The sequence below is a fragment of the Nafulsella turpanensis ZLM-10 genome (genome assembly GCF_000346615.1).
In the GTDB taxonomy this organism is placed as follows: domain Bacteria; phylum Bacteroidota; class Bacteroidia; order Cytophagales; family Cyclobacteriaceae; genus Nafulsella; species Nafulsella turpanensis.
Window position 1 is genome coordinate 1 of the sequence record NZ_ANNU01000023.1, and the last position, 115,343, is coordinate 115,343.

Annotated in this window: 99 protein-coding genes (1 of these 99 running past the window's edge); 42 read left to right on the forward strand and 57 right to left on the reverse strand. The window is 45.4% G+C overall.

Annotated elements, in window-relative coordinates; genetic code table 11:
- Positions 1-149 precede the first annotated feature (149 nt).
- The 3 genes from F752_RS0110150 to F752_RS0110160 all read right to left on the reverse strand — a co-directional run bounded on the left by F752_RS0110150 (position 150) and on the right by F752_RS0110160 (position 3,570).
- Positions 150-620 carry a nucleoside deaminase gene (locus F752_RS0110150; RefSeq protein WP_017731624.1) on the reverse strand — a complete coding sequence of 157 codons (471 nt, stop codon included), beginning with the start codon at positions 618-620 and terminating at the stop codon, positions 150-152.
- Positions 621-674: 54 nt separating this feature from the next.
- Positions 675-1,652, reverse strand: a complete 978-nt coding sequence (locus tag F752_RS0110155) for a pyruvate dehydrogenase complex E1 component subunit beta (protein WP_017731625.1) — start codon at positions 1,650-1,652, stop codon at positions 675-677.
- A 133-nt stretch (positions 1,653-1,785) separates the two neighbouring features.
- Entirely contained in the window at positions 1,786-3,570 is a 1,785-nt protein-coding gene (locus F752_RS0110160; protein ID WP_017731626.1) for a TPR end-of-group domain-containing protein, read from the reverse strand.
- A gap of 153 nt (positions 3,571-3,723) precedes the next feature.
- Between F752_RS0110160 and F752_RS0110165 the strand changes: the two genes are divergently transcribed.
- Positions 3,724-3,939 carry a PspC domain-containing protein gene (locus F752_RS0110165; RefSeq protein WP_017731627.1) on the forward strand — a complete coding sequence of 72 codons (216 nt, stop codon included), beginning with the start codon at positions 3,724-3,726 and terminating at the stop codon, positions 3,937-3,939.
- Between the two features lie 23 nt (positions 3,940-3,962).
- Here the strand turns inward: F752_RS0110165 and F752_RS0110170 are convergent, their stop codons facing one another.
- From F752_RS0110170 to hisS, 4 genes are all read right to left on the reverse strand, one after another.
- The gene (locus tag F752_RS0110170; protein ID WP_017731628.1) at positions 3,963-5,015 is read right to left on the reverse strand and encodes a glycosyltransferase family 2 protein; all 1,053 of its coding nucleotides are present in this window, start codon (positions 5,013-5,015) and stop codon (positions 3,963-3,965) included.
- Positions 5,015-5,347: a YbaB/EbfC family nucleoid-associated protein gene (locus F752_RS0110175; protein ID WP_017731629.1), complete on the reverse strand. Its 333-nt coding sequence runs from the start codon at positions 5,345-5,347 to the stop codon at positions 5,015-5,017. Before F752_RS0110175 ends, F752_RS0110170 begins: the two co-directional genes overlap by 1 nt.
- An 89-nt stretch (positions 5,348-5,436) precedes the next feature.
- Positions 5,437-7,362: a T9SS type B sorting domain-containing protein gene (locus F752_RS0110180; protein ID WP_017731630.1), complete on the reverse strand. Its 1,926-nt coding sequence runs from the start codon at positions 7,360-7,362 to the stop codon at positions 5,437-5,439.
- 69 nt (positions 7,363-7,431) lie between these two features.
- Positions 7,432-8,796: a histidine--tRNA ligase gene (hisS, locus tag F752_RS0110185; RefSeq protein WP_026135649.1), complete on the reverse strand. Its 1,365-nt coding sequence runs from the start codon at positions 8,794-8,796 to the stop codon at positions 7,432-7,434.
- A 187-nt stretch (positions 8,797-8,983) separates the two neighbouring features.
- On the opposite strand from hisS, the gene F752_RS0110190 reads away from it, so the two are divergent.
- On the forward strand, positions 8,984-9,193 hold the full coding sequence (locus F752_RS0110190) for a hypothetical protein (RefSeq protein ID WP_017731632.1): 210 nt from the start codon (positions 8,984-8,986) through the stop codon (positions 9,191-9,193).
- Positions 9,194-9,252: 59 nt separating this feature from the next.
- Here the strand turns inward: F752_RS0110190 and F752_RS0110195 are convergent, their stop codons facing one another.
- The gene (locus tag F752_RS0110195) at positions 9,253-9,765 is read right to left on the reverse strand and encodes a metallophosphoesterase family protein (protein ID WP_017731633.1); all 513 of its coding nucleotides are present in this window, start codon (positions 9,763-9,765) and stop codon (positions 9,253-9,255) included.
- Between the two features lie 197 nt (positions 9,766-9,962).
- Here F752_RS0110195 and F752_RS0110200 point away from each other — a divergent pair, with 197 nt between their 5' ends.
- Complete coding sequence (locus F752_RS0110200) at positions 9,963-10,742, forward strand: SDR family NAD(P)-dependent oxidoreductase (RefSeq protein WP_017731634.1); 780 nt, start codon at positions 9,963-9,965, stop codon at positions 10,740-10,742.
- A gap of 82 nt (positions 10,743-10,824) precedes the next feature.
- Here F752_RS0110200 and F752_RS0110205 read toward each other — a convergent pair whose 3' ends face one another.
- The gene (locus tag F752_RS0110205) at positions 10,825-11,949 is read right to left on the reverse strand and encodes an App1 family protein (RefSeq protein WP_017731635.1); all 1,125 of its coding nucleotides are present in this window, start codon (positions 11,947-11,949) and stop codon (positions 10,825-10,827) included.
- Here F752_RS0110205 and F752_RS26625 point away from each other — a divergent pair.
- The 3 genes from F752_RS26625 (at position 11,948) to F752_RS0110220 (ending at position 12,686) form a co-directional block, all read left to right on the forward strand.
- Entirely contained in the window at positions 11,948-12,103 is a 156-nt protein-coding gene (locus F752_RS26625) for a hypothetical protein (RefSeq protein WP_017731636.1), read from the forward strand. The two genes, F752_RS0110205 and F752_RS26625, sit on opposite strands and share 2 nt — an antisense overlap.
- On the forward strand, positions 12,103-12,318 hold the full coding sequence (locus F752_RS0110215) for a hypothetical protein (RefSeq protein WP_017731637.1): 216 nt from the start codon (positions 12,103-12,105) through the stop codon (positions 12,316-12,318). Before F752_RS26625 ends, F752_RS0110215 begins: the two co-directional genes overlap by 1 nt.
- 185 nt (positions 12,319-12,503) lie before the next feature.
- A complete protein-coding gene (locus F752_RS0110220) occupies positions 12,504-12,686 on the forward strand; it encodes a dodecin domain-containing protein (protein ID WP_017731638.1) in 183 nt (60 codons plus the stop codon).
- 4 nt (positions 12,687-12,690) lie between these two features.
- Here the strand turns inward: F752_RS0110220 and F752_RS0110225 are convergent, their stop codons facing one another.
- A complete protein-coding gene (locus F752_RS0110225) occupies positions 12,691-13,881 on the reverse strand; it encodes an aspartate aminotransferase family protein (protein WP_040664523.1) in 1,191 nt (396 codons plus the stop codon).
- 193 nt (positions 13,882-14,074) lie between these two features.
- Between F752_RS0110225 and F752_RS25330 the strand changes: the two genes are divergently transcribed.
- Complete coding sequence (locus F752_RS25330) at positions 14,075-15,763, forward strand: OmpA family protein (protein ID WP_017731640.1); 1,689 nt, start codon at positions 14,075-14,077, stop codon at positions 15,761-15,763.
- Positions 15,764-15,808: 45 nt separating this feature from the next.
- Entirely contained in the window at positions 15,809-15,979 is a 171-nt protein-coding gene (locus tag F752_RS26245) for a hypothetical protein (RefSeq protein ID WP_017731641.1), read from the forward strand.
- 66 nt (positions 15,980-16,045) lie between these two features.
- On the opposite strand, the gene F752_RS0110240 is transcribed toward F752_RS26245, so the two are convergent.
- From F752_RS0110240 to F752_RS0110265, 6 genes are read right to left on the reverse strand one after another with little or no spacing between them, the layout of a single operon-like run.
- Entirely contained in the window at positions 16,046-17,002 is a 957-nt protein-coding gene (locus F752_RS0110240; protein WP_017731642.1) for a transketolase family protein, read from the reverse strand.
- Complete coding sequence (locus tag F752_RS0110245; protein WP_017731643.1) at positions 16,999-18,399, reverse strand: vWA domain-containing protein; 1,401 nt, start codon at positions 18,397-18,399, stop codon at positions 16,999-17,001. Before F752_RS0110245 ends, F752_RS0110240 begins: the two co-directional genes overlap by 4 nt.
- A 5-nt stretch (positions 18,400-18,404) precedes the next feature.
- The gene (locus tag F752_RS0110250; protein ID WP_017731644.1) at positions 18,405-19,256 is read right to left on the reverse strand and encodes a transketolase; all 852 of its coding nucleotides are present in this window, start codon (positions 19,254-19,256) and stop codon (positions 18,405-18,407) included.
- Between the two features lie 7 nt (positions 19,257-19,263).
- Positions 19,264-19,713, reverse strand: a complete 450-nt coding sequence (gene bcp, locus F752_RS0110255; protein WP_017731645.1) for a thioredoxin-dependent thiol peroxidase — start codon at positions 19,711-19,713, stop codon at positions 19,264-19,266.
- Positions 19,714-19,718: 5 nt separating this feature from the next.
- Complete coding sequence (locus F752_RS0110260) at positions 19,719-21,569, reverse strand: M23 family metallopeptidase (RefSeq protein ID WP_017731646.1); 1,851 nt, start codon at positions 21,567-21,569, stop codon at positions 19,719-19,721.
- Between the two features lie 40 nt (positions 21,570-21,609).
- Positions 21,610-22,221 carry a fumarylacetoacetate hydrolase family protein gene (locus tag F752_RS0110265; protein WP_017731647.1) on the reverse strand — a complete coding sequence of 204 codons (612 nt, stop codon included), beginning with the start codon at positions 22,219-22,221 and terminating at the stop codon, positions 21,610-21,612.
- A 145-nt stretch (positions 22,222-22,366) separates the two neighbouring features.
- On the opposite strand from F752_RS0110265, the gene F752_RS0110270 reads away from it, so the two are divergent.
- The 3 genes from F752_RS0110270 to F752_RS0110280 all read left to right on the forward strand — a co-directional run bounded on the left by F752_RS0110270 (position 22,367) and on the right by F752_RS0110280 (position 29,869).
- On the forward strand, positions 22,367-23,197 hold the full coding sequence (locus F752_RS0110270; protein ID WP_017731648.1) for a M48 family metallopeptidase: 831 nt from the start codon (positions 22,367-22,369) through the stop codon (positions 23,195-23,197).
- A 681-nt stretch (positions 23,198-23,878) separates the two neighbouring features.
- Positions 23,879-28,387, forward strand: coding sequence for a glutamate synthase large subunit (gltB, locus tag F752_RS0110275; protein WP_017731649.1), 4,509 nt, complete (start codon positions 23,879-23,881; stop codon positions 28,385-28,387).
- Between the two features lie 12 nt (positions 28,388-28,399).
- Positions 28,400-29,869, forward strand: a complete 1,470-nt coding sequence (locus F752_RS0110280) for a glutamate synthase subunit beta (protein ID WP_017731650.1) — start codon at positions 28,400-28,402, stop codon at positions 29,867-29,869.
- Positions 29,870-29,961: 92 nt separating this feature from the next.
- On the opposite strand, the gene F752_RS0110290 is transcribed toward F752_RS0110280, so the two are convergent.
- From F752_RS0110290 to F752_RS0110300, 3 genes are all read right to left on the reverse strand, one after another.
- Positions 29,962-32,172, reverse strand: a complete 2,211-nt coding sequence (locus tag F752_RS0110290) for a bifunctional alpha,alpha-trehalose-phosphate synthase (UDP-forming)/trehalose-phosphatase (RefSeq protein WP_017731652.1) — start codon at positions 32,170-32,172, stop codon at positions 29,962-29,964.
- Between the two features lie 130 nt (positions 32,173-32,302).
- Positions 32,303-33,127, reverse strand: a complete 825-nt coding sequence (locus F752_RS0110295) for an exonuclease domain-containing protein (protein ID WP_017731653.1) — start codon at positions 33,125-33,127, stop codon at positions 32,303-32,305.
- Positions 33,128-33,175: 48 nt separating this feature from the next.
- On the reverse strand, positions 33,176-34,543 hold the full coding sequence (locus tag F752_RS0110300) for a UDP-N-acetylmuramate--L-alanine ligase (RefSeq protein WP_017731654.1): 1,368 nt from the start codon (positions 34,541-34,543) through the stop codon (positions 33,176-33,178).
- A gap of 118 nt (positions 34,544-34,661) precedes the next feature.
- Here F752_RS0110300 and dnaB point away from each other — a divergent pair, with 118 nt between their 5' ends.
- Complete coding sequence (gene dnaB / locus F752_RS23875) at positions 34,662-36,260, forward strand: replicative DNA helicase (RefSeq protein ID WP_017731655.1); 1,599 nt, start codon at positions 34,662-34,664, stop codon at positions 36,258-36,260.
- Between the two features lie 12 nt (positions 36,261-36,272).
- Positions 36,273-36,509, forward strand: a complete 237-nt coding sequence (locus tag F752_RS0110310) for a VF530 family protein (RefSeq protein ID WP_017731656.1) — start codon at positions 36,273-36,275, stop codon at positions 36,507-36,509.
- A 471-nt stretch (positions 36,510-36,980) separates the two neighbouring features.
- Here F752_RS0110310 and F752_RS0110315 read toward each other — a convergent pair whose 3' ends face one another.
- The gene (locus F752_RS0110315) at positions 36,981-37,520 is read right to left on the reverse strand and encodes a DUF6252 family protein (protein ID WP_152425100.1); all 540 of its coding nucleotides are present in this window, start codon (positions 37,518-37,520) and stop codon (positions 36,981-36,983) included.
- 355 nt (positions 37,521-37,875) lie between these two features.
- Between F752_RS0110315 and F752_RS0110320 the strand changes: the two genes are divergently transcribed.
- On the forward strand, positions 37,876-38,871 hold the full coding sequence (locus F752_RS0110320) for a zinc-binding dehydrogenase (RefSeq protein WP_026135653.1): 996 nt from the start codon (positions 37,876-37,878) through the stop codon (positions 38,869-38,871).
- A 45-nt stretch (positions 38,872-38,916) separates the two neighbouring features.
- On the opposite strand, the gene F752_RS0110325 is transcribed toward F752_RS0110320, so the two are convergent.
- Complete coding sequence (locus tag F752_RS0110325) at positions 38,917-39,240, reverse strand: hypothetical protein (protein WP_017731660.1); 324 nt, start codon at positions 39,238-39,240, stop codon at positions 38,917-38,919.
- Between the two features lie 94 nt (positions 39,241-39,334).
- On the opposite strand from F752_RS0110325, the gene F752_RS0110330 reads away from it, so the two are divergent.
- The 4 genes from F752_RS0110330 to F752_RS0110350 all read left to right on the forward strand — a co-directional run bounded on the left by F752_RS0110330 (position 39,335) and on the right by F752_RS0110350 (position 43,290).
- Positions 39,335-40,072, forward strand: coding sequence for an electron transfer flavoprotein subunit beta/FixA family protein (locus F752_RS0110330; RefSeq protein ID WP_017731661.1), 738 nt, complete (start codon positions 39,335-39,337; stop codon positions 40,070-40,072).
- 57 nt (positions 40,073-40,129) lie between these two features.
- Positions 40,130-41,086 carry an electron transfer flavoprotein subunit alpha/FixB family protein gene (locus F752_RS0110335; protein WP_017731662.1) on the forward strand — a complete coding sequence of 319 codons (957 nt, stop codon included), beginning with the start codon at positions 40,130-40,132 and terminating at the stop codon, positions 41,084-41,086.
- Between the two features lie 13 nt (positions 41,087-41,099).
- A complete protein-coding gene (locus F752_RS0110340; protein WP_017731663.1) occupies positions 41,100-41,693 on the forward strand; it encodes a bifunctional nuclease family protein in 594 nt (197 codons plus the stop codon).
- A gap of 307 nt (positions 41,694-42,000) precedes the next feature.
- Entirely contained in the window at positions 42,001-43,290 is a 1,290-nt protein-coding gene (locus tag F752_RS0110350) for a NupC/NupG family nucleoside CNT transporter (protein WP_017731664.1), read from the forward strand.
- Positions 43,291-43,355: 65 nt separating this feature from the next.
- Here the strand turns inward: F752_RS0110350 and F752_RS0110355 are convergent, their stop codons facing one another.
- On the reverse strand, positions 43,356-44,048 hold the full coding sequence (locus F752_RS0110355) for a peptidoglycan DD-metalloendopeptidase family protein (RefSeq protein WP_017731665.1): 693 nt from the start codon (positions 44,046-44,048) through the stop codon (positions 43,356-43,358).
- Between the two features lie 150 nt (positions 44,049-44,198).
- On the opposite strand from F752_RS0110355, the gene F752_RS0110360 reads away from it, so the two are divergent.
- The 5 genes from F752_RS0110360 (at position 44,199) to F752_RS0110380 (ending at position 48,329) form a co-directional block, all read left to right on the forward strand.
- The gene (locus F752_RS0110360; RefSeq protein ID WP_017731666.1) at positions 44,199-44,918 is read left to right on the forward strand and encodes a hypothetical protein; all 720 of its coding nucleotides are present in this window, start codon (positions 44,199-44,201) and stop codon (positions 44,916-44,918) included.
- 8 nt (positions 44,919-44,926) lie between these two features.
- Entirely contained in the window at positions 44,927-45,484 is a 558-nt protein-coding gene (locus F752_RS0110365; protein ID WP_026135654.1) for an RNA polymerase sigma factor, read from the forward strand.
- A complete protein-coding gene (locus tag F752_RS0110370) occupies positions 45,481-46,839 on the forward strand; it encodes a hypothetical protein (protein ID WP_017731668.1) in 1,359 nt (452 codons plus the stop codon). Before F752_RS0110365 ends, F752_RS0110370 begins: the two co-directional genes overlap by 4 nt.
- A gap of 68 nt (positions 46,840-46,907) precedes the next feature.
- Complete coding sequence (locus tag F752_RS0110375; RefSeq protein WP_017731669.1) at positions 46,908-47,801, forward strand: DUF4382 domain-containing protein; 894 nt, start codon at positions 46,908-46,910, stop codon at positions 47,799-47,801.
- Positions 47,802-47,915: 114 nt separating this feature from the next.
- Entirely contained in the window at positions 47,916-48,329 is a 414-nt protein-coding gene (locus tag F752_RS0110380) for a lipocalin-like domain-containing protein (RefSeq protein ID WP_160164104.1), read from the forward strand.
- 123 nt (positions 48,330-48,452) lie between these two features.
- Here F752_RS0110380 and pckA read toward each other — a convergent pair whose 3' ends face one another.
- Positions 48,453-50,069: a phosphoenolpyruvate carboxykinase (ATP) gene (gene pckA / locus F752_RS0110385; RefSeq protein ID WP_017731671.1), complete on the reverse strand. Its 1,617-nt coding sequence runs from the start codon at positions 50,067-50,069 to the stop codon at positions 48,453-48,455.
- A 231-nt stretch (positions 50,070-50,300) separates the two neighbouring features.
- Here pckA and F752_RS0110390 point away from each other — a divergent pair, with 231 nt between their 5' ends.
- Positions 50,301-51,749, forward strand: coding sequence for a peptide MFS transporter (locus tag F752_RS0110390; RefSeq protein WP_017731672.1), 1,449 nt, complete (start codon positions 50,301-50,303; stop codon positions 51,747-51,749).
- 261 nt (positions 51,750-52,010) lie between these two features.
- A complete protein-coding gene (locus F752_RS0110395; protein ID WP_017731673.1) occupies positions 52,011-52,403 on the forward strand; it encodes a DUF1987 domain-containing protein in 393 nt (130 codons plus the stop codon).
- Here F752_RS0110395 and F752_RS23880 read toward each other — a convergent pair.
- The 3 genes from F752_RS23880 to F752_RS0110410 all read right to left on the reverse strand — a co-directional run bounded on the left by F752_RS23880 (position 52,400) and on the right by F752_RS0110410 (position 55,031).
- A complete protein-coding gene (locus F752_RS23880) occupies positions 52,400-52,648 on the reverse strand; it encodes a PLD nuclease N-terminal domain-containing protein (protein WP_017731674.1) in 249 nt (82 codons plus the stop codon). The genes F752_RS0110395 and F752_RS23880 overlap by 4 nt on opposite strands.
- Positions 52,649-53,053: 405 nt before the next feature.
- A complete protein-coding gene (groL, locus tag F752_RS0110405; RefSeq protein WP_017731675.1) occupies positions 53,054-54,697 on the reverse strand; it encodes a chaperonin GroEL in 1,644 nt (547 codons plus the stop codon).
- A gap of 55 nt (positions 54,698-54,752) precedes the next feature.
- Positions 54,753-55,031 (reverse strand): co-chaperone GroES, encoded by a 279-nt coding sequence (locus tag F752_RS0110410; RefSeq protein ID WP_017731676.1) that lies wholly within the window; start codon positions 55,029-55,031, stop codon positions 54,753-54,755.
- Between the two features lie 236 nt (positions 55,032-55,267).
- On the opposite strand from F752_RS0110410, the gene F752_RS0110415 reads away from it, so the two are divergent.
- Positions 55,268-55,987: a hypothetical protein gene (locus F752_RS0110415; protein WP_017731677.1), complete on the forward strand. Its 720-nt coding sequence runs from the start codon at positions 55,268-55,270 to the stop codon at positions 55,985-55,987.
- 108 nt (positions 55,988-56,095) lie between these two features.
- On the opposite strand, the gene secG is transcribed toward F752_RS0110415, so the two are convergent.
- From secG to F752_RS0110470, 11 genes are all read right to left on the reverse strand, one after another.
- Entirely contained in the window at positions 56,096-56,500 is a 405-nt protein-coding gene (gene secG / locus F752_RS0110420) for a preprotein translocase subunit SecG (RefSeq protein ID WP_017731678.1), read from the reverse strand.
- Positions 56,500-57,384, reverse strand: a complete 885-nt coding sequence (locus F752_RS0110425) for a tetratricopeptide repeat protein (protein ID WP_017731679.1) — start codon at positions 57,382-57,384, stop codon at positions 56,500-56,502. Before F752_RS0110425 ends, secG begins: the two co-directional genes overlap by 1 nt.
- Before the next feature lie 41 nt (positions 57,385-57,425).
- Positions 57,426-58,019, reverse strand: a complete 594-nt coding sequence (lptE, locus tag F752_RS0110430; protein WP_017731680.1) for an LPS assembly lipoprotein LptE — start codon at positions 58,017-58,019, stop codon at positions 57,426-57,428.
- Positions 58,003-59,295, reverse strand: a complete 1,293-nt coding sequence (locus F752_RS0110435) for a sigma-54 interaction domain-containing protein (protein ID WP_017731681.1) — start codon at positions 59,293-59,295, stop codon at positions 58,003-58,005. The genes lptE and F752_RS0110435 overlap by 17 nt, the downstream gene beginning before the upstream one ends.
- A 34-nt stretch (positions 59,296-59,329) precedes the next feature.
- Positions 59,330-60,796 carry a tRNA (N6-isopentenyl adenosine(37)-C2)-methylthiotransferase MiaB gene (gene miaB, locus F752_RS0110440; RefSeq protein WP_017731682.1) on the reverse strand — a complete coding sequence of 489 codons (1,467 nt, stop codon included), beginning with the start codon at positions 60,794-60,796 and terminating at the stop codon, positions 59,330-59,332.
- A 206-nt stretch (positions 60,797-61,002) separates the two neighbouring features.
- On the reverse strand, positions 61,003-62,307 hold the full coding sequence (locus F752_RS0110445) for an anthranilate synthase component I family protein (RefSeq protein WP_040664519.1): 1,305 nt from the start codon (positions 62,305-62,307) through the stop codon (positions 61,003-61,005).
- A gap of 97 nt (positions 62,308-62,404) precedes the next feature.
- Positions 62,405-63,127: a YceI family protein gene (locus F752_RS0110450; protein ID WP_160164105.1), complete on the reverse strand. Its 723-nt coding sequence runs from the start codon at positions 63,125-63,127 to the stop codon at positions 62,405-62,407.
- Positions 63,128-63,311: 184 nt separating this feature from the next.
- Entirely contained in the window at positions 63,312-65,144 is a 1,833-nt protein-coding gene (locus tag F752_RS25335; RefSeq protein WP_017731686.1) for an SGNH/GDSL hydrolase family protein, read from the reverse strand.
- A 13-nt stretch (positions 65,145-65,157) separates the two neighbouring features.
- A complete protein-coding gene (locus tag F752_RS0110460; protein WP_017731687.1) occupies positions 65,158-66,402 on the reverse strand; it encodes an OmpP1/FadL family transporter in 1,245 nt (414 codons plus the stop codon).
- 277 nt (positions 66,403-66,679) lie between these two features.
- Entirely contained in the window at positions 66,680-67,663 is a 984-nt protein-coding gene (locus tag F752_RS0110465) for a YpdA family putative bacillithiol disulfide reductase (protein ID WP_017731688.1), read from the reverse strand.
- Between the two features lie 49 nt (positions 67,664-67,712).
- A complete protein-coding gene (locus F752_RS0110470) occupies positions 67,713-68,585 on the reverse strand; it encodes an SDR family oxidoreductase (RefSeq protein WP_017731689.1) in 873 nt (290 codons plus the stop codon).
- 99 nt (positions 68,586-68,684) lie between these two features.
- Between F752_RS0110470 and F752_RS0110475 the strand changes: the two genes are divergently transcribed.
- Both F752_RS0110475 and F752_RS0110480 read left to right on the forward strand, forming a co-directional pair.
- Positions 68,685-69,206, forward strand: coding sequence for an acyl-CoA thioesterase (locus tag F752_RS0110475; RefSeq protein ID WP_017731690.1), 522 nt, complete (start codon positions 68,685-68,687; stop codon positions 69,204-69,206).
- Positions 69,207-69,249: 43 nt separating this feature from the next.
- The gene (locus tag F752_RS0110480) at positions 69,250-69,591 is read left to right on the forward strand and encodes a phage holin family protein (RefSeq protein WP_017731691.1); all 342 of its coding nucleotides are present in this window, start codon (positions 69,250-69,252) and stop codon (positions 69,589-69,591) included.
- Between the two features lie 3 nt (positions 69,592-69,594).
- On the opposite strand, the gene F752_RS0110485 is transcribed toward F752_RS0110480, so the two are convergent.
- On the reverse strand, positions 69,595-70,215 hold the full coding sequence (locus F752_RS0110485; protein WP_017731692.1) for an ATP-binding protein: 621 nt from the start codon (positions 70,213-70,215) through the stop codon (positions 69,595-69,597).
- A 342-nt stretch (positions 70,216-70,557) separates the two neighbouring features.
- On the opposite strand from F752_RS0110485, the gene F752_RS0110490 reads away from it, so the two are divergent.
- The 8 genes from F752_RS0110490 to F752_RS0110525 all read left to right on the forward strand — a co-directional run bounded on the left by F752_RS0110490 (position 70,558) and on the right by F752_RS0110525 (position 76,812).
- Positions 70,558-71,124 carry a hypothetical protein gene (locus F752_RS0110490; RefSeq protein WP_017731693.1) on the forward strand — a complete coding sequence of 189 codons (567 nt, stop codon included), beginning with the start codon at positions 70,558-70,560 and terminating at the stop codon, positions 71,122-71,124.
- A 22-nt stretch (positions 71,125-71,146) separates the two neighbouring features.
- The gene (locus F752_RS0110495) at positions 71,147-72,049 is read left to right on the forward strand and encodes a histone deacetylase family protein (RefSeq protein ID WP_017731694.1); all 903 of its coding nucleotides are present in this window, start codon (positions 71,147-71,149) and stop codon (positions 72,047-72,049) included.
- A gap of 166 nt (positions 72,050-72,215) precedes the next feature.
- Positions 72,216-73,094, forward strand: a complete 879-nt coding sequence (locus F752_RS26630; protein ID WP_017731695.1) for a rhomboid family intramembrane serine protease — start codon at positions 72,216-72,218, stop codon at positions 73,092-73,094.
- A gap of 176 nt (positions 73,095-73,270) precedes the next feature.
- Complete coding sequence (locus F752_RS0110505; protein WP_017731696.1) at positions 73,271-73,945, forward strand: OmpH family outer membrane protein; 675 nt, start codon at positions 73,271-73,273, stop codon at positions 73,943-73,945.
- Between the two features lie 139 nt (positions 73,946-74,084).
- Entirely contained in the window at positions 74,085-75,101 is a 1,017-nt protein-coding gene (locus F752_RS0110510) for an endonuclease/exonuclease/phosphatase family protein (RefSeq protein ID WP_026135659.1), read from the forward strand.
- 2 nt (positions 75,102-75,103) lie between these two features.
- Positions 75,104-75,643 (forward strand): DinB family protein, encoded by a 540-nt coding sequence (locus F752_RS0110515; protein WP_081604548.1) that lies wholly within the window; start codon positions 75,104-75,106, stop codon positions 75,641-75,643.
- Between the two features lie 52 nt (positions 75,644-75,695).
- Positions 75,696-76,193 (forward strand): hypothetical protein, encoded by a 498-nt coding sequence (locus tag F752_RS0110520; RefSeq protein ID WP_017731699.1) that lies wholly within the window; start codon positions 75,696-75,698, stop codon positions 76,191-76,193.
- Positions 76,194-76,230: 37 nt separating this feature from the next.
- Positions 76,231-76,812 carry a rhomboid family intramembrane serine protease gene (locus F752_RS0110525; protein WP_026135660.1) on the forward strand — a complete coding sequence of 194 codons (582 nt, stop codon included), beginning with the start codon at positions 76,231-76,233 and terminating at the stop codon, positions 76,810-76,812.
- A 143-nt stretch (positions 76,813-76,955) separates the two neighbouring features.
- Here F752_RS0110525 and F752_RS0110530 read toward each other — a convergent pair whose 3' ends face one another.
- The 6 genes from F752_RS0110530 to F752_RS0110555 form a co-directional block, all read right to left on the reverse strand.
- Positions 76,956-77,393, reverse strand: coding sequence for a peptidylprolyl isomerase (locus F752_RS0110530; RefSeq protein WP_017731701.1), 438 nt, complete (start codon positions 77,391-77,393; stop codon positions 76,956-76,958).
- A gap of 119 nt (positions 77,394-77,512) precedes the next feature.
- Entirely contained in the window at positions 77,513-77,713 is a 201-nt protein-coding gene (gene xseB / locus F752_RS0110535) for an exodeoxyribonuclease VII small subunit (protein WP_017731702.1), read from the reverse strand.
- A complete protein-coding gene (gene xseA / locus F752_RS0110540) occupies positions 77,710-79,023 on the reverse strand; it encodes an exodeoxyribonuclease VII large subunit (RefSeq protein WP_017731703.1) in 1,314 nt (437 codons plus the stop codon). The genes xseB and xseA overlap by 4 nt, the downstream gene beginning before the upstream one ends.
- 145 nt (positions 79,024-79,168) lie before the next feature.
- On the reverse strand, positions 79,169-80,701 hold the full coding sequence (treF, locus tag F752_RS0110545; RefSeq protein WP_017731704.1) for an alpha,alpha-trehalase TreF: 1,533 nt from the start codon (positions 80,699-80,701) through the stop codon (positions 79,169-79,171).
- A gap of 105 nt (positions 80,702-80,806) precedes the next feature.
- Complete coding sequence (locus F752_RS0110550) at positions 80,807-81,730, reverse strand: universal stress protein (RefSeq protein ID WP_017731705.1); 924 nt, start codon at positions 81,728-81,730, stop codon at positions 80,807-80,809.
- Between the two features lie 91 nt (positions 81,731-81,821).
- Positions 81,822-82,910, reverse strand: coding sequence for an aminotransferase class V-fold PLP-dependent enzyme (locus F752_RS0110555; RefSeq protein ID WP_017731706.1), 1,089 nt, complete (start codon positions 82,908-82,910; stop codon positions 81,822-81,824).
- A 629-nt stretch (positions 82,911-83,539) separates the two neighbouring features.
- Here F752_RS0110555 and F752_RS0110560 point away from each other — a divergent pair.
- Entirely contained in the window at positions 83,540-84,388 is an 849-nt protein-coding gene (locus F752_RS0110560; protein ID WP_152425103.1) for a serine hydrolase domain-containing protein, read from the forward strand.
- A 60-nt stretch (positions 84,389-84,448) separates the two neighbouring features.
- Here F752_RS0110560 and F752_RS0110565 read toward each other — a convergent pair whose 3' ends face one another.
- From F752_RS0110565 to F752_RS0110580, 4 genes are all read right to left on the reverse strand, one after another.
- Positions 84,449-85,867, reverse strand: a complete 1,419-nt coding sequence (locus F752_RS0110565; RefSeq protein ID WP_017731708.1) for a Glu/Leu/Phe/Val family dehydrogenase — start codon at positions 85,865-85,867, stop codon at positions 84,449-84,451.
- Between the two features lie 104 nt (positions 85,868-85,971).
- Positions 85,972-87,864: a phosphoglycerate dehydrogenase gene (gene serA / locus F752_RS0110570; RefSeq protein WP_017731709.1), complete on the reverse strand. Its 1,893-nt coding sequence runs from the start codon at positions 87,862-87,864 to the stop codon at positions 85,972-85,974.
- A 257-nt stretch (positions 87,865-88,121) separates the two neighbouring features.
- Entirely contained in the window at positions 88,122-88,403 is a 282-nt protein-coding gene (locus tag F752_RS0110575; RefSeq protein WP_017731710.1) for a DUF427 domain-containing protein, read from the reverse strand.
- A gap of 58 nt (positions 88,404-88,461) precedes the next feature.
- A complete protein-coding gene (locus tag F752_RS0110580) occupies positions 88,462-90,903 on the reverse strand; it encodes a glycoside hydrolase family 31 protein (protein ID WP_174293627.1) in 2,442 nt (813 codons plus the stop codon).
- Positions 90,904-91,181: 278 nt separating this feature from the next.
- Here F752_RS0110580 and F752_RS0110590 point away from each other — a divergent pair, with 278 nt between their 5' ends.
- From F752_RS0110590 to F752_RS0110610, 5 genes are all read left to right on the forward strand, one after another.
- Positions 91,182-91,478 carry an HNH endonuclease gene (locus F752_RS0110590; protein ID WP_017731713.1) on the forward strand — a complete coding sequence of 99 codons (297 nt, stop codon included), beginning with the start codon at positions 91,182-91,184 and terminating at the stop codon, positions 91,476-91,478.
- An 85-nt stretch (positions 91,479-91,563) separates the two neighbouring features.
- The gene (locus F752_RS23895; protein ID WP_051049889.1) at positions 91,564-93,573 is read left to right on the forward strand and encodes an alpha-1,4-glucan--maltose-1-phosphate maltosyltransferase; all 2,010 of its coding nucleotides are present in this window, start codon (positions 91,564-91,566) and stop codon (positions 93,571-93,573) included.
- 25 nt (positions 93,574-93,598) lie between these two features.
- A complete protein-coding gene (treS, locus tag F752_RS0110600; RefSeq protein ID WP_017731715.1) occupies positions 93,599-96,925 on the forward strand; it encodes a maltose alpha-D-glucosyltransferase in 3,327 nt (1,108 codons plus the stop codon).
- An 11-nt stretch (positions 96,926-96,936) separates the two neighbouring features.
- Positions 96,937-99,021 (forward strand): 1,4-alpha-glucan branching protein GlgB, encoded by a 2,085-nt coding sequence (gene glgB, locus F752_RS0110605; RefSeq protein ID WP_017731716.1) that lies wholly within the window; start codon positions 96,937-96,939, stop codon positions 99,019-99,021.
- Between the two features lie 84 nt (positions 99,022-99,105).
- Positions 99,106-100,068, forward strand: coding sequence for a sterol desaturase family protein (locus F752_RS0110610; RefSeq protein WP_017731717.1), 963 nt, complete (start codon positions 99,106-99,108; stop codon positions 100,066-100,068).
- A 55-nt stretch (positions 100,069-100,123) separates the two neighbouring features.
- Here the strand turns inward: F752_RS0110610 and malQ are convergent, their stop codons facing one another.
- The 9 genes from malQ to F752_RS0110655 form a co-directional block, all read right to left on the reverse strand.
- Positions 100,124-101,650, reverse strand: coding sequence for a 4-alpha-glucanotransferase (malQ, locus tag F752_RS0110615; protein WP_017731718.1), 1,527 nt, complete (start codon positions 101,648-101,650; stop codon positions 100,124-100,126).
- Positions 101,647-104,415 carry a malto-oligosyltrehalose synthase gene (gene treY / locus F752_RS0110620; RefSeq protein WP_152425104.1) on the reverse strand — a complete coding sequence of 923 codons (2,769 nt, stop codon included), beginning with the start codon at positions 104,413-104,415 and terminating at the stop codon, positions 101,647-101,649. The genes malQ and treY overlap by 4 nt, the downstream gene beginning before the upstream one ends.
- A gap of 24 nt (positions 104,416-104,439) precedes the next feature.
- Positions 104,440-106,281, reverse strand: a complete 1,842-nt coding sequence (gene treZ, locus F752_RS0110625) for a malto-oligosyltrehalose trehalohydrolase (RefSeq protein ID WP_017731720.1) — start codon at positions 106,279-106,281, stop codon at positions 104,440-104,442.
- 392 nt (positions 106,282-106,673) lie between these two features.
- On the reverse strand, positions 106,674-107,660 hold the full coding sequence (locus F752_RS0110630; protein ID WP_017731721.1) for a DUF1028 domain-containing protein: 987 nt from the start codon (positions 107,658-107,660) through the stop codon (positions 106,674-106,676).
- Between the two features lie 362 nt (positions 107,661-108,022).
- Entirely contained in the window at positions 108,023-109,624 is a 1,602-nt protein-coding gene (locus F752_RS0110635) for an alpha-amylase family glycosyl hydrolase (protein WP_017731722.1), read from the reverse strand.
- A 34-nt stretch (positions 109,625-109,658) separates the two neighbouring features.
- On the reverse strand, positions 109,659-110,735 hold the full coding sequence (gene fbaA, locus F752_RS0110640; RefSeq protein WP_026135662.1) for a class II fructose-bisphosphate aldolase: 1,077 nt from the start codon (positions 110,733-110,735) through the stop codon (positions 109,659-109,661).
- 55 nt (positions 110,736-110,790) lie between these two features.
- Complete coding sequence (locus F752_RS0110645) at positions 110,791-113,619, reverse strand: alpha-amylase family glycosyl hydrolase (protein WP_017731724.1); 2,829 nt, start codon at positions 113,617-113,619, stop codon at positions 110,791-110,793.
- 59 nt (positions 113,620-113,678) lie between these two features.
- Positions 113,679-114,779: a SusE domain-containing protein gene (locus tag F752_RS0110650; protein ID WP_017731725.1), complete on the reverse strand. Its 1,101-nt coding sequence runs from the start codon at positions 114,777-114,779 to the stop codon at positions 113,679-113,681.
- A 65-nt stretch (positions 114,780-114,844) separates the two neighbouring features.
- Positions 114,845-115,343: the 3' portion of a RagB/SusD family nutrient uptake outer membrane protein gene (locus F752_RS0110655; RefSeq protein WP_026135663.1), read on the reverse strand. The gene runs 1,094 nt beyond the window's last position; only the last 499 of its 1,593 coding nucleotides appear in the window; its start codon lies off the right edge, out of view; it ends in the stop codon at positions 114,845-114,847.

Below are 115,343 nucleotides of genomic sequence, written 5' to 3' on the forward strand. Positions count from 1 at the left end.
CTCTTCAGATTTACATTCTTAAATAAATACAATTTACAGGTAAATGTCACCAACTATTTTTGGCATCATTACCATAAAAAAGGAATGCACACTGAAGCGCATTCCTTTTTTACTTTTAAAGCCTGCTTGTCTTCTTATTAGCTGTAAGTTTAATATAAGGTCTTGTCGTCTTTTGCCTGCCAGCGCCTGAAGGCTTCCAGTGCCTCCTCTGGTAATAACTGCTCCTGTGGTAATTTACGGTTCTTCAGGGGCAATTCAATTTCTTCATAAATAAACTGATCGTCGAATCCTATTTTGGCAGCATCGGCTTTGGTATTACCAAAATATACGCGCTCCGGTCTGGCCCAGTAAATAGCCCCAAGGCACATAGGGCAGGGTTCGCAACTGGTATAAAGCTCACATCCCTCCAGCTGAAAAGAGCCGAGTGCCTGACAGGCATTGCGGATAGCAGTAACCTCTGCATGGGCAGTAGGGTCATTAGCCGAAGTAACCATGTTGGTTCCGGTGGCAATTATCTTTCCGTCTTTTACCACCACTGCGGCAAAAGGGCCGCCCTTGCCCGAAGTTACATTTTCGATGGAAAGCCGAATGGCCTCGCGCATAAAATCTTTCTTTTCCATAGCATAAAAAAAGCCTCTTTAAGAGGCTTTAAATTTAAAGATTAGTATTCCTAATTATTTGTACCTGACGCTGCTAACCGCCTCAAGGGTTCTTTGTACATTCGGTAAGATAGCCTCAATAAGTGTTGGAGCATAGGGGAGCGGAACGTCCCTGCTTACCACTCGCTGAACCGGAGCATCCAGGTAATCGAAGGCATATCTCTGAATGTGGAACGCAATTTCAGCAGAAATACAGGCTAATGGCCAGGCTTCCTCAATACACACAATGCGATTGGTCTTTTTAACAGAGGCAACTACTGTGGCAAAATCTATTGGCCGAACAGAGCGAAGGTCAATTACTTCCGCTTTTACCCCATTTTTGGCTAATTCATCGGCAGCTTCGAGAGCCACTTTCATCATCTTTCCAAAGGAAACAAGAGTTACATCATTTCCTTCTCTTATCACTTTTGCTTTTCCAATTTCTATCAGGTATTCCTCCTCAGGAACTTCTCCTTTATCGCCATACATGAGCTCCGACTCCATAAAGATAACCGGATCATTATCGCGGATAGAGGTCTTCAGGAGCCCTTTGGCATCGTAAGGGTTAGAAGGAACGACCACTTTCAAACCGGGGGTATTGGCATACCAGTTCTCGAAGTTCTGGGAGTGTTGAGAGCTGAGCATCCCGGCATTTCCTGTAGGACCGCGGAATACCATTGGGATATTAAACTGTCCGCCTGACATTGACATCATTTTGGCAGCACTGTTTATTACCTGGTCAATGGCTACGAGGGAAAAGTTAAAGGTCATGAATTCGATAATAGGCCGGAGGCCATTCATGGCCGCTCCTACTCCTAAACCGGCAAAGCCAAGCTCTGCAATAGGGGTATCGATGACACGTTCCGGTCCAAACTCATCCAGCATTCCCTGGCTCACTTTGTAAGCGCCATTATATTCAGCCACCTCTTCTCCCATCAGGAAAATTTTCTCATCGCGGCGCATTTCTTCGCTCATGGCCTCACGTAAGGCTTCTCTAAACTGTATTTCTCTCATCTAATTTGTGCTTCGTTAAACAGTTGCAGTAAAAATAGCTATTCGGTGCCGATTCTGCAATTTTAAAGGCGAAGTAAGTACATAAAAAAAGCCCTTCAAGAAGAAGGGCTTTTAATTTTACAGAGCTTATTGCTTATCTTAATGTATTTCTGAAACGCTCGTTTTCCTGGAAGTCAGAGAACTCAAGATCCTCAAGCGCAGAACGCTTTAATTCGGGATCAACAGTTACTGCCTGCTGCAGCATGTTGTAAGCAGCGTCTTCGTTACCTAAACGTGCATTGGCAATGGCCGCTGCATAGTATGCTTTTGCAAGTTGGTTATCCAGCTCAGTTGCTTCTGTAAAGTTGGTGAGGGCATTGTTATAATCCTCATTCAGCAGGTAAGCAAGGCCCAGGTTGTACAGGTTCTCAGCTGTTTCTTCTGCATTAGAAAGGGTGCTGATAGCTGCCTCATAGTTACCACGTGCGATTTCCAGAGCGCCTTTTACTCCGGCAAGACCGCGTGCAGTTGCTTCCGTAGCCTCAAAGGTTTCGGCCTGGGTAATGGCTTCGTAGGCCTTATCAATGTTGCCTTGCAGGTAGTAAGCTACCGCAAGATTGTTGTAAGACTCTGGATTTTCCTGCTGGCGGTTAGCCAGTTCGAATTGGGTTACAGCATTTTCGATAAACTGGTTACGCTCGGCTTCAGAAGTGGCATTTACTGCTCTTTGCAGATAAACAGCGCCTAAGTTGTTATGCGCAATATAATTATCGTTGATTTTAGTAGCAGCAAGGTAAATCTGCTCTTTCTCATCTAAAGAAGGAGTAAGCGTTGCCGCATATGCTAACTCTTCGGCAGATAAAGTATCAGGAGAAACAGTACCGGCAACAATCTGGCGGGCCAGGGTAGCAATTTCGGCATCTGTTTTCTTTTCTTTTACAGTAAGAATTTCTGCTTTTGCTGTACGAAGGAGTGGATAAACATCCTTAAATACTTCAGCGTATCCTTCGATCAGGTGGAGTTTATCTTCCTTTTCAGTAAAAGTACCCGGGCCATTCACTATGGCAAGCATTTTTTGCTTCTGCTCTTCAGGAATTCCGTCATAAGCTTCAAGCGCTACTACGAACGGTTCCCACTCCAGTACTACAGGCTTCAGGATAAAGTTGATAGAATCAGCAAGTCCTTTATAGTCGTAGCGACGCATGTTGCGGCGGTAGAAGTCTTCAATAACCTTTGCACGATTTTCTGACAGATTTTCGTTTATACGCTCAGGGCCTTCAGGTGAGTGCGTACCAGTAATGGTTACTGTGCGAGTGATGTTCTTTTCGGCAATAAAGCTTTCTAAAGAATCGCCGCGCTGGCTGCGAACCTCGCTTGGGCGAAGGTAAGAACTTCCCTGAGGGAAGAAGAAACCAATAACAGTTGGAATAAGCTCTTCCTGGTTGTTGTAGCCATGGAAAGCATAAGCAGAATAATAATTATCCTGTACCAGTTCTGAAGTGGTGATGATACCTTCCGCAATTTGCATACGGTCAGTTTCTTTAGTTTTGTTGTTTTTAGGATTACGGGCAACTCCCATTACTTCCAGTACACCCTGCTTCATTTCAGGCTCATAAGCAAAAGAAATTTCTTCTGTTATTCGAGGCTGCTCTTCGCCGCTGTTCGGGAAGTCTTCGGCACGGAATACAATATTTTCCAGCTCTACTTCCTGTCCGTTATACACATAAAAAGGCTTGATGATATATTCCTTGCCTTTTTTAAGCATTTTAACTGGCAGGTTGGCCGTAAGGGTAAAGGTAACAGAGTCGCCATGCAGCTCCAGTGGACTTGGCTCCACTACCAGCTCCTGCTCATCCGCCATCTTCACCATCCGGTTAAGCGAACAACCCGAGAGGGCAAAAAATGCAAATAGGGTTACCGCAAAAACAAGTTTTCTCATTCGCGTCATGATTAAAAGTTTTGGTTGGTCTTAAGCAATATTAAAATTTGAATTGTGTTGCAATCTTACAAAAATTATCGATAAATTTATTACTGTTGTTGTAACTAATTAGTTCGCCAAAGAGTTTAAACCTACAATTCTTATAATTATCATATGGATAAGCTAATTAAGTTTTTCGAAGTTCAGGCATTCGGTGTTTGTACCCGTTTGGGCGAATATATGGGCTTGTCTATTAGTAGTATTCGTTTATTCTTCATCTATGCCTCTTTTTTAACTTTTGGCTCACCTGTATTGGTTTACCTTGCTTTAGCTTTTATTATGAATATTCGTAGAAGTATCCGCCGGCACAGGAATACCATCTGGTACTAAAGTGCTTGGGTTTATTTCGAATATTATACTGAAGCGTTTTGTATTTTACCAATGTTCTTCCTTTTCTCTCCTAATTGACGAAACTTTCTAACCCTCCTAATATAGTAGAGCCATAAAATGGACCCCTTAAAGAGTGGTGCTTTTTCCCCTTTTACTTTCTTCTCAGTAATTCTCTTCTGTTTCGGACTGAAAAACAATGAGAAAAGTTGCACATGGGCCTTTAACACTGCAGCACCATCTTTTGTTTGTCCCTTTTGTAAAAAATGAAGAGCGGCGAGCCAATCCAGTATTATCCGTGCAGGTAGTTTCCAGCCAAGGGCACTGTAAGAGCTGTTCTTCATTAGCATCCACAGGCCATTTCTAAAGTTAAGAAATGTTTTGCGGGGGTTGTTCTTTGGCAATGTGCCGCCCCCAACATGGTAAACGCTGCTCTGCCCGCAGGCATATACCTGGTAGCCTGCCGTGTGGAGGCGCCAGCAAAGATCTATTTCTTCCATATGGGCAAAAAAACGTTCGTCGAAGCCTCCCATCTGGTGGAAAATTTCTGCCCGAATCAGAAAGCATGCCCCGCTTGCCCAGAAAACAGGAATATTGCTATTATATTGACCCTCATTCTTTTCAAGCGTATCGAAAATCCTGCCTCGGCAAAACGGGTAGGCAAGGCTGTCTAAAAAGCCTCCTGCTGCTCCGGCATATTCAAAATAAGCTGGTTTGTGGTACGACAGGATTTTAGGCTGGCAGGCGGCAATTTGCGGGTTGGAATCAAGCAACTTTGCCATGGGCTCCAGCCATCCTTCTGTAACTTCGACATCGGAATTCAGGAGTAGGTAATAGTTCGCTTTTATTTGCTGTAACGCCTTATTGTACCCTCCAGCAAACCCAAAGTTCTGCTCCAGAATAAGTAGCTCAACCTCCGGGAATTCCTGTGAGAGCACCTCAATAGAATCGTCTGTGGAGGCATTATCGGCTACAATTATTCGATGACCGGTACTATAGCGAAGGAGGGAGGGCAGGAACTTTCTTAAATAGTCCCTGCCATTGTAGTTCAGGATAACAATTGCAATCTTAGGCTGCATTAAAACATTCCTCCAAGGTCCAGGCCAGGTATATTTGGAACGAGCCCTTCTGTATTTTTTCTGATTTCTTCGCGTGCTAATTCTTCGACCTCCTCGAGTGCTTTATTGGTGGCAGCCACAATAAGGTCCGACATCATATCCAAATCCTCGGGCTTTACCAGATCTTTGTCAATTTCGAGCTTTACCAGCTGACGCTTTCCGTTAGCGGTTGCTTTTACCATTCCTGCACCGGCTTCGGCAGTGGCAGTGATGTGAACAAGATTTTCCTGTGCTTCCTTGATCTTGGCCTGCACCTCCTTCATCTTGCCCATCATTTTCATCATATCAAACATATCAGTATATTTTAATGGTTTGTGTTCTATTTACTTAACTCGGCCCAAAGGCTCTTATCTTTTAAAGCCGAAGTTTTCGTTCTCAATGTTTATTTTCTGATTAAAAAGACAGCTCCCTGTTCGGTGTGACGGGTTCCGTCGATTGTGGTAACAACTGCCTTAAAAATATAGGTACCGGTCGGGAGTTCTTCTCCATTACGGGTCCCGTTCCAACCCAATTCATTATCATTTGTCCGAAAAACCAGCGCTCCCCAGCGATTATAAATTTGCAGGTCCACCTCCTTCACAAACAGCCCTTCTGCTTTAAAAACATCATTTTGCTCATCGCCGTTTGGGGTAAAGGCGTTAGGGAAATATCCCCTCATGGGAATATCGAAAAGATTGGAGCTGCTGGCGGGCAAGCCTGCCTCTAAAGGGGTTGCATAAATCCTGAACTGACTACGGGGCTCGTTTAAAACCAGCTGAGTAATTTCATGCTGGGTAGAAAGGCCTACAGGGGTGGGATTGGGAGTGCCTCCATCTGGCGGATAAACTTCCAGTACGTAATTCTGCACCCCATTGCTGTAGCCGGTATACTCATTCCAACCCAGAAGTAACTCTTCTACAGATACAGAAGTGCTTTGCAGGTAGAGCGCACAAACAGGTTCGCTCAGTGCCGATTCATTTCCACAGGCATCGATGTAGCTAAAGCGGTAACAGGTATTTTCGCCAGCTGCCGGTAGAGAAATAAATGAAGTGTCAGCTTCATTTACCAGGCGCTGGTTAGCATCGGTGGTATAAACCATTAGCCTGATATCCTTCTGTCCTGCTATTTCAGGAAGCGAAAACTGCACAGTGGAAGCACCCAGCCATTGGGAAGCAATGTTTACCGGAGCTGCTAATTGTCGCTGAACTTCATTGGAGACGGGAGTACCTTCCGTTAAACTGCTAATTCCCCCTGTATAATCAAGACGAATGGCGTATTGATAGGGTAAGCCACAATCGATGAGAGAATCAAGAAAGATTCCGCTCGTAACTGGGGCTAAGGTATCAATTGCCATCCCATTTCTTAGTATTATAATTCTTTCAATATTAGCTGTACTGGCCGTGGTAAAGCTCACCTGATTTCCATTGTCGGCAGCCTCTACCTGAAGCCGGGCAGTACAGATTGGTTCGGAGTAAAGCAGGCCTTCGTCTGTGCAGGAACGATCCGTTTTTATCCGGAAGCAATAAAAGTTTTCTGCGGGATTTAAGTCCGTTATTACAGTTTCTGCACCCTCCATTTGAATGGGGTAGGTTTCAAATGGGCCGGTGCCATTTATCTGGTATTCCAGCCTGTACTTTACGTTTCTTTGCAGTGGATAGGTAAGAGTGATACTGCTGTCTTGCGAACTGACTGTAACATCTGAAAATTGGGCAGCTTCTACTTCATCATATACCAGAACCTGCTGTGGGTAGGAGGAGTCGCAATTTTCCATATTGACTCCTTCGCCGGAATAAAAACCTTCAACGATAACAGAGTGGCTGCCGCTTGTGGCATAGGCTAATTCTGCTTCATAGTTATTAGAAGCATTTAAGATAACAGGCTCGCCGCCTTCGTCTGTGGTAAGCTCAAAATAGTCATACCCGTCGGAATTGGGGATTACCTCCACTTTTACCTTATTATTTCCACAGCTGTAGGCTTCAAAATATGGACTAACAGGGGCTTTTACTTCAACTTCTAATGAATCGTAAGTAGGATTCCCAAATTCATCACTTGCCAGCATTTTTACGGTAAAGGTTCCGGTTTCATAATAAGTGTGGCTCAAGGTGGTGGTTATTGGTGAGTACCCTGAAGAATCACCAAATTTTACCTGCTTTACATAATCTTCTGGGTGTCTTCCAGTATTATAGGTAACTCTCACTTCCAGAGGGATGCATCCTTTGATGTAGTCAATTGTGAAAAATCCATTGTCACTACTTACGCCCTGCCCATAGCTCCAACTAGTGGAGCAAAGGAGAATAAGAAAAATGATATAGGTAAAGATACTTTTCAAAAAATAAGAGTTTACCTCTGAAAATACGATTTAATCTTTCACATAGCAAGGAAACAGAAGCTTCTAATTTTAAGAAAGTATCTGCTGAATAGCCGCGGGGATATTAACATTTTCCTGCTGCCCGCTCATCATGTTTTTAAGAGTGATTTCTCCCTTCGCTATTTCTTCCTCGCCCTGCAAAATAACGTAAGGGATGTTCTTTTTATTGGCATATGCCAGCTGCTTCTTCATCTTGGCCTCTTCAGGGTAAATCTCAGCCCTGATGCCGGCGGCTCTTAATTTACCCAATAACTGCAGTCCCTCAGAAAGAGTTTTTTCGCCAAAGTTGACCAGCATGGCCTGGGTGGAAACGGTACTCTCTTCCGGAAACAAATTGAGTTCTTCGAGTACATCATACACACGGTCCACCCCAAAGGAAAATCCTACCCCTGACATGCCAGGTAAACCGAAAACGCCGGTCAGGTCGTCGTAACGCCCGCCGCCGGAGATGCTTCCCATTTGTACCGAAGTGGGTTTTACCTCAAAAATGGCCCCTGTATAGTAGGAGAGGCCACGGGCAAGCGTCAGGTCTAGTTCCAGCTTTGGCTGTGCGCCAAAAGCTTTCAGCAGTTCAAAGACTGCCTGTAATTCCTTTACACCTTTTAAGCCCGTTGTAGAGCTTTCAAGCAGTTGCTGAAGGGCATCCAGTGAACTGTCTCCTGCTTCCTGCAGCGCCAGGAGGGGTTGTAGTTTTTCGATGGCTTCGCCAGAAAATCCTTTTTCGCCCAGCTCCTTAAAGACTCCTTCGTGGCCAATTTTATCGAGCTTATCAATGGCGACACAAAAATCTGCTTCCCTGCCTGCAGCCCCTATTACTTCTGTAATGCCAGTGAGCACTTTGCGGTTATTAATTTTAATGATATAATCTTTAAGGTTAAGCTTTTCAAAGACTTCGGTAATCATTAGTACTATTTCTGCTTCGCATATAAGGGAGTCTGTTCCGATAACATCTGCATCGCACTGGTAAAATTCGCGATAGCGGCCTCTCTGTGGACGATCGGCCCGCCACACCGGCTGGATTTGGTAGCGCTTGAAGGGAAAGGTGATGTCATTCTGGTTCATAACCACATAACGGGCAAAGGGAACAGTGAGGTCATACCGCAGCCCTTTTTCGGCAATCAGTGGGAGTAGTTGTTTGCTTCCTTCCCGATAGTCTGCTTCGCTGGTCTTTTTCAGGAAATCACCTGAATTGAGTATTTTAAAGAGCAGCTGGTCTCCTTCATCTCCGTACTTGCCGGTAAGGACGGAAAGGTTTTCCATGCTGGGGGTTTCCAGTGGCATATAGCCGAACTTTTCAAAAGTATGGCGGATAGTATTAAAAATATAGTTCCTGCGGGCCATCTGGAGTGGGCCAAAATCGCGGGTTCCTTTAGGAATAGATGGTTTTTGTGCCATTGCAATTATGCTGCTAAAGTTTGGGATGGCAAAAATAATGGAAATTCTCCAGCCCGAAAGAAGCAAGGAGTATTAATTGCCTTTAAAAATGGGTTTGCCTCCTTACATACCCAACTATAATGAAAATTGTTTTTGATATAATTCCCTGATGTACTATATTTGCACCTCAATTAAAACTTTTGATCTAATGGCAGTTACCAGACTTAAAAGAAAAGGACGTAGAAATAAAACGAATTCCCTAAAAAGAACCACCGCTATAAAAAGGTTAACCGCTACTCCTGTAATTAAAAATGTGGATGTAGAGAGCCTTAAAGAAGGGTTTGCAGGTGGTGATAAAAAAGCTTCTGCAAAAAAGCAGGAAGAGCCTAAGAAAGAAGCTGCCGCAGATAAAGAATAGTCAAAAGCTTTTTAAAAAGTACTTTGAAGGCTGTCCTCCCCGGGCGGCCTTTTTTTTGCCTAATTTGCTTTCACAGCTCCTCGTTTTCCTAATTCAATTACCTGCATCTGGCTTACCTGTTTTTCATTTATCTCAAAACGGAGGAGGGTACGCATTTGGTGGAAGCCCTGCTGACCGGCCGCACCGGGATTCAGGTAAAGGAGCCGATTCAGTTCTTCGTCTGTAGCCACCCGTAAAATGTGAGAATGGCCGCAAATGAAAATATCCGGCTGCCACTCTTTTAATTTCGGGCGAATACCCTTTGCATAACGGGGAGGCTTTCCTCCAATGTGGGTCATCCATACCTGCATACCTTCACATTCGAAACGTTGATGTTCCGGACATCGAGCCTGTAATTCTTTCCCGTCGATGTTCCCCCAAACCGCTCTGGTAGGTTTAAAAGCCTCCAGTTTATTGAGTACCTCCAGGTTGCCAATATCTCCTGCATGCCAGATTTCGTCGCACTTATCGAAATAACGAAATACCTGCTCATCGAGGTAAGAATGGGTGTCGGACAGGAGACCTATCTTCATAATTCTAGGGGTAAACCTTCTTTATTTTATTTTCTCAATCCTTCTACTAAAGCTTTATGCTTTGTGTTTATATTCCTGAATTACAGTTTACTATAGGAGCTACGAAAAGTAAAGCTTCAAGTTAAAACATCTGTAAACAATTTCAACACCAGCCGGTATTTAAGACAACTAATGTAGTACCGCCAAAGTAAAGGTTTATGCAGAATTTTAAAAATAAAACGGCCATCGTAACTGGTGGCGGACAGGGCATAGGGAAGGCTATTGTTCAGGCTTTTTCGCACCATGAAGCCAATGTGGTAATTGCAGAAAAGGATGAAGAAGCAGGCCCGGAAGTGGTGGAATGGTTATCTGCCAAAGGGGGTGATAAAGAAAAGCTCCACTTTGTTCCCTGCGATGTTTCGAATGAAGAAGAGGTGAAGAACCTTATAGTGCAAGCGGTGCAAAAATATGGCCGAATTGATTACCTGGTGAATAATGCCGGACTTTCCCGGTTTAAGCCTTTTCTGGAATTAAGTGTAGCGGAGTGGGACGAAGTGCTGAATACTAACCTTAGAGGAGCTTTCCTTTGTGCAAAATACGCAGCTCCCTACCTGAAGAAAACACAGAAGGGCTCCATTATTAATATTGCTTCTACGCGTGCGCTGATGTCCGAACCCGATTCAGAAGCATATGCGGCATCTAAAGGTGGTTTGGTGTCCTTAACTCACGCGCTTGCACTAAGTCTCGGACCCGAGGTTCGGGTAAATGCCATCAGCCCTGGCTGGATAGAGGTACGGGACTGGAAGAAGAAGAGTCAGCGGGAAGAGGTGCGCCATAGCAGGGAAGAGGATAGCCAGCATCCGGCAGGAAGAGTAGGAGAGCCTGAAGATATTGGCCGTGCCGTGGTTTTTCTTTGTTCAGGTGAAGCCGGTTTTATTACAGGGCAGAATATTGTGATTGATGGCGGAATGACCAAAAAAATGATTTACGAAGCGTAGCAGTTCTGGAGGGGCGGGTTGAGAAAAGGTGAGATTTTATCCCTGCCCTTTTCCTTCCTATATTCTGTCTTTGCTGTCTGCTCTATGCCTGTTCGTCTTTTTGCTTTTCCTTTTTCACCTCCGGCAATTCAGATGCCTGAATATATCCCTGACCGATGGCATGGCGGGCAGCTGCCTCTGTATCTTTCACCAGCAGCATTTGAGCACCCAGGCTCTCTGCCTCATCAATAATTTTAATTACTTCTTTATCTCTTCCCGCTTCTGAAACATCGCGTATGTACGCCGCCAGCACTCTTTTTGGATAATGCTTTATTACCTCCAGGTAAATTTCAGGGTCTTTCTGCCCACTATCCCCAATGAGAATAAAGCGAAGATCGCCGGTACAGGAAAAAATCTTCTCAATTTCCTTCAGCTTATGCTCTTTATGGCTGGACTGGAATAATGTTTCTGCCTTCAATCCTAGGTCGCGAAGCATAAGGGGCCCGGCAGGAATTTGCTGAATCTCCAGGAAATCTTCAAGCATATCGTAAAGATTCCAGGGACTGCTGGAAACGTAATAAAGCGGGTTTTTAATCTTGTCTATCTCCGCTCCTTCATGCAGAGCCCTGTAAAAGGCGGCCACCCCTTTAAAGGGTAAGCGGGTTTTTGCATTATATAAAAACGTCTTTTGCATCATCCTAACAAAGCTGGTAGCAGAGGTTTGAAGGACTGTGTCATCGATATCGGAAATGACTCCGAAATCGGCCTTTTGTTGAGGAATATGGATAAAAGAAGAAGCCTGAACAGGGCCTTTGTTATTGCCGATTTTATCCAGCAGGCGAAACTGAACAGGATGTTCAGTCTGCTCAGTATCTATATCTGTTGGCACAGGTAGTTGAAAGTGAAAATATCCTTCCGCATCTGTCGTGGATTCCAGGTGTTGCCCGTAAAATTCTGCCTGAATGCGGGCACCAGGTATCTCATTACTTTCAAACCGCTTATACATGGCCCGGAGATTATGCCATTTATTATCCTGCTCACGGGCAGGACGAATGTTTCGGTCTTCTATTAACCTCCCGCTGACATAGGCTTCTTTCCTGTCGCCAAAACCGCGATATCCCATCAGGAGCAAGGGGCCGATACGGTTATATTTTCGCAAATAAGACCAGCGAACTTTATCGAATCCGTGTTCTACATAATAAGCAGCTTTGAGAAGAGGTGTAAGCATGAAAAATGTTTACTTTTATATGATGATAAAAATCAGAAATATGTTTATCAGGACGAAACTGGTACACTGGCTTACCTTTAATTTTGCAGCAGCCATTACCCTTTATCCATTTGTGCTCGTGGCGCCTCGGTACCCGCTTAAAAAAGCCTGGTAGTGCATGAACGGATTCATTTGCTGCAGCAGGCCGAGTTACTTATCCTTCCTTTTTACTGCCTGTACCTTGCAGAGTACCTAATAGGTTTGGCAAGAGGAAATTCTCATTACCAGGCTTACCGGGCTGTTAGCTTCGAAAGGGAAGCTTTCCATAACGAGCATAACTCCCATTACCTGAAGGGGCGGAAAAGCTGGGCATGGCTCCATTACTTGTAAATCCTTATACATCCATACTGCTTAAAGAATAATAGCCACTACCGCTTTTTTGTTTGATTTAATGGTTTTGTCTGGCATGATTTTGGGATGTAGTTCAGTGAGTAGTAAAAAATTCTGAAACCTATTGTATATCCCGAACGTTATAAAGATATCTTCTTTATTTTATTTCATCAACCTTTGTAAATATGCGACAGACCAAATTAGTTGCCAGCAGCGAAAAAAGTATTTCTGATGCTGTGCAAAAGATAATCAGTAAAGCAGTTTCCTTTTCCGAAAACATTAAAAGCCTGCATATAATTGAAGATAGCCAAATTCCTGCCACTGAAGGAAAATTTCATCTGCGCGGCCACGTTCGCAAAAGAATCTGACCGTTTAGTCTGTAAAAGTTTCATTGATAGCCTCCAGAATAATCTGGCAGGCTTTTTTTATCTCCTCATCCTGGATGGTCAATGGAGGAGCAATGCGCATGCTGTTATTGCAATAAAGAAACCAGTCGGAGATTAAACCTTTCAGCATTGCTTTGTCAATGACTGCTTTCAGCACTTCGAAAGATTCAAATTCCACTGCCATTAAAAGGCCCTTTTGCCTGATGGCTTTAATGGCAGGGTGGACTAGTAATTCAGTAAAAAGTTTTCCTTTTTCGACAGCTCCTTCGTACATCCGCTCATCCTGGATGAGCCGAAGAGTAGCAAGGGCGGCAGCAGCGCTAACCGGATGTCCTCCAAAGGTAGTGATGTGTCCCAGAATCGGATTGTTCCGTAACACTCCCATAATTTCCTGCGAAGAAATAAAGGCGCCAATAGGCATGCCTCCGCCCATACCTTTGGCGCATAATAGAATGTCGGGCACTATATCATAATCTTCAAATGCCCAGAAGTGGCCCGTCCTGCCAAAGCCCACCTGCACCTCATCCAGAATCAGCAATGCTCCCACTTCTGTACAGCGGTGGCGTAAGGCCTGCAGGTATTGGGGATCTGCAAAGCGCACTCCTGCCTCTCCCTGAATGGTTTCGATAATTACTGCGGCGGTATTGTTATTGATATGCCTTAACTCATCGACCAGATTATATTCTATGTGCCGCACGCCCGGTATGAGTGGGCGAAAGGCTCTTTTAAAATCTTCCTCTCCACAAACAGAAAGGGAACCCTGCGAAGACCCATGGTAGGCCTTGCGGCAGCTGATAACTTCCGGCCGGCCGGTAAAACGCTTTGCCAGTTTAAGGGCTCCTTCTACTGCTTCGCTGCCTGAATTTACAAGGTAGCAGCTATCGAGGGGAGCTGGAAGGCTATTTGCCAGCGCCTGGGCAAGCTCCACCTGTGGGGCCTGTACAAACTCTCCGTAAACCATTACATGCAGGTACTTATCGAGCTGTTCTTTAATGGCCGCAATTACTTTTGGGTGTCGGTGCCCTACATTGCTTACCCCAATGCCCGAAATCAGGTCGATATAGGCTTTCCCTTTTGTGTCATATACGTATACACCTTCTGCTTTTTCCACTTCCAGTAATAGTGGAAAGTCCGAAGTTTGGGCCAGGTGGTTTAGAAATAGCTGTCTCTGAGAAATCATAAGGCAAAGGTACGCATTCATGAACAATCCTGCCGCACAGGCCTCGGATTTATAGTTGTTTGCAGGAGCGATTGGGAAGGTAATAGTTAAAAAAGTTTGATTTTATAAGGGATATTACCTCCTGTTGTATTTTTCTCTAATTATAGATTATTTCGATAGAAGAAATGAACATCTGAATAGGATATTAGGGATGAATAAGATAAGTAGGGTTTTTGTATTCGTTTGGCTTGTATTTATCCTGCAGGCAAAGGGCCAGGATAGCCCAACGCAGGCAACAGAACGTGAAGGTTTTCCAAAGAAAGAGCTCACTGCCATCAATTCTGCTTATGCAGAGGCACGCCCGCTTATTTCTGATAATGGCAATACACTGTATTTTAGCCGTCGCCACCATGAGGGGAACAAGCGGGGAAAAAAAGACTTTCAGGATGTGTGGGTTTCTTACCGGGATACGCTTACTGATCAATGGTCCGAGCCACAGAATGTTGGCTCCCTGATTAATAACAGAAAAAGTAATGCCATTGCCAGCCTTAGTCCCGACGGAGAGGAGGGGATTTTCTTTAATACCTATCGAAAAACCCGAAGAACCCCCTTAATCCGGAGTCGCTTAAAAGGGTCGGACTGGACCAAGCCGAAAGGATTAGAGATTGAGAATTTCATCAACATCAGCAGCTATGCCGATTACTTTCTGGATTATAAGCAGAACGTTCTCTTTCTGGCTATTGAAGGAGATTCGGTAATAGGAGAACAGGACTTGTATATATCTTTTCCTAATAGTGAAGGCGGGTGGAAAGAGCCCGTAAACCTTGGAGGAGTAATTAATACCTCAAAAGCAGATTTTGCCCCATTTATGGGAGCCGATGGCCGTTCTCTTTTCTTCTGTTCTTATGGGCATAAAGGGGAGGGTGGAAGCGATATTTATATGTCCGTAAGGCTGGACGACAGCTGGCTCAACTGGTCGGAACCGGTCAACCTGGGGCCGGCCATTAATACAGCCCTGGAGGAAACCTATTTCTCCATTACCAGCGATTTTCAATATCTCTATTATACTTCATACCATCCTAAAGAAGAGAACAGGAATATTCTAAGAGTTGAGTTGCCGGAGAATTTTACCGCCATTAACGGACCGGTATTGGTTAAGCTCGATAGTGCAGCCATTTCTAAAATTATGTTGAGCGGTAATTTCAGGATTGATGAACTGGGGCAGCGCACCAACTTTCAGGGTCTAAGCTTTGCAGGTTGGCCTGCTGAAGAAAAGAAGGAAGAAGTAGATGTCGTAAATATAGCAGCAGCTCTCGAAGACTCCATTTATAAAGAAATAACCGCAGGTATTGAAAAAGAAATTACACCAGCAGGTAATCCTGCTTCTTTAGTGGCTGAGGGAGGCCTCGAAAATGTATCAACAGGGTTCGGGAAGGATATTAGCATCGGCTCCGATGGGGAAAGTCTTTCAGTAGCGGCAGCGGAGCTAAAGTCTTACCTGGAAAAGTCCCTCCCTAATCTGGACCTGGTAATGAGGATAGAAGGGAATTTGATTGAATTCAAAATAGCGCAAAACCTAATGTATGAGTTTAATAGCGTGTTTGTTACTACCGATTATGTCCCTCGCCTGGCCCGGATAGCCAGAATAATGCAGGAGAGACCGGAGTTACGCATAAAACTGGTAGGGTATACGGATAATATTGGTTCGGAAGAAGTAAATAAAAGGGTAGCTATGAAAAGGGTTCAAAACCTGATGTACTTCTTTAAAGAGAGAGGCATTGATACGGGTAGAATAGAATTGATAAGTGGCGGGGAAGATAAACCCCTGAAAGAGAATGAAGATGCAGAAGGCAGGGCCTGGAACAGACGGGTAGAAACAACGATTCAATATCAGGAATGATAAAAAAAAAGCCTCACAATTCGTGGGGTTTCTTGTTAAGAAGACATGACAGCAGTTAGATATAGAAAACTTTGGATTAAATTTTTGGTCGTTCTCTTTTTAACTATACTGGGAGGCGCAGTGGTATGGTATGCTTATCAGGCCTATGAGGCAAGGCAACCGGTTCCGGCAGAGGAAGTAGAGGAAAAGGTGGAGCCAATTGAAGAGGAGCTATAAAAAATGCTGCCCCTGAAAGGAGCAGCATTCAAATTTCTGTAACCGTAGGTTTCCTCCGGGGCAGTTTTACTTTCTTTCTACTACTTTGAGTGCGGCATCCACAATGCTTTGGGTATTGAGGCCGTATTTCTCCATTAGTTCCTCTGGCGTACCACTTTCCCCGAAAGAGTCATTTACTCCCACCATTTCAAGGGGCGAAGGAAGCTTCAGGCTAAGAACCTGTGCTATGCTATCGCCCAGTCCGCCATTGAGCTGGTGTTCTTCAGCCGAAACAGCACAGCCGGTTTTCTGAACACTCTTCAGGATAGCCTCCACGTCGAGTGGTTTAATGGTGTGGATGTTAATGACCTCTGCATTAATTCCTTTTTCCTGCAGAATGGCTTCTGCCTCTATGGCATGCCAAACCAGGTGGCCTGTGGCAAAAATGGAAACATCGCTCCCTTCAATAAGGTGTAGCGCTTTGCCTATTTCAAATTTTTGATCGGCAGGAGTAAACACTGGCACCTTCGGACGGCCAAAGCGGAGGTATACCGGGCCTTCGTACTCTGCAATAGCCATGGTGGCGGCTTTCGTCTGGTTATAATCACATGGATTAATGACGGTCATGTGCGGGAGCATTTTCATCATTCCAATATCTTCCAGAATCTGGTGAGTAGCCCCGTCCTCGCCAAGGGTAAGGCCTGCATGGGAAGCACAAATTTTTACGTTCTTGTCGCTGTAGGCAATCGACTGGCGAATCTGGTCATATACCCGGCCGGTGGAAAAGTTAGCAAAGGTTCCGGTAAAAGGGATTTTTCCGCCGATAGTCATGCCGGCGGCGATGCCCATCATATTCGCTTCGGCAATACCCACCTGAAAAAAGCGGTCGGGAAATTCTTTTTTAAAATCACCCATTTTTAAAGAGCCGGTAAGGTCGGCACAAAGACCTACTACCTTATCATTTTTGCGGGCTGCTTCTACTAAACCGGCACCAAAACCGGAACGGGTGTCTTTTTTTTCGCTGTACGTGAATTTTGTACTCATCTGCCAAATAGGTTTATATTGGTTGTTGCTCCTGATTTAATTTCGAAGTCACGGATTTTAGTATACCTGCTTCCCTGTGCCTGGCGGGCCCGAAAAACAAGCCTGTACTGCCCTGGCTGCAAAGCTAAGGAATTTACCGATTTTTTCTCATCTAATTGGTGAATTAGCTTTTGCCCATTTCCCTCTTCCAGGACAAAAAGATCCCCGATCCCGGAAAAATCTGCGCGGATATTGGCTATGCCCGGGGCGGGCAAATCCAGATTTATTTCTTTGCCTGCTCCTAACTCCAGCCCGTAAAAATAGGTGCGGGGAAGGGTAAGGACTTCAACATCGTACTGGCCGGCCAGGTACTTCTGGCTGCTGCCCACAGGCTGGGTGTACAGCGTTTGTGGCTGCTGGTGCCGCCTTACAATGGCCTTTACACCACCCGGATACTCATGGTGATTCTTTTGGGAGAGGGTTAGCTGTCCTCTTGGCACTTCTACCATGAGGGTATTATGCTGGCCTCCTTTTAAGCGAACTGCCTTCTTTTCCATAGGGGGAATTGTATGCAGCACTACATCATATGGAAGTACCGGGTCCACCTCTATGGTGTCAGTAATGCCGCGGCTGTCGCGGTAGTGCACGAAATTCCGAATTGCCTGCTGTGTGTAATGGTGCTGCAGCGTAACGGTTATATCTTTTTCCCTGGGCTGTCCGGCTTCGTTAAGCAATTCTACTGTAAGGGTGGTTTTGCCCAGGCTTTGGGTGAGTGTTTTACGGAGCGCTTCGCGAAATTGGGAAATGCTGGAGGCGTCGTAATAATCGCCCATGCAATCGAACTGCTGTTCAAAGCCTTCTTCTGCTCCCAGGGCAATTACGAAGGGCTGCAAAATAACCTGTTTCTCCTGAAGCTTCCTGGACACTGCGCAGGGATCGCCCCCACAGGATTCCAGTCCGTCAGTAATCATGATAATAATGTTTCGGGCATTAACATCGACAGGGAAATCTTCTGCCGCCTTTTCAAGAGAGTAAGCAATAGGGGTGGTGCCCTGAGGAGTTAGGTGGTGGAGCTTTTGTTTTATTTGCTCGTGGTTTTCTGAACTAAAAGGAACCTCCAGTTTTGAGTCGGAACAATTTTGATAGCGGCTTGGGTACAGGTGGCCATAAGCACGAAGGGCCAGCTCGAGGCGGGGATTTACTTTCAGGGAGTCGATGGTTTCGGAAAGCAGCCTTTTGGCAATATCCATCCTGGTTTGCCGGCCCTCCCATTGAGCCAGCATACTGCCTGAAGCATCCAGGAGAAAAAGGATGCGGGTTTTTCCCGACAAAGCCTCCTGCTCACTTGTTTGAGCGGAAAGAGGCTTTGCCAGTAAAAATATCAGGCCTAACAGTCCTGAGAGAAATAGTTTATTCAAACAGATTAATAGTCGCCAAGCGTTTCTTCAAGTTGTGCAAGGGCTTTTTCCAATTCTTCATCATCCGGAGCTACACCATGCCACTTGTGGGTTCCTTCCATAAAGTCGACGCCGCTCCCCATTTCTGTTTGCATCAGCATCATAACAGGCTTTCCTTTACCTGAAAGAGACTTGGCATATTCCAGCTGGCGGATTACATCTTCCATATTGTTTCCATTACAGGTGATCACACTCCAGCCAAAAGCTTCCCACTTTTTGCCTAAATCTTCCAGTCCCATAATCTGGCTCACGCGGCCGTCAATTTGCTGATCGTTGCAATCGATGGTGGCAATAAGGTTGTCTACCTTGTTATGGGCAGCATACATGGCGGCTTCCCAAATCTGGCCTTCCTGCTGTTCACCATCTCCCATCAAAACAAAAACGCGGTGCTTATCGCCATTTAATTTTTTAGTTTGAGCAGCGCCAATGGCCACCGATAAGCCCTGACCCAGAGAGCCGGAAGCAATCCTTATACCAGGGAGACCTTCCTCTGTAGTAGGGTGCCCCTGCAGGCGGCTGTTAATTTTACGGAAGGTGCCTAATTCTTTTGTATCGAAATAACCTTTGCGGGCAAGAGTGCTGTACCATACCGGCGATATGTGTCCGTTGCTCAGGAAAAAAAGGTCTTCATTCGTTCCATCCATGTCAAACCCTGGCTTCAGGTCCAGTACATGAAAATAAAGGGCTGTAAAATAATCGGTACATCCTAAAGAGCCTCCTGGGTGTCCTGATTGCACGTTATGTACCATCCGAAGAATGTCGCGGCGGATTTGGCTGGCCAGCTTTTGGAGTTCGTCGATGTTTGGTTGATTCTTCATGGGAGCTTTACTTAATAATTTGAGCGGTATGGTCTTTGGTCTTTACTTTTTTGATGATGTCTTCGATGGTTCCTTTTTCATCTATGACAAAGGTAGTGCGTAGCGTGCCCATATACTTACGGCCATACATATTTTTTTCTTTCCAAACTCCATATTTTTCATGAAGACTCTTGTCCTCGTCCGACAGGAGCGGAAAGGGGAGTTCCTGCTTTTCGATGAATTTACGGTGGGAGGCCCCACTATCGGTGCTCACTCCCAGTACTACATATCCCTGTTTTTGCAAAAGTTCATAATTATCCCGAAGGTTACAGGCCTGGGCTGTGCAGCCTGGGGTTTGGTCTTTCGGATAAAAATATAACACAACTTTTTTGCCGCGGAAGTCTGAGAGAGAAACTTCCTTTCCATCCTGATCTTTTGTAGTGAATTCAGGGGCCTTCTGGCCAGTTTCCAGTTCCATAAATATTAAAGTTTGCTTGAGTATACCTGTTTGTTACCGGCCAAATCTGTTACCCGCAGCTCTACAGGGCCTTTAAACGCCTTCTTAGGGTCTAATTTTTCCGACCAGATGACCTGGCGCTTGTGGTCATAGTTCATTAACACCCACTCTCCATCCACAAAAGCCTCAAAGCTACCGATGCCGGAAAGCTCATCCCAAATCTTAAAGGATAAGCTATTGCTATTTACCCGCACCGGGCGAATTTCGGGTGCCACACTATCGGTTAAGAGGGTATATTCTCCAAGGCTTCTGGTACGAAAGCTAAACTGTTCGCCCTCCCAGCTGCCGCCTTCCCAGCCATAGTATCCATTAGCAGAATAGGAATAGGCATGCGTACGGGTTTTATCGGAATACTCCTGTTGTGGCTTCAGTTTTAAATAAATGCTATTTTTCAGAGGTTGCACATCTTCTCCTACTCTAAAAATTTCCCTGCCTGCTTCCTGCCGGTAATTGGCTTCCAAATATAAAGTATCGAAAAGGGAGTTGCCAGGAAAATGAAGATCCATGCCGGAGAGGTACAGGTTATACTCCTGCCCGGCAGGGACTAAAGCTTTAAAGTTAAAGTGTTTACTTTCCTCACAAACATTAACTGAATCGGGCAGTCCGGCACGCAAATCCCAAAGGTATACCGCCTGGTCCGCTTCCTGGTAGGCAGGTGCCAGTTCGTAAGCCATACGGTTGGCATAAAGAGTGGCAATTTTGCTGGTATTTTCCTTTATCGGGGCATAAAATTTTAAGGTGTTGTCAAGTATACTGGCTTCAGCTTCTCCTTTAATTTTATTATGGGTAAGCTCTTCTGCGGGTGCCTTGGCTTTTAATTGTAGTTTCAACTCCCGAATATTACCGTAGGCATCGGATAACTTGATGTTTACATCGTAGAGGGAATCTGCCTCTCTGGCTATGATGGCCCCTCCATTATTGTTAAGCTTATAGAAGGAGAGTTCATTGCCATCTGCCCTGTAAAGGCGGATAAACTTATCGCCCGTTTTTTTGCGGGTGGAATAATCGGTATGTACTTCAATGTGCCTGGTTTCAGCAAAAGCAAATTTATCAAGGTTATGGCTAAAAACCTCTTCTCCGTTTATACTCATTTCTATACACGGGAAGCCATTTGAATTATTGGCGCCGTTTAGTTTATCATATGCTTCAATCTCCAGCCCAATCTTTCCCCAAACCTCAATTGGTTTAGAAATTGCATAGTCATTTCCCTCCAAAACCGGGTCGAATTCGAGACGGTCGAACTGCTGGTTTACCCGGCTTCCGGTAGTAAGCGGTTTAACGGCTACACCATATACCAGCGGAGAAATGTCGTCTTTAATTTCTTCAAAGCCATAGGTAAGAGGGTTCAGAACATCCTGCCGGGCATCTCTTACTTCAAAGTGCAGGTGAGGTCCACCCGATGAGCCACTATTGCCGCTGAGACCGATAACTTCCCCTCTTTTAAAGCTGAACTGGTCTTTTTCCGGGAACAGCTCAATATCAAAAGTTTTCTGCTGATACTGCATCTCGCGTACATAGTCAGCTATTTTATCGTCAAAAGTATCGAGGTGACCGTAAACGGTGGTCGTACCATTTGGGTGGGCCATATATAAGACGTTACCATAACCGCTGGTCGATACTTTAATCCGGCTAATGTAGCCGTCGGCAGAAGCATGGACCGGAGAGCCTATTACACCACCGGTTTTAATATCAATACCCCCATGAAAATGGCCGGGCCGAAGTTCGCCCATGGTGCCAGCCAGGTAATTGACTTCTCCGGGCCTTATAGGGAACAGGTAATAGCCTTTTGGTATAATATCCTGCTGGGCAAAAGCCATGGCTCCAGCACACAAATTGAATAGGATTAAAGTCAGAACCTTATTTAACTTCAAAGTCTAAGAGGGTTTTATTTTCAATACTTGCAGATAAGCGATCGCCTACTTTAACAGGCCCGACCCCTTCGGGAGTTCCGGTGTAAATTAAATCGCCTTTTTTTAACGTAAAAAATTTCGATAAGTATGCGATGATATAATCAAAAGAATAAATCATATGGCTGGTATTACCACTCTGCCGTTTCTCGCCATTCACTTCTAAAGAAAACTGGATATTGTGCAGGTTTTCAAAATCGCTGACTGGCAGCATGTCAGAAATGGGGGCAGAGCCATTGAATCCTTTGGCAATGGTCCACGGCAGCCCTTTCTGTTTTGCTTTTGTCTGCAGGTCACGTGCGGTAAAGTCAATGCCAATACCTAGCTGGTCGTAGTATTTATGCGCGAATTTTTCTTCTATATTTTTTCCTTCCCGGCAAATGCGGATTACAATTTCCACTTCATGGTGCACATCCTGCGAAAAGGAAGGGTAATAGAAGGGGGTACCGTTTCTCAGAAGTGCAGTATCAGGTTTAAGGAAAATAACGGGTTCTTCCGGACGCTCGTTTCCCAGCTCTTTTATATGTTCGGCATAGTTTCTGCCGATCCCAAAAATCTTCATTGGCAAATTTTTTGTAGGTATCTATTCAGCACCATACAAATAACTGAAAAGATAGCTGTATTTCAAACCGCTCACGTACTGGTTTAAAAACAATTTAATTGATGGGCTATTTATTACTCTTAAACTTAAATAAACAAGAACTGTTATGAAACCAACATTTTTAAAGTACAGGAATTATGCCATGAGCATTTTACTCCTGTTGGTACTTCTGGCCGTAGAAAGCTGTTCCACAGTGCCATTAACCGGCCGCCGGCAGTTGTCGCTGGTACCTGCTTCAGAAATTAATGCCATGAGCTTTCAGCAATATGAACAGGTATTAGATACCAGCCGCCTGTCTTCCAACCAGGAATGGGCTAATATGGTACGCTCAGTAGGGAGAGATATTTCACAGGCGGTGGAACAGTACATGCGGGAAATTGGAGAAGCCGACAATGTGGAAGGCTTTGAATGGGAGTTTAACCTGATAGCAGAAGATATTATCAATGCATGGGCCATGCCTGGCGGGAAAGTAGCCTTTTATGAAGGTATCATGCCCATTGCACGTGATAAAACGGGTGTTGCGGTGGTAATGGGGCACGAAATAGCACATGCAATTGCAAAGCACGGGGCAGAGCGGATGTCTTTAGGACTTGCGCAGCAGTTAGGTGGTGCAACCTTGCAGGCAGCGCTATCCCAGCAGCCGCAAATGACCCAGCAGTTAGCCATGACAGCTTTTGGGCTGGGGAGCCAGATTGGGGTACAGTTGCCTTACAGCCGGGAGCATGAGTCCGAAGCCGACCGCCTTGGGTTAATGTTTATGGCGAAGGCTGGTTACGATCCGAGGGAAGCTCCACGCTTCTGGCAAAGAATGCAGGCGAAAGCAGGTGGATCTCGTCCACCGGAGTTTCTCTCCACCCACCCGAACCCCGAAACCCGTATTAATCAGCTAAATAAGTATATGGATGAGGCAGTGGCTGTCTATCAGCAAAACAGGTAAAATATAGCATCTGGACCAGGTAAAGGAGGCAGAGAGCTCTTACTCTTTACTCTATCTGGTTAACAGTTTTCTCATCAAGAGTGGCAGAAAAGCTAAGTCCTTTTCTGCCACTCTTTTTTTTGAAGCGTATCTACTTATGACAGGAAGGGAGCTTCTCAGATTTTCTGCTTTTAATCAGAATTTGAAGGCTCCGTTTCCAATCCCACTGAGGGAGAGAGGTTGATTTTGCTCCTTTTCGGTCAATTTTTAAGAAAAATTAAAAAAAATCAGGAAAAAAAGCCTGAAAAATTCAAACGATTGTAATTAGTCTCTTCGCCTTTTTTTATCCTAACCCAATGAAAAAGAGCCTGTTCATTTAGTAGCAATACCAAGGGGATGATTTTTGTTTATGGAATTTTTGTTATATTTGTACAGAGTTTTGTTGATTAAAATTCTGTCAAAACGATAAAAGTAGATGTTTTATTTGTTTGATGTCCTGACTTTTTAGCCTTAGTAGCTCAGGATTTTCATGACCATTAAATGGTCCCGAACTTAAATAGAAACCCAACTTTTTAACCAGCAGCCAGGCGTTCAGAGATTCTTAGTTCCTGTTTCAGGACTTGCTTTGTGCCTTCATATCTTTTCAGTTTTTCTAACCTGCTTTTGTCCTGAGGCAAGAGTGTAAAACCCGTATGCGTAATGATGAAAGATACCCGCTCTCTATACCTGCCAGAAACTGAACACGATGCCTGTGGTATCGGCTTTATTACAAATCTTCACGCCCTTCAATCGCACAAAACGGTAGCCAATGCCCTTCGAATGCTTGAAAATATGGAGCACCGTGGCGCCTGTGGCTGTGAACCCGAAACAGGCGACGGGGCAGGAATCCTGCTTCAGATACCCCATGCCTTTCTGTCGGAAGAGTCTAAAAAAGAAGGGATTGCCCTTCCACCTTCAGGCGCTTACGGGGTAGGTATGGTGTTTTTCCCGGCCATAGAAAAAGTGCGGGACCGCTGCAGGGAAGTATTAGCGGAAGCCGCTGAAAAGTTAGGGCTGAGGATAATCGGCTACCGGCAGGTGCCGGTAAACCGGAAGGGAATAGGCGAAACAGCCCTTAGTACAGAACCTAAAATTGAGCAGTTGTTTGTCGAATCCATGGATTCGCAACTGCAGGAGGATGCGCTGGAAAGAAAACTCTATGTATTCAGAAATTATACCACTCACACCATCGGCCATACGGTAGAAGGAAATTACGGCGATTTTTACTATGCCAGCTTATCATCCCGAACCATCATTTATAAAGGGCAACTAAGGACCGATCAGGTAAGGAGCTATTATCTTGATTTACAGGATGAGCGGGTGGTATCGGCTCTGGCCCTGGTTCATTCGCGCTTTTCAACCAATACTTTTCCACAATGGAAACTGGCACAGCCCTTCCGCTATATTGCCCATAATGGTGAAATCAATACCATTCGTGGGAATGTAAATAAAATGAAGACCAAGGAAGCGCTCATGAGCTCTCCGCTCTTTAGCAAAGAGGAGCTGGAAATGTTGCTTCCCGTCTGCAATGGCGAGCATTCCGATTCGGCCAATTTCGATAACCTGGTGGAGTTGCTGGTGATGGGGGGACGCTCGCTGCCTCATGCCCTGATGATGCTGGTGCCTGAAGCCTGGGAAGATAACCGCCTGATGTCAGCCAGAAAGAAAGATTTTTATAAATATCATGCTTCTCTAATGGAAGGATGGGATGGTCCTGCCTCCATCTGTTTTACCGATGGAAGAATGGTGGGAGCTATGCTCGATCGAAACGGCCTGCGTCCTTCCCGCTACTGCCTATTGGGCGATGGAACTGTTATTCTGGCTTCCGAAGCTGGTGCTTTACCTGTAGCGCAGAAGGAGGTACTGGAAAAAGGGCGTTTGCAGCCAGGTAAAATGCTGGTTGTGGACCTGGTAAAAGGCCGACTGATCAAAGATGCGGAAATTAAAGAGGAGGTCGCGAACCGTCGTCCCTACCGGGAATGGTTGCGCCACAACAGGATAAAACTCCGTGAATTGTTGCCTCCAAGTATTCCTGCTTTTAAGGTTGAGGAGGAAAACCTGATGCAGCGCCAGCAAGCTTATGGCTATACTTCTGAGGATTTAAAATCTATTTTAGCACCTATGGCCAGCCTTGGAAAAGAGCCTATTGGCTCCATGGGGGCAGATACTCCTCTGGCTGTGCTTTCTAACCAAAGTCAGCACCTGTCCAATTATTTCAAGCAGCTGTTTGCCCAGGTGAGTAATCCGCCAATTGATCCCATCCGGGAGCGAATGGTTATGTCTCTTTTTACCCGCATTGGAGTAGGCCTGAATATTTTGGATGAAACCCCGGAACATTGTAAGCAGGTCCATATTTCTCAGCCGGTACTTACCCACGAAAACATGATGACGATTACCCAGCTGGAGCAGCATGGGTACCGGCATAAGCTTATTTCCGCCCTCTTTATGGCCGATGGTCAGCCTGACCGACTCGAAGGGGCAGTTGACCGCATTTGCAGGGAGGCTGAAGAATCAATTCAGGATGGCTACAACATTCTCATAATTTCGAATAAAGGAGCAGATGCTACTCAGGCTCCTGTACCCTCTTTACTGGCAACAGGGGCTGTGCAGCACCACCTGATTCGAAAGCGCCTGCGAACAAAAGCAGGTTTGGTAATTGAGGCAGGTGATGCCTGGGAAACCCACCATTTTGCCACTCTTATTGGGTATGGAGCCAGCGCAGTTTTTCCTTACCTGGCTTATGAGTCGATTATAACACTCAATAAGCAGCAAAAGCCGTGGGAAGGGCAGGAAGATAAAAAAGCGATTGAGCAATACATCAGGGGAATTAACGGGGGCTTACTGAAGATTCTATCTAAGATGGGCATTTCCACCCTGCAGTCCTACCAGGGCTCCCAGATTTTTGAAGCACTCGGGTTGGGAGAGGAGGTAATCAGGAAATGCTTCGAGGGGACTATTTCGCGCCTTGGAGGAATAGGCTTCGATGGAATTGCCAGAGAGGTGCTGGTACGCCACCAATTTGCTTATCCGGAGCAAAAAATTCATCGCCTGCCAGCCGGAGGCTTTTACCAGTGGAAGCGCGATGGAGAATTTCACCTGATGAATCCTGAAACAATACATCTTCTGCAGCACTCTACGCGCCGGAACGACTTTGAGCTGTATAAAAAATATGCGCAGTACATCAACGACCAGACAGAGAAAGCCTGCACGCTGAGAGGGCTCCTCGATTTTGAGAAGCGTGAACCTGTTCCACTGGAAGAAGTGGAGCCAAAAGAAAATATCCTGAAGCGTTTTGCCACAGGAGCAATGTCTTTCGGCTCCATTTCTCATGAAGCGCATTCTACCCTGGCCATTGCCATGAACCGGATTGGCGCGAAAAGCAATAGTGGCGAAGGTGGGGAAGATGAGGCTCGTTTTGCCCGAAAAGCCAATGGGGACTGGGAGCGTTCTGCCATTAAGCAGGTAGCATCGGGTCGGTTTGGTGTGACCAGTTTTTACCTGAGTAATGCCGAGGAGCTTCAAATAAAAGTAGCGCAGGGTGCAAAGCCTGGTGAAGGCGGACAGTTGCCGGGCCACAAAGTAGATGAATGGATTGCCAAAGTTCGGCACTCTACTCCCGGCGTAGGCTTGATATCCCCACCACCACACCACGACATTTATTCTATTGAAGACCTTGCACAGCTTATTTTCGACCTGAAGAATGCCAACAGGGAAGCCCGTATTAATGTGAAGCTGGTATCTGAGGCAGGAGTAGGTACAGTTGCGGCTGGTGTGGCCAAAGCGAAAGCCGATGTGGTACTGATATCCGGTGCTGATGGAGGAACCGGCGCTTCGCCACTCAGTTCTATTCGCCATGCCGGTATCCCCTGGGAGCTTGGGTTGGCTGAAACGCATCAGACACTGGTGAAGAACAATTTGAGGAGCCGCATTACCGTGCAGGCCGATGGCCAGATGCGTACCGGGCGCGATCTTGCCATTGCAGCCATTCTGGGTGCGGAGGAATGGGGGGTTTCCACAGCTGCCCTCATTGTGGAGGGTTGTATTATGATGCGGAAGTGCCATCTCAATACCTGTCCTGTGGGCATCGCTACCCAGGACCCTGAACTTCGGGCGCTCTTTACAGGTAAACCGGAGCATGTGGTAAATCTTTTCCATTTCCTGGCCGAGGATTTACGCGAAATAATGGCTTTGCTTGGTTTCCGTACGGTCGATGAAATGATTGGTCAGACAGATGTCCTGAAAATCCGCGATAATATTGAGCACTGGAAAATTAAGGAACTGGATCTTCGACCTATTCTTTACCGTGCTCCTGCTGGTCCGGAAGTAGGTTTATTTAAACAAATGGAGCAGGACCACCCAATAAATAATGTGCTGGACTGGCAGTTAGTGGAAGCAGCAGGGAAAGCATTTGAGCAGGCAGAGCCGGTAAGAGCTTCTTTTGAACTTATAAATACCGACAGGGCCATCGGCACTCTTTTGTCGAATGAAATCTCCAAGAAGTTTGGAAAAGAAGGCTTGGTCGAAGGAAGTATTCATTTCCGGTTCAAGGGCTCGGCCGGACAAAGCTTTGGTGCTTTTGCCGCCCCGGGGCTTCGTCTGGAGCTGGAAGGAGAAGCCAACGATTACTTCGGGAAGGGCTTATCCGGTGGCCAGTTAATTGTGTATCCGGATGTCAGCTCCTCCTTTAAGCCGGAAGAAAATATCCTGATTGGGAATGTGGCATTTTACGGAGCTACCTCAGGAGAGGCCTATATTAACGGGCTGGCAGGCGAGCGCTTTTGTGTTCGAAACTCTGGCGCTACGGCAGTGGTGGAAGGTGTGGGCGACCACGCCTGTGAATATATGACGGGCGGAACGGTAGTGATTCTGGGAGAAACCGGGCGGAATTTTGCTGCAGGAATGAGCGGGGGAATGGCCTATGTCTTTGACTCCGAAAAGAGACTATTGCAGCGCTGTAACAAAGAAATGGTGGATTTTGAGCCGATAGAGTTCGATGATGAGAAAATACTTCGCCAGCTGCTGGAAAATCACCAGAAGTTTACCGGAAGTAGCCTGGCCAAAAGCCTTTTATCAAATTGGAAAGAATCGCTCAGCCAATTCACTAAAGTACTGCCGGGAGAGTATAAAGCGGTATTGGAAAGTAGAAAGAACAAGTTAAAGCAGGCTGTTTAAAAAGAAACTACTATGGGAAAGATAACAGGATTTAAAGAATATAAGCGGGAATTACCGCCACAGCGGGACCCGAAGGTGCGGGTAAATGATTTTAATGAGCTTTACGAAAAGGAGAATGAACAGCTAAGAAAAGAGCAGGCTGCCCGTTGTATGGATTGTGGAGTCCCCTTCTGCCATAACGGCTGCCCCCTCGGTAATAATATTCCTGATTTTAACGATGCCGCCTATCGTGGCGATTGGGAAGGAGCGATTGAAGTGCTGAGCCGCACCAACAATTTCCCTGAATTTACCGGCCGCATTTGCCCTGCACCCTGCGAAGCCTCCTGTGTATTGGGTATTAATAAGCCCCCTGTAGCCATTGAGTTTATCGAAAAGTCTATTGCTGAAAAAGCTTTTAAGCTGGGGCTGATAAAGGCGGATCCACCACAAAACCGGACAGGCAAAAGGGTGGCTGTGGTAGGTTCCGGTCCGGCAGGACTTGCCGCAGCTGCACAATTAAATAAAGCGGGGCATGAGGTAACCATTTTTGAGAAGAATAGCCAGCCTGGCGGACTGCTTCGCTATGGGATACCGGATTTTAAAATGGAAAAATGGGTAATTGAGCGTCGGGTACAGGTCATGGAAGCTGAAGGAGTGCAATTCAGAACCAATACCCATGTAGGAAAAGATATATCTGCGGAAGAGCTTAATAATACTTTCGATGCCGTAGTGCTTTGCTGTGGTGCTGAAGTACCGCGTGATCTTCCTTTGAAAGGTCGGGAGCTCCAAGGCGTTCATTTTGCCATGGACTTCCTTACCCAACAAAACCGCAGGCTGAATGGTGAAGCAATAGGCGCAGAAGAGATTTGGGCCGAGGGGAAAAACGTGGTGGTTATTGGTGGTGGCGATACGGGTGCCGACTGTGTGGGGACCTCTAACCGGCAGAAGGCACAATCGGTGAGCCAGATTGAGCTCCTGCAACAACCTCCACTGGAACGGAGTGAGGAAAACCCATGGCCCCAATGGCCGCTGATTCTCCGGACTTCCAGCTCTCACGAAGAAGGGTGTGAGCGTAACTGGGCCATGCAAAGCAAGGAATTTGTAGGGGATGGAGAAGGACGGCTCCGCGCTGTTAAAGTGGTGGATGTGATGTGGAGAAAAGATGAGAGTGGCCGAATGGCTTTTTTTGAAGTGGAAGGGAGTGAAAGAGAAATTCCCTGTGAGCTGGCCCTTATTGCTATTGGCTTTGTGCATACCCAGCCAAAAGGGCTGCTGGAAGAACTGGGCATAGAACTGGATGCACGAGGCAATGTGTATGCCACAAATTATCAGACGAACATTCCAAATATTTTTACAGCAGGCGATGTGCGCAGGGGGCAGTCATTGGTAGTGTGGGCGATATCCGAAGGTAGAGAAGCTGCCCGTGCTGTAGATACTTACCTGATGGGGGAAACCGCCCTGCCCTCTAAAAATAAATCGGCAATAGATTTGATGGTTGGTTAAGGAAGGAGAGAACCTGTTTATTTCAAAAAAAGGCAGCGCCCCATTAAGTAGCGCTGCCTTTTTTGATGTCATTTTTAAGTGGGTATTCCCTGTTATTCCTTATGATGGTTATTAACTAAGCGGTTCGTTTGCGACAGGGTGCGAAGCAGTTTCCGGACCTCTTTGTATGAATGGGTCCGGTACTCTGCAATAGAAGGCGCACTTCCTACTTTTATGGTTAGGGCATGTTCAGGCATTACCCTAAAGGTGTCTTCGTCCGTCCAGTCATCGCCAAAACTCATAATAAAATCGGCATCACCATACTTTTCAAGCCACCTGCCTGCAGCCTTTCCTTTATTTACTTCAAGGCTTTTTACCTCAACAATACACTCACCATCAAGCACCTGCAGGTTCATATTAGGAGCCAGGTACTTCATATGGCTGGTCAGTTCCCTCATTCTGAGTTCTCCAAGGCCTGTTTCTACCCGCCGATAATGCCACACGAGGGAATAGTCCTTTTCTTCGAGGAAGGAACCCGGCGTGCGGCCAACGTAATCTTCCAGGATGGGGCGAATCTCGTATTTCCATCGATTCTCCACTTTGTCAATCAACTGAAAATCCTCGCCTGCCTCTTTTAGCCAAACGCCGTGCTCGGCCACCATATCAATATTGAGGTGTCCCAACCAACACTTGAGGGTATTTCTGTCACGGCTACTAATAATGATGATTTTATTCTTTTCATCCTGCGACAGCGTCTTTAAAACCTGCAGTAACTCTTTATCGGGGCCGGCAGCGGTAGGGTCGTCGGTATAAGGACTTAGAGTGCCATCGTAATCTGCAAAAATAAGTCTGCGTTTTGCCGAAGCATAGCGCTCACTGATTTCTTCCGTAATTTCGGCATCGAGCAGCTGAGTAGAAAGGAGCATCTGTCTTTCCTTAATATAATGGAGGCGATCCATAAATACCTTAACCCAATGGTGGATATTGTATTTCCGCAGACTGCTCTGCATGGTTTCAATCCGGCGTTTTTGCTCTGCCTTGGGCATGGTAAGGGCGGTATTCAGCGCCTCCACCATTTGGTCCACATCGTTTGGATTGATAAGAATGCTATCGAGCAGCTCTTTGGATGCCCCTGCCATCTCACTCAGGACCAGCACGCCGGTTTTATCCAGTTTACTGGCAATATATTCCTTTGCCACCAGATTCATGCCGTCGCGCATAGGGGTTACCAGACCTACATCGGCCATACGATAAAAGGCCGAAAGAGAATTGAGCGGAAAGGAGCGATAGAAGTAATGAACCGGGGTCCAGTTTAAACGACCGAATTGCCCGTTGATACGTCCAACGAGCTCGTCGATTTCTTCCTTAAGCTCTTTGTACCGCTCCACCTTATCGCGCGAAGGAACGAGTACCATCAGGAGAGAAACCTTTCCCTTCCAGTTCGGATATTTTTTGAAGAATTCCTCAAAAGCCAGCAGGCGGTTGGGAATCCCCTTGGAGTAGTCGAGGCGGTCAATGCTTACTATAAGCTTTGTTTCTCCGATGGAAGTGCGATAGCGGACTTCCTTTTTAATAGTTTCGGCCGACCCGGCAGTTTCGTGGTATTTTTCGTAATCGATGCCCATGGGAAAGGCATCTACCAGCACCCGCCTGTTTTCGACCTCAACCTGCCCGTTTGTATGCGAAAGGGAAACAATCCGGTTTACGGAGCTCAGGAAGTGGCGCATATCGTCATAGGTATGGAAGCCAATCAAGTCGGCACCCAAAAGCCCGTTTAGCAACTCTTTACGCCAGGGCAGTAGCCTGAAAACTTCGTAAGAAGGGAAGGGGATGTGCAGAAAGAAACCAATGCTGCTTTCCGGCAATTTATACCGGACAAGTTGTGGAAGAATCAGGAGCTGATAATCATGTATCCAGATGGTATCGCCCGGTTCTGCAATCCGGATTATTTCTTTGCAAAACTTTTGGTTAACCGTTACATAGGCCTCCCAGAGAGACTGTTCATGGATGGCATAATTATTAAAATAATGGAAAGTAGGCCAGAGGGTTTCATTGCTGAAGCCTTCATAATAGTCCCGGATTTCCTCTTCGGTGAGGAAAACAGGTCGCATATTGTTTTTTTTGAGCTCGTCGTTAATCTTTTCTTTTGTAGATTTATTGTCTACATACAAGCCTGGCCAGCCAATCCACACATTATCGCCCTCTTTGTAAATTGAGCCCAATCCTGTCGCCAGACCGCCTTCACTTGGCTGGTAAACCAGCTCATTATTGACCTTCTGTATTTTGACCGGGAGCCTGTTGGAGACAATGATAGTTTTTGCCATTATTTGAAAGAATTAAAAAATCTAAGTTGTGCTTTAAAAAGAAAGCAGTCTCATGTAAAAAATAGTGCTGTCTTTTTCCTTTATAGTTTAGCTATTTTTTTGTTAAAAAAGAACCAGGTTTTTGAAAAATTTAAAAAGCGTTGTTTAAAGATTTGAGCCTCAATTCGGTTAACTTTTTTTTGGTGTCAATCGGAAACTCTCCTCTCATCATCCAGTCGTACAGGCCAGGTTCTTCTTTAAGTACTTCGAGTACCGGGCGAAATTTGTGTTTCCCAAAATTAAATACTTCCACCCCGTCCTGATTATATACGAACCTACCTGCTAAATCGACCATTTGGTGATTAAAAAGTTTGTGTAACTGCTCTACATCGTTTTGTAAAATTCCAATTTTATTACCCTGGCTGTCCTCTACCGTTTGTCCTTCATAGCGCTCGATTTGCGCCAGAATAACGTCTAGTGTCGCTTTGGTATCCGCTTCGGCACTATGTGCATCGGCTAAATCTTTTTCGCAATAAAATTTATAGGCTGCAGAAAGTGTACGTTTTTCCATTAAATGGAATATTTTTTGTGCATCAATCAGCTTCCGGTTTTTAATTTCGAACTCAATGCCGGCCCTTGAAAATTCCTCCATCAGAATGGGGATATCGAACTTCAGGTGGTTAAAGCCTCCCAAATCGCACCCGTTCAGTACTCTGTTCAGTACCGGGGCTATTTCCTCAAAACGGGGCTCGTCCTTTACATCCTTATCATAAATACCGTGTATCATGCTGGCTTCGGCCGGAATGGGGACGGTTGGATTAACCCGGTAAGTATAGGTTTCCTGCTTTCCATCCGGAAGCAGCTTTATGACAGAAATTTCCACAATGCGATCGGTACACACATTGATGCCTGTAGACTCAATATCGAATACAGCCAGAGGGTTTTTTAGTTTTAGGTTCGATGGAAAATTATGCATCATGCTTATTTGTACCTGTTAAAGGGTATTTTATGAAACCAGCTTGTGTTAAATAAGTTTGTCGGCCAGCTTCTGTAAATCAATTCCACCAAACTGCGCGGAGCTCATCATCAGTAGGTTAGTGTTAGCCAGCGGTTGAGTTCTGATAAAATCCTCGAGCTTTCGGACATCTGAAAAAACCTGGAGCTTCTCATGGCCAAACGCTTTTTTAATATCCTCCTCACTAATAGGGGCCATTCTTTTCTGTTCTACTACATGAGGGTTATAATATACCACAGGTGTGTCGGCAGCTGCAAATGAATGGTTATACTGAGGAAGAAAATCTTTATTGAGGCTGCTGAAGGTATGTAATTCAAGGCAGGCCAGCAGATGGCGATTAGGAAATTGCTCTTTTAGCGCTTTTACACTTGCTTCCAGTTTAGAGGGGGCGTGGGCAAAATCGCGGTAAATGGCCGTTTGCTCATTCTTTTTTAGGAGCTGCATTCTTTTAGCTGCGCCTTTAAAGGAGCCAACAGCCTCGTAAAACTGTTTGTCAGTTATGCCTATACGCTTACATACCTGGTAGGCTCCGCTAATATTCTGCATATTATGGCTGCCAAACACCTCTATTGGTAAATCGCCTACAGGGGTTTTCAGGTAAAGCTGCTCGCCTTTTTTTACAGTAGGGTGGATGCCATACATAAGGGTATTTACATCTTCGCGCTGTTTATTGGCTATGATGGTGGCAATATTATCTTCGCTGCAAATTACCAGCGAACCGCCTTTTGGGGTAGCATCGGCAAAAAGTTCGAACTGCTTCACATAAGCTTCTTCGGTAGGGAAAACGTTCATGTGGTCCCAGGCAATGCCGCTGATTAAGCCAATATGGTGATGGTAGTGGAGAAATTTGGGTGTTTTATCGAGAGGAGAAGTAGTATATTCATCGCCTTCAATGATGATTAGGGGGGCATTGGAGAGCTTAACCATCCCATCAAAACCTTCCAGTTCTGCGCCAACCAGGTAATCGAATTCGCGCTTATTGTGGCGCAGCACATGAAGAATAATAGAGGTAATGGTTGTTTTGCCATGACTCCCGGCAATTACTACCCTTTGCTTATCGCGACTGTGCTGGTAGATATACTCAGGGAATGAATAAATTTTCAGCCCTAATTCCTGCGCCTTTTGGAGTTCCGGGTTATCAGCACGGGCATGCATTCCCAGGATAACTGCATCCAGATCGCTATGGATTTTACTGGCATCCCAGCCATCACTGGAAGGGAGTAATCCATGTTTTTCAAGATTAGAGCGGGAAGGGTCGAAGAATGCGTCGTCGGAACCTGTTACCTGATGACCTGCTTTTTTTAAGGCAATAGCCAGGTGGTGCATTACACTTCCTCCAATGGCTATAAAATGAATTTGCTGACTGTTTTTATTCATGAATCGGAAAATATTGAGTATCCAAAGTTAGAATAAAATGGGCTCCGGGCAAACATTAAATATTAGGAATGTTAATAATATGTGGACAAGTTTGTCTCAGAAATGATAATTTTGCTCCATGGATTACGCAAAAGGGACAGCAGGAAAAAAGTCGTCAGGTGGGAAAGAGTTTACCTCCTCAGAGCCAGGCGCATTGATGGGAAAACTTCCTCCACAGGCAACCGACCTGGAGGAAGCGGTATTAGGTGCCCTCATGTTGGAGAAGGAAGCGATTACAGCAGTTATCGATATATTAAAATCCGACAGCTTTTATAAAGACCAGCACAAAGTTATTTATGAAGCCATTGTAGACCTTTTTAATGATTCCGAACCGGTTGATTTACTTACCGTAACGAATCAGCTGCGTAAGCGCGGAAAGCTGGAATTTGTGGGAGGACCGTTTTATATTACAGAGCTAACCACGCGGGTAAACTCGGCGGCTAACATCGAATTCCACGCCCGTATTATTTCCGAGATGGCTATTAAGCGAAAGCTGATTCGTATCGCCGGGGAAATACAGCGCGATGCCTACGAAGATTCGAATGATGTGTTCGAGCTGCTGGACCGTACAGAGTCTGCCCTTTTTGAGGTTTCGGAATCCAATATCCGGAAGAACTATGCCGATATGCGATCCATTATGCGTGATGCTATTCAGGAGCTTGAGGCTAAAAAGGAACATACCGACGGCTTAACCGGAGTGCCAAGCGGCTTCAGTGCGCTTGACCGCGTAACCTCAGGCTGGCAAAAGTCCGACCTTATCATTATCGCTGCCCGTCCTGCCATGGGTAAAACCGCTTTCGTGGTTTCGGCCATGCGAAATGCGGCGGTAGAATTTGGAAAACCCGTGGCCATTTTCTCCCTGGAGATGTCCGCTGTTCAGCTGGTAAACAGGATGATTTCGGCTGAGGCAGAGCTGGAAAGTGAAAAAATTAAAAAAGGAAACCTTGCCGATTACGAGTGGGAGCAGCTGGTGCACAAAACAGCCCGCCTCACAGAATCACCCATATTTATTGACGATACCCCAGCCCTTTCCGTTCTGGAACTACGTGCAAAATGTCGCCGATTAAAAGCCCAACACGACATCCAGATGGTGATTATTGACTACCTTCAGCTGATGTCGGGTGATAGTAGTAAAAGTGGTGGAGGCAAAGGAAACCGCGAACAGGAAATTGCCTCTATTTCGCGGGCCCTCAAGAACCTGGCAAAAGAACTAAGCGTGCCGGTAATTGCCCTCTCCCAGCTTAGCCGTGCCGTTGAAACAAGGGGTGGAGATAAGCGACCGATGCTTTCCGACCTTCGTGAATCGGGTTCCATCGAGCAGGATGCTGATATGGTAATGTTTCTTTACCGCCCGGAATACTATGGCATCATGGAAAGCGAAGAAGGTATGCCGCTGCAGGGAGTGGGTGAGGTAATTATCGCCAAGCACCGTAACGGCTCGCTCGATACTGTACAATTGAAATTTATCGGCAAGTATACCCGCTTTACCGACCTCGACGGACAAGGCCCTATGAGTGTAGGTGGGATGGGTAATTTTACGCCCGTCAGCTCTCTTGCCGGCGGCAGCGGCGGCACCATTACTTTGGGGAGCAAGCTTAACGAAGATGCCAAAGGTAAACCTGGTGGTTCTGGCTTTGGCTATACCAGTTTCCCTGAAGATGATAATGCACCTTTCTAAACTCCGGCTATCATGAAGAAAGAGGAGCAGCCTAATAACCCCCTCCATGGAAAAACGCTGGAAATGATTCTTAATCATCTGGTAGCGCATTTCGGCTGGAAGCAGCTTGGGCTGATTATCAATATCAACAGCTTCAATCATGAACCCAGCATCAAGAGCAGCCTTAAATTCCTGCGCAAAACTCCCTGGGCCCGCAAAAAAGTTGAGGATTTATATCTGGAAGTGGTGAGTCGGGAGCCCGGTGAGTGAAGCCATTTTATTATGTATAGCTAGGGATAAACCACAGGTTATCCCAGGGCGCCCCGAAGGCTCCGCTAAACTGGCGGCAGAGGGGAATAATGAAAGTTTTTCCACTCCTTATCTCCGTAATTAGTAAGGCTGATGGATATTAAGCTTATACTACTGCTGAAAGCCTAGAAGAGTTAAAGGCTAACAATATAATCTGTCAATTTTTATATTGGGCAACCGGCCAAAAAGAAATATCTTGGAGAATTTTCTCTTTAAGGGGTATCTTCCCTCTTTCTTTGATCTTTATTCTGTCATTAATGCAGCAGCCCTATTAAAAAAGGTGAGTATTTATTAAACTTTTTAAGTCAGTGTGTAACTGGCCAAAAGAAATTTTTGAAAAGCAGGGTCAGAAGATTCTGGGAGGTGCCCGTGAGGTAGGAAGAGAACTATCCCAGACCAATATTTAAAGGAAAATGGTGTTTAGCCGAGTTTTTAAAGTTTAAAATCAAATATCCCATTATTAATTCGTATAGTATCACAACCTAATTTGGTCAGCGTAGTATTAAATCTTCCGGAAATTATCCTGTTGATTGTATCAAGTTTAGTAATTTCCAGAGTTCCTTCTCGGTAAGCAGGAACATCATCTGAATATCCCTTCCCATCCCCATAGTAGCAATCCTCATCCTGGAATGTAATCATCCCGGTTTCTGGATCATCTAAACTGTAAACCCCTTCACTATTAACCCCGCTCATAGAGAGAAAAATGCTTTCGTCCTGCGTATCTGTAACTCTATAGGCCTTAATAAACAAAACACCACCACCATATCTTTCATCAATGTTATAACTTACCCTCAGGTTGGTCGAAAACAGGTGGGGTCTACCCTTTGGGAGCCACAGTTCTCCATTAACATAGGCTGCAAAAATATCCTCCCCACTTTCAGAATATTCAGGCATAACTTCCTCTGTTTCGCAGGAGATAAGAAGAAATAGAAGTACCATAAGTGGAAGAAGCTTTAGTTTGGAAAGTAGCATAGCTCATGTGTTTGGTAGTGATATCTTTAGTATACCATTTCTTAAACAAAATCTATAATTTATTATTTAATTTACTGTTTTAATTATTCTTTCCCCTAATTACGCGTGTTTAGCGTAGAAGGAACCAGTTATCGCTCAGTTTAATAAATGACATTCAAGTAGGACCCACTGGCGTGCTTTTACAACGGATGCTAAATAACTGAGAAGGTACACCTTACAAACGCGCACCAGCTCAGCTGTAGGAGTTTCTTCTTCACATTTTGCCCTTCCATCCTTTCTTGCCTAACCCCCAATAATTTGTACCTTTGCGACCAGCTATTGCTATTTTTCATTTTTGCGCTTTAACCTTTTTAATATGAAAGCACTTGTCTTAGCCAGTCCCGGCCAAATTTCCGTTATAGATAAACCGCAGCCTGAACCCAAAAGAGGAGAGGTACTGGTGCACCTAAAATCAGCAGGGCTCAATCATCGCGATCAATGGATACGCGAAGGGAAATATCCTGGCATTCAGGAAGGGGTAACGCTTGGTTCAGATGGAGCTGGTCAGGTCATCAGGGCTGGTAGCCCTGAGGGTGAACCATGGGTAGGACGTGAGGTAATTATTAACCCCAATGTGGGCTGGGGTGGTAATCCTGCGGTACAGTCGGCAGACTATAAAATACTGGGTATGCCGGTCGACGGCACTTTTGCTGAATATATATGCGTTTCAGTGGATCGCCTGGCTGATAAGCCGGCCCACCTGAGCACAGCCCAGGCCGCGGCGCTTCCCCTTGGCGGCTTAACTGCTTTCCGGGCTGTATTCACAAAAGGGGAGCTAAAGGCAGGGGAGAAGGTGCTGATAAGTGGTGTAGGCGGAGGCGTTGCTCAGTTTGCTTTTCAGTTTGCCATGGCTGCTGGTGCAGAAGTATGGGTAACCTCCGGGAGTCAGGAAAAAATTGATTATGCCGTAAAATTGGGTGCTAAAGGAGGTTTTAATTACAAAGAAGAAGGGTGGCATAAAGCAGCTAAAAAGGCGGCTGAGGGGGGCTTTGATCTTATTATCGACAGCGCCGGAGGAAATCCAATGGTTCAGCTGATCGATACTTTGCGACCTGCAGGGCGGCTGGTGTATTATGGAGCTACTTTAGGCGTTCCGGCCAATATTCCTCTGCATAAAATGTTCTGGCAACAGATTCGTTTGCAGGGCTCTACCATGGGAAATGATGAAGAGTTCCAGGAGATGATCCGCTTTGTTGAAAACCATCAACTAGAGCCCATCATGGAGGAGCCGCTGCCGTTTGATAGTATAATGGAGGCTTTCGATGCCATGAAGGAGGGAAGGCAGTTCGGGAAGCTGGTAGTGCTGATTTAGTTGTATCGTTCGGTGGAGGAAAAAGAAAACAAAGCTTACTGCCCATTAATCATTCTCGAACTGCCAGTTGGTGTAGGCGGTTTGCAGCTCCCGTAAGGCATGAGAATCCCCAGCCTGTCGAGCTTTAATAATACCGGTTTTGTAGACTTCCTCCGCCTTATCCTGAAGGTCTAAATCTGTGTAAAGGGCGGCAGCATGGTAATAAGTTGGGACGTAATCCGGATGCTCCAGCAGGAGCTGCTCAAAATAAGTTAAGGCGGTTTGTGGAGCTTCTTTTACATATTCCGTAGCAAGGGCGTACAGGAGAAATGGATCATTCGGATCATCTTCTAAAAATTTCTTCAACTGACTGATTCGTTCTGCATGCATAACATTTTTGTTCTATTTTGATTTTTTCTGTAAATCCGTAACTTCGGGTCAAATTTAAGGTTATATTTTAGCATTCATTAATAATTTTTAGTTTATGAAGATACTTGTTTGTATTACTCACGTACCGGATACTACTTCCAAAATCTCTTTTTCGGATAATAACACCAAACTAAATTCAGCAGGCGTACAGTTTATCATTGGCCCTTATGATGATTATGCCCTCGCCCGTGCCGTTGAGTTGAAAGAAGCCAGCGGAGGCACTGTAACCGTTCTTAATGTTGGTGAAGCTGATACTGAACCTACCATCCGTAAAGCCTTGGCCATTGGTGCCGATGATGCCATCCGCATCAATGCTTTCCCAACCGATTCCTATTTTGTAGCACAGCAAATTGCCGCGGTAGCAAAAGAAGGAAATTACGATCTTATCCTGATGGGGCGCGAATCCATCGACTTTAATGGTGGTATGGTGCACGGAATGGTAGCTGAAATGCTGGGCCTCCCTTCTGTATCGCCGGTTATGAAGCTGGATATTGATGGTGGAAAGGCCACCCTTTCCCGCGAAATTGAAGGTGGTAAAGAAACACTTGAGCTAAACCTGCCATTTGTGGCCGGTTGCCAGGAACCAATTGCCGAATGGAAAATACCGAACATGCGCGGTATTATGTCGGCCCGGACTAAAAAGCTGGAGGTAAGAGAGCCTGCACAGGCCGAAACCAAAACAAAGCTTGACAATTATGAGCTCCCTGCCCCTAAAGGCGAGGTTAAAATGATCGACAAAGATAATGTGGATGAACTGGTTCGCCTGCTTAAAAATGAAGCGAAAGTAATCTAATCTTCTGTCAGACTCTCTTACTTATTATTTTATCGTGTACCTAAGAAATTTTTATATATGTCAGTTTTAGTATTTATAGAAAGTGCCGACGGGGCCATCAAAAAATCATCACTGGAGGCCATAGCTTATGGCGCTGCCATGAATCAGGGCGATGTTACAGCTCTCTTCCTTGGCCAGATTGACCAGGCAGAGCTGGAAAAAGCAGGAAATTTTGGTGCTGCAAAGGTGCTGCATGTAAACGATGAGCGCCTGAACAATGGGATCATACAGGCTTATTCAAGCGTATTGGCACAGGCCATTGAAAAAACAGGCGCCAGGTTTGTTGTGCTGGCAAAATCTGCCTTAGGCGACCCGGTAGCTGCGCGTGTAGCCATTAAAATCAATGGCAGCTTTGTTTCGAATGTAACTGGTTTGCCCGATACCAATGGAGGCTTTAAGGTTACCCGTAGCATCTATACAGGCAAAGCCTTTGCCAATGTAGAGATGACTTCCGATGTAAAAATTATCGGGATCAGGAAAAATGCCGTTGAGCTGAATGAAAGTGGAAGCAGTGCTACCATTGAAACCTTTGATGCCCAGTTGAGCGATGCAGACTTTGGCGTACAAATTAAAAATATTGAAAAGCAGGAAGGTGATGTATTATTGCCGGAAGCCGATATTGTGGTTTCAGGAGGAAGAGGCCTGAAAGGACCGGAAAACTGGGGCATGATTGAAGACCTGGCTAAAACTTTAGGGGCGGCTACAGGCTGCAGCAAGCCGGTTTCAGATATGGGATGGCGCCCCCACCACGAACACGTGGGCCAAACAGGTGTAAAAGTCAGCCCAACACTGTATATTGCAGTCGGAATTTCAGGAGCTATCCAGCACCTTGCCGGGGTCAACTCCAGCAAAGTAATTGTCGTAATTAATAAAGACGAAGATGCTCCGTTCTTCAAAGCAGCCGATTATGGTATTGTTGGCGATGCTTTTGAGGTAGTTCCAAAATTAAATGAGGCCTTAAGAGCCGCCAAATAATAAAAATCGGAAAGTGGAGAAAATAAAACTAGATATTCTGGGTCTATCCTCCAGTCAGTCACAGTCAGGTTCATTTGCACTGGTGTTGGGTGAAAGCAATGGGAAGCGCCGCCTGCCAATAATTATTGGTATGTTTGAGGCACAGGCCATTGCCATTGAAATAGAAAAAATTATCCCAAACCGGCCAATGACCCACGACCTCTTTAAATCCTTTGCCCAAAGCTTCGACTTTGAAGTGGAAGAAATTGTGATATCGGATTTAAAAGAAGGGGTTTTCTTTGCCAAGGTGGTATGCTCAAATGGAGTGAAACAGGTGGAGGTGGATGCCCGTCCTTCCGATGCCATAGCCATTGGCCTGCGCTTTAATGTGCCTATTTTTACCTACGAAACCGTTTTGGCCGAAGCCGGCATTGTTCTCACCGACGAAACGGAGGAAGAGGAAGAAGTAAAACCAAAAAGAGAAGCACAAAAGAAACAAAAGCCCGAGCGGGAACAGCTGAAGGATGTTTCAAACGATAAGCTGAATAAAATGCTGGATGAAGCCCTTGCCAAAGAAGATTATGAAAAGGCTGCCAAAATCCGCGATGAATTAAACCGCAGAAACTAATTTTCTCCCGACTTAAATAAAATGAAAGGAGCCATTGCCAGACAGGTAATGGCTCCTTTTTTCTTCCTGAAAAATAGATGGAAAGCGGCTACTGTTCCATAAAGAATACCCCCTTTCTTAGCATCTGAATGTTTCCTTCCTTTTAACCATCTGTGATGGTAAACCTGGAGGAGGTAAAGGATGGGGCAGGTTAATCCTCTTCCCTAACCCGGCTTCGCCTTTTGCTTTGCTGAAGGCCCGGGCACAATAATAATTTTTTTATTCTCTCAGATAATTCTAATTTTAAGGCCGCAAACTTAAGAACATAGTGGATTATATAAGAGCGTTCATTGGTATTCTTGCCTTTATTGGAGTTGCCTTCCTTTTTTCCCGAAATAAAAAAGCAATTGATTGGCGCCTGGTGGCAATAGGTATTTCCCTCCAGGTAATTTTCGGTCTGTTAATTACCCAGGTCGGTTTCGTTGCCGAAGCCTTTTCTGCAGTTAGCGAAGCTTTTGTAATTTTTCTGAATTTTAGCGAAGAAGGCGCCCGCTTTCTCTTTGGTAGCCTGGTAGACCCTTCCGGAAGCTGGGGTTTTATTTTTGCCTTTAAAGTTTTACCCACTATCATCTTTTTCTCTACTGTAACGGCGGGTCTTTATTACCTGGGTATCTTACAGAAAGTAGTATTTGGTATTGCGTGGATAATGGCGCGAACCATGCGCCTTTCAGGTTCTGAAAGCCTTTCTGCCGCCGGTAATATATTCCTGGGCCAAACGGAAGCACCGCTACTGGTAAGGCCGTTTGTCCCCAACATGACCCGCTCTGAGTTAATGTGTTTGATGACGGGAGGTATGGCTACCATTGCCGGAGGAGTGTTAGCCGGATATGTTGCTTTCCTCGGCGGAGATAGCATTGAACAACAGACCCGTTTTGCTACTTATTTGCTGAGTGCCAGCATTATGAATGCTCCTGCTGCCATCGTAATTTCTAAGATTTTAATACCGGAAACCCAGCCAGAGCAAATTGATACTGAGCTTAAGGTCAATACCGAAACACTGGGAGTTAACCTTATCGATGCCCTTTCGGCTGGAGCGGCCGAAGGCCTTAAACTCGCTCTTAATGTAGGTGGAATGCTGCTGGCTTTTATCGCTGTAATTGCAGCGCTTAATTATCTGTTATTGGAAATCGGCGACCTTCTTAACCTAAATGCACTTATTGCAGGCAGCACTGAGGGAGCTTTTGAAGGACTTTCGCTTGAATACCTATTGGGCCAGATTTTCAGGATATTTGCATTTATAATGGGTGTGGAGTGGGAACAAACCTTGAAAGTGGGAAGTCTCCTGGGACAGAAAACGGTTATTAACGAATTTGTGGCCTACCTGAGCCTGGCAGATATGAAGGCTGCAGAGGTATTGAGTGAGAAGTCCATCATCATTGCTACTTATGCCCTTTGTGGCTTCTCTAATTTCAGCTCTATTGCTATTCAGATTGGCGGCATTGGAGGTATGGCACCTAACCAGCAGGGGGAATTGAGTAAGCTGGGGATGTGGGCCCTTTTGGCTGCTACCATTGCCTGTATGATGACCGCCACCATTGCCGGTGCGATGATGATTTAAAAAAATTGTTAAATGTTCATTGGAATAATGAAGCGAAGCTGGATTAAACCGGCTTCGCTTTTTTATTAATCAGGTAATTTAAGCAGCAATTGAGGGTCCGGGCAGAGCCTTTTATACTTTTCAAGCTCCGAAGGTGCTGCAACACCCGGAAAGTCGCCGGAATTTCCACCCAAATCCAGAATTAGCTGGAAGTGCAGGTGAGATGGCCAGTCACCGTTTTCCGGGAAAGGTCCTAACTCTGTAAACGCACTTCCTTTTTCAACCTTTTGACCAGCAGAAAGACTTTTGATGGAGGCCCGGCTTAGGTGCCCGTATAGGGTGAAAAAGCGCATACCTTCAAGTTCATGAAGTAAAATTATAGTCGGACCGTAATCCCCGAAAGCATCATTATCCTGCAGACTGTGGACCCGGGCTTCCAGAGGGGCATAAACAGTGGAAAAAGCAGGCGCCCATATATCAATGCCGAGGTGAATGCTCCTGTCTTCACTTCCGCCAAAAACATCACTTCTTCGATAAATGGCCCTGTTCTCAAGATAACCGCCTATGCCCATTTTGCCACCCTCCGCTTCAATGCTCCTGTTAATAAAATTTTGAAACGCTTGGGTATCTTTCAAATTAACCTCCTGCAATTCTTGGTTAGAGGAAGAAAGGTCGAGGTGTATTACCTGCTCCCGCTTTTCCGGCCAGTCCAGCACAGCTGAGAATTCTCTTTGATGTTTCCGGAGGAGGGAGGATAAACTAACCGTTTGATTTTTCATGTTTTGTAAAATTCAGTCGGTAAATCTAATAAAAATTGCGAAGCCTTACGTATGCTTGTTTTTCAATTCCAACCATTATAGCTTAGACTTCGTCTTTTCGGCAGAAGTATCCAATATTCAAACATGATGAAGCAGCCTTTATGTTTATTAATGACATTATTACTACTCCTGACTGCCTGTAGTAAAGATGAACTAACTAAACCGGTAGAAGTTAACCTGCAGATGTTAATCGAACAGGAAGAGGTGGTAACTGCCCGTATCAGTGAGAAAAATACGTTAAATGTGGAAGGGGGCCGCTATCTTTTGTCAGGACTGGAGTTTGAAGGATACAGGGAGAGTGGGGAGGATTACTTTTTCAGTAAAGAATTTGAAGATGGACTGGAAGCTGACCTGCAGGCAGGCAGGCCCTCAGCTGTATTTGCTTTTGATATGCCGCAGGGAGTATACCAGCGGATTTCCATGGCACTACATATAAAGAAAGCAGAAGTGGATGATGAAAAGGAAGAGGATGATGATAAACCCTTCAATGAGGATGCTTCTCTTATTTTAAACGGATATTATACTAATTCCCGGGAAGAGCAAATTCCGTTTATTTTTGTTTATAACTTCGATGATACCTTTGAGTATAGTTTACCTGTAACAGGAGCTGAAGAGGTGGTTTCAATCAGTAACGGGAGAAATACCAGTGCAAAAATAAGATTCAATCCCTCTTACTGGCTCCAGCAGGTCAATGGCCGAATGCTACAAAGTGCTAATTTAATTGAAGTGGAAGGTGAACCTACCATCCTTATTTCAGAAAACAGCAACGAGCACATTTTTAGTTTGCTGAGCAGCCGAATCGAAAAGGCCTCAGATTTAACCTTCGAATAAGAAGCTTCATGCCATCACCAAAAGAATTGACAGATGAGGAGCTACTGAAAGGCTGCCTTCGTAAAGAACGGAAGTACCAGGAGCTACTTTACAGGAGGTATGCCAAGAAAATGTATGCTATCTGCCAGGCTTATGCCCGTGATAAAGAAGTGGCGCAGGATATACTGCAGGATGGCTTTGTGAAGGTTTTTACTAAAATTAATACCTTTAATCCCGACAATTCTCTCGAAGGCTGGGTAAGGCGTATCATGACCAATACCGCCATTGATTACTTTCGGCAAAATAAAAAGCTCGACAGGTTTATTGAACTGGAAGAGCAGCACAGTGAGGAAACCTCTGATGATGCTGTCAATAAAAAGATCAATGTCGATGAAATTCTCTACTACCTCGACCGCCTGCCGGATGGTGCCCGCATGATTTTCAACCTTTATGCTATTGAAGGGTATTCTCATAAAGAAATTGCAAAGCAGCTGAATATTAGTGAAGGCACCTCTAAATCGCAGTTCAGCAGGGCCCGCGGTCTTATTAAAACTTATTTAAGTGGTTTACAAGGAGGTGTGGCATGAAAAAGCAAGATCAGTTTATCGATTGGCTGCGCGATAAGGTCCTGAACAACCCGCAGGAGCCTCCAATGGAAGCGTGGCAGCAAATTGCCGAAACCCTCGATGTGGAAGATGCCTGGGAGAATATTGGAGAGGAACTTGATGTGGAAAGTGTATGGGAGAAGGTTGATCAGCGCCTCTACCGTTATGAAAACCTGCAGTTCTTCGAAAGAATAAGTTATGGCCTTTCAGCCCTTGCAGCCATTCCTTTACTTTTATTTTCTTTATGGGCGCAGGAGCCTGAAATTGCTCATCTGCAAAACCAACATTCTTTTTTAGAAGAGAGCCCGGTGGGAAGTGCAGAAGAGGCGGCCGGAGAGCCCATTGTTGATCAGGAACCGAATGTTACAGCCCAGCCAGCAACCCGAAAAACGGCAGAAAAAAGTAATTCTTACCCCATCCAGACGAAAAAGAGAAGTGCAGCTTCAGAAGCTGAGATTTTTGTGAAGGAACCTTCTGCTTCTGGAAAGAAAGCTATCATTGACGGTGGCAAGGTAGCTGAGCCTGAGCAGGAGGCCAGTTCAATTGCTTCAGATAAGGCCAACCTAATGCAGAAGGAGCTTCAGGATGTGAAAATTGCGGCAGAGGTACCAATGGCAGCCAGAAAGGACCAGGATTTAAGTGTACCCGAAAAAGTAACAGCAGCTATAAATTTAGTTGAAGAAGTGGGACAGGAAGTCCCTACGGATAAGGCTGTTCTTCCAAAAATGACAGTCGGAATGGGGGCTGCAGCCAAAATATCCTGGTTCATGAATGACAAAACCCGTGAGGCCCTGGAGCGGGAGTCCCTAACCACGGCAGTACCTGCCGTATACACTGACTTATTCCTTTTGTACGGTTTCCGGATAAATGACCAGATGATGCTACAGGCAGATGTTTACCTTTACGACTGGGGTGGACAGCAGTATAAGGAATACCGGAATGGTACTTACGGCAAGGTAGAAAATAAGCTCCTGTACAGGAGCCTTGGTATAACGGCCCTGCAGCAGGGCCGCAGAGTGGGCTATGGCCGCCATCCACTTTTTGCATACTATCAGGCCGGGATTTACGGCGGGCTGCTACAGGAGGCAAAAGAATATGCTTTTACCGGAACTGTAGACCGGACGGAGGAATTTAGCCGCGTACACTTCGGTGTTCAGTTTGGCTATGGTTATAATTGGTATGTTCTGGAAAATTTGGCCGTTTCATATGGAGTACGTGCTCGTCTGGATGTGCTTAATGCATATTCCGGCACTAGTGCCATTCCGGCAAGTTTCCGTAGAACCAGAAATGCTTCACTGGATTTTAACCTGTCGTTGAAGTATCTCATCGGGAAATAAAATTTTCCTGAACGTTCCAACTATGTGTAGCAGTAATACGTCTTTCCATCAAACCAACTATTAAATTCATGATAAAAGGAAGAATACTTTCAGCATTAACCGCTGCGCTCATCAGCAGTTCCATTCTTTTTTCCTGTTCAGATGATAATGAGTCGCAGGGTACCCTTAGCCTGAGTCTTACCGATGCACCTACCGATGCAGAAGATATTGCAGGGGTATATGTTACCATTACTGGTGTGGAATACAGAGCCGAAGGAGAAAGCTGGCAGCCGCTGGAAAATTTTGGAGAGCCCTACAAAGTAAACCTGCTGGACCTGACAAATGGAGAAACAGCTCTGTTAGGCGACTTTTCTGTTGAAGCAGGGAATTACGATGGACTTCGTTTTATATTAGATGCCGCTGAGAATGGTGGTTCCGTTAACAATCCTGCCACTTATCTGGAATTTACAGATGGGCGTCAGGTGCCGCTCTTTGTACCTAGCGGAACCCAAAGCGGGTATAAAGCCAAAGGCACTTTTAGTGTACCTGTAAACGGAACAGTTTTTATTACGGCAGATTTCGATGTGCGAAAATCTGTTGTAGAGGCAGGCGCAAGCGGTAAATACCTACTGAAGCCAACCATCAGGTTGGTGGTAAATGAGCAGGCAGGCACAATTAGTGGCACTGTAGGTGAACTGGAAGAAGGAAAGAGATATGTTGTGTATGCCTACGAAAAAGATGCTTACACAGAGGCAGAAGCAGCGGAGCCTGCTGAGGGAGAAGCTCGTTTCCCTACTGCAGTGAGCAGTACAGTTATAGCGAGCGATACAAAAAGCTTTGAGCTCCACTTTTTAGCCGCAGGTGAATACCAGCTTGTAATTGCTGCATATGCAAATGACCTCTTTGAAGAGGTGGTATATGTATCGGAGGAGCTATTGCTGGTAGAGAGTGAAAAAGTAGTAACAGTAGATATTACTTTATAATTTTAAATTGTGATGATGATGGAAGGCGTCGGGGAATTTTCTCCGGCGCTTTTTCTTTTTCCAACCATTTGCCACTGGCGTTCGTCTTCCTTACGAAACCATAAAGAAGATGCTATGAAATCATTTAACTTCTTTCATGTGGCGCTGGGAGCTTTCCTTTTTCTGGGGTTTATTTCTGTCCTTGATAATGGAAGGGCAGAGGCAGGATTAGGTATATTCAATTCAATGGAAGAGAAAATCATGCACCATTGGGTTATCGCAGAGGCAATTGATGCGGAAAGTAAAGATGGTTTGGATGGGGTATATAGTGGCTTAAGCTGGCAGTTTCTTAATAAAGGAGGCTTCGTGGTTTTTAAAGACCAGGTGATTGATCAGACAGGGAACTGGCAGATAAAGAATAATACGCTTCAAATAAAATATGATTCGGCTGAGGAAGTGCAGCAATTTACTATTAGCCACCTTGGCCGTAATGAGATGCAGCTAAGTAGCAATAATGTTCAGTTAAAACTCTTAAAGTTAGACGATTAGAGCATGAAAAAAGGCTGGGTTTTGTGCAACTAAAATCCTGATGAAACTTTCTCTCTATCGTTAAAAAAGCCTTCCGGAATTTCCGGAAGGCTTTGATTTTTTATCAGAACTCTGACAGGAGCTTTACACTCCTACACTGGCCGCTTTTGGAGCTCCGGCCATAATTTCCTCATTTGCATAATCGGAGAACTTCTCAAAATTCTTATTAAAGGACTGTGCCAGCTTTGCGGCTTTGGCATCATAGGCTTCTTTGTCTTTCCAGGTATTGCGGGGGTTCAGGATTTCTGAAGGCACACCTGGGCAGGAGGTAGGCATTGCCACTCCAAATACAGGATGTTTTTCAAAATCGGCCCCTTCCAGCTGGCCTTTTAAAGCAGCTGTAATCATGGCGCGGGTAAACTTCAGTTTAATGCGACTGCCATCACCATAGGCGCCACCACTCCAGCCAGTGTTAACCAGCCATACATTTACCTTGTTCTCATCCATTTTCTTACCCAGCATTTCGGCATACTGGGTTGGGTGTAAAGGAAGGAAAGGGGCACCAAAGCAGGCAGAGAAAGCTGTCTGTGGTTCGGTTACCCCTGCTTCTGTTCCGGCTACCTTTGCCGTGTAACCAGAAATAAAGTGGTACATGGCCTGACCTTTACTTAATTTTGAAATAGGAGGTAATACCCCATAAGCATCACAGGTAAGGAAGAAAATATTTTTAGGCACCCCGCCTACAGAAGGTTCTACCGCATTGTCTATATGATAGATAGGGTAAGCTGTACGGGTATTCTGGGTTACGCTGGTATTGGTGTAATCAACCGTACGGGTACCGGGGAAAAAGCGGGTGTTCTCCACAATAGCTCCCCACTTAATGGCATCCCAAATCTGGGGCTCATTTTCACGGGTAATATCGATGGTTTTAGCATAGCATCCGCCTTCGAAATTGAACACTGCCTTGTCCGTCCAGCCATGCTCATCGTCTCCAATCAGTTCACGGTCTGGATCTGCGGAAAGTGTGGTTTTACCAGTACCGGAAAGGCCGAAGAAAACGGCAGTATCGCCCTCAGCTCCAATATTGGCTGAGCAGTGCATGGAGAGAATTCCCTTGTCCTGAGGGAGGAGGTAATTTAATACAGAGAAGATACCTTTCTTCATTTCACCTGCATAGGCAGTACCCCCAATCAGGATGATTTTCTTGCTCAGGTTTAGGATAGCAAAGTTTTCCTGACGAGTCCCATCCACAGCCGGATCGGCTTTGAATTCCGGAGCACAAATGATGGTAAAGGTAGGGTTAAAATTTTCCAGCGCTTCTCTTTCCGGGCGCAGGAACATATTGTGGCAAAACAGATTTTGCCAGGCCTGGGTATTAATTACCCGCAGATCCAGGCGATGTTCGGCAAGGGCACCTGCATAGGCATCGCGAACATACAGTTTTTTATCTGCCAGAAAATCTGTCATCTTTTTATGAAGAAAATCAAAATTCTCTTCAGAGAAGGGGATATTAATATCGCCCCACCAAACCGTATCGGCAGTCTTGCTGTCTTTTACGATGAAGCGGTCTTTTGGTGAACGACCGGTAAACTCACCTGTATCGCACATTAAGGCACCTGTATCCGTCAGTACCCCTTCTTTATTAGAAAGGGCCTCTTCTACAAGTTCGGCTGGAGTTAAATTCCAGTGAACTTCTTTGGCACGGGAAATACCTGCTTTTTCTAAACCGTTCTGATTGGGTTTAAGTCCGAATTCTTGCATATGCTTTTTATGTGAAGTATATATTAAAAAATTAATTTCAAACGTTTGCACAAATATAATAGGAAACTTTTACCTTATATAGTCATTAAATAAAATTTGGGCATAAGTGTTTAGAAAATGCTATATTAGCCTGCCGACATAAAGGCGTAAAATTTGCTAAAACAGAATTACGATTGTAGATTTAACCGTTTTTTAAAATTTTGTTATCAATTTTGATAGAATAACTTATTTATGTCTGATCTAAAAAATAAAATTTCAGGTGGTCATGCGCCAGCTTTTATAGAGCCGCGGGAAACCTTGTTCGGTCACCCTAAAGGTTTGATGGTTCTGTTTTTTACAGAAATGTGGGAGCGCTTTAGCTATTATGGTATGCGCGGCATCCTGGTTTTATTTCTTGTATCTGAAACAAAAGGTGGTTATGGCTGGACTAATGTTGAAGCTTTAAAGCTGTATGGTATATATACGGCTATGGTCTATTTCATGTCCATTCCTGGTGGTATACTGGCCGATAAAGTATTTGGACAGAAGAAGGCGGTAATTATTGGAGGTTTTACCCTTGTGGCAGGTCACCTGCTGATGGCTTACCCGCCAATATGGGCATTTTATACCGCGCTCTGTTTAATTGTAATAGGTACAGGCTTGCTTAAGCCTAATATCTCCACCATGGTGGGCGGTTTATACCGGGAAGGGGACAGTCGCCGCGACTCAGGTTTTACTATTTTTTACATGGGTATTAATGCCGGTGCTTTATTGGCCTCTCTTATAGTAGGTTATGTTGGAGAAGAGTATGGCTGGCACTATGGTTTTAGCCTTGCCGGCTTTGGCATGATACTGGGCCAGATTGTATTTATTTGGGGACAGCGGTATTTGAAAGGAATAGGTGAGCTGGATGACAATAAAATTAAGGAAGAGGATAAAATTTTTACCAAAGAAGAAGCAAAACCAGCGAATGGTTTTATGGGCTTCAGTAAAAATGAGTGGGATCGGATAATTGCCATTATAATTTCCTTCATTATTGTAATTGTCTTCTGGGCAGCTTTCGAGCAGGCTGGTGGTTTAATGAACCTCTATGCGCTGGAGTATACGGACCGCTGGGTAATGGGCTGGGAAGTACCTGCTGCCTGGTTACAGGGCTTAAATGCCTTCTTTATTCTGACCCTTGGTGGGGTGGTAGCTGCCATCTGGCTGGCTTTGGCCAGGAGAGGTAAAAATCCTCCTTCTATTTTTAAAATGGGTTTAGGTACTTCTATTTTAGGAGTTGGTTTTATTTTTATGGTATTTGCCTCTCTGGAAAGAAATGCTTCCCCTGAAAATCTTTCTTCTTTACAATGGCTTGTTTTAGCTTATCTCTTCCATACTATTGGTGAGTTAGCACTATCGCCGGTTTCCCTTTCTTTTATTACCAAGGTAGCACCAAAAAGAATTGTTGCTTCGATGATGGGTTTATATTTTGCTGCCACTGGCATGGGTAACTATGTTGCCGGCTGGATAGGAGTGTGGGCGCAGACGCTCGGAGAACTGGAGGTGTTCTCTTACATCGCTGGTTTTACCATTGTGTTAGGTATTATTTTGATGTTGCTTACGCGGAAAATCAATAAACTTACCCATGGAGCTGAAGATAACCATGAGGAGGAAAAAGGAGCTCAGACAGGCCAGTTACTACAGGCAGAAGCATCTTAAGCTAAGAAAATAAAAATGAAAAATAGCGACTCTCTTAGGGCCGCTATTTTTTTATTCTTTTAGTATATATCCGGTAGGAAAAATAAAAACATTTGGGCAGGAAGGGAGAAGGTAGCTTTAATAATGCTGTTTTAAGTGAAGAATATGTTCTATTGCTTTTATATTTTCAGGAAATATACAATATTTAGTACCCTCATCTTATAGAGTGTAGCATAGGCTATGAGATTCGATGAAATTAGTCAAAAATACAGAACTGCTTAAATGGATCGATTTTTTCTGGAAGGTACCCCTAAAACACCAAAGCTGAGTTTTAACGGAGAAAGCGGCCTGTTTGAAATTTCTGGTCGTTCTATTCCTGAAAACTCAATTGAATTTTACCGGCCGGTGCTGGACTGGCTTGACCAGTACATTACCCATCCGGTGGAGCATATTACCCTCATCGTGAAGCTTGAGTATTTTAACACCAGCTCCTCAAAATGTCTGGTAGATATTTTCCGAAGGCTAGAACGAATGTACCAGCAGGGCACTTATATCCACGTAAAATGGTTCTATGAACCAGAAGATGAAGATATGCAGGATTCCGGCCTCGACTTTAAAGAAATTACCCGCCTGCCCCTGGAAATGATTGTGGTAGACGGAGAAACGGATAATTAATAACGATTATTTCGTGTGGGTGGGGTGTTATTGGTAGCCCTGCCAAAAAACAGGTAAAGGAGTACCCCTAAAAAGGGCAAAAATATCACCAGGGCTATCCAGATTAATTTCATCAAACCATTCATAGGCCTCTTAAGTATATCTATGATGGCCCATATCCAGATAAGCAGGAGAACAATTCCGATAATGATGGCAACAAAGCCCAACTCTAGCAGCCACGAAAAATCATCTTGCAGTAGTATCATAGTTTCATCTGTTTAGATAATCCAACTAGGATAGTCCTAAAATGTTAAAAAAAAGTGTTTGCTCTACAGAAGGAGCTACCTCTCCTCCTCTATAGAGTCTTATCTCTACGAAAAGGTAAGCACAACAATTCTACTCATTCTTCCTTTAAGAAAAGAGCTCACCTGGTGGAATAACTTCAATCCAGTCTTAAGCCTGGCAGGTGGGGGTATTGCTTTAGGTTTTCTTAAGGAAATGACTTGATAAGGATTCTTCCTGAATGAAAAGGTGCCAAAGAAATTAATCTGCTAAAATAAAATCCAACTAACAGGAGTAGAGCTTCTTTATCATCCTTTCGATAAAAAAAAGGAGCCCTCCTGAATCTGAAGAGCTCCTTTAAAGTTAATTATAACAGGGTCTGGATGATACTACATCATGCCGCCCATACCGCCCATACCGCCTGGCATTCCGCCTCCGTGCGCATGGCCTTTGTCTTCTTCAGGTTCGTCAGCCACTACACATTCGGTAGTGAGCAACAGTCCTGCAATAGATGCTGCATTTTCAAGGGCTAAGCGAGTTACCTTTGTTGGGTCAATTACACCGGCAGCAAACATGTTTTCATATTTGTCTTCACGGGCATTGTATCCATAATCTTCTTTTCCTTCGCGTACTTTCTGAATAACGATAGAGCCTTCGCCACCAGCATTCGAAACGATGGTACGAAGCGGAGATTCCAGCGCCAGACGGATAATATTTACACCAGTCAGCTGGTCTTCGTTTTCTGTCTGCACATTTTCAAGAGCGTCGATAGCGCGGATGAGGGCAATACCACCACCAGCTACTACACCTTCCTGTACCGCAGCGCGGGTTGCATGGAGGGCGTCATCAACGCGGTCTTTTTTCTCTTTCATTTCCACTTCAGTGGCAGCACCAATGTAAAGGATAGCCACACCGCCAGAAAGCTTGGCAAGACGCTCCTGCAGCTTTTCTTTGTCGTAATCAGAAGTGGTAGACTCTACCTGGGCTTTAATTTGGTTTACGCGGGCTTTAATATCCTCTTCGCTACCGGCACCGTTTACAATAGTAGTGTTATCCTTATCGATAGTCACTTTTTCGGCAGTACCTAAATAGTCAAGGGTTGCGCTTTCCAGCTTATATCCACGCTCTTCAGAGATTACTGTACCACCTGTAAGGATGGCGATATCTTCGAGCATTGCTTTACGGCGGTCGCCAAAGCCAGGAGCCTTAACGGCAGCAATTTTTAAGGCACCACGAATTTTGTTTACAACAAGGGTAGCAAGTGCTTCGCCGTCTACATCTTCAGAGATAATAACCAGCGGTTTGCCTGTTTGAGCCACCTGCTCCAATACAGGAAGGAGTTCCTTCATGCTGCTGATCTTCTTGTCGTAGATCAGAATATATGGATTGTCCATTTCAGCAATCATTTTCTCCGGGTTGGTTACGAAGTATGGAGAAAGATAACCGCGGTCGAACTGCATACCTTCCACTGTTTTTACTTCAGTTTCGGTACCTTTTGCTTCCTCTACGGTAATTACCCCGTCTTTACCTACTTTGTCCATTGCATCGGCAATCATCTGGCCAATCTCGCGATCGTTATTGGCAGAAATGGTACCTACCTGGGCAATTTCGTTAGAGCTGCTGATGGTTTTGCTCTGTTTTTTCAGGTGCTCAACCACGGCTGTAACCGCTTTATCGATACCGCGCTTCAGGTCCATTGGATTGGCGCCTGCCGCTACGTTTTTGATGCCATGCTGAAAGATGGCCTGGGTAAGAACGGTTGCGGTAGTGGTACCGTCACCTGCATCGTCGGCAGTTTTAGAGGCTACCTCTTTTACCAGCTGGGCACCCATGTTTTCAACGGCGTCGCTCAGCTCAATTTCTTTTGCTACAGATACACCATCTTTGGTTACAGTTGGAGCACCGAATTTCTTGTCGATGATAACATTCCGGCCTTTAGGTCCTAAGGTAACCTTTACTGCATTTGCCAGGGTGTCAACACCTTTTTTAAGTCTGTCTCTGGCTTCCAGATCGAACTTTATTTCTTTTGCCATGGTATTGTAATTTTATTTGTTTCTGAAAAAGATGAATAAAAATAAGAGATGAGTATTAGATGATTGCAAAAATATCTGACTCACGCATGATCAGATAATCCTTACCTTCAACGGAAATTTCTGTTCCGGCATATTTGCCATACAGCACGGTGTCGCCAGCCTTTACGGTTAAAGGCTCGTCTTTTTTACCATTACCTACGGCAACGATGGTTCCGCGCTGTGGTTTTTCTTTTGCCGTATCAGGGATAATGATACCAGAAGCAGTTTTTTCTTCTGCAGCAGCAGGTTCTACCAGCACTCTGTCTGCAAGGGGTTTAATGTTAACGTTTGACATCTCTTTTCTGAGTTTAAATTATTGTAGTTTATAAAAATGTCTAATAAAAATGCTGATAGCTATACAGCATTTCCTGTGCCAAATCCGTATAATCAGTTGAATCGGTCTTTTATCAGTCATTTTTTCTGAAAAAGATCCCTTTTTCCATACATCTATGACAAGGTGGCTGACAATAGGGCAGGATTGCTCTGTCAACTTTATTTCATATATTCTGTAATAGATTTAATTGATTTATTATGAAAGAATTACCGCATGACTGGCTGACACAGGGACATATCGATTTTGAGTACAAAAAATACCTCCTGCTGGCTTATTTACAGGAAGTAAAGAAACAGTTCCATGAACAGCGTTTGTATCCATTTCTGTCAGATGTTGTTTTCCACTATAAAAACATGCTTTCTATCAGGGAGAAGGGTAAATTACTGAAGGGCGCTTTCCCTAAAAAACTCAGCAAGGCAGATATGCAAAAGCTTGAGCTGATTTATGAAAGTTTGGTGGACGATGAGCCACTTATGCAGGAGATTAATGACATACTGTCATTCTCTATTCCGCAGATGAAGGCAGCGCTGGAGGAAGGAAAGGAGGTTTATGAATTTGTGGAATCAAAAGTTTCTCTTACACCTGTAGGGGTTTTTCCATTGTATGCTAAAGAAGGATACCTGCTTATACAGGAAAGGCTGAATGTAGAGACACAGATATTCAGATACGAGCTAACGGTATTTGCAAGTGCAGAAGAAAATTACCGGGCTCTCCACCTGCATTTCCTCGATAGCGTTCGCAGGCGCATTGGTTACACTTTTGAGCATATGAAAATGGAACTCGTTCGCCGCTTTCCTGAACTGCCCAATCCTGCTACCTACCTTTTGGATGCCGACATTCTTTGTCCTTACCAGGAAACTCTTATTCCTATTGCCAAACGAAGATTGGTTCGTCAGCTATCGCAGCATGCTGCATAAGGATGGATAGTGGGAATATGCTGGTAAAGCCCTCTGGGCCTTAACCTGTCATCAAAAAAAAAGCCCTCTGATAACAGAGGGCTCAATATTTCTATAATCTGCTATAGCTTATTCTTCTTCCTCTACAGGCTCATCCAGTTCTACGCCGGTATCAAGTGCACCTTCTTCTTCAACAGGCTCTCCCTCTAAAGCTCCTTCTTCAAGCTCTTGGCCGCCAAGGCCGGGAACTACTGTTTGCTGCTCCTGTGCCCGCTGAATGTTCGGGCTAACAATGCCACCTTCTCTGGTTCCATCGATAAAGAAGCTGGTCGAAAGGGTAAGGGCTAACATGGCAATGGCCAGGCCCCAGGTAATTTTCTCTAACAGGTCTCCGGTGCGCTTAACACCCATTAACTGGCTGGTACCAGAACCTCCAAACTGGGAGGATAACCCGCCGCCTTTTGAGTTTTGGGCAAGAATGACCAGCATCAATAAAAGCGCAATAATTACAATAAGAATAACGATTAAATTCATTATAAGGAGGTTTTTAACTTTTCAATACAAGATGCAAAATAAGCCTTTTTTTGCGGATATTTCAAAATTAATTTCTCATAAATATCAATGGCCTTTTCTGTTTTCCCCTGCCGCACCATTATCTGGGCAAGATTTTCGGTGGCCAGGTCGTGCGGAGTTAAACTATAATGGCTGGTAAGGTCATCTTGCGCCTGCTTTTGGTCATCCATCGACCGGTACTTTCGGGCTATGGCGGAGCTGTTTTGAATAAAGCTGTCAATCAGGTTGATTTGCTCTTTTCGCTTAGGATCATCAATTTCCTGTTCCTCGCGGTTCTCGATGATTTCCTGCAGGCGTTCCGGAAGTGGCTGATGAACTTTTTTCCTGATGTGCGTATCATCGGCAGCGGAGCCTGTTTCCTGTATGCTGGCCTCGCCTGACACCTCGTCCTGGTGTGTAAACTTTTCTCTTTGTTCCCTGAGCTTCCGAAGGTTTTCCTGAAGTTCTTCTAAAACCCCTGCTCTTTCCGGGATTTCAGGAACCACACTGGATTCTGCTACTGGTTTTTCTGCAGTAGATTCTTTAGTAATAATGGCAACAGGTACCTTTACTGGTTTATGCTCACCTTCTTCCGGGTAAGGAGGAGTGGTCAGTGCTGCTTCATTTTTCGGCTGAACAAGAGTGTTTTCCATTACCATTTTCAAAACTGACCGGTCCGGAATATACAATGCGGCAGTTGCAAGGCTAGTCCTGGCTTTGTCGGTTTGCTGAAGGGCTTTGGCCTGCAGGATGTGTACAAGAGAGGAGTAGGGGTAATTCCTTGCTAGTTCAGCCAGTATGTCAGCATCTCGCGCCTTTAGCTTGGCGGGGTTTTCTACAAATTCAATGAAATGGCTCTTGTTCACTGTTCAGAGGTTGAAAGGTGCTCCTTAAATATACAAAATTTTTACCAGTTGGCTACCGTGTTGTTGAATATATCGAAAATAATGGTTTCAGAAATTTCATCAATCAACCTTTGCTCTTCTGCAGCAAAATCTGTTTGTTGGGGGTCATAATCCGCATGGAAAGAGAAGTTTCTTTCGAAGCTTTGCTCTTCCTCCTGGGTATTGATGAAATTAACCGCGACAGTAATGGACAGTCGCTGAAGTCCTGCCCGATCGGGCTGGTTATTCCCCGAGGCGGTAGGTGCCACCGGGTTGAGCTGCCAGCCAACAATACTTCCATCCAGCTGCAGGTCACCGTCGGCTTCAACAAGGGCTAAATCAGTGTTACTCTGGAAATAGTCTCGAAGTCGTTCAGTAAAGTTCTGGCTCAGGTTGGGCGGACCATTTCCGGTATCGTTATAAAACGGCTGTATTGAAATGGTTTTAATAGTAGGTGGTAAGGTTGCCCCTGTAAATGAATAGGCGCCACAGGCTTGCAGGAGAACTGCCAGAAAAAGCATAGCAAGGAGAGGGATGGCTGCCTTCTTTGTTTTCAGGAGGCTCCTCCCGGAATGGGCGGGGCCCAGTAGGCCGGCGCCATTATTCACTGATTTCATACTGTTTGATTTTCCTGTAAAGTGTTCTTTCTGATATCCCGAGGTCCCGGGCGGCATATTTCCGTTTGTTATTATTCTTTTGAAGGGCCCGGATGATCATTTCTTTTTCCTTTTTTTCCAGTGAAAGAGACTCTTCATCTGTTTCTTCCGTTTCATGAGAAATGTCTTCGACTTTCGCCAGTTCATAGCGCTCCCGCTCCCGTTCCTCCCTTTCTCTTTCCTCTCCTGAAGGATGGTCAATCCTGAGGTTTCCCTGGTGGAGGTCATCGTAAGAAGTAGGGACTTTCATATTATGAAACAGCTCCTGGTGGTCTTCTATTATATCGCTGCCGTAGTTTTCATTCTGGAGAACATCATGAACCAGCTTTTTGAGCTCATTAATATCCCGCCGCATATCGAAAAGTACCTTATACAGAATTTCCCTTTCCGAGAGGCCATCATCCTGTTTGTTTCCCTTGGTCTTGTAAAGAGTAGGTGTAAGATTGGTTTCCTGAGGAAGGTAGGATTGGAGGGTTTGGCTATCAATTTCGCGGTCCATTTCAAGAACTGAAATTTGCTCTACAAGATTCTTTAATTGTCGGATATTACCCGGAAATCGATAGCTTAGGAGAAGATCTACAGCAGAATCATCCAGCTTAATGGGTTTTACGCGGTATTTTTCGGCAAAGTCGGAAGCAAACTTCCGAAAGAGCAGCTCAACATCGGCTCCCCGTTCCCGCAGGGGGGGTACATAAATAGGAACAGTGCTAAGGCGGTAATAAAGATCTTCGCGAAACTTTCCTTTTTCCACCGCTTCAAGTAAACGGACATTTGTGGCGGCTACCACCCGGACATCCGTTTTCTGTACCTTTGAAGAACCTACCCTGATAAATTCTCCATTTTCGAGCACCCTTAACAGGCGCGCCTGGGTGCCGAGGGGCATTTCTCCTATTTCATCCAGGAAAATAGTACCTCCATCCGTTACTTCGAAATAACCTTTACGGGCATCGCTTGCGCCGGTAAAAGAGCCCTTCTCATGGCCGAATAGTTCTGAATCTATGGTGCCTTCGGGTATGGCCCCGCAATTAATGGCAATAAACTGTCCGTGCTTTCGGGCACTGAGGTGGTGGATGATCTTGGAGAAAGATTCCTTACCTACACCACTTTCGCCGGAAATCAGCACAGTCATGTCCGTGGCTGCCACCTGTGCAGCCATTTTTATGGCATGATTAAGCAGTGGCGAATTTCCGATAATGCCAAAGCGCTGTTTGATGCTTAATATTTCCTTTTCTTCCACTTAAAAAATGCTTTTACTTTCTGCAACAAAAAAACTATTCCACCACTTCACCGAATAAAGTGGCGGCTGTACAGTCGGTAATTTTTACCTGTACATACTGACCCTTCTGATAATTCTTTTTATCAAAAATCACCACCTTATTGGCACTGTTCCGGCCCTGTAACTGCTGGTCGGATTTTTTAGAGGTTCCTTCAATTAAAACCTGCTGAATTTGCCCAATATCGAGCTTATTGCGCTCCAGCGAATGTTGCTGCTGTTTCTGAATAATTTCCTGCAGGCGTCTTTTCTTCACATCCAGCGGAATATCATCGGCATATTTTCTGGCTGCTAGCGTTCCGGGGCGCTCTGAATAAAAGAACATGTAGGAGAAATCGTACTTCACATAATCCATCAGGCTTAGCGTGTCCTGGTGCTCTTCTTCAGTCTCAGTACAGAAGCCGGCAATCATGTCGGAGCTAATGCCACATTCCTGCCCAATTATCCGGCGGATGGCATCAACTCGATCGATGTACCAGTCCCGGTCGTAGGTTCTGTTCATGAGCTTTAGCACTCTGCTGTTTCCGCTTTGAGCTGGAAGGTGAATGTAGTTGCATACATTTTCGTTTCGGGCAATGGTATGCAGCACCTCATCAGTTATATCTTTTGGATGAGAGGTAGAGAAACGCACCCTGAGTTCCGGGCTTACATCAGCTACCATTTGCAGCAGATGAGCAAAATTTACTACCTCAGAAACCTCTCTTTTTTCCAGCTGGGCTTTGTTGTTTACTTCCGGCGACCATTTGTAAGAGTCGACATTCTGCCCTAACAGGGTAACTTCGCGAAAGCCCTGTTCAAAGAGCGCTTTTGCTTCTGCAACGATAGAGTGTGGATCACGGCTTCTTTCGCGGCCCCGGGTAAAAGGTACTACACAAAAAGAACACATATTGTCGCAGCCTCTCATAATGGAGATAAAGGCTGTTACTCCATTTGAATTCAGCCTTACCGGGCTAATATCAGCATAGGTTTCTTCGCGAGAGAGGAAGGTGTTGACTGCTTTCGTGCCTTCATCTACCTCTCTGATGAGGCCTGGAAGATCGCGATATGCATCAGGTCCTACCACAAGGTCCACCATTTTCTCTTCTTCCAGCAGCTTGTCTTTCAGGCGCTCGGCCATACAACCCAGGATACCAATCATCAGGCCCGGACGGTTTTTCTTGAGCGCATTAAAGTGAACAAGACGATTCCGAACGGTCTGTTCTGCTTTTTCACGAATCGAACAGGTATTTAAAAAGATCACATCTGCCCCGTCCACCTCGGAAGTAGTGTCGAAACCATCTTTTTGCATGATGGAGGTAACAATCTCGCTGTCAGAGAAATTCATCTGGCAGCCATAGCTTTCTATGTAAAGCTTTCGGCTTTTGCCTGTATTTGATTCTTCACTTACTTTAAATCCACAGCTCTCTTCAGGGGCTGTGGTTTCCTGACCGGCCAGTAAATCAATATCTTTAATTAATTGCTCCATGTCTTTTTCTTAATCTTTTTGGGCTCATTCCACTCTTTCAGGTTATTTGCTGCACACTTTTAAGGTTAAAGCGCTTCAATTCCGGGGGAATAAGTGCCTGCAAATATAAATAAATACGATCGATTGTGACAATTTGTCAGCAGATATAATCGGGTAAATTTCCCGCCGGAGTAGGAGCAGGAAATGTGAAGGACATCTGGTAAGGATTAGCTAAATTCTTCAGCACCCAGCACCTTTAGCAGGGCAGAGGCTTTTAGCAGGCACTCTTCATACTCCTTTTCTGGTATTGAATCGAAGGTAATGGCACCGCCTACCTGAAAGCTCAGGGACCGGAGAACGGCATTGTACTGCAAACTCCGGATTACCACATTAAAATCGAAATCGCCTTCCGGGGAAATAAAGCCTACGGCGCCGGAATAGAGGCCGCGTTGACTGCACTCGTACTGTTCGATGAGCTCCATCACCTTTCGCTTTGGAGCGCCTGTCATGCTGCCCATGGGAAAGGCATTACGGATGGCTTCAGTAAAAGAAATACCAGTTTTTATCTCTGCTGTAACAGTAGAAATCATTTGGTGAACCTGGCGAAAACTGTAAATGCCAAACAGCTCCTCAACAGTTACGCTGCCGGTAACTGCACTCCTGGCCAAATCATTCCGGACCAGGTCCACTATCATCATATTCTCGGCCAGTTCCTTTTCGTCCGAAGCAAGTTGTGCTTTCAACTGCTCATCTTCTGCTGAGGTTTTTCCCCGGCGGATGGTTCCTTTGATGGGTTGTGAAACAAGCTTATTCCCTTCTTTTTTCAGAAATCTCTCCGGCGAAGCCGCCATCAGGTAGAGGTCCTGGAAACGCTGAAAGGTAGCGAATGGAGTAGGAGACAGGCTGTTCAGTTGAAGGAAGGTATTTAAAGGATCGAGAGCAAGCGGGCGTGCAGAAAACTCCTGGCAGAGATTGAGCTCGTAACAATCGCCCTCTTCAATATGCGACTGAATGGTCTGCACTTTCCGCAGATACTCTTTCTTTGTCATATGGGCCCGTAACTGAACCTGAGTTGCAGGGAAGGATGGTGTTGCTGGTTTGGTTTGAAGAATTTGCTGGTAGATTTCTCTGGCCGTGCCTATGCCTGCCCTGATGGTAACTTCACCTTCTCCAATTTGCAGAAGATAATCGGGTTTAAAGAAGGTGCAGGAAGGAAACTGAATAGCATCGGGGTGGCCGCTTTGGAGTCCATGGATGTGATTTTTCAGGTCGTAGGAAAAATAGCCAAACAGCCAGTCTTTTTGCTCCTGGTATATTTGGTGCAACAGGTCGAAAGGAGCGTGTCCTAAGGACCAGCAATGGGTTCCGCTGCTGACTGCCAGTATGTGCGGAAAAGCTGCATGAGGATAGGGAATGTTATTAGAGGTAAAATAGCTGCAGTAAGGGAATGTTACAGCCCAGGCGAGCGCTCTTTCTACAAAGGAAGGAGTAAGGGCAAAGGAACAGGAGGAAGTGGTGCTTTCTGCTTGCATTTGTATAACCAGGGGCGGAACAGGCTGCAAATATAAAAGAAAAAGGCTGCCCCGGGAATACCGGAACAGCCTTTTGTAATTTTGCTGAATTTTTTTCTTATTCTTCAGTGGCGACTACTTCAAAGCCAACATTTACATCATTGTAAATAAATTTGTCTTTTGCAATATTAACCGGGTCTGTTTCATCCTGGTAGTTCAGGTTCCAGTCAGTGCGGTCAATTACAAAACGTGATTTTGCTTTAACTGCATTTTCCTCCACTTCAATTTCGGCAGGGATAGTAATGCTTAAAGTGGTATCGCGCATGGTAAGGTTCCCTGTAATGGTGTGGGTTGGGTTTGCCAGCTCGTAGCTGCCAAAGTTAGAGGTTACCTCTTCTTCAACCACTTCTTCCTCCGCTGGCACTTCTTCTGCTACATAAGGCTCTACAGCAGTAATCACAAATTTGGCTTTAGGGAAATTTTCTACATCAAAGAAATCAGGAGAGGCAAGGTGTCCTGTTAGTTTCTGCTTGTATTCTCCCTCCAAATCCTTTACTTCAAGGCGGGTGAGGTCCATAACAATAGTACCACCTACTACTTCATCATCTTTAAGCTGAATGGTTCCTTCTTCAATTGCAATGGTACCATAATGTTCTCCACCTGGCTTACGTCCTCTCCAGATTACTTCGCTCTGTGCTGGTTCGATGCTGAGGCTGGCTGCTTCTTCGATTTCAACTACTTCGTTCGCTTCGCCTACTTCGGCTTCGGTACCTTCTGAACCGCCATTGCAGGCAGCAAGGGCCATGGCGAAAGATAAGAACAAGGCTGATTGTTTGATCATTTTCATTGACTTGATTATTTATTGGTTTAGGATTTTTCCCAATGTTAAAATTTCTGTAAATGTAAAGACATTCCCGTGACAAATCAAACAAAATGAAAAATTAATGTTGCAACTTCGAAATTATCGTCAATAAAAAAGCCTGGATATTTTATTCCAGGCTTCAAATAACTACTGTTGATAAGGATTATTCCACAACCGGGCCAGGTAAGCCCAGAGTAGGATAGTTCGCAAGCTTTGGCTCCGGAATATCTGCGTTGTAAAATTCATTGATTTCGTCGATGAACTTTTTGGCCACAAGGGCATATCCTCTCTGAGTCAGGTGAATACCATCAAGGCTAAAGGCATTGCCGGTAATGAACTGTGCATTGAAAGAAAGGCCCTGTACAGTATATCCATCTGCCACCTCATCAAAGAAAGAATTCATATCGACAAGGGCAAAGGTATTTTCCTGGGCTATGTTTTCAATTATATCATTATAAGCTTCGATGGCGGCCTGCACTTCTGCAATTTCCGTTACGTCTAAAATGTATTGGTCAGCTTTTGGTAAAGCGGCATTTTCAGGAGTCAGCTGTCCTTCGGCAAGTGCAGTGAGGAGAATCAGCTCATCACTCCTCATTTCGCGGATGCCAAGCGGATTCATTGGGTTTTCATCTTCAATCACAAAAGGGTTTGGCCCTTCGGCGAAAACAGGGTAGAAGCCAGCCTGCTGAAAACCTGCAACTGTTTGCTGGAATCCAGCCTCTCTTTGAGCAACCACCTCCGGGGTATTGAAAACACTATCTACGGCAGCAGCACCTTCTGCACCCAATACTGCTTCCAGGTTATCCATATTATTGATGGAGGCCTGGTAGGCCGCCTCAATTTCGGCTTGGACCCCTTCGGAATTGAAAGTGATTTCAACCTGATTGGCCAGTTCTGCATCAAAGGCAGCTTGTGCTTCGGCGGGAGCTTCATCATTTAGCAGCTGATTAGCCAACCCGCTTATTTTAGCCTGGCCTTCTTCGGTGGTAATATAATTCTCTGCATAAGCCTGGGCTTCCGCCTCGGAAAGTCCCTGATTTCTGGCTCCCTCATATGCCTGTAAATAAACTATTTCGGTTGCAACTCCCTGGGCAACCAAAGGCCGTGCCTGTGCTTCAATTTCTCTGCGGGCGCCTGCTTCTATTACTCCCCTAATAATTTGGGTTTTAGCAACGGAGTCAACAGAAGCTCTTATTTGCGGATCAATCATGGCCGAATAGGCTGCATTTGCCTGGGCAGCCTGATCGGCGCTTAGTACCAGTTGATTGTATTTTACCGTCGTGAACAAAGGTGTTTTGGTGATGCCTGGTATGTTGGCCAATGCACCTTCTATTTGAGAATTGCTGCCTGTCAGCTGGTTGATAATGCCCTGATAAGCGGCTTCGAATTCTTCAACAGGAGTGATGACACCTGTACTACCACCCGAGGAAGCATAACCCAGAACATCATTATTTCCTATCCATAGTGTAAAGAAAGTCGGGTTAAGGGCCACTGCATCTTCTATTACGGAAGCAGTTTGTGAAGAGGCAAACCTGGTGAAATATGGGTTAGGGTATCCGGGCGCAAGTAGGTGGGCTACTTTTGCACCGGGAACTCCTAAATTGTTAAAAGGGCCCTCCACCGGGGCAAAAATTTCAGCTTCTGTAAGTCCACCGCTTGCCGGAACAATATTGGGGGTGCCGCTTTGGGTCAACCCCTTAAACTCAAGGGTACCGTTAGCAATTCCCGCTGGTAGTAAGGGTTGAACAAAATGGAAGTCAGAGGTAACGGCAGCCATTTTATCGGCTATGATGGCAGGGTAGGAGTTGATTTGGCCGTGCCTGTTTAAGGCTCCATCAGCATAACCAGCTGTTAGGGAATTTCCTAAAGCCACGTAGACGGAGAAGTCTGCCTCACCTCCACCATCAATTATTTCCCGTTCAATTTCAGGTTCACAGGCCGTAAACAAACCCAGGGCAGCTACTGTGACTGAATAAGTGATATGTTTAAATTTCATAGTCTGTTGTCAATTAAAATTTGTAGGTCAATGTTAATCCTGGAATAACGGCAACTGATTTATAGGTACCTAATGGCAGGTCGCCCGCTTCCGGGTTAGCTATATTATCGCGCTGTTCTTTATTGATGTAAAGAAAGGAAGCATCAACCACAAAGTCTTCACCAATATTTAATCCAAAACCGGCGGTTAGTCCAAGGGTATTTGCATCAGGTGATTCAGGAGTCAAAAAGCCTTCCTGTACCGGGCTTTGGTCATAATATGCACCTGCTCTAAGCTTAAACAATTCGGATACAGCATATTCACCCCCGAGGCGGTAGGCGTAAGAAGTCTCATAATTCCTGGCAGCTACTGTGGTAGTTTCTCCACCTACCGGATCCTCATAATTAAAAACAAGTGCTTCATAGGCATTCCAACCGGTTCTGGTAATATCTGCACCTACCATAAATCTTTCCGTAGGTCTGTAAGAGAAACCAATAGTTAAGTTGCTGGGCAGTGGCAGTTCTGAAGTAAAACCGGTTTCAGAAGGGATTTGGGAATCTGGTACCAGGGGTGATTTCACAAAGGTGGCTGTTCCATTTTCTACCTTCATATTCACACGGCTACGGTAATTTATTCCTAAAGAAAATTCTTCTGAAGGTTCAAAGTAAAGGCCAAGGTTATATCCAAAGCCAGAGGCGCTTCCATCAAGTTCTGCGCTGCCATAGTCATTTCCGCCAAGGTACACTGCCTGGATGTCTCTTTGCAGGTTTACCCCTCCAAACGAATAAATGAATCCAACTCCAAGGGAAAGTTGCTCTGTTATTCTGTAGCTTACGGTTGGCTGAATAAAGATAGCCTGCAGCGACAGTTGGGTTAAATTAAAGCGTCCGGCCCAGTCATCCTCCCAAATTACAGTACTTCCATAAGGGGTATAAACACCTAGGCCAAACTTAAGCTTACTTTCTTCTCCTCCAAAGGTGGCAAAAACATGGAAAGGAGTGCCTACAGGATTTTCCGTACGGTAAACTTCTCCAGACTCAAAAGGCTGAAAGGCAATGCCGGAATAAATAAGGTTGGCCCCTACCTGAACTCCATTTTCGCGCATCATGGCGAGAGCTCCAGGGTTAAAGTTGATACTCGAGGGGTCCGGCCGGAGGCCTACGCCAATATTGCCCATGGCCGTTGAGCGATTGCTTTGCAGTAACACCTGATAGCCGCTGGCCCACACGCTCCCGCAGAAAAGAGTAGCCGCTAAAAAGGTTAAAAGAGTTTTTTTCATGTTAAAAATTAAAATTTGAGGTTAGTTGCAAGAATGAATGTTGGATTTTCTTTCGTGTCAATTTAGTGGTAGAAAGTGGATTAGGTGAAATTATATTCTGCATGCAGAATATAATGCCAACTTAAATTTTTCTACCATTTTTTGCTAACATTTTGAGGAAAAAATTTTTGCGTAAGAACGTCCTTCATACGATTGAAATGGCTTGAAAGATAGATCCTGCTCCATGATTTTATCGACTGTGATTTACTAGTATGATGCTGATTTATAAGATTTGGTACTACACATTAGAGCGATTCCGCTTGTTCATAATATCAGCTATAATAGGTTTTGCATGTAGCTTTCCATTCTCAATAAAAATTTTAGCAGTTTCTTCGCCGCCTACTACAGAGCCGGCCATATAGATGCCTGCCACATTTGACTCATATGTTTGAGGATTTAGCGCCGGAATGTAAGCAGGACCATTAAGTTGAATACCGGTCTTTTGCAGCAGCTCTACATCGGGCCGGTAGCCAGTCATCAGAAAGACAAAATCAGCAGAGAGCTTTTTTGTCCGGTTGGTAGGAATATGCTCCACTTCCACAAAATCTTTTGTAATTCGCTTTACACGACTACTGAAGAAGGCCTTCACCTCTCCATTTTTAATCCTGTTTTCAAGGTCCGGAACAATCCAGTATTTAGCTGTTTTGTCAAGGCTTTCAAACTGGTGTACCAGGCTTACCTCTACCTGGTTTCGGTACAGGTCAAGGGCTACCTCTATGGCAGAATTGGCACCGCCCACCACTACTGCACGGGTGTTGGTGTAGCGGTAGGGCTCATCATAATAATGCGAAACATGCGGCAGATCTTCCCCCTCAACCCCAATGGTTTTAGGTATGTCATAGTAGCCCGTGGCGATGATAACTTTTCTTGCATGGAATACTGCCTCTTCGCACTTTAACTGAAAACCCTGTCCAGCTTTAGTTATTTCCTGAACGGTGGTAAAGGGGCGAATATTTAAATTATAATGATTGGCTGCACGGCGGTAATATTTAAGAGCTTCCGTACGGCTCGGGCGAATATCCTGCGAGATTAAAGGCAGCTTTCCTATTTCAATATTTTCGGCCGTGGAAAAGAACTTCATGTCGTGCGGGTAGCGACGGATAGATTCCGTTATGTTGCCTTTTTCAATGATAAGATAATCAAGGTCATAATGGGCCGCTTCTATTCCGCAGGCAAGGCCACAGGGGCCGGCACCAATGATAATGAGGTCGTAATTATGCATTTTAAAGAGTTTTGCCAAAGTTAAAGGCAGCAGATACGAATTGCAAAAATCAGGAAAGACTCACCTTGTGAAGCTCGAGTCGGGTTAGGGCGGCACTTTTTTCCCAAAGCTCTTCGGCATAGGCATCATTTAAGGCAGCCTTAGAGGGTTTTTTTATCTTTTTGTCTTTAAAGTAATGGCCGCTAATATGTTCCGGTGCCTCGCTGCCGGCAAGGTAAAGAGTGGTGGCAGCTCCTTTTTCATTGCTAATGGCAAAGGGCTGGGAGAGTATCAGGAGGGCTTTAAATGCAGCTGAAGCACTGTTTCCGAAATTGGAAGCTACAAAGCCCGGATGCAGGCAGTTAACTGAAAGTTTACTTCTGCTGGTAAGAGCAGCCAGCTGGCGGGTAAACCAGATATTGCAGAGCTTGCTGATGCAGTAGGCATTTAAACCACTGTATGGATGGTGTTTGAGCTGCAGGTCTTCCATATCGAAGCGGGCAAAGCGATGAGCTTCGGAAGAAACGGTAATGATACGTCCAGCCTCACTGTGTCGTAAAAGGTCGAGAAGCAGTAAAGTAAGGGTAAAAGGAGCCAAGTGGTTAACCGCAAAAGTAAGTTCGAATCCGTCGGCTGTTTCCAGGCGTTCATTACCTGCAATAATTCCGGCATTATTAATGAGTATGTCGAGCGAAGTAAAGCGGCGGCGGTATTCATCGGCTGCATCATGGATTTGCTGTTGAGAAGAAAGGTCGCAGAGGATAATATGGATGTCGGTATTACCACTCACCTTGTATATTTCCTGCCTTGCCTTTTCTGCCTTTTCTTCATTTCTGCACAGCATGACTACCCTGGCTTTTTGTTTTGCCAATTCTATGGCAGTAATTTTGCCGATGCCAGAATTTGCTCCGGTAACCAGACATGTTTTTCCTCTTAATTTCATCTTTGCTTTACTTTTTGATTTTCTACAGAAAAGCTTCCTTCATGCCCGACTTTTATTATCTTGAGGCCACTTTACCTTAACAATAGAAGATAGAATAAAATGTTTGAGTTCGATAAAGAGAAAGTATATGCCAAAGAAACTGAATCGCGGGTAGTGATTCGCTTTCAGGACTGCGACCCACTGCGCCACCTGAATAATGCAAAGTACTTCGACTATTTCTACAATGCCCGCGAAGATCAGGTGCCAAAGCTTTATGGCCTGGAGGTAATGGACTTTTATAAAGCGTATAAAGCCGCCTGGGTGGTATACCAGCACCAGATTGCCTATGTTCGGCCGGCCATGGTAGGAGAGTGGGTCAGGATTATGTCGCGACTCATCTGGTTCAACGAAAATACTATTGTGCTGGAATACTACATGACCAACGATGCGGAAGATGAGCTAAAGACGGTTCTCTGGTCGACCATGAGATATGTTGATGTGAAAAGTGGAAAGAGTACTCCACATGAAGGAAAGGTGCTGGATTTTTTAAAAGCAACCCTGATGCCAAATGTTCCCTTCGAGGGAATGGAAATGAAAAATCGCATCCGCCAGATAAAGGCAGGTTTACAGCAAAGGAGTTAAAAAAATGTTTTGTTAGCTTAGTGGTTCACCCAAAGATTAGTACATGAATTTTTTTGTAAAGGTTCTTATTTCAGGCCTGGCTGTATTGCTGGGAGCTTACCTGCTGCCGGGAGTGGCTGTCGATAATTTTATTACGGCTCTTGTAGTAGCCCTTGTGCTGGCATTATTAAACAGCCTGCTCAAACCCATATTAGTAGTGCTGACCATACCTGTAACTATTATTACATTTGGACTTTTTCTGCTCGTGATTAATGCTATTATTATTTTACTGGCAGAATGGCTGATAGAAGGCTTTTTAGTAGACGGCTTCTGGTCTGCCTTGCTTTTTAGCTTTGTGCTTTCGGCATTAACCTGGGTAGCGGAGAGTTTTCAGGACAAAAGATAGGTTCTAGGCATAGTAGTTTTCCTGCTCATGTTCAAACAGCCGGATAAGGCCCCTGCCGCTCATATCTGTCAGCAGCCTTTCTGCCCTCCGCCTCGAAAAGTTAATCAGGTGTGCCAGCTCTTTTGCTGTAATTTTTTCATGTTCCTTCAAATAGGAGAGAATAGCATTTTCATTTTTATTCAGATGAGGAGCGGAAGGAATAAGAGGTTGCTTTTCCATCTGGCGGATAGAATGTTTGCCCGCCGGAAGGCTTTTATCATTCAGCCGGGTGTACACCTGCCAGGCTCCTCCTTTATTTAAACTGGCGTGTGGCTTTTCCATGCTTTGAGCTACCATTACAATTAAGACCGTCCGTTCATCCTCATCTTCTACTTCTTCGTACTGAAGCTTTATGGGAGGCTGGCAAAAATGGAGAGCTGCCTGTTCGAGCATAAATTTTTCTTCTTCAGGGTCAATACCGCTTACGGTGCGGTCGTCCCGGACGCCTACCAGAATTATTCCGCCATTGGTGTTGGCAAAGGAGCACAGTGTTTTGGCAATTTTGTCGCAGCTGCTAATCTTCTGCTTAAAGTCCAGGCTTTCCCCTTCTCTTTGCTTTAATAAATCAGCTAAATTATGTTGCATCAATGAGATAATTTCTATATTTTCAATTAGGCTGTGTCTGAGGAATCAAAATTTAGATGTCATGCCGACCTAAGGAGTCGGGCCGATGCCGCATCTTTCAATGCTTGATAACCCTCTGAGTTGTCTATTTAATCGGACCGCCGAAGCGGAAAGATTCCTCCTATTGTCGGAATGACAAAAAATGTGTTTAAAGTATTCACCCGACACAGCCTAGTGCAGGGTTGAAGGATTTTTTAATAGCGTAAACTATTTTTCATAGAAAACACCCTCTTTACCAAGATAATTCTACCGGATTTATAAATTTGTTCTTTCATCAAAATAACCTTTTCAGACTTATCATTTATGGAAACTATTAATAGAGGCTTTGAGCCGGAAGTGCTGGAAGAGTACCGCCGGAAAATGGAACGCTCGAAGAAACGTTTTATCATTGTTGATTCGGAAGACAACAGTGATGAGTATGTAAATTTTAACTTCATTGGCCAGTACGAGGGAAGGGAAGTAGTGTTTGATGCCGTTATCTATACACTTCGCCTCCATTATCACAGTGAGTTATACGAAATTGCGGAGCATAAGGCAGCCCAGCGTTTCCCTAATTTCAAAAATATTCGCTACGAAGAAGATGAAAATGGGGATTTTAAAGCCCTCAATGCCGAGCAGGAAGAGATTGGTCTATACATGGCGGAAGTAATGATGGAGCTTGAAGAGGAAGAAGCAGTGAAAGTTCAGGAGCATGTGGACCTGGACCCTTATGTGGATTTTGGCGTGGGCCTTGATGCGGTATTAAATGTGGAGAAAGTGACGGATAAAGTAATAGATCGCTTTATTCAGCAGTTCAACGAAGGAACACTTGCCCTGGACGATACTCTTTACACCTTTTCCGAGGAAGAAGATTCGGAAGTAGAAAGATAGTTTTTCTGCTTTTTTGGCTGTTATGCTAAAAATTGCCTGGTCTGCTGTTTATGCCCATCCATTGCCGGCTAACCACCGTTTCCCGATGCTCAAGTATGAGCTTTTACCGGAGCAGTTGTTATATGAAGGAACAGTGGCCCAGGAAAATTTTTTTGAACCCTCACTACTGCCAGAGGAGGAAGTAGTTGCTACGCATGACCCTGCTTATTGGAAGAAGCTAAAAGAGCAGAGCCTGAATAAAGCGGAAATCCGCCGTACGGGATTCCCGCTTTCCCCTCAGTTGGTGGAGCGGGAACTCACCATTATGCAGGGAACTCTGGAGGCGGCCCTCTTTGCCCTTCAGTATGGTATTGCCATGAATATCGCCGGAGGAACCCATCATGCTTTTACCAATAGGGGAGAGGGTTTTTGTCTGCTGAACGACATGGCTATTGCTGCCAACTATCTGCTAAAGAAAGGGCTCTGCCGGCAAATCCTGGTGGTGGACCTGGATGTACACCAGGGAAATGGCACGGCCCAAATCTTCAGAGACCAGCCTGCTGTTTTTACCTTTAGCATGCATGGGGACAGAAATTACCCTCTACATAAAGAGGCCTCTGATTTTGATATTCCTCTGCCGGATGGCACCACTGATGCCCACTATTTAAAGTTGCTCAGCACCCATTTGCCAGCCCTGCTGGATCGGTTGCAACCAGACTTTATTTTTTACCAGTCAGGAGTAGATGTACTGGCCACAGATAAATTAGGCCGATTGGGTTTGAGCCTGGATGGCTGTAAAAAACGAGATGCCCTTGTACTGGAGCTGTGTAAAAAGAACAATATCCCTATTGCCGCAAGCATGGGGGGCGGTTATTCTGATAAAATTGCGCATATTGTAGAAGCCCATGCCAATACCTACAGACTGGCCCAGCAAATTTTCTTTTAAAGATTTATTGAACCGCTGGTTCACCTCCAGGCCCCAGGAACTTACCCTTCCTCTTCTTTTAAAATGCAGTGTTTGAGGGTGAGAGATGCTGGAGAAAAAGAGTTTTGAAGAAAAACCTTTAATTCACTGCTAACCAATTTCGATAAATCGCCGTATAAACATCTATATGAATACCGAAGCGATAAAACTACGAAACAGTGTTGGGTTTGTGCTCCCTTTCACCATTCTTCTCTGGTTGGTAAAGGGTTTGGAATATGCTGTGGGACTGGACTTCGGCTTCTTTGGAATTCTTCCCCGCACGCTCTCCGGCACCATGGGCATTATTACCGCCCCACTCATTCATGGCGATATACTGCACTTATTATCTAATACCTTTCCGCTGCTCCTGTTAGGGGTGAGCGTTTTTTATTTTTATGACAAGATTGCCCTGGAGGTCTTTGGCTGGATTTATTTCATGTCGGGCTTCTGGGTATGGATGGCCGCCCGGGATGCTTACCATATCGGAGCCAGCGGCATCGTGTATGGTCTGGTGGCTTTTTTATTTTTCAGTGGCTTATTTCGCCGCGATACCCGCTCACTGGCCATTTCCCTGGTAGTAATTTTCCTGTATGGAGGTATGCTCCATGGGATCTTTCCCACCAACCAGGAAATTTCATGGGAGTCCCACTTATTGGGTGCCCTTGCAGGCTCGTTCTGTGCTTTCTTTTATCGCAATGTAAAACTTAGGGAAAGGAGTGATGCTATGGCTGATGAAGAGACCAGCCTTGTTGCTGAAAGTCCTAAGGAGGCAGCTCTGTCTTACCTCGATTACCAGAAGGCGGTTGATACCTATCCTTTGCAGGCTGCCCCTGTGCAGTCCGGCTTTTTTCCGCTTCCGGAGAAGCCTCCTGCCGGTCCTGCTGAGGTAAAACCAGCAGGAACAGTAAAGAAAAGGTTTATTTACGTGATTTCCGCAGCCAGAAAACAAAAGAAAGAAATAACCGTCTATTCTCATTGTGTTTCCCTTGCACCCCCTCAGTGGGAGCAATCTGCTACCTCCGCCTGATGGGGCATTATAGAAATCCACTCAGGAATAAAGCTAAAGCTATCATTGATCATCATTCAAATAAGTCTGCCATTTTGTAAAGAATCGGCTTATAAAATAGCTTCAGTTCTGGTTAATAAGCTTTTTGAAAATTATTCTCCTGCTAAAGGAACCTAAAGTTTTAAAAAGTTGCTGAAATGATATATTTTGCAGCAAATTTAAAACTTATTATCATCGTGAAAAACGTATCCTTAGTTCTGAATCTTGTTTTAGTAGTGGCGGTAGCCGTGCTGTTTTACCTGCATTTTTCTGGTAAACCTGCGGAAGGAGTTGAAGTAGTAGCCGGAGCAGGTCCTGCCAGGTCAAAAGCAGTAATTGCCTATGTAAATTCAGATTCCCTGCTGAACAATTACGACTTCTCAAAAGAAGTACAAGCCAAGTTAAAAGACATGGAAAGCAAGTATGAAGCAGAGTTTGCCAACCGTGCCAAAGGTCTTGAAAATGAATTTGCCACCTTCCAGCGTAATGCCCAGTCCATGACCATCAATCAGGCTCGTGCCCGGGAAGAAGAGTTAATGCGTAAGCGTAATAACCTTTTGCAATACCAGGAAAGCCTTGGCCAGCAGCTGGTACAGGAACAGGCTCGCTTAAATGAAGAATTATACGATAAAGTATCTGCTTACCTGAAAGAATACGGACAGAAGGAAAATCTTGATGTGGTGCTGACTTATACCAAAGGTAGCGGAGTTCTTTACGCAAGCGATAGCCTGGATATTACAAAAGCCGTGATTGCAGGTTTGAATGAACGCCATAAAAATGGAAATGCTGCCGTTGAGGAAAAGAAAGACGTAGTAAAATCTACAGTAAAATAATCAACTGAGCCTACATGCCAGAAAGTCAGGAGCCCGGCCAATCGCCGGGCTTTTTTATTTCAGTCGTAAAGAAAAAGGAGGGGAAGAGTTGCCATGAAAAAGAAATGCTTAAATTGATGTAACTTTTCAATTACATAACATGAAGAAATTTTTCCTACTTATTCCGGGCATGCTCCTGGTACTTGTGGCAGTATTTTACTTCTGGGGGAGTAATAACCGCTTTCCCGAAGATACTTACCATGCCCTCCTGCATTACGGTCCTGTAACCGAAGCCAAATCGGCCAAAGATACCCTTTCTGTTATGACCTACAATATTGGCTTTTTATCCGGCATGGATAATAACCTTCCCGTCCCAGCCAACCCAGGTCTTTATGCCGATAATTTAAAGAAGGTCCTTAATCTTTTTGAGCGCCTGCAACCAGAGCTGGTGGGTTTCCAGGAAATAGACTTTGGCTCTGCCCGTTCTTTCGATGTGAACCAAATGGACAGCCTGGCTAAATACGGAAAGTATGCTTTTGGAATGAAGGGAGTAAACTGGGACAGAAATTATGTTCCTTTTCCATACTGGCCACCCTCTGTTCAATATGGCCGGATGCTATCGGGGCAGGCCATCCTGAGTAAGTTTCCGCTGATGGATGGACAACGGATTGTGCTGAATAAGCCTGAAGCTGCGCCTTTTTATTATAATGCTTTTTACCTCGACCGACTAATTCAGGTAACGAAAGTGGCTATAGGAGAGAAGGATACACTGGTGCTGATGAATGTGCACCTGGAGGCTTTCGATAAACAGACCAGAGAGCAGCAGGCAGAATATTTACTGAACGAGTACCGTAAATGGGCCACAAATTATCCGGTGATTCTCCTTGGCGATTTTAACAGTCGCCCTCCATATGCCAGCGAAATTATTGAGCAGGAAGAGACCATCAGTTTGTTTCTGGAAGAGCCAACCCTTGGGAATGCCATACCGGAAGAAGTTTACAGAAAAGCAGAGAAGGAATTCTTTACTTTTAATTCCGAAGCGCCTTACGAGCAGATTGATTTTATATTTTATACCAGGAAAGATATTAAGCCGGTAGAAGTGCGGGTGGTAAAAGAGGCAGCACAAATCTCGGACCATTTACCGGTACTTATGCGCTTTGTCTTTTTAAATCATTAAATATGCACCCTAGCCTACAATACCAGTGGCAACGATTGGAGGAAGTGCGCCAGCAATACCAGCAGTATGTACAGAAGGAAGGGCCAGGGCAACTTCATTTTAAGCCTTCTCCTGATGCCTGGAGTACGTTACAGGTTCTTAGGCATGTAATAAGTGTGGAGCAGCTGAGTGTTGCTTCTCTTATTAAAAAGAAAGACAGCAATAAAGCGAAGAAGAAGACCCTTGGAACCAGTTTGAGATCTGCTATTCTTCGACTTTTGCTTAAAAGTCCGCTAAAGTTCAAAGCCCCGCCCATACCTGAGCTGGAATCAGGTGAGGAGCAGGATGTGCCGACCCTCCTGAAAGATTGGGAAGCATCGAGAGAACAGCTAAAGCTTTTTCTGGAAGATTTTCCGGAAGCCAGGCTGGATTATGAGATTTACCGTCACCCCCGATCCGGCTGGTTAACGGTTATACAGGCCCTGCAGTTTTTGGAGGAACATTTGCGCCACCACCAGCAGCAACTGAAGAGAATCCGCCTGTCTCCTGTTTTTCCCGCCTGAAATTTTTAAAGAGACCCTCAAACATTCGAATCAGGAAAAGGATTTAATAGGTATGATTGAACAATTTGCTTATCTGACCAAAGAGGAGCAGGACCTGATAATGGATGCTCCTGCGCTCATAACCGCTATGGTAGCGGCCAGCGATAAAGAAATAGACAGTAAAGATAAAGAAATAGACAGTAAAGAGGTAGAGCGTGGCCTCGACTTAATGAAGTGGAAGCAGTTTCGTGCCCGTCCTGATTTGCTCAACTATTACCAGGAGGTGAGCCGGCAGTTTCCGGAAAGGTTAGATGCATTACTCAAAAAGGAACTTCCTACTGATGAAGCTAATCGCAATCAGCAGATTGAAGAAAGGCTAAGAGGCCTGAATAAGGTACTTCCAAAATTTGATAAAGAGTTTGCTGAACAATTGTATGCCAGCTATCGTGAACTGGCAAAGAGAGTGGCAGAGTCTTCCGGAGGAGTGCTGGGTTACCTTTCCATAAACTTTAATGAAGCGAAGCTCATAAAGCTGCCCATGATTGATGATCCACGAACCTACAATGTCTAAAATATATTTGTAAAACTAAGCGGGTAACGGAGGTTGAATGTTTGAAAGGCTTAGCAGGAGCGTAGTAGTGCCTGCACGTTTAGTTTTGCTGATGTGGCTGGTTTATTTTTTTGAGATTAGCTGGCAGGTGGACCTGGCTTTTCTCGGAATTTACCCCAGGACCTTTCCTGGCCTTTTAGGTGTTTTTTGTGCCCCCATGCTGCATGGGAGCTTCTGGCATCTTACTTCCAACACCTTACCGCTCTTGTTTCTGGGTACGACCCTTTACTTCATTTACGGCCGGTTTGCGGACCAGGTATTCTTTTATTGTTATTTCATGACAGGGATTTTAGTCTGGCTGCTGGCAAGACCTTCTTTCCACTTAGGCGCAAGCGGTTTAATCTATGGGCTCGCCTTTTTCCTTATCTTTTTCGGCTTCTTCCGAAAAGATTTTCTGTCTTTGATAATTTCTATTATTGTTCTGCTCATGTATGGTGGCCTGTTTTACGGTGTGTTTTCCTTTCAGATTGGCGTTTCTTGGGAGTCACATTTATTAGGGGCCATTGTAGGCTTTATTCTGGCACTGCTGTACGGAAGGAAGAATGGAAAAGGGCGGAAGCAGGCAGACTACTTTTACTAAAGCGGCCAAAAATTAAGGGCTGGTATATCTGCACAAAAAAAAGGATGAGATACAGAACGAACTCGCTTTCAGGGAAGGGATAAAAAGTAAACCTGCTCTTCACTTCCTATTGGAAAGCAAAGAACAGGCTATAAGTGATGCTATTAAGCTTCAGAGACTTTGATTTTCTGAATTTTATCGCCGGCTTTTATTTCATCGATAACCTCCAGGCCATCTACCACTTTACCGAAGCAGGTGTGGTTTCGGTCGAGGTGCTGGGTATTCTGGCGGTTATGGCAAATAAAGAACTGGGAACCTCCGGTGTTTCTTCCGGCATGCGCCATTGATAGCACACCCTTATCATGATACTGGTTGTCGCCGGTCAGTTCGCAGTCAATAGTATAGCCAGGACCTCCGGTGCCATTTCCTTTAGGGCATCCTCCCTGAATTACGAAATCAGGTATAACCCTGTGGAAAGTAAGACCGTCATAAAAGCCTTTTTCTGCCAGGTCAATAAAATTTTTCACCGTTTTAGGAGCATCTTTTTCATAAAACTCCACCTTCATATTTCCTTTGTCGGTAATGATTTCTGCGGTTTTCATAATAATATTATAATTAAGTAAAAAGTAACTTTATCAGGAGATTGCCTTGGGAATGAAATCGGCAGCATACCTGCTGATTTCAGATTTTCCGGTGCTCCGAAAGCCGGGTTTTGCCTTCCCTACTCCTTTAACTTCTCCAGCGTATTATTAATTTCTTCTTCAGTGCATTTTAACCTTTCTTTACAGAAAGCCATGAGTTCTGAAGCTTTTTTTACCAGCAGGGAAAGTTCATCAACATCTGGCTCTTCGTTTTCAATTTTATGCACAATTTGTTCAAGTTGTGCCAGGGCTTCTTTATAGCTTATATTTTCTGGACTCATTTGGTTGGGTTGTGTTTCGTGACCGTACTGATAAGTTCACCCCGGCTGGTCTGGGTTCTTAATTCATCACCTGCTTTTATTTCGCTCGCCTTTTTTACTAACTGCCCATTCAGGTAGGTGATACTGTAGCCTCTCTTTAAAGTGTTTTCGGGATTCAGTAGTTCAATGTTTTTTTCGATATGCTTTAGCTTTAACTGCTGTTGCTTAATGCCAGCCGTCGTACAGCGCATCCAGTTAAGGTTAAGGGTGTGGAGTTGGCTGTGGCGTTCTTTTATAAGAAGCTGGGTGCCTTTCTCCAGGTTCACAGCCAGCCGTTCAGCCCTTTGTCTCGCTTGTCGGAAGGAGTAGAGACTTTGGGTTTGGAGTGTTTTCCCGAAATATTCCAGGCGGCGGCCCTGGTCCTGCAGTTGTCGTTGGGCATAGGAAAAGATAAAGTCGGCCAGGCCGAGGAACTGCTCTTCGAAGCGGCGGAGGTTTCCTACCAGGAATTCTGCGACCGCGGTAGGTGTTTTTAGCTTGGTATGCGCCACCAGGTCAGCAATGGTTTCGTCTCTTTCGTGTCCGATGCCGGTAAGAACAGGAAGGGGAAACTGTGCCAGGTGCGCAGCCAGGTTATAGGAGTCGAAGCAGTCAAGATCGGTGCTGGCTCCTCCACCACGGATTAACACCACCAGGTCGAAATCATTTTCCCTGGCGTAAATTTGCTCCAAAGCCTGAATAATGGAAGCAGGTGCCTGGTCGCCCTGCATGGTAGCTTTAAACAGGCATAAGTCGAATTTGTAGCTATAGGAATTCAGGACAAGCTGGTTAACAAAGTCGCCCCAGCCGGCAGCGGTAGGTGAGCTGATTACGGCAATACGCTGTGGTGCATGTGGAAAGGGCAGCTGCCGGTTCATCTCAAAAACACCGTCTTTTATCAGGCGGTTAATTACTTCCTGCTTTTTTCTTTCTCTTTCGCCAAGGGTGTAGTTAGGGTCAATATCGCGCACATTAACGCTCAGGCCGTACAGTTCGTGGTACTGAACTACTACATTGGCCAGTACTTTCATGCCTGGAGCAAGTGATTTTCCGGTAGCGGATTCGAACCAGGCGCTGATATTACGGTAAGAATTGGCCCAGCAATTGGCCTTGAGTTTGGCAACCATCCGCTCATCCTCCTTATCGATTAACTCCATATAGCAATGCCCCCGCTGGTTCAGGCGCAGCTCTCCGATTTCGGCTACCACCCAGTAAGAGGGCTCCAGCTGGTTTTCGAGCGTGCTTTTAATGAGCTGGCTAAGTTCTGCTAATGAAAGATGTTCCTTGTCCATATCTATTACAAAGAAAAGGAATTTTCTCTAAAGGTAGCCAAAATGTTGAGCCAGAGAAGGGAGAATTTTAGCTTCCCGATAAGGTTATTCTAGTTCCGAAAAAGGCAGGGAACCGGCCCAAAGGGTAGCGGCTTATGCGCCCTGCTTATTCCGCATTAATAATGGCAATGTCAACCCCGTTGGTCCAGCCAAAGCCATCCTGCAGCGGATACTCACCGCCGCCACCACTCTGGGTTATATTTACGACATTGTACTTTTCCATCATTTTTCCGGTTTCCAGGAAAACCTTCCGGTTTATGCGCAGCCAGCGGGTGGAAATCTCCTGGCTCAGTTCCTGCATATCATACCCTTCTAAACCTTTAAAAGCCATCCATTGGAGAGGGGCCCAGCCATTCGGGTAATCCCACTGCTGGCCACTTTCTACCAGCGACGTAACCAGCCCTCCTTCTTTCAGGAAATCCGACTGAAGTTTTTGAGCCACTAAACGGGCATGCTCTTCACTGGCCAAACCCTGGTAGAGAGGGTAAACGGCTGCCAGTGTAAGGGTAGGATTGATCTTTTCTGCGACAAAATCATAATCAACATAAAACTGTTTTTCCTCGCTCCACAGCCACTTTTCGATGGCAGCTTTCCTTTCCAGGGCCCGTTCATCGAAAAGCAAGGCCTCCTCATCCTTTCCTTCGGCAAAATAGAACTCGGCAATGGTCGATTCGAGATGGTGTAGCAGGCTGTTCAGATCCACCGGCACAATATCAGTTGTATTTATGGTAGCAAGGGATTTTTCGTCGCGGCACCAGCGGCTGCTAAAATCCCAGCCCGATTCTGCCGCAGCCCGGATATCCTGAAAGAGCTTTCCTCTTTTCTCAGGGGCCAGTCTTTTTGCAAGCTCTACATCTTCGATATACGATTCCGGCCTTGGTTCCTTTTTCGGATCAAAATAACGGTTCAGAATACTGCCATCCGGCATCCGCACGACATGTTTAGTGGCATTGGTTTCTTCATTAAGTTCGGAGAGGCCGTGCATCCAGAAATCGTATTCCTTAAGCAGCTGGGGTAAATAAGTTAAGGCCTTTTCAGTGCCATAATAACACTGAAAGAGCGTAACCATGCTGGAGAAAAAAGGTGGCTGTGAGCGGCTCAGGTAGTAGTTTCTGTTCCCGTTAGGAATGAAACCGATGGTATCGATAAGGCAGGCAAAGTTTTGGAGCAAATTTTCCATCATATCCAGTCGCCCGCTTGCTGCCAGCCCATGCATGGTAAAGTAACTGTCCCAGTAATAAATTTCGCGGAACCTGCCCCCCGGAACAATGTATTTATAAGGAAGAGGAATTAAGGTGCTGTTTTTTTCTTTTTCATCTGCAGGCCTGCTCAGGTAATCCCAGTGGTTGAGAATGTGCTCATCCATGGACAGGTGAGGGTTGGTAGTAAAGTGTGATCCTGCTTTTTCCGGCAGCTCAAAATTCTGAAGGATAAATTCGCGAAGGTCGAAACCTTCTTCTTTTTTTTGCTGATGGTATTTTAGAAGAACCTCCTCAGGAGACTGCTTCGGGACGCAGTCCACAAAAGTTTTAGAGTCAGAAAAAATATGTCCTAGCTGAACAGCTTCAAAAAGCTCTTGTAGCTGCTCATAAGGCTTATATCTGTTGGTTCTTTCCTTTATTAACTGGCTGTAGGGCATTTGCAATTTTAATAATAATGAGCAAAAGGGAGAGCCGCCTCGACCATGGGTGCAACCAAAGTGTAGCCGGTCTTCCGGAATAATACCTGAGGAAAGAGGAGGTAATCAGATATCCAGAATAAAATCCATAAACCCGGCATTTTGTCCTTTCGGCCTCACCACCAGTAATGGAAACTTCTCATTCATTTGTATGGCTCTTTCAGCAATACTGCCTAAGAAAAGAGCCGTTGCCGCTGTACGACCTTTGGCTCCGATAACAATACCGTCGGCCTTAATTTCTTTTGCTTTTGCATATATATCGCTCATTTTATTTTCATTTTTATCGAGCGAGTACACATCCTTAACTTTTACATTTCTGGTGTCAATGTCTTTAACAAACTTTTTGTAGTCCCTTTTAGCATGCTTTTTCATTACTTCCGAAAATTCTTCGTAGGTTTTGCCGGTATAGTGGTAGCCAGCCGGAACGGAATACACATTCTGGACAATGAGCTGAATATCGGGACTATTTCGTTCAGCAATGTTGATGGCTGCTTCCAGGGCAAGTTTAGAGTTTTCAGAAAAATCAGATGGAACCAGCAGCTTTTCTATTTTTGGAGAGCTTCCCTCCGGAACAATCAAAAGGCTACAGTCGGAGCGGCGAGCCAGGCGCTGAACCAGTACACCTGTTCCTTCCAGGGATTTTTTCTTTCCGGCTAACACCAGGTCAATGTCCGAATCCTTTACCATCTGGAGGATCTTTTTTGCCGGCTGTCCGTCTTTTACCAGGTACTGTGCCTTTATTCCTTCAAGGTTTTCAAAGTTTTGTTTTACAAGCTCTTTCATCTTCCCGCGTCTTTCTTCCACTGCATTTTTAATAATGTCAGGGAACTCTCTGAGAATTTCAGAGGGGATATGGAAGCTTCGCAGAATGTTTACGAAGTATACCCTTTCCGCACCAGCAGAGCGGGCAATGTAAGAAGCAAATTGTATTAACAAAGGGTCGAGTTCGGAAAGGTCAAGGGCTACCAGTATTCTTTTAGTAGGAGACATGTGTAAATGCTTCGTTTGCTTATTTTTAGTGGTTCAAAGTTAGATAATGTTCAATTTCTATCCTGCATAAAAACAGGATTTTTACTACTTCTTATGGATAGGCCAATAAGGCGTCGGCTAACATTTCAATCTGCTCTTTAGAATGCGTAGGAAAATTGGCAATTCTAATATGTTGGTTCTTATATTCGCCGTAGCCTGTACTTACTTCCATATTTTTACCGGCCAGGTAATCCAGGAGCCTTTTATGGTCCATATCTTTCTGTAATTCAGCAACAATGGTTGTTTTTGACTGGCACTCTTTATTCCTTACAAAAGGCTGCAAATAGTTACATTGTTCAATTGCCTGGTACAGAACGGCAGCTTTGTAATTTGTTTCCTGCTTAATCTGTCCAATGCCTTTAAGGTTCATGTCTTCTGTTACCTGTGCCAGTAAATAAACATCGAGCACATTGGGAGTTTCGGGTGTTTGGTATTTTACCGAATGGGCAACAAGGTTGGGTAAACTGTGGTAAGAGCCGATGGAGAAACCTTCATCCTGTTTCTGCTCTGTTTTGCGAAGACAGCGTTCATTTACAACCCAAACTCCCAGGCCGGCAGGAAGGCCAAATCCTTTTTGCACGGAAAAAAACAGGCTGTCGACCAAGCTTACTGGAAAAGTAAGGTAAGGAGCGGAGGAAACCACATCAACCGCCAGCAGGGTGTCTGGAAAGGCTTTTCGAATAGCTGCGATATCGCCTGCCGGCTGCATAGCCCCGGTGCTGGTTTCGTTGTGGGTAAGGGCAATAAATTCAGTATTGTCCGGGAGAATCAGTTCCTCAGGTTTGCTGCAGCTTCCCGGCTGTGCGTTAAATATTTCAGTCTTTATTTGAAGAGCCTGGGCAGTTTCGGCAAAGCGTTGGCTAAAAGCGCCGTTTACCATATGGCATGACCTTTCTGTTACACAGTTTTGCAGGAGTCGTTCCCATGCTTCGGTACCGGAGCTTAAAAAAAGGACATAGTAATCTTCTGGTATTCCCAGGAGCTCCCGGAGGTTACCGGCTGCTTTACGGTAAATATTCTGGAAGTCAATGCTCCGATGAGAAAGCGACGGAATTTGTTCTCTCAACGCATTTTTAAGATGTTCCTCAGCCGTGAAATATAAGGCCGATGGCCCGGCGGTAAAATAAAGCTTTCTACTCATAAACAATAGTAAAGGGATAATTCGTTATCAGTCCAACCCTCTCCAAGGGCAATTGTTGGTGACCCCGGCAAGTATCTGAAAACCTTTGATATATAAAAGAGGCATCTGGTTTTCAGTCTAAATTATTTGAACTAATTTTGTTGGACAATCGTACAAGAATAGAGATTGTAGCGCTGTAAAGCTCATAAAAATATTCCTCACACAGGTCAGGCTCGTTTTTCAAACCTAACAATTACTAAATAACGAGTGAAGCCTGCCGGAAAAACTGGACCTCAACCCTGGTTTAGCCAGGGTCATTCCCACTACGGTGGAAATGTTAACAGTGGATAGTTGCCTCGGTCGGGCAGCTCAAAACGTGTCTTATAGGAGGTTTGATAAAACCCTTACCCTGGCCTGTTGTGGGGATTTTTGTTTCTCCATTAAAGGACTCTTTTAAAGTGTTATACTCTGCTTTTATATCCCGTCATTTTATCCTTTTTTTCTTTTTAATTTTATGCTCCTGGGCCTGTTCTTCTCCAGAAGAAGAGCCGCAGGAACAAGCTGCTCCTCCCGTAACGGGAGATTATTTGTACAGGAAACCTCCGCAAAAGTCCGACGGCTGGGAAATAGCTAGCCTTAAACAGGAAAATATGGCGGAAGAACTGGTGAACCGCATTGAAGGGGACCCTTCCCTCGGGATTTCCGGGGTGCTGTTGAGCCAGGGAGGAAAACTTGTTCTCGAAGAATACACAGACCCTTTGCTGGCGGATTCCCTGCTTCCGATTGGCGAAAATCGCCTCCTGATGATTGCCACCCTTACTGCTATTTTTGAAGCCGAAGCGGATGGACTGCAACAACATATGGTTAGTTTATCCTCATCTGTTTATGCAGGAAGGCAAACGGTTCCAGACACTTCTGTTGCCCTCCAGCAGTTGCTCAAAATGCGAGCAGATCTCCTTTGCCGACCTCAGCAACAGACTTTCCAGGATGTGGCAAGCAAAGCTCATGGCGACGATTACTATTACTGCCCGGCAAATTACCTTGCAGTGATGCAGTGGCTGGAGGCAAAAACCAATGAGCCATTAAGCTTTTTTGCCGAAGGAAATCTCTTTGAGCCTTTAGTTATTGACAGGTATCGCTGGGATGGAGATGAAATTGAACTTATACCCAGAGATATGCTAAAGCTGGCGGCACTTTATGCGCAGCAGGGACGCTGGCAGGGGAATGAAATTTTCCAGGATAAATGGGTCCTTCGCCTGCAGGAAAAAGCCTATGATGAAAATGCACAAGGCCGCTTCCGCTATGGCTGGTGGCAGCATCGCCTGCTGTCTGAGGGCCGGCAGTATGCTCTGTTCTACTCTAAGGGAGAACATTACCTTCTGGTATTTGTGCCTGACCTGAATGGGGGGCTTTTACTTATAGGTAATTTTGATAAACCGGTTACGGAATACTTTAACCTTATTGCTGAACAGGTTATTCCTGCCTTAAAACCAGAATAAGCCTGCTCCCAAGGAAGCAGGCTTATTCTGGCTTTTCATGCCAGAGGGGAGGCTCATTCATCAAGGGAAAATGCCTAAATCGAGGTAGCTGATGGCAATTCTGTTGATGGCAACAATCATGGCTGCCGTGCGCATGGATTTTAGGTTCTTTCTCTTGAGCATATCTCTTACATGCTGGTAAGAGTTAACCATGGTTTCTTCCAGTCCCGACATTACCAGGTCTCGTTCGTCGGCACCGCGAACAAGGGTTTTCCGGATGTTTTCTGATAAGGTGGTGTTAGTCGCCTGCTCTATGGCCTGAACCATGCGCAGATTGTTCATCTCTTCCCAGCGCTTGTCCATTTTACCGAAGGATACTCTTGAAAGGTTTTTAAGCCACTCAAAGTAGGAAACAGTTACCCCGCCGGAATTCAGGTACATATCCGGAATGACCATTACACCCTTCTCCAGCAGGATGTTTTCCGCATCGGGTGTTACGGGTCCATTGGCACCTTCTCCCACAATTTTGGCTTTTATGCGGGGTGCATTTTCTCCTGTAATCTGGTTTTCGAGGGCGGCCGGTACTAAAATATCGCACTCATATTCCAGCAGCTCATTAGAGTTTTCAACATTCTTTGCATTTTTATAATTAAGAATGCTCTTTGTTTCGCGCCGGTGGCGGAACAGGTCTTCCACATCCAGGCCATTTTCATCATAAACACCTCCCTCGTATTCGGCAATGCCTATAATAAGCGCGCCTTCATCCTGTAAAGCCTTGGCGCTGTAGTAACCAACATTGCCAAAGCCCTGAACGATTACTCTTTTGCCTTCCAGGCCGGTCGTTAAGCCCAGTTCGTCCATATCCTCTTTGTAACTTACGGCCTGACGTAAGCCAAACATCAGCCCCATGCCGGTAGCTTCGGTGCGGCCTCTAACCCCGCTTTGGGTGAGAGGTTTACCGGTTACACAGCCATTTGAATTTACCTGGCCAGGATTAAAAGTAGAGTAGGTATCGGCAATCCATGCCATTTCGCGGGCGCCGGTACCATAATCGGGTGCCGGAACATCGATGGCGGGACCAATAAAGTTCTTTCTGATGAGCTCTGAGGTATAGCGTCGGGTTATTTTTTCGAGCATGTCCACACTATAATTCCGGACATTAATTCTTACCCCACCTTTAGCTCCGCCAAAAGGTACATTTGCCAGGGCGCATTTGTAGGTCATGAGAGCTGCAAGGGCTTTTACCTCGTCTTCATTTACAGTTTCTGCGAAACGAATACCTCCCTTGGTGGGTTGCTTATGCTGAGAATGCTGCACTCTATACCCTTCCAGTACCTGGTAAGTTCCATCTTCCATTTTAATAGGAAAGTTGAACTTATAAATGCTGTTACATGATTTTATTTGCTGAATAAGCCCTGCCGGGTGTTCGGTATGTTTGGCAGCCTTATCTACAAACTGGTTAACATCTTCGTAGAAGCTGTAATTGGGATCGGTCGCCATAGGAATGATTCTTGTTTGAAAAATAAGTTTCTGTACAATTTATAATGAAAAAAAGCCCCTACTGTTTGTCAGTAAGGGCTTTTTCTTTCCTTTGGAGATAAATTTCAATACAGCACCCTGAATTTTATGGTATTCTTGATGCTCTTCAGATCCCGGATAACATCCTGGCTGTACTGCTTATCAATATCTGTTATTACATAACCAATATGCTCATTAGTTTTAAGATACTGGCCATTGATATTGATTTGGTGTCCGGCTAACACATTGTTTATGCCTGCGAGTATACCTGGCGTGTTGTGGTGGATATGGATGAGGCGGTGCGCATTTTCAAGCCTTGGGAGTTGTAAGTTTGGAAAATTAACGCTGTTGGTGGTGCTACCCGTATTGATGTAATCGATGATTTTGCCAGGCACGAACTGTGCAATGTTTTCCTGTGCTTCCAGGGTGCTGCCACCGATGTGAGGACTCAGGAGCGTGTTTGGAAGCCCCTTCAGTTCTGACATAAAAGGCTCATCATTGGTTTTAGGTTCTTCAGGAAACACATCTACGCCTGCGCCGGTTACTTTGCCTGATTCAATAGCCGCTTTTAAGGCGGCAATATCTACGACATGGCCCCGGCTCAGGTTCAGGAAAATAACTCCTTCTTTCATTAGGGCAAATTCATGAGAGCCAATCATGTTTCGGTTTTCCTTCCGCCCATCTACATGCAGGCTGATGATGTCCGCTTTCTTCAGTAACTCCTCCAGGGAGCTGCACTTGGAAGCATTTCCCAGCGCCAGCTTTTCCACTACATCATAATAGTAAACATCCATACCCAGGTTTTCGGAAAGGACACTGAGTTGCGAACCGATATTGCCATAACCGATGATTCCGAGTTTTTTTCCGCGGATTTCAAAGCTGTTTCTGGCTGATTTATCCCATTGCCCCTCATGCATCTTGTGGGATTTGTCTGGCAGGTTCCGGATAAGCATAATAATTTCACCGATGGCCAGTTCTACCACTGAGCGGGTGTTGCTGAAGGGGGCATTGAAGACAGCAATGCCCCGGCTGCTGCAGGATTCCAGGTCAATCTGGTTTGTGCCAATGCAGAAGGCTCCAACGGCAATGAGTTTATTGGCATGTTTCAGCACTTTTTTGGTGACCTGCGTTTTACTGCGGATGCCTAATATGGAGACTCCTTTAATGCGCTCGCATAGTTCATGTTCGTCTAGCCCACCTGGGTGAACTTCAAGGCTGTAGCCTTCCTGCCTGAGTAGTTTCTCTGCAAGTGGATGGATGCTTTCGAGGAGAAGTACTTTAATGCGGTGTTTTGGATAGGAGTAAGCCCTGCTGAGTTTGTTTAGAAACAGGACTTCATCCAGGCTTGGAGTAATATGATCGGCTTTATCGACAATGCTGTTTCGCTCTACATTTTCGGTGAAGGCGTAAAAACGGTTGGCCAAACCCGCTGCTTTTATTTCATAATCGGTATAGCCATCGCCAATCACATATACATCGCCTTCCAGTTCAAGTTTTTTAAGTTGTGCTACTTTACCATTATTGCCTGCCAAGGCATTTTCCAGATCAAAGCCGGTTATATTTCCTTCCTTGTCATATATAAAGCTGTTGGCAAAGATGTGGTCCGGCCTGATTCCATAGGGAGCAACTACAGGTTCTATAAAATCACGGAAGCCATTGGAAACGATGTATATCTGTTTGTTCCATGCCTGTATAAAATCCCGGTTCCGTTTAAAAGATTCACTCACTTCGTTTTTCAGCCTTTCTACTAGCGCATCGATATGTTCTTTTTTTGCTTCCAGCAGGCTTAACCGCTGTTCGAGCGATTCTTTTACAGAAAGGCTCCCATCCATTCCGGCATCTGTAATTTCCTTTACCTTCTGAATTCGTTGGGGTTGTTCCGGGTGATGCTGGAGTGAAATTTCGGCTAACACATCGAGTGCCTCAACTTTTGTAAAAGTGCTGTCAAAATCAATGACAAAGTATTTGTCGTTTTCCATGCAAAAAGAGCTTTGGCTTTAAAAAAATATTAAGGGTAATTTAAAAGATATTTGATTAGGGGGAAAGCAGATTCCTGGCTTTTATTTCAGGAAACGGTGGTAATTTCCTGATTCATAAACCCATGTAACCATCAGGAAGTTATGTTGCTGCATTTTCTGGCAGGTGGTGACTCCACCTTAATAAAAAAGTCTTTCAGAAGGGAAATTCCCTCTGAAAGACTTTAAATGTTGACACTTCTCTTCGCCAGTAGAAGGGACTACTCCTGTACCTGCACTCCCTTCCAGAAGGCAATCATGCCTTTTATTTCGCGGGCCTTTTCTTTAGGATTAGGGTAATACCAGGCTGCATCCTTGTTTTCTGCACCATCCACTTCTAAATGATAGTAGTGGGCTTCTCCCTTCCATGGGCAGGTAGTGGTGGTTGAGCTTTCTTTCAAAAATTCGTCTTTGACCGATGAGGCAGGGAAATAGCGGTTTCCTTCTATTTCAAGAGTCCGCTCACTTTCGGCAATCACTTTGCCGTTCCAGATAGCTTTCATGGCATGTTTTTTTGGTCATATGCATTAAACCACCAATACTCTTATTTGTTCCCGTTTGTTATTCTGGCTTTCCCTTCTTTTTACTGGTGGGCAACTGTATTTCTTTAAAGTCGAAAGGTGCTTTAATGGTAATTGTTTTTCCATTATTTTCTCCTTTTACCTCTTGACCGTCCAGCAAAATTTGCGCAGGCGTATAGGTGAGGCCATGGAAAACAATATGGTACTCCTTATAGCTTGGGCTAAAGTTACCTTCCCTGTTTTGCTGGAGCACGAGCACATCATCTTCGCTTTCGCCGCTCATGATAAAGGTTACCACATTGCTTTCACCTTTTTCATAGTCATAGCCATCCCCGGCATCTTCATACAAGGTGCTTTCAAGATAAGCGGTGGTATAGTAGGCATGGAGCTCCAGGCTCTCTGGTTCTACTTCGCCCACAAACTGCATGGCAGGCCCAAGAGGTAATACAGTACCGCTTTTAACAAAGAGCGGGAAGGTGCGGGTGCTTACCTCTGCCCATATTTCTTCGCCAAGGGTGCTGTAGCGTTTATCGTCCCAGAAGGAATACCACTCGCCATGTGGGAGGTACATCCACCTGCCTGTACTTTCCGGTTGGGTAACAGGGCAGGTAAGGAGGTGGTCGCCGAGGGCAAATTCATCCTGGCGGTAATAAGTATCCGGGTCGCGCTGGTCGAGCATAAAGAGCGGGCGCAGCATAGGGGTGCCATGAGTAACATATTGCCAGAAAACCGAATACATGTAGGGGAGCAGGCGGTAACGAAACTCCAGCGCTTCCCGCACAATCGATTCTATTTCAGGGCCGAACGACCATGGTTCCTGTGCCCCGTGGTCGCCGCTGGAGTGGGTGCGGAGGAAGGGGTGGAATATGGCCAGCTGAATCCAGCGGGCATAAAGCTCCCCGGACGGGCTTTCCACGAATCCGCCAACATCCGATCCAATAAAGGAGAAGCCGGATATGCTCAGGCGCTGGCACTGAACGTTAGCCACTGTTAAATGCTCCCATGAGGCAACGTTGTCGCCCGTCCAGCCGGCAGCATAGCGTTGTCCGCCGCTATAGGTGGAGCGGGTGAGGGTAAAGGGACGCTTCGGATAGGTGAATTTCTTCACCCCTTCGTAAGTGGCGCGGCTCATCTGCATTCCATAGATGTTGTGCGCTTTGCGGTGGCTGCAGGGGTTTCCATCGAAATCGTGGCGGATATCGGCAGGGAAGGTTCCTTCTTCAAATACTGCCGGCTCATTCATGTCATTCCAGACACCACAAATTCCCTGGCCAATCAGTTCTTTGAATAGGTCGCGCCACCACTCCCGCACATCAGGTCTGGTATAATCGGGAAAGTTGCAGATGCCAGGCCAAACGCTGCCCCGGAATAGAGGTCCATCGGCCGTGCGGCAGAAATAATCTTTTGCCAGCCCTTCTTTATAAACCTCATAAGCCGGATCGATTTTGATCCCCGGGTCAATGATACAAACCGGTTTAAAACCATCCTTCTGTAAATCTTTTAGCATGGCTGGCGGGTTAGGGAAGTAATCCTTGTTCCAGGTAAAGCAGCGGAAGCCATCCATATAATCGATGTCGAGGTGAATAACATCGCAGGGGATTTTACGCTTCCGGAATTCGCTTGCCAGCTCCCTAACAACGGTTTCAGGATAGTAGCTCCACTTACTTTGCTGATAACCCAGGGACCAGAGCGGTGGAAGCTCCGGACGGCCGGTCATATTGGTGTAGGTTTCCGATACCTCAAGGGCCTGCGGACCATAAATGAAATAGTAATTCATTTCCCCTCCCTGCGCCCAGAAGCTAAAGGCATTTTGCCTTTCTGCTCCAAAATCGAACCAGGTACGGAAGGTGTTATCGAGGAAAATTCCATAGGCTACCTTATGGTGCAGGCCGATGTAAAAAGGAATGTTCTTATAAATAGGATCCGTATTAGGCCCATAGGCATACGTATCGGACCCCCACAAACTATGTCGCCTGCCGCGCATTTGTAAAGCACAGGGTTTGTCGCCAAGGCCATGGAACTGCTCGCCGCTGTTCATTTTCTTGGTGCACATTACGATATTACCCGAGTAGTGGCTGTGCTTTTGCCAGTGGTAACCTAACTCATCTTCCAGAATAGAAAGTCCGTTTTTATTGGTTATTCTGGACCCAAGGGTTTGCTTATGAATATAAACATTCAATTCCTGAGTCGCTATCAGAATTTCTTCACCTGCTTCGGTTACTTCTAACTTTTTTAAGGGTGGATTAAAACCATTATCGATGGCATAGCTAAAATCGTTTTCAAAAATTCCATAATTGGCGTAACGGAACCGGATGATTTTATCGCTGATTACGGTGAGTTGAAGGGTGGTATCTTTGCAAAAGAAGTGAATGATGTTTTCAGTTTGCTGCCAGTTTAGCACTGCTCCCGGAAAATTCTTGCTCTTTTGAGAATCCTCAAAATTTTCCATGTAGTTGCCATGCGGCAGATTGATATTGTTCATATGCAAAAGGCGATTATAATTAAGGGTAAAGTGATGATTAAGAACAAAAAGGAATTAATTAGAATTATTGATTTATCAGACTTATAGTTTTGAAACTGAAGACTTTGGTCTAATTTAAGTGCATACTTTGATTTTTGAATTTTTTAGTGCTGTTTTTTTTAATAAGCATCCTTAGCCGGGGTCGGGTTTTATGCATTTTTTTATTGTTGCCTGATCATTATTGTTGTAAAAACAGCAAATGGCTTTTTATGTTACTCTTGTAAGGAAAAAGTAAAAAAATGAGGCCTGGCGGTAAAGAGAAGAGCGAAAAACAATGTGCCCTTTGCGAGCGCTTTGTTCGCTTGGTAAGTATGCATCATTTGGTACCTAAGCAGAAAGGAGGAAAGCATGGCGAAACTGTTCCTTTATGCCAGCCCTGCCACTCCACCATCCACTATACTTTTTCTAATACCGAGCTTGCCGGGCTGTTTAATTCCGTTGCCGCCCTGCAGCAGGCCCCACGAATGGAAAAATACCTGAACTGGATTCGAAGAAGGGGCATTGAAAAAGTAAGTAATAAAAGAAGCCGCTCCTAAGCGGCAAGTGGAATTCAGGAACAATTTAGTCAACATTAGTTATAAAGGGGAAGAGAAGAATTTTAGCCCAAAGAACATTTTTTATATGAAAAATTACGAAGGCAGAAAAAGAGTCGTTATTGAGCATATTGCTCCGCAGGTAGATGGAGGGAAATATCCGGCAAAAAGAACTGAGAATGAACCTTGTACAGTAACCGCCGATGTCTTTAGCGACGGCCATGATTTAATCCGGGCAAAACTGCTGTATCGGCAGCAGGGAAAGCGGAAATGGCAGGAAAGCCTGATGGAACCCTTGGGCAATGATGTATATGCCGCAACTTTTACTCCCGATACAGTAGGTATGTGGGAATTTACCATTCAGGGCTGGGTCGACCATTTTGCCAGCTGGAAGTCTGGTTTAAAAAAGAAGTTTGAAGCCAACCAGCCTGTGGAGGTCGAACTGCAGATTGGGGTTCAGCTAATGGAAGAGGGCTTATCAAGACTTTCAGGGCCCCAGGCCAAAAGGCTTCAGAAGAAAATAAAAGAGTTTGCCGCTATTGATGCTCCTGCTGCCGGGGTAACTGCGGCCTTCGATGAGGAACTGAGCGAACTGATGTTTGCTTCCCATTATAATAATCCAGACATCAGCCAGTATGAACCTCTTTTGCTGCTCGATGTAGAGCGGGAGCGGGCCCGCTTCAGTGCCTGGTATGAGTTTTTTCCTCGCTCTACCTCCAGAGAACCAGGCCAGCATGGAAACTTCCAGACGAGTAAGGAAATACTACCTCGAATTGCAGAAATGGGTTTCGATGTGGTGTATCTTCCGCCCATTCACCCAATAGGCGAAGAACATCGCAAGGGCCGTAACAATGCTACTGTAGCCCAGCCAGGCGATGTTGGTTCTCCATGGGCCATCGGAAGCAGGGAAGGAGGCCATAAAAGCATTCATCCGGAGCTGGGTACGATGGACGACTTTGTGGACTTTGTGCAGGAAGCAAACCGGCAGGGGCTGGAAGTAGCACTAGATTATGCCTTACAATGTGCGCCCGATCATCCTTATGTAAAGGAGCATCCGCAGTGGTTTAAATGGCGACCCGACGGCACCGTTCAGTATGCCGAAAACCCACCTAAAAAATACCAGGATGTGTTGCCGATTAACTTTGAAAATGACGATTGGCAAAATCTCTGGAAGGAATTAAAAAGTATTATCGATTTCTGGATCGACAAAGGAGTAAAAATTTTCAGGGTAGATAATCCGCACACCAAACCATTCCATTTCTGGGAGTGGATGATAGGAGAGGTAAGAAGAAAGCATCCTGAAATCATCTTCCTGGCGGAGGCTTTTACCCGTCCGCGGGTTATGGATCGCCTGGCAAAAATTGGCTTTACCCAGTCCTATACCTACTTTACCTGGCGTATATCGCAGGAGGAGCTAAAAGAATACATGGGTGAGCTGACTACGGCACCTCTCAAAGACTTCTTCCGGCCCAACTTCTGGCCCAACACTCCTGATATACTCCCGCCGCACCTAACCAAGGGTGGCCAGCCTGCCCATATTGTGCGCATGCTCCTGGCTGCCACACTTTCAGGAAACTGGGGCATGTACGGTCCGGTATATGAGTTTGGTATGACACAGCCTATGCCTGCCAAGGAAGAGTATATCGACAATGAAAAATATGAAATAAAGAATTGGGACTGGGAAGCCCAGACACCTATCAGGGATGCTATAACGCGTATTAATCGTATCCGGAAAGAAAACGACGCCCTGCAGTATACCAATAATATTATCCTGACAGATACTGATAACCCTAACCTTTTTGCTTTTGTAAAGAAAAGCCCTCATACAGATAATATTGTTTTAGTGGTGGTAAATCTTGATTTTCAATGGAAGCAGTCGGGCTGGGTAAAAGTACCGCTGGTGGATCTTGGTTTATCCACCGAAGCAAATTACAGGGTCCACGACCTGTTCAGCGGGCATTCTTACCACTGGCAAAAGGAGTGGAATTACGTGGAGCTCAATCCGCAGGGGGTACCGGCTCATGTGTTCCGTCTTGAATTTGAACAGGCTGAAGGACCGGGGCAAAAAGCTAACACTAATAATTTTTATTCTGAATAGTAATTTTTAACCCATTGATGGGAATATGAGAGATAAACAAGGACTCGACGACAAGCTGCACTGGTACAAAGATGCCATCATTTACGAACTGCACATCAAAGCCTTCAGAGACAGTAATGGCGACGGTATAGGCGATTTTAAAGGTCTGCTGGAAAAGCTGGATTACCTGGAAGACCTAGGTGTATCCGCCATCTGGCTCCTGCCATTTTATCCTTCGCCCCTGCGCGACGATGGCTATGATATTGCGGATTACTACAGCATTAACCCCAACTATGGTACCATCAACGACTTTAAACGGTTTTTAAAGGAGGCGCATGCCCGAAACCTAAAAGTCATTACAGAACTGGTTATTAACCACACCTCCGACCAGCACCCATGGTTCCAGCGGGCCCGCAGAGCTCCCAAAGGCTCACCGGAACGGGAGTTTTATGTTTGGAGCGACGACCCTAATAAGTACAGCGATACCCGTATTATCTTTACCGACTACGAACCCAGCAACTGGACCTGGGACCCGGTGGCAGAGCAGTATTACTGGCACCGCTTTTTCCATCATCAGCCCGACCTGAATTACGATAATCCTGCCGTGCAGGAAGAGGTGTTCAAAATGTTGGATTACTGGTTCGATATGGGTGTTGATGGCTTCCGGCTCGATGCAGTCCCTTATCTTTTCGAGCGGGAAGGAACCAATTGCGAAAACCTGCCCGAAACCCATCAATTCCTAAAAAAACTACGCAAGCATGTCGACAGCAAGTACGAAGGTAAACTGCTGTTAGCCGAGGCAAACATGTGGCCAGAAGACTCTGCCGCTTATTTTGGAGAGGGTGATGAGTGTCATATGAACTATCACTTCCCCATTATGCCGCGCATGTTTATGAGCGTGAAGATGGAGGATCGACATCCGATTATCGATATACTGGAGCAGACGCCGGAAATTCCGGAAAACTGCCAGTGGGGAATGTTCCTGCGGAACCATGATGAGCTTACGCTTGAAATGGTAACCGATGAGGAGCGCGATTATATGTATCGCATGTATGCTAAAGACCCACAGGCAAAGATAAATCTGGGCATCCGGCACCGTCTGGCCCCGCTGCTCGAGAATGATCGGAGGAAGATAGAGCTGATGAATGTATTGCTCTTCTCCATGCCAGGTACTCCGGTTCTTTATTATGGGGATGAAATAGGCATGGGCGATAACTACTACCTGGGCGACCGCGACGGGGTGCGAACCCCCATGCAGTGGAATGCCGACCGCAATGCCGGTTTCTCAGGGGCGAATCCTCAAAAACTGTACCTGCCGGTAATTCTTGACCCTGAGTACCAGTACGAATCAGTAAATGTGGAAGTGCAGCAGCGTAATTCCAACTCCCTGCTCTGGTGGATGAAGCGGGTAATCGCTATGCGGAACCACTATAAGGTATTTGGGCGTGGCAGCATCCGCTTCCTTTCTCCCAAGAATCCTAAAATTCTGGCTTTTGTAAGAGAGTATGAGGATGAAGCAATTCTGGTGGTAGCCAACTTATCGCGCTACTCACAGGCCGCGGAAATTGATATGGCCGATTTTGCCGGCTACACACCTGTGGAGGTCTTTAGCCATAATAAATTCCCTCAGATAACAGAAGCTCCTTCGGTATTTACGGTCGGACCCCATGGATATTACTGGTTCCTGCTGGAGAAAGAAGCTGAGAAGGAATCGGATGATAATCGCCTGCAGAAATCCATACTTACAGCCGATAACTGGGAAAGCCTTCAGGAAAGCAAACTGAGGAATAAGCTGGTAAATAAAATTATTCGCCCTTCCATGTTACGGGCCCGCTGGTTTGGCGGTAAAGCCAGAACAGTGGTAAGTGTCGAAGTGGTTGAGCAGTTATCGTTTACCCACCAGGAGACACCATTTTACTGGTTTGTGCTGGAGGTAAGCTATAACGAAGGGCTGCCGGAGATGTACCAGATACCGGTAACCTATTGTACTGCTGCCGAAGCAGAAGATAGCAGAAATGAACAGACAAAAGGACTGTTGGGAAGGATTCAGCTCGGAGGCGAAGAAGTGGTTCTATACGATGCTGTTTACTGCCCTTCTTTCCGCCACTTTTTAATGCACGAAATGAGTAGCGGCAGTCAGTCCACTGACGAGATGCCCCTCTTCCGTGCTTCGGCTGTAAAAGAAGTAAAAGACTTCTATAAAAAGGAAGAAATTAACTCTAAAATACTAAGTGCAGAGCAGAGTAATACTTCCATGATTTTCAATGGCAGGTATTTTATGAAGCTCTACAGAAAGCTGGATACCACCCTAAATCCGGATCTGGAAATTACCCGCTACCTTACCGAAGAAGCCGGCTTTGAATACACGCCCCGCTTTATGGGTTCTGTAGAAATAAAGAGGGAGGGAAGCAAGCCAATGGTAATGGGCATGGTGCAGGAAGCTGTGGAGAACCAGGGCGACGCCTGGACCTATATGCTGGATGTACTGAAGCAGTATTTTGAGCGGGTGCAGGCAAAAGGAGAAGATAAAAAGAAACTCCCGCCTTTAAAAGGCAGCCTGCTAAAGCCAGTATCTCTTGAGAAAGTACCTGAATCTCTGGCAAATATAATTGGTGGTCCATATCTGGAGCGAATAGACTTGTTAGGTAGAAGAACTGCCCAAATGCATAAGGCTCTGGCAGCGCCCACCAACACCCATGATTTTGGAGATGAAGAGTTCTCGCTGCACTACCAGCGCTCCCTTTATTCCTCCCTGCAGTCCCTTACCCGAAACAGCTTCGACACGCTATCCTCCACCCTTAAAAAGCTGCCAGAGCATGTGCAGAGCGAGGCAGTTGAAATTTTGAACATGCGGCAGGAGGTACTGAACAGGCTGAAGATGATTTACGACCATAAAATAGATGCCCTTAAAATTCGGGCCCATGGCGATTACCATCTTGGGCAGGTGCTCTTTACCGGAAAAGACTTCTTTATTATTGATTTTGAAGGAGAACCGGCCCGCTCCTTTAGCGAACGCCGTCTTCGCCGTTCGCCACTGCGCGATGTAGCTGGTATGCTTCGTTCACTGCATTATGCGGCTTATGGCGCTTTGCAGCAGTTCGATACCCTTCGGCCTGAAGAAGAAGAACAGCTGGAAGGATGGGCTGAGCAGTGGTACCATTATAATGCCGGTTTTTACCTGAAAGCTTACCTCGATGAGCTAAACGGAGAGGGCCTTGTACCGGAAGATGAAGGAGACCAGGAGCTGATGCTGAACACCTATCTGCTGGAAAAAGCTATCTATGAATTGGGCTATGAATTAAACAACAGGCCCGATTGGGTGCTTATACCATTGAGAGGGATAAAGTATATCATGGAAAAATCTGAAAAATAAACCTACCTGATATGGCAGAAGAAACAAACAATACAGATAAAAAGCAGGAAAAAACCCGTAAAAAATCGACTACCAGTAAGGCAGCCGATAAAACAACGGTTAAAAGAGCAGCCACCAAAACAAAGGCGGAAAAACCTGCAGCTAAAACCACCGCACGTAAACCTACCGAAAAGGTGCAGAATAACGACAGCTGGAGTTTGCTGACGGATTTTGACATCCATTTATTTCGTGAAGGGCGTCATTTCAGCCTCTATAAGAAACTGGGCGCCCATGTGCGGGAATGGCAGGGCCAGAAAGGGGTGGTTTTTGCCGTTTGGGCACCCAATGCCCAAAATGTTTCTGTAATAGGCCACTTCAATGGTTGGGACCGGAACAGCCACCCAATGTATGCACGCCTGGATAGCTCCGGTATCTGGGAGCTGTTTATACCCGATTTAGGACCTGGCGAAGTATATAAATATTTCATTCGTTCCAATAATGGATATGAGGTAGAAAAAGCGGACCCTTATGCTTATCGTACCGAGGTGCCGCCGCAAACAGCTTCTGTAGTTACCGACCTGGAATATAAGTGGTCAGATAAGCGCTACCTGAACAGCCGCGAAAAGAAAGCAGGTCAGTCTCAGCCCATGTCTGTTTATGAGGTGCACCTGGCTTCGTGGATGCGGGTGCCCGAGGAAGACAACCGCTCCCTGACGTATCGCGAAATGGCAGATAAGCTGGTAGGTTATGTAAAGGATATGGAATTTACCCATGTAGAATTCCTGCCGGTTATGGAGCATCCCTTTGGTGGCTCCTGGGGTTACCAGGTAACGGGGTATTTTGCCCCCACCAGTCGTTTTGGAACACCGCAGGATTTTATGTACCTCATTAATGAATTTCATAAAGCGGGAATAGGAGTCATTCTTGATTATGTTCCTTCGCACTTTCCAAGCGATGAGCACGGCCTGGTATACTTCGATGGAACCCATTTATATGAGCATGCCGACCCGCGTAAAGGTTTTCACCCGGACTGGAATAGCTACATCTTTAACTATGGCCGAAATGAGGTAAAATCTTTCCTGATTAGTAGTGCCCTCTTCTGGCTCGATATGTACCACATCGATGGTTTAAGGGTAGATGCCGTGGCCTCTATGCTTTACCTCGACTACTCCAGGAAGCAAGGGGAGTGGATACCAAATGAACATGGTGGAAATGAAAATCTGGAAGCCATTCAGTTTATGAAGGAGTTTAATGAAGCGGTGTACCAGAAGTTTCCGGATGTGCAAACCATCGCCGAGGAATCTACCTCCTGGCCTATGGTATCGCGGCCTACTTATGCAGGCGGACTGGGCTTTGGGCAGAAATGGATGATGGGCTGGATGCACGATGCACTTACCTATTTCCAGCGGGAACCTGTGTACCGTCAGCACCACCAGAATGATATTACCTTTAGCCTTTACTATGCCTTTTCCGAAAACTTTATGCTGCCGCTCTCTCACGATGAGGTAGTACATGGAAAAGGATCTCTTTTATCAAAAATGCCGGGCGATGACTGGCAGCGCTTTGCCAACCTCCGTACCTTATTCTCCTTCATGTACACCCACCCGGGAACTAAGCTTATTTTTATGGGAGGTGAAATAGCACAGCCCCGGGAATGGAACCATGACAGCAGCCTTGACTGGCACCTGCTGGAATACAACAATCATTTGGGAATGCGCCTGATGGTAAAACGGCTGAATGAAATCTACCGGAATTATTCACCTCTATACGATCAGCAGTTTGTACAGGAGGGCTTTGAATGGATCGATACCAATGACTCAGCTAATTCTGTCATCAGCTTTATCAGAAAAGATGCTAAGGGAGAGCACCTGGTGGTGGTGTGTAATTTTACCCCGGTAGTGCGTGAAAATTATTCTATTGGAGTGCCGGCTGCAGGTGTATACCAGGAGATATTTAATTCAGACGATACAGTTTGGGGAGGTAGCGGCGTGTTAAACAGTGAGGCATTAGAGACCCAGGAAGTGCAAAACCATGGGAAGGATCAATCCATTTCCATGACGCTTCCACCACTGGCCGTCAGCATCCTTCAATTTTCAAAATCCCCAAAAAGGTTGTAACTTCCCGTTCAGCCATTTTTGAAATACCCCCTCTTGCTGTTCAGGAGAGCAGCAAGAGGGAATATAATACCATTAATCTTTTTTATGAAAGACAATCCCCTTACCCTGGAAGAGGTCATGCAGATGGACCTGCCTCCAATCATTTTATATTGCGCTCCTTTCTTTTTTATTTTTGTTGCCCTTGAGTGGTATATTGGTATCCGTAAACAGCAGAAGCTTTATGACCCAAAAGATTTTGCTGCCGCCACCACCATTGGTCTTGTAAATGTTTTCTTTAATGCACTAACAAAGGCTGCTACTTTTGCTGTAGTATTGTTCGTGTACAACATGGTGCCCTGGAGTATTCCACCCACCTGGTGGTCGTTTATTGCCTGTTTTTTTGTGCTGGATTTATGCCGGTACTGGGCGCATAAAGTAGGACATGAGCATCGGTTCTGGTGGGCGACCCATGTTACACACCACAGCTCCAAACAGTATAACTTTTCCGTAGGCTTTCGCTTATCCTGGATACAGCAGATTAAAATCATTTTCTTTTTACCGGTGGTTTTAATGGGCTTTCACCCCTTGGTTTTCTTTATCTGCCACCAGGTTGCAGTGGTATACCAGTTCTGGATTCATACTGAGCTTATCCGTAAAATGCCGGCCTGGTTTGAGTTTTTCTTTGTTACGCCTTCGCACCACAGGGTCCACCACGCTACCAATCCCCAGTATATTGATAAGAACTACGGATCCACTTTTATCATCTGGGACAGGATATTCGGTACGTTCGAGCCTGAGGTAGAGAAACCAAATTACGGCATTACCAAACCTGTAAACTCCTATAACCCTATTTACCTGGTGTTTCACGAAGTAATAGATATTTGCCGGGATTTACGTTATGCAAAATCACCTAAGCAGTTCTTCCAGGTATTATCCAAAGGTCCTGGTGTAGAGGTGGTAACACCTCCTGCAGCAAAAGAAATAAAGCTTCCTGTAGAAAATGCAGATGGGGTAAAAGAGAAAGAGATTACTGCGGAGGCACAGCCCGTTAAGAAGGTGAGTGTTTAGGCCCGTAGTAGCAAAATGTAAAACGCTCCTCAAATGAGGAGCGTTTTTTTTATTCTTACTTTTTCGATTTTTCTTCTTTTCTCTCCCGGCCATAAAGCCTGCATAAACGGGCAATATTTTTGGCCAGAAGAGGATTAGCTTCTCCTTTTTGCATTCGCCATTTCCAGTTGCCGGTTGCAGTAGAAGGCCGGTTCATAATGCCTTCTTCTCCAAGGCCGAGGAAGTCCTGCATGGGAACTACCGCAATATAAGCGACCGAACTCATGGCCATTTGTATCATTACTTCCTGTACCTTTTGCGGCTGAATCCTTCGACCGCTATACTTCGCCAGTTGCTGCTTTTCTTTAGCAGACGCTTTATCATACCAACCTCGCACAGTATTGTTGTCGTGCGTGCCGGTATAAACCAGGCAATGGGGAATATGATTATGTGGGGCATAGGGGTTATGCCCCGGCTCGTCCCCGAAAGCAAACTGAAGAACGCGCATACCAGGTAATTTAAACTGCTCCATCAGGTCCCTTACCGGCTGGTCAATTTCTCCAAGGTCTTCGGCAATCAGGGGGAGGTCAGGAATTTCTTTTTCGAGCTTCCGGAAAAGGTCCTCGCCGGGTCCTTCTACCCAGTAGCCGTTAATGGCTGTTTCTTCTGTTGCCGGTACCTCCCAAAAAGCCGAGAAAGCCCTGAAATGATCGAGCCTGAGCAGGTCGTAAATATAAAGAGAATGCTTAATCCTCCGGACCCACCAGTGATGTACTTCTTTTTTTCGCTCCCTCCATTTAAAAACTGGTGTTCTCCATAGCTGACCAGTTTCGCTGAAGTAATCTGGCGGTACTCCGGAAACAACTTCCATTTCCAGTTGGTCGTCCAGCTTAAACAGGTCGGGGTGAGACCAAACATCGGAACTGTCGTAACCAACGTAAAAAGGTATATCGCCAAAAATTTTAATGCCTCTTTCGTTGCAGTAATTCTTTAGCCTGAACCATTGTTTGTAGAACAGGAACTGGAAATATTTCTCCTGCTCGGTTTCTCCTTCCAGTTGTTGCTGTAACTGCTGGAGGGCTTCTTTTTTTCTGAGCCTTACCTCTTCGGGCCAGTCAGTCCAGCTTTTTATGCCGAAGTGCTTTTTTAGCGCTGCGTAGAGGCTGTAATCTTGCAGCCATTCATTTTCTTTTTTACAGAAGGTTTTGAACTCATTCTGAAGATCAGGTGAAGCTCCTTCCTTGAAATATTGCCAGCTACGCTGCAGCAGGTCCGTTTTAATGGCAGTCGCACGTGAAAAATCAACCTGATCCGAAGCTTTCTCCTCTTCAGGTAAATCAGTGGTCTGTAGCAGGCCCTCTTCAACCAAATGCTCCGGACTAATGAGCAGGATATTTCCGGCAAAAGCAGAAAGCCCGCTATAGGGGGAGTGGCCGCTGCTTTCTTCTGTAGGACTCAGTGGGAGAATTTGCCAGTATGTTAAGCCTGACTTTTGCAGGAAGTCCGCAAAAGCATAACTTTCCGGTCCTAAATCGCCTATACCAAAAGGAGAGGGAAGGGAACTTATGTGCAGTAATATTCCTGCGCTTCTGTTGTGGTTCATTTTGCACCTCCTTTAAGAAAGGCCACAGGAAAATCGCTCAGGAGTTCTCCTATCGTAAGGTATTCATCATTTAGCTGGTGAGTTTTGCCACTTATTGAATTTTTCCATTGTTTTGGCAGCTCAGCTGGGTTCAGCAAAAGCCTTGTATCCTCCCAATCATTCCGGGTGGGAAAATAAGTCATACCACCGGCCACCAAGGACGGGTAAAGCGGTGCAAGAACGAGACAATACTGCTCTTCAAAAGTCCGGGTAAAGGCCAGGACTTTATCTTTATGTTTCCCTTCTACCTGAACCGGATGGTAAGTTCCCTTTGCAAAAAGGTCGGGGTGTTGTTGCCGGAACTGAAGACATTTATGGGTGAGGTAAAGCTTTATTTTGCCGTCTGTCAGTTCTTTTAGCTTTGCGGTTCGCAGCTCCTTTTCTTCCTGTTCTCCGGCCTCTAATATCTGCTGGAGAAACTGATCGCGGACCGTATAATTCACTGCTCTGCGATTGTCAGGGTCTACCATGCTCAGGTCGGGCAGTTCTGTACCCTGGTATACATCGGGTATGCCGGGAGCGAACATTTTTATCAGTACCTGGCTCAGGCTTTTATACAGTCCGGTGCGGGCAAGAATTCCTGAAAGGGGTAAAAAGCTGTTCATGAAGGTTGTATCGCCAAGCAGGGCCCTTATAAAATTCCGGCATGCTTCTTCATAAGCCGTGTTTGGACTGGACCAGTTACTATTTCGCTTTCCCTCCCGGAGTGCTTTCTCCAGGTATTGGTCCATTCTGTCCAGGAAGCGCTGGTCGTGCTCTCCTTCGGCAGGATAAAAGGCCAGGAGACTCTGGTAAATGAAATATTCATCGTTTGGCTCCGGTGCTGCCTTTCCGTCGATATTACGCTTTTTCTGCTGGTTTTGCTGGTGCCATTCCAGGGCAGTTTTTTGCCAGTATTCCGCTATTTCGGTGAGGGCATTGAGTCGCTGGCGGGCATCTTCGCCTCTTTTAGTATCGTGGGTGGCGGTGCTGTTAAGGGTAAGCGGGAGATTTTCCTGTCGCTCTTTCATCTTCTGGTGAAAGAGGGAAAGTTCCAGGCCAAAGTGTTGTGGCTGACCCCCGACCTCATTTAGGGAGGCAAGGCGATTGTAAATGTAAAAGGTGGTATCCTCCAGTCCTTTGGCTTCCAGCGGACCGCTAATTTGTTGGACTCTTCTGATAAACCGGAGACGTTCTTCATCCTTATTTCCTGTTGCTTCCGGCGAGAAAATCTCTTTTAAATGGCGGAGCGCTGGTTTTGCTGCTTCGCTTACCTTCTTTTCTGCTTTGGCAAAAGTTCTTTCCAGTACTTTCTTATCTGTTTCAGTAACAGGAAAATTACTGAAATAAGTACGGTAAACAGGGAAGGAGAGGAGCAGGCAGGAAAGCGCTTCTTCTGCCTCTTCTTTGCTTATTTTAATAGTGTGCAGGCCTAACTGGTGATACAGGCTTAGCAGGTTATGAAGTTCGCCCTTCATCCGGTGCTGTAGAATTAGTTTTTTATTATTCCATACCAGCTCTTCCCATTCTTGTTCGGTACTAAAGCTTTTGTACAATTGGGTAAAGGTTGGTTCTGCGGCAGGATAAACGAAAAGGGCATTAAGCTGCGAGAGAAAATCGTAACCAGTGGTGCCCTCAATTGGCCAGTCTGCGTCGATGGTTTCCTCCTGTTCAAGAATTTTTTCAATCAGCAGGTATACATCCGGACCGGCTAGCTTTCGAAGATCCTCCAGGTATTTTGCCGGATTGTACAGTCCGTCGATATGGTCTACCCTGAGTCCCTGGATATAGCCTTTTTCAATCAGCTCTTTTATATGCCGGTGGTAATCATTAAAAACCTCCGGTAGTTGTATGTTCAGGCAGATAAGATCATTTACGGTAAAGAATCTCCGGTAATTGATCTTCTTTTCAGTTTCCTTCCACCAGCAGAGCCTGTAGTATTGTGCATCCAGTATTTTTTTCAGTGCAGCAGGGTCATTATTTACTTTCTCCAGCAAATTTTGCACGGTAGCTGCCGATTTTTCCAGCGATGCTATAAAGTCCTGCACCTTGGCAGGGGCACCATTCTTTTGCAGGTCTTTTGCTAATAACTGTAACTGCTCCGCCTCATGCCATTCTGCATTTTCCAGCAGTAAGGAATAGGCGGGAAGGCTAAGAGGGTAGAGGTTGTCGTAATATGAAACATAACAGCGGGTTCCCTGAAAAAGGATTTTGATTTCTTTATTTTTCAGGCAGTTTTCCAGGGTATCTCCCAGGAAGGGGGTCATAAACGGTTCTTCACCTCTTATATCGTTCCAAAGGTCGAAATGGTTGAAGTAGGGAGAGTTCGGCCCTTTTTCCAGTACATCCATCAGCCATCGGTTGCGGCTATCGTAAGCCATATGATTAGGAACGATATCCTGCAGGCAACCCATTCCTTTTTCCTGCAGCAGCTGGTGGATTCTTTTCCATTGCTCCGTATCGCCTATAGCGGGATTTAACTGATGCGGATCGGTTACATCATAGCCATGGGTACTCCCTTCTCTGGCCGTAAAAACCGGGGCAAAGTATAGGGTGGAAATTCCTAACCTTCCAAGATAGGGTATAATTTTTTCCAGCTGACTGAAATTAAATTCATGCGAGAGCTGGAGCCGGTAAGTGGCAGTAGGGGTATATACCATCTGCTTTTGCTGTTTTAAATCTTTAAAAAATGGCCTTGAAATGAAGTCTTTCACCACCATGTTTGGCTTAAGGAAAAAGTGGCGCACACGGGAAGCCTGTAAAAAGGAAAATTATTTGTAGTTACTCGCTTCTTCATACACCACAGCCGAAAGTGGCGGGAGTGTCACCTCCTGTTCTTCCAGGAGCTCTCCGGGAACTTGCCGGCCCTGGCCTTCCCAGGTTAAATCATCTGTGTTAAGCAGCAGACTAAAGCGTCCTTTTAAGCCGAGGAGAGGAATGGTAATGGGCAGTGAAGAAAAGTTCAGCAGGCTTAAAATAGCATGCCCTCCTCCGGTTTTTAACAATCCGAGACAGTGCTTGTCCGTTGCGGTTAATACCTGCATTGAATCGCGGCTACTACTCTGGTAAGCCCTGTTATTTTTGCGGATGTTAATTAGCGCCCTGTACAGCTCCCATAATGCAAGTTGGGAAGGGTTTTGCCGAAAACCCCAGTTAAGCTTTGATGCCTGAAAAGTGTCTTCACTTTGAGGGTCGGCAGGTTCTCCTTTGCCATGAAAGTCGGCAAACTCTTTCTTTCTGCCTTTCCTTACCGCTTTCACCAGGTCTTTATCCGTATGGCTTACGAAATAATTAAAAGGCGCTGTTTCTCCCCATTCTTCGCCCATAAAGAGCATAGGAATGTAAGGAGATAGCAGGTAAGAGGCGGCTGCCAGTTTCAGCGCATCATAGTTAACGAGCTGGCTTAGGCGTTCGCCCAGCATCCGGTTTCCTGTCTGGTCATGATTTTGGGCGAAGACCACAAACTGATGGAAAGGGTGATTATCGGCTCTGGTGCCAAAAACCTTTTTGCGGTGAGGCGAATATATGCCATTGTACACATAGGTGTTTTTGTAGGCGTTTACCAAATGTTCGAAACGACCAAAATCTGAATAATAGCCATTGGTTTCGCCGGTAAGCCAGCTATGCAGCGCATGATGGAATTCATCGACCCACTGGGCATCCATGGCAAAGCCACCTCTTTCTCTGGGGGAAATAAAGCGGGTATCATTAAGGTCGACCTCGGCAATCAGGAAATGTTCGCGGCCACTTTCCTCTTTTAGCTGGTCAACAGCCTCACTGAGCTCCTGCAAAAAGTGCTTTGGACTAAAATCTTTAATGGCATGGACGGCATCAAGGCGAAGACCATCTACCCTGTAGTCACGCAGCCACATCAGGGCGTTTTGCAAAAAGTAATTTCGTACACCATCCGACCAGGCATCGTCGAAATTTATAGCCTGTCCCCATGGGGTATTATATTTATCAGTAAAATAGGGGCCGTATTGAGAAAGGTAATTACCTTCAGGACCGATATGGTTATACACCACATCCAGGATAACAGCAATACCTCGCTGATGGCAGGCATCGACCATGCTACGGAAGGCAAGGGGCCCACCATATGAATTTTGTACGGCATATAAATCTACTCCGTCGTACCCCCAGTTCCGGCTACCAGGAAACTGGGCAATGGGCATAATCTCAATGGCATTAATGCCTAAATCGACCAGATAATCGAGCTTGTCAATCACTCCTTCGAAGGTGCCGGCAGGACTGAAAGTGCCGACATGGAGTTCATATATTATCAGCTTTTCTTTCGGAATTCCTGCCCAGTCGGCAGTTGCCCAGGCATGATCCGATGCCACTACCGCAGAGGGGCCATGAGGGCCCTCCGGCTGAAAGCGGGAAGCAGGATCGGGTAGGGGATCCTTGTCATTTACTTTGTACTTATACAAGGTTCCTACCGGTAAATCTCTCACTTCTGCCTTCCAGTATCCCCAGTCATCCGGTTCAAGCGGAATGGAAAGCTGGACAGGGTCGAATACTTCTACGGTAACTCTTTCAGCCTCCGGGGCCCAGACACTGAACAGACATGTTTTAGTTTCTTTTTGATATTTTGCTCCTACAAATCGTGTCATACAGTTGTTTTTGCTAATTGGCTGCAAATGAGTCGGCTGCGGCTCTGTTTTTTAACTGTGTGGCAAGCCTAAAAGTTACGTTTTTTACTGAATGGATTGCTTGTTTAATTAAAGTTTAAACACTAAATTTGCAAAGATGATTAGTTGAGGTTTAGCTTAAGAGAATTTCTCATGAAAGGGCTATTCTTTTAGGGTTTAGTTGAAAAAGGGCTGCTACAGCCCTTTTTTTGTGGAGAACAGGAAGTAGGGGAGCTTAAAAGCTTTTTGCCTGGAGAGGTTTTTCTTTCATTGATGATGTTATTCCTTTTTATACAGGCAGAGCCGGTATAAGAATAAAAAAGGCGCTGAAGTTTAACCTCAACGCCCTTTGTATTTCATGCTTTTTTTATCTGTTACAGTAACTTCTGCAGGTCCTGCTTTGGAAGATTTAGTAATCCTACTTTTGGAAGCCTGCGGGTAAGCTCTCGCCAGTCCTCATTTTTTTTATAAATTTTCTGAAGCATTTTAGCCGCTTCCTGCACCTGTCCGTTATTGGCAAGTGTAATCGCATGCCAGTACTGCATTTCAAGGTTTTCAGGGAACATGGCTTCTGCCTGGCTGTAAAGGTCTTTGGCTTCTGCCATGTTTCCTTGCTCAACAGCTACATCGCCCTGGTTCATAAATTCGTAGGCACGGTAGGTTTTAAGAAGACGGGCAAGTTCTTTGATGGGCTCCGGGTGGTCATCTACCCGTAAATTAATGATTTCGTCATTCCAGGGTTCGGCGGATTTCTCCCCTTTAACTACCAGAAGAACAGCGGACTGTTTCCCGCGGATATCGCCTCCCTGCCTTTCAGCTGCTTCCAGGGCTTTAAGAATTCGTTCCGGAAAGGGAAGTGCTTCATTTTCTTCATATGCCGCAGCCATGGCAGGCCATACTTCAGGGGTCTTCATCATATTGGCCTGTACTGAATAGTTTTCGCCTGCAATATCACCTGCATAAGGGATACAATCCTCGCCGGTATGAACTGCCACACGGCCCTGAGCATCTAGTATGGCTACCTGTCGAACCTCTCTGCCTTCATCTGTGCTTAGAAGTATATCGAGTGCTTCCTGCGGGCTTTTTCCTTCTTTCAATAAGGCTAAGCCTCTGGGGCCAAAAGATTTATTGGTGAAGGATTGAGTCGCTACCACTCCTACACCGGCTTCAGCCCAGGAAACTGCAGTGCCAACAGAAAACCAGTGGCTCTGGACCGCAACGGCCATATTTCCTGTTTCCGGGTCCATGGCTACAATAGAATAGGTATGGGCAAGAGGTTCTTTAGTGGAGTAAAACTGTGCTTTGCCTGCCAGAGGATAAAGGCTCATAAGCAAAAGAAATAAGGTTAATATTCTTTTCATTTTTTTAATTATAAATCTGTTTTAAGAAACAAAGTCCAGGGGAAAAACGCTTTTGACAACTACTTCATCTGGATTCTGAAGATAGTAAAAAAAGGCTGCCACATGACAGCCTTTCTGAAATAATTCCCATTATAAATGTTTAACCTAAATAAACCCTCAGAACAAGTACAATGACAATCAGGAGGATTGAAAGTACAGCATTTGATTTCCTGGCACCTGCTTTATGATGGGGAGTGCGGCCAAAAGCAATATTGTTTAGCTGTTGTGGAGCTGCAGCCACAGTAAATAAACCCGCCCAACAAGAATGGCAATACAAATAAATTAGAAACTTTAATAGGTCGGGGTGGGTCTATTATGGTGATTTAATCTTTTTTCAGAATTACTGTGCTATACTTTGGAAGCGAAACTTTATCCATTTCCCTGGAGGCATCGGCCTCACTGGTAAAGAAAAGCTGATCATATTCAAGGTCAGGGCCGCTTAAGCTGAATTGTTTTGCTTCTCCTGAAAGGTTGTGGAGAATCAGGAGGTCCTCTCCCTGGCTCATTCTTCTGAAAGCGACCAGCTCTGGCACTTTTGTATGCGCCTCCTCGAGAGAACCAAAAGTTAAGGCCGGGCTGCTATTGCGTAGGGCAATCAGGTTCTTGTAATGGTTATACATAGACTCCGGATTATTTTTTTGAACGGATAGAGCCTGAACGCTGGTGTCGGTGGAGTAAGTGGGTTCTATCCAGCTGGCCCGAAGGGCATCCTCTTTTTTCGGTTTCCACAGGAAAGGCTCCCGTATATGCTCATCCGGTTTTTTACCCAGCATTCCTATTTCTTCGCCATAATAGATATAGGGCGAGCCCGGAAGGGTAAAGAGGAGGGCCGCGGCCATTTTTGCCTTTTCCGGATCCGCCTCAAGCGCACTCATAATGCGGTTCTGGTCATGGTTGGTCAGAAAAATGGCATCAATAAAGTCATCCGTAACACGGGAGTAGAAGTCGCGTATGGCTTTATGTTTTACGACCAGGCTATCTGCATCTCCTTCGGCTACTGCTTCGGTTATGGCATAACTCATATCGAAGTTAAAAAGGGCATGAAGGCCTTTTAGGTAGGGGGCCACCTTTTCTGTAGAATCCCACACTTCACCTACCAGATATACATCCGGCTTTACTTTTTCCATTTCCGCCCTGAATTCCTGCCACCATGCATGATTATCTTCGGGTCTATCGTCCGGAAAGATATGGCGGGCTGCATCCAGCCTAAAACCATCTACCCCCACCTCTTCCAGCCAGTAGCGACCTATTTTAAAAATTTCTTCTTTTACTTCAGGGTTATCGAAGTTAAGGTCGGGCATTCCTCCCCAAAAAAAGCCATAATAGCTCTGGCTATTACCTGGAGCCTCATGCCATTGGGTGATATTGTCGGAATCGAGCGTAATTTCTTTTTTGGCGATTTGGTCGGCAATAGAATCTTTATCTGCCCAAACATAATAGTCGCGGTAGGGACTGTCGGGGTTTTTGACGGCAGATTGAAACCAGGGGTGGTCGCGTCCTGTATGGTTTACCACAAGATCCATAATTACTTTCAGGCCCCGGGAATGCGCCTCGTCCACAAATTCCTTAAAATCCTCCATACTTCCGTAATCGGGATGGATGCCGTAGTAATCCGTAACATCGTATTTGTGATAGGAAGGGGAAGGGTTAATGGGCATCAGCCAGATGGCTTTAACGCCTAAATCCTCCAGATAGTCCAGTTTGCCTGTCATCCCTTTTATATCGCCGATTCCATCATTATTAGAATCGGCGAAACTCTGGACAAATATTTCATAGGTAACTGCATTAGGCCACTGGCTTACATCTTCTGTCAAAGCGGCCACAGGAGTGGCTTTCTCCTGGTTTACAGATTCAGCGGATTGATTTTTGCAGGCAGACAGGGCCAGAATCCCTGTGGCTGCCAGCAAAATACTTGTCTTCAACATTTTTATCACTTTGGAGTAAGGAAAGTTCGCCTGCCTATGCCTGGTTTCTGTTAAGGCAGTTCAGATCTTCGAAGGACTGCTTGAGGCGGCTGATGAAAGCTTTTTCTGCTTCCCTTAACCAGCGACGCGGGTCATAGTATTTTTTATTTGGTGCATCATCCCCTTCCGGATTACCCAACTGGCCCTGCAGGTAACCTTTATTGGCTTCGTAATAATCACGAATTCCTGACCAGAAAGCCCACTGCATATCCGTATCGATATTCATTTTTACGGCACCATATTCAATGGCTTCACGTATTTTTTCGCGGGGAGAGCCCGAGCCGCCGTGGAAGACGAAATTAACCGGATTGGCCTTAGTGTTAAATTTTTTCTGAATGTACTCCTGAGAGTTTTTTAAAATTTCTGGAGTAAGCTTCACGTTGCCTGGTTTATACACCCCATGCACATTGCCAAAAGCAGCTGCAATTAAAAAGCGGTCGCTTACTTCTTTCAGCTTTTCATATGCCATGCCCACTTCTTCGGGCTGGGTATATAGTTTAGATGCGTCCACATGACTATTATCCACGCCATCTTCCTCACCGCCGGTAACTCCTAGTTCTATTTCAATAGTCATGTCTATCTGGTGCATGCGTTGAAAATATGAATGGCTGGAGTGAATGTTTTCTTCCAGCTCTTCCTCTGAGAGGTCAAGCATATGCGAGCTGAAAAGTGGACGGCCGTGCTGTTTATAATAGGCCTCGCCGGCATCAAGTAAACCATCGATCCAACCCAGCAGCGGTCGTGCTGCATGATCGGTATGCAGAATTACCGGCACTCCATATTCTTTAGAAAGGATATGTACATGGTGGGCACCGGCAACTGCTCCGGCTATTGCTGCTTTTTGCTCCTTATTATCTAAACCCTTACCTGCATTAAAATGGGCACCTCCATTGCTGAACTGGATAATCACCGGCGAGTTTACCTCGCGTGCGGTTTCCAGAACGGCATTGATAGAGTTTGAGCCAATAACATTGACAGCTGGCAGGGCAAAATTATTTTCATTGGCGTAGTCGAACAGGTCTTTTACTTCCTGACCTGCCAGTACGCCTGCAGAGAATTTCTTGTTATTCATAAAATTTCTTTTCCGTGTGTAGACTAAAATTACTACAGAACTATTCTTTTTGCCATTACCGGACAATAATTCTTCTTATTTCTTTAAACTGGCTACCACTCACCTCAATAAGGTAATGGCCTGGCTGTAACTGTTCAAGAGGAATAGTATAAATTTTAGCTGTATGTTTTGGCAGCTCCTGTTGTATCACTATTCTTCCAAGTTGGTCAATAATTCTTAATTTAAGCGCCTGGGCCTGGGTATACTGTGAAGAAAGCTCCATCAACAGCCTATCTTCTGCCGGATTTGGATAAAACTTCAACTTACTGTCCAGTAGTTCATCATTAACAGCTGTAGGGCTTTCATAAAGGGCGAAAGGAGTAGGGTTTTCATATTCGTACACCAGTTTTTCGCTGAAGAAGACATGGAATTCACCCGCTTCCAGCTCTAAGGAGGCCAAGGTGTTATTTACCTGAAGCGAGTCTCCGCTAAAGTACGACCACCAAAGGCCTGCCTGAGGAAAGCTTACCACCGCATCTTCTGCTGTAAGGCCAAAATTGCCCACAATTACCACGTCCATTTCTTCACCAAACAGTTTAAGTGTCCGGACAGCACCGGTTTCAGGCATCTCAAAACTTTCTGTTTCAAAAACCGGATAGGTTGTCTTAAGGTGGTTTAATGCAGCCATGGTATGGAAAAGAGCAGCCCGTTCCGGATCATCCGCATATTCCCAGCGGATAGGTTTTTTCCCCACCCTGCCATTAAAGTCGATGCTTACATCATAACCGAGCTCACCAAACTGCCATATCATTTTTGGTCCTGGCACAGGAATGAAAAAGGCTGCGGCCAGTTTTACGCGGTCCAGAGCGGTTGCCAGCTCTGCCGTTGAATAAGCTCCGTTGCTGTTACCGTATTCAAGTGCTTTATAAATCTGCCGTTCTTCATCATGGCTTTCGAAGTAGCCGACAAGATTAGGGTCTTCCCAACCGCGCTCCTGATAGGAAATCCAGCTAAAATCGCTTTGATCATTCTCAATCTGCCAGCCCATAATGGCTTCTCCATAGCTGTGATGCATATTACCCCAGAGCAGAAAGCCATAATTGGCCAGTTCTGTTTCTTCTGAATTATCGGCAAAATGTTCCAGAATAAGGTAAGCGGTAGAATCTATCTCCCAGATTTCGTCGGCCATTCTTTTTAAAATGGCAATTCTGGAAGCATCATACACCGCCCATGGACCATAATCGTTTGTTTCTTTTTGCGTAAAACCTTTGGAAAGGTCGAAGCGGAAGCCATCGATATTGAATTCTTCCAGCCAGTAGCGGGTCACCTGATCTACAAAGGCCTGGGTATAAACACTCTCATGGTTCAGGTCGGTAAAGAAGTCCAGCGGGTGAGGCGTAACCGGGTTAAAGAACGGATTATCCTCAGCGGCCGTACCACCTTCCCACCACATCTTCAGGAAGGGGCTCGGGAAATCCTGGTGGTTGAGCGTAATGTCAAGAATTACTGCAATGCCCCGCTGGTGGGCAAGGTCGATAAGCTCTTTCAATTTTTCGGCCGGGCCATACCATTTGTCTACCGCAGTCATGAAAGTAGGGTTATAGCCCCAGCTGTCGTTGCCGTTAAATTCCATAACAGGCAGGAGCTGTATGGCTGTTATGTTGAGGGAATCCAGGTAATCCAGCCGGTCAATAATTCCCTGAAAATTTTCTGTTGTAGTAAAGTCGCGGGTCAGCAGCTCATAGATGATCAAATCTTCAGGTTCAGGCCTGGTGTAGTTTTGGGCCTGCCACACAAATTCGTCTTCATTGATTTTAAAAACACTCAGCCGGTCTGTTCCTGCTTCGGCCGGAAAAGGGCGAAGGCCGGGGTAGCGAGTTGCATCTATGTACTGGTCGTTTTGAGCATCCAGTACAAGTTCGCTGAAAGGGTCAGCAATATCAATTTCACCATCAACCAGATAGTAGTAGGCATATTCCGTGTTAGGATCGAGGTTAGGAACCTTAAGCCAGAAAGTATCTCCATCAGGTGTTACATTCATCTGGTAGGCAGGATCAATCTGGAAGTTATTAAAGTCTCCAAGCAGGAGAACATATTCTTTCTGTGGAGCGGTCAGCACAAAAGTAACAGAATTATCGGCATGTACATTAAGGCCGGGCTGAACTCCTTCTGGCAAGGGAGCTACGTTAGGCTGGGGCAATACCTGATAGGAGAAGCTTATTTCTTTAGTTTCAGTAGCGGTATTGGCCACAATCCGCACCTGGTGGGTTCCAACAGTGGAGGTTGGTAGCGGTTCGTTTACAGCAGTAACATTGGTGAATTCCTTTATCATGGCACCATCGAGGTAAAGCTGTATATCCGCTGCTTCACTGGTTTTCACCGATAGGGGGAATGAAGAATTTAGCAGCGTAAAAGCTTCTCCATCCCTAATCTCCGGGTTCTCAACTTCCAGGTTAAAACCACTGGGATAGAGATCCACATAAAAGTTTTCGGTCTGAGCCGAACCAGTGGCATTTTTTAATACAAGGCCCAGCTGAGTTACTTCAGCTCCTTCCGGAATAGGGTAAAAGTCAGAAGGGGTAAGGGTTATTTGCCAGATGTCATTACCGAGTGGCGTCAATTCAAAAGGTTCCGGTAATGGGGCACTCCAGGTTGTTTGTTCGGCAGGGGTATACCGAAAGGCATCATTTTCGTCGCCGGCCCCGGACCAGAGAAAAATTTCACCTTTCTGAGATAATTCCAGAAGAGCAGCTGCCCGCGGATCAGTGGCCTGCTTCAGGTCAAAGGTAAGGGTAACAGCCTGATCGGCGGAGGGAAACTCGGGATCAGTGGTTACTACCTGAGCCAGTGTAAAAGAAGGAAGGAAAAAGAGAAATATTAAAAAGAAGGGGTAGATTTTTTTCATACTAGATTGAAATTAAAATATGAACCAGGGATTTAAAGAATCCCTGGTTCATTAGTTTGTTATTCTGTAAGCAGCATATATCGCCCAGTGAGATCATTAAAGTAAATAGTATAATCTCCTGCCGGAACGGCTATATCTGCCCCGTCCTGGACACCAAGTCCGAAAAGTCTTTCCGGTTCGCTGGCAGCTCCCCAGTTTACCGTCCAGGCATCATTAGCTCTGAATTTGAGCATGGTATCTTCCTCAAAACTGTATTCGGTGAACCAGATATGAGGATTGAACGTGGATTGTTCGAGCGGAACAGAAACTGACCAATCGTTGAAAGCTCCAATAATACCGATGGTATTATAACTAGTCGCTGAGGATGCATCGTAGGGTTCCTGAGAATACGTTAAGTTCAGGGTGTCGATTACGATGGTATAGTATCCATCAGCAGGTATTTCAAAAGGAGCAGGATCAGGGTCATCTTCTGTAGGACGGTATAATACGCCTCCGGCTTCATCACTTCCCCACTGAGGGGCCCACTGTCCGAGCTCACTTAAGAACTTTAATTCCCCGGCTTCTAAAAAGCCTGTATATATGAAGGTATGCTCTTCGGTATCACTAAGGAAAGCAGGCATGGCTGCGGTATTGTCCCAGTCGTTTTCGGTTGCCGATCCAATCAGGTAAATTGTTTCCTGCACGGGTCCTGTTACAACCGTAGGGGCATAAGGAGTTACCTCTATGGTGCTAACATTTGAAAAGGCAGGCTCAACATGCTCAGAAACCGCTGCTTTTATTCTGAAGTGAAGCTGATGTGCTTCACCTGGCGTTAAACCAAACTCCCTGGCCATGGCATTTAACTCCGCAACGGTGTATGACCAATCTGTGGCATTATCTAAGGCTTCCTCAACTGGCTCAGCGAAATTCCCCCCAGCCGTATCAATTTGGAGAGTGTAATCAATGGCGGCATCATACCCAAAATCAGACTCGGTCCAATTAAAAGATATCGCTTCCGTCTCTGCTTCTTCTTCAGTAAGGATTAGTTCATTTGTTGAAACAGAAAGAGCAGGGGCGGTGCCTGGCTGAAGAATTACCCGATCTTCCTCTTTTTCACAGGCCATCAGTGTGACGAGAAAAAGGCCGAGGAATGTTAGTTTATTATAAATGATTGTTTTCATAAAATTAAATTTTCATGATTGAAGTAGGAGTAAAGGATGCAGTTAAACAGCATCCTTGTTTTGGTTTACTCGTAACAGTCAATTTGGTCAAGATTTGGGTTGGCAATGATATCATCAAAAGGAATAGGATAAAGCACCCTACATGGTTCAACTGCCTGTCCTTCCATTACACCACCTTTCCAGGGCCAAACATATTCATTACCAACAAACAGGCCGTAACGAATTAAGTCTGTTCTTCTGTGGGCTTCCCAATACAATTCCCGGGCTCTTTCGTCCAGAATAAAATCCAGAGTTAATTCCGCTGGCGTAATGGTTCCGAACTCACCTTCATAAGCTCTGTTTCTGATTTGGTTGGCTAAATCTACTGCAGTACCAACATCTCCTCCGCTTCCTCCCCGAAGCACTGCCTCGGCATATATTAAATAAACATCAGCCAGGCGAAATAAGGGAAAATCAGTATCCACAAAGGCAAGGGTAGGATCAGAGCCCGGTTCACCTTCGGAGGTTATATTTTTAAACTTTGTTACAGCATAACCATCGGTAAAGGTTGAGATATCTGTAATT

What these genes read in the sequence shown, in the direction of transcription:
- F752_RS0110150 (WP_017731624.1), bottom strand. Translation starts at nt 620, where the DNA reads ATGGAAAAGAAAGATTTTATGCGCGAGGCCATTCGGCTTTCCATCGAA.
- F752_RS0110155 (WP_017731625.1), bottom strand. Translation starts at nt 1,652, where the DNA reads ATGAGAGAAATACAGTTTAGAGAAGCCTTACGTGAGGCCATGAGCGAA.
- F752_RS0110160 (WP_017731626.1), bottom strand. Translation starts at nt 3,570, where the DNA reads ATGAGAAAACTTGTTTTTGCGGTAACCCTATTTGCATTTTTTGCCCTC.
- F752_RS0110165 (WP_017731627.1), top strand. Translation starts at nt 3,724, where the DNA reads ATGGATAAGCTAATTAAGTTTTTCGAAGTTCAGGCATTCGGTGTTTGT.
- F752_RS0110170 (WP_017731628.1), bottom strand. Translation starts at nt 5,015, where the DNA reads ATGCAGCCTAAGATTGCAATTGTTATCCTGAACTACAATGGCAGGGAC.
- F752_RS0110175 (WP_017731629.1), bottom strand. Translation starts at nt 5,347, where the DNA reads ATGTTTGATATGATGAAAATGATGGGCAAGATGAAGGAGGTGCAGGCC.
- hisS (WP_026135649.1), bottom strand. Translation starts at nt 8,796, where the DNA reads ATGGCACAAAAACCATCTATTCCTAAAGGAACCCGCGATTTTGGCCCA.
- F752_RS0110190 (WP_017731632.1), top strand. Translation starts at nt 8,984, where the DNA reads ATGGCAGTTACCAGACTTAAAAGAAAAGGACGTAGAAATAAAACGAAT.
- F752_RS0110195 (WP_017731633.1), bottom strand. Translation starts at nt 9,765, where the DNA reads ATGAAGATAGGTCTCCTGTCCGACACCCATTCTTACCTCGATGAGCAG.
- F752_RS0110200 (WP_017731634.1), top strand. Translation starts at nt 9,963, where the DNA reads ATGCAGAATTTTAAAAATAAAACGGCCATCGTAACTGGTGGCGGACAG.
- F752_RS26625 (WP_017731636.1), top strand. Translation starts at nt 11,948, where the DNA reads ATGAAAAATGTTTACTTTTATATGATGATAAAAATCAGAAATATGTTT.
- F752_RS0110205 (WP_017731635.1), bottom strand. Translation starts at nt 11,949, where the DNA reads ATGCTTACACCTCTTCTCAAAGCTGCTTATTATGTAGAACACGGATTC.
- F752_RS0110220 (WP_017731638.1), top strand. Translation starts at nt 12,504, where the DNA reads ATGCGACAGACCAAATTAGTTGCCAGCAGCGAAAAAAGTATTTCTGAT.
- F752_RS25330 (WP_017731640.1), top strand. Translation starts at nt 14,075, where the DNA reads ATGAATAAGATAAGTAGGGTTTTTGTATTCGTTTGGCTTGTATTTATC.
- F752_RS26245 (WP_017731641.1), top strand. Translation starts at nt 15,809, where the DNA reads ATGACAGCAGTTAGATATAGAAAACTTTGGATTAAATTTTTGGTCGTT.
- F752_RS0110240 (WP_017731642.1), bottom strand. Translation starts at nt 17,002, where the DNA reads ATGAGTACAAAATTCACGTACAGCGAAAAAAAAGACACCCGTTCCGGT.
- F752_RS0110250 (WP_017731644.1), bottom strand. Translation starts at nt 19,256, where the DNA reads ATGAAGAATCAACCAAACATCGACGAACTCCAAAAGCTGGCCAGCCAA.
- bcp (WP_017731645.1), bottom strand. Translation starts at nt 19,713, where the DNA reads ATGGAACTGGAAACTGGCCAGAAGGCCCCTGAATTCACTACAAAAGAT.
- F752_RS0110260 (WP_017731646.1), bottom strand. Translation starts at nt 21,569, where the DNA reads ATGGCTTTTGCCCAGCAGGATATTATACCAAAAGGCTATTACCTGTTC.
- F752_RS0110265 (WP_017731647.1), bottom strand. Translation starts at nt 22,221, where the DNA reads ATGAAGATTTTTGGGATCGGCAGAAACTATGCCGAACATATAAAAGAG.
- F752_RS0110270 (WP_017731648.1), top strand. Translation starts at nt 22,367, where the DNA reads ATGAAACCAACATTTTTAAAGTACAGGAATTATGCCATGAGCATTTTA.
- gltB (WP_017731649.1), top strand. Translation starts at nt 23,879, where the DNA reads ATGAAAGATACCCGCTCTCTATACCTGCCAGAAACTGAACACGATGCC.
- F752_RS0110280 (WP_017731650.1), top strand. Translation starts at nt 28,400, where the DNA reads ATGGGAAAGATAACAGGATTTAAAGAATATAAGCGGGAATTACCGCCA.
- F752_RS0110290 (WP_017731652.1), bottom strand. Translation starts at nt 32,172, where the DNA reads ATGGCAAAAACTATCATTGTCTCCAACAGGCTCCCGGTCAAAATACAG.
- F752_RS0110295 (WP_017731653.1), bottom strand. Translation starts at nt 33,127, where the DNA reads ATGCATAATTTTCCATCGAACCTAAAACTAAAAAACCCTCTGGCTGTA.
- F752_RS0110300 (WP_017731654.1), bottom strand. Translation starts at nt 34,543, where the DNA reads ATGAATAAAAACAGTCAGCAAATTCATTTTATAGCCATTGGAGGAAGT.
- dnaB (WP_017731655.1), top strand. Translation starts at nt 34,662, where the DNA reads ATGGATTACGCAAAAGGGACAGCAGGAAAAAAGTCGTCAGGTGGGAAA.
- F752_RS0110310 (WP_017731656.1), top strand. Translation starts at nt 36,273, where the DNA reads ATGAAGAAAGAGGAGCAGCCTAATAACCCCCTCCATGGAAAAACGCTG.
- F752_RS0110315 (WP_152425100.1), bottom strand. Translation starts at nt 37,520, where the DNA reads ATGCTACTTTCCAAACTAAAGCTTCTTCCACTTATGGTACTTCTATTT.
- F752_RS0110320 (WP_026135653.1), top strand. Translation starts at nt 37,876, where the DNA reads ATGAAAGCACTTGTCTTAGCCAGTCCCGGCCAAATTTCCGTTATAGAT.
- F752_RS0110325 (WP_017731660.1), bottom strand. Translation starts at nt 39,240, where the DNA reads ATGCATGCAGAACGAATCAGTCAGTTGAAGAAATTTTTAGAAGATGAT.
- F752_RS0110330 (WP_017731661.1), top strand. Translation starts at nt 39,335, where the DNA reads ATGAAGATACTTGTTTGTATTACTCACGTACCGGATACTACTTCCAAA.
- F752_RS0110335 (WP_017731662.1), top strand. Translation starts at nt 40,130, where the DNA reads ATGTCAGTTTTAGTATTTATAGAAAGTGCCGACGGGGCCATCAAAAAA.
- F752_RS0110355 (WP_017731665.1), bottom strand. Translation starts at nt 44,048, where the DNA reads ATGAAAAATCAAACGGTTAGTTTATCCTCCCTCCTCCGGAAACATCAA.
- F752_RS0110360 (WP_017731666.1), top strand. Translation starts at nt 44,199, where the DNA reads ATGACATTATTACTACTCCTGACTGCCTGTAGTAAAGATGAACTAACT.
- F752_RS0110365 (WP_026135654.1), top strand. Translation starts at nt 44,927, where the DNA reads ATGCCATCACCAAAAGAATTGACAGATGAGGAGCTACTGAAAGGCTGC.
- F752_RS0110370 (WP_017731668.1), top strand. Translation starts at nt 45,481, where the DNA reads ATGAAAAAGCAAGATCAGTTTATCGATTGGCTGCGCGATAAGGTCCTG.
- F752_RS0110375 (WP_017731669.1), top strand. Translation starts at nt 46,908, where the DNA reads ATGATAAAAGGAAGAATACTTTCAGCATTAACCGCTGCGCTCATCAGC.
- F752_RS0110380 (WP_160164104.1), top strand. Translation starts at nt 47,916, where the DNA reads ATGAAATCATTTAACTTCTTTCATGTGGCGCTGGGAGCTTTCCTTTTT.
- pckA (WP_017731671.1), bottom strand. Translation starts at nt 50,069, where the DNA reads ATGCAAGAATTCGGACTTAAACCCAATCAGAACGGTTTAGAAAAAGCA.
- F752_RS0110390 (WP_017731672.1), top strand. Translation starts at nt 50,301, where the DNA reads ATGTCTGATCTAAAAAATAAAATTTCAGGTGGTCATGCGCCAGCTTTT.
- F752_RS0110395 (WP_017731673.1), top strand. Translation starts at nt 52,011, where the DNA reads ATGGATCGATTTTTTCTGGAAGGTACCCCTAAAACACCAAAGCTGAGT.
- F752_RS23880 (WP_017731674.1), bottom strand. Translation starts at nt 52,648, where the DNA reads ATGATACTACTGCAAGATGATTTTTCGTGGCTGCTAGAGTTGGGCTTT.
- groL (WP_017731675.1), bottom strand. Translation starts at nt 54,697, where the DNA reads ATGGCAAAAGAAATAAAGTTCGATCTGGAAGCCAGAGACAGACTTAAA.
- F752_RS0110410 (WP_017731676.1), bottom strand. Translation starts at nt 55,031, where the DNA reads ATGTCAAACGTTAACATTAAACCCCTTGCAGACAGAGTGCTGGTAGAA.
- F752_RS0110415 (WP_017731677.1), top strand. Translation starts at nt 55,268, where the DNA reads ATGAAAGAATTACCGCATGACTGGCTGACACAGGGACATATCGATTTT.
- secG (WP_017731678.1), bottom strand. Translation starts at nt 56,500, where the DNA reads ATGAATTTAATCGTTATTCTTATTGTAATTATTGCGCTTTTATTGATG.
- lptE (WP_017731680.1), bottom strand. Translation starts at nt 58,019, where the DNA reads ATGAAATCAGTGAATAATGGCGCCGGCCTACTGGGCCCCGCCCATTCC.
- miaB (WP_017731682.1), bottom strand. Translation starts at nt 60,796, where the DNA reads ATGGAGCAATTAATTAAAGATATTGATTTACTGGCCGGTCAGGAAACC.
- F752_RS0110445 (WP_040664519.1), bottom strand. Translation starts at nt 62,307, where the DNA reads ATGCAAGCAGAAAGCACCACTTCCTCCTGTTCCTTTGCCCTTACTCCT.
- F752_RS0110450 (WP_160164105.1), bottom strand. Translation starts at nt 63,127, where the DNA reads ATGATCAAACAATCAGCCTTGTTCTTATCTTTCGCCATGGCCCTTGCT.
- F752_RS25335 (WP_017731686.1), bottom strand. Translation starts at nt 65,144, where the DNA reads ATGAAATTTAAACATATCACTTATTCAGTCACAGTAGCTGCCCTGGGT.
- F752_RS0110460 (WP_017731687.1), bottom strand. Translation starts at nt 66,402, where the DNA reads ATGAAAAAAACTCTTTTAACCTTTTTAGCGGCTACTCTTTTCTGCGGG.
- F752_RS0110465 (WP_017731688.1), bottom strand. Translation starts at nt 67,663, where the DNA reads ATGCATAATTACGACCTCATTATCATTGGTGCCGGCCCCTGTGGCCTT.
- F752_RS0110470 (WP_017731689.1), bottom strand. Translation starts at nt 68,585, where the DNA reads ATGAAATTAAGAGGAAAAACATGTCTGGTTACCGGAGCAAATTCTGGC.
- F752_RS0110475 (WP_017731690.1), top strand. Translation starts at nt 68,685, where the DNA reads ATGTTTGAGTTCGATAAAGAGAAAGTATATGCCAAAGAAACTGAATCG.
- F752_RS0110480 (WP_017731691.1), top strand. Translation starts at nt 69,250, where the DNA reads ATGAATTTTTTTGTAAAGGTTCTTATTTCAGGCCTGGCTGTATTGCTG.
- F752_RS0110485 (WP_017731692.1), bottom strand. Translation starts at nt 70,215, where the DNA reads ATGCAACATAATTTAGCTGATTTATTAAAGCAAAGAGAAGGGGAAAGC.
- F752_RS0110490 (WP_017731693.1), top strand. Translation starts at nt 70,558, where the DNA reads ATGGAAACTATTAATAGAGGCTTTGAGCCGGAAGTGCTGGAAGAGTAC.
- F752_RS0110495 (WP_017731694.1), top strand. Translation starts at nt 71,147, where the DNA reads ATGCTAAAAATTGCCTGGTCTGCTGTTTATGCCCATCCATTGCCGGCT.
- F752_RS26630 (WP_017731695.1), top strand. Translation starts at nt 72,216, where the DNA reads ATGAATACCGAAGCGATAAAACTACGAAACAGTGTTGGGTTTGTGCTC.
- F752_RS0110505 (WP_017731696.1), top strand. Translation starts at nt 73,271, where the DNA reads ATGATATATTTTGCAGCAAATTTAAAACTTATTATCATCGTGAAAAAC.
- F752_RS0110510 (WP_026135659.1), top strand. Translation starts at nt 74,085, where the DNA reads ATGAAGAAATTTTTCCTACTTATTCCGGGCATGCTCCTGGTACTTGTG.
- F752_RS0110515 (WP_081604548.1), top strand. Translation starts at nt 75,104, where the DNA reads ATGCACCCTAGCCTACAATACCAGTGGCAACGATTGGAGGAAGTGCGC.
- F752_RS0110520 (WP_017731699.1), top strand. Translation starts at nt 75,696, where the DNA reads ATGATTGAACAATTTGCTTATCTGACCAAAGAGGAGCAGGACCTGATA.
- F752_RS0110525 (WP_026135660.1), top strand. Translation starts at nt 76,231, where the DNA reads ATGTTTGAAAGGCTTAGCAGGAGCGTAGTAGTGCCTGCACGTTTAGTT.
- F752_RS0110530 (WP_017731701.1), bottom strand. Translation starts at nt 77,393, where the DNA reads ATGAAAACCGCAGAAATCATTACCGACAAAGGAAATATGAAGGTGGAG.
- xseB (WP_017731702.1), bottom strand. Translation starts at nt 77,713, where the DNA reads ATGAGTCCAGAAAATATAAGCTATAAAGAAGCCCTGGCACAACTTGAA.
- xseA (WP_017731703.1), bottom strand. Translation starts at nt 79,023, where the DNA reads ATGGACAAGGAACATCTTTCATTAGCAGAACTTAGCCAGCTCATTAAA.
- treF (WP_017731704.1), bottom strand. Translation starts at nt 80,701, where the DNA reads ATGCCCTACAGCCAGTTAATAAAGGAAAGAACCAACAGATATAAGCCT.
- F752_RS0110550 (WP_017731705.1), bottom strand. Translation starts at nt 81,730, where the DNA reads ATGTCTCCTACTAAAAGAATACTGGTAGCCCTTGACCTTTCCGAACTC.
- F752_RS0110555 (WP_017731706.1), bottom strand. Translation starts at nt 82,910, where the DNA reads ATGAGTAGAAAGCTTTATTTTACCGCCGGGCCATCGGCCTTATATTTC.
- F752_RS0110560 (WP_152425103.1), top strand. Translation starts at nt 83,540, where the DNA reads ATGGCGGAAGAACTGGTGAACCGCATTGAAGGGGACCCTTCCCTCGGG.
- F752_RS0110565 (WP_017731708.1), bottom strand. Translation starts at nt 85,867, where the DNA reads ATGGCGACCGATCCCAATTACAGCTTCTACGAAGATGTTAACCAGTTT.
- serA (WP_017731709.1), bottom strand. Translation starts at nt 87,864, where the DNA reads ATGGAAAACGACAAATACTTTGTCATTGATTTTGACAGCACTTTTACA.
- F752_RS0110575 (WP_017731710.1), bottom strand. Translation starts at nt 88,403, where the DNA reads ATGAAAGCTATCTGGAACGGCAAAGTGATTGCCGAAAGTGAGCGGACT.
- F752_RS0110580 (WP_174293627.1), bottom strand. Translation starts at nt 90,903, where the DNA reads ATGAACAATATCAATCTGCCGCATGGCAACTACATGGAAAATTTTGAG.
- F752_RS0110590 (WP_017731713.1), top strand. Translation starts at nt 91,182, where the DNA reads ATGAGGCCTGGCGGTAAAGAGAAGAGCGAAAAACAATGTGCCCTTTGC.
- F752_RS23895 (WP_051049889.1), top strand. Translation starts at nt 91,564, where the DNA reads ATGAAAAATTACGAAGGCAGAAAAAGAGTCGTTATTGAGCATATTGCT.
- treS (WP_017731715.1), top strand. Translation starts at nt 93,599, where the DNA reads ATGAGAGATAAACAAGGACTCGACGACAAGCTGCACTGGTACAAAGAT.
- glgB (WP_017731716.1), top strand. Translation starts at nt 96,937, where the DNA reads ATGGCAGAAGAAACAAACAATACAGATAAAAAGCAGGAAAAAACCCGT.
- F752_RS0110610 (WP_017731717.1), top strand. Translation starts at nt 99,106, where the DNA reads ATGAAAGACAATCCCCTTACCCTGGAAGAGGTCATGCAGATGGACCTG.
- malQ (WP_017731718.1), bottom strand. Translation starts at nt 101,650, where the DNA reads ATGAACCACAACAGAAGCGCAGGAATATTACTGCACATAAGTTCCCTT.
- treZ (WP_017731720.1), bottom strand. Translation starts at nt 106,281, where the DNA reads ATGACACGATTTGTAGGAGCAAAATATCAAAAAGAAACTAAAACATGT.
- F752_RS0110630 (WP_017731721.1), bottom strand. Translation starts at nt 107,660, where the DNA reads ATGAAAAGAATATTAACCTTATTTCTTTTGCTTATGAGCCTTTATCCT.
- F752_RS0110635 (WP_017731722.1), bottom strand. Translation starts at nt 109,624, where the DNA reads ATGTTGAAGACAAGTATTTTGCTGGCAGCCACAGGGATTCTGGCCCTG.
- fbaA (WP_026135662.1), bottom strand. Translation starts at nt 110,735, where the DNA reads ATGAATAACAAGAAATTCTCTGCAGGCGTACTGGCAGGTCAGGAAGTA.
- F752_RS0110645 (WP_017731724.1), bottom strand. Translation starts at nt 113,619, where the DNA reads ATGAAAAAAATCTACCCCTTCTTTTTAATATTTCTCTTTTTCCTTCCT.
- F752_RS0110650 (WP_017731725.1), bottom strand. Translation starts at nt 114,779, where the DNA reads ATGAAAACAATCATTTATAATAAACTAACATTCCTCGGCCTTTTTCTC.